General features: G+C 46.8%; 78 protein-coding genes, 1 tRNA gene and 2 rRNA genes. 51 read left to right on the top strand and 30 right to left on the bottom strand.

Annotation, left to right across the window (positions count from 1 at the left end; all coding sequences use genetic code 11):
- Nucleotides 1-23 precede the first annotated feature (23 nt).
- From rrf to L4D12_RS15445, 3 genes are all read left to right on the top strand, one after another.
- Nucleotides 24-139 (top strand): 5S ribosomal RNA (gene rrf / locus L4D12_RS15455).
- Between the two features lie 32 nt (nucleotides 140-171).
- Nucleotides 172-248, top strand: a tRNA-Asp gene (locus L4D12_RS15450).
- Nucleotides 249-971: 723 nt separating this feature from the next.
- Nucleotides 972-2180 (top strand): MFS transporter, encoded by a 1209-nt coding sequence (locus L4D12_RS15445; protein ID WP_428448742.1) that lies wholly within the window; start codon nucleotides 972-974, stop codon nucleotides 2178-2180.
- A 121-nt stretch (nucleotides 2181-2301) separates the two neighbouring features.
- Here the strand turns inward: L4D12_RS15445 and L4D12_RS15440 are convergent, their stop codons facing one another.
- The 3 genes from L4D12_RS15440 to L4D12_RS15430 form a co-directional block, all read right to left on the bottom strand.
- Nucleotides 2302-3726, bottom strand: a complete 1425-nt coding sequence (locus L4D12_RS15440; protein ID WP_428448741.1) for an amino acid permease — start codon at nucleotides 3724-3726, stop codon at nucleotides 2302-2304.
- 59 nt (nucleotides 3727-3785) lie between these two features.
- Nucleotides 3786-5228 carry a glutamine/gamma-aminobutyrate antiporter GadC gene (gadC, locus tag L4D12_RS15435; RefSeq protein WP_428448740.1) on the bottom strand — a complete coding sequence of 481 codons (1443 nt, stop codon included), beginning with the start codon at nucleotides 5226-5228 and terminating at the stop codon, nucleotides 3786-3788.
- A gap of 78 nt (nucleotides 5229-5306) precedes the next feature.
- A complete protein-coding gene (locus tag L4D12_RS15430; protein ID WP_428448739.1) occupies nucleotides 5307-7049 on the bottom strand; it encodes a pyridoxal phosphate-dependent decarboxylase family protein in 1743 nt (580 codons plus the stop codon).
- A 631-nt stretch (nucleotides 7050-7680) separates the two neighbouring features.
- Here L4D12_RS15430 and L4D12_RS15425 point away from each other — a divergent pair.
- From L4D12_RS15425 to L4D12_RS15415, 3 genes are all read left to right on the top strand, one after another.
- Nucleotides 7681-7980: a hypothetical protein gene (locus L4D12_RS15425; RefSeq protein WP_428448738.1), complete on the top strand. Its 300-nt coding sequence runs from the start codon at nucleotides 7681-7683 to the stop codon at nucleotides 7978-7980.
- Nucleotides 7981-8082: 102 nt separating this feature from the next.
- Entirely contained in the window at nucleotides 8083-9282 is a 1200-nt protein-coding gene (locus L4D12_RS15420; protein WP_428448737.1) for an MFS transporter, read from the top strand.
- A gap of 37 nt (nucleotides 9283-9319) precedes the next feature.
- Nucleotides 9320-9658 (top strand): DUF2799 domain-containing protein, encoded by a 339-nt coding sequence (locus L4D12_RS15415; RefSeq protein ID WP_428448736.1) that lies wholly within the window; start codon nucleotides 9320-9322, stop codon nucleotides 9656-9658.
- A gap of 68 nt (nucleotides 9659-9726) precedes the next feature.
- Here the strand turns inward: L4D12_RS15415 and dapD are convergent, their stop codons facing one another.
- Nucleotides 9727-10758 carry a 2,3,4,5-tetrahydropyridine-2,6-dicarboxylate N-succinyltransferase gene (gene dapD / locus L4D12_RS15410; RefSeq protein ID WP_428448735.1) on the bottom strand — a complete coding sequence of 344 codons (1032 nt, stop codon included), beginning with the start codon at nucleotides 10756-10758 and terminating at the stop codon, nucleotides 9727-9729.
- A gap of 281 nt (nucleotides 10759-11039) precedes the next feature.
- Nucleotides 11040-11333 (bottom strand): YebG family protein, encoded by a 294-nt coding sequence (locus L4D12_RS15405; protein WP_428448734.1) that lies wholly within the window; start codon nucleotides 11331-11333, stop codon nucleotides 11040-11042.
- 83 nt (nucleotides 11334-11416) lie between these two features.
- Between L4D12_RS15405 and L4D12_RS15400 the strand changes: the two genes are divergently transcribed.
- A complete protein-coding gene (locus L4D12_RS15400; protein ID WP_428448744.1) occupies nucleotides 11417-12103 on the top strand; it encodes a DNA-3-methyladenine glycosylase I in 687 nt (228 codons plus the stop codon).
- On the opposite strand, the gene L4D12_RS15395 is transcribed toward L4D12_RS15400, so the two are convergent.
- On the bottom strand, nucleotides 12100-13008 hold the full coding sequence (locus tag L4D12_RS15395; RefSeq protein WP_428448743.1) for a LysR substrate-binding domain-containing protein: 909 nt from the start codon (nucleotides 13006-13008) through the stop codon (nucleotides 12100-12102). The two genes, L4D12_RS15400 and L4D12_RS15395, sit on opposite strands and share 4 nt — an antisense overlap.
- Nucleotides 13009-13133: 125 nt before the next feature.
- Between L4D12_RS15395 and L4D12_RS15390 the strand changes: the two genes are divergently transcribed.
- From L4D12_RS15390 to recD, 4 genes are all read left to right on the top strand, one after another.
- Nucleotides 13134-14111 (top strand): TDT family transporter, encoded by a 978-nt coding sequence (locus L4D12_RS15390; RefSeq protein ID WP_428448733.1) that lies wholly within the window; start codon nucleotides 13134-13136, stop codon nucleotides 14109-14111.
- Between the two features lie 157 nt (nucleotides 14112-14268).
- Nucleotides 14269-17712 carry an exodeoxyribonuclease V subunit gamma gene (gene recC, locus L4D12_RS15385; RefSeq protein ID WP_428448732.1) on the top strand — a complete coding sequence of 1148 codons (3444 nt, stop codon included), beginning with the start codon at nucleotides 14269-14271 and terminating at the stop codon, nucleotides 17710-17712.
- 331 nt (nucleotides 17713-18043) lie between these two features.
- Nucleotides 18044-21646 carry an exodeoxyribonuclease V subunit beta gene (recB, locus tag L4D12_RS15380; RefSeq protein ID WP_428448731.1) on the top strand — a complete coding sequence of 1201 codons (3603 nt, stop codon included), beginning with the start codon at nucleotides 18044-18046 and terminating at the stop codon, nucleotides 21644-21646.
- Nucleotides 21639-23759: an exodeoxyribonuclease V subunit alpha gene (gene recD, locus L4D12_RS15375; protein ID WP_428448730.1), complete on the top strand. Its 2121-nt coding sequence runs from the start codon at nucleotides 21639-21641 to the stop codon at nucleotides 23757-23759. The genes recB and recD overlap by 8 nt, the downstream gene beginning before the upstream one ends.
- A 39-nt stretch (nucleotides 23760-23798) precedes the next feature.
- On the opposite strand, the gene argA is transcribed toward recD, so the two are convergent.
- Nucleotides 23799-25124, bottom strand: coding sequence for an amino-acid N-acetyltransferase (gene argA / locus L4D12_RS15370; RefSeq protein WP_428448729.1), 1326 nt, complete (start codon nucleotides 25122-25124; stop codon nucleotides 23799-23801).
- A gap of 258 nt (nucleotides 25125-25382) precedes the next feature.
- Here argA and L4D12_RS15365 point away from each other — a divergent pair, with 258 nt between their 5' ends.
- The 3 genes from L4D12_RS15365 to tcdA all read left to right on the top strand — a co-directional run bounded on the left by L4D12_RS15365 (nucleotide 25383) and on the right by tcdA (nucleotide 27987).
- The gene (locus tag L4D12_RS15365) at nucleotides 25383-25754 is read left to right on the top strand and encodes a DUF2850 domain-containing protein (RefSeq protein ID WP_428448728.1); all 372 of its coding nucleotides are present in this window, start codon (nucleotides 25383-25385) and stop codon (nucleotides 25752-25754) included.
- Between the two features lie 232 nt (nucleotides 25755-25986).
- Nucleotides 25987-27075 carry a murein transglycosylase A gene (mltA, locus tag L4D12_RS15360; RefSeq protein WP_428448727.1) on the top strand — a complete coding sequence of 363 codons (1089 nt, stop codon included), beginning with the start codon at nucleotides 25987-25989 and terminating at the stop codon, nucleotides 27073-27075.
- A gap of 102 nt (nucleotides 27076-27177) precedes the next feature.
- The gene (tcdA, locus tag L4D12_RS15355; protein WP_428448726.1) at nucleotides 27178-27987 is read left to right on the top strand and encodes a tRNA cyclic N6-threonylcarbamoyladenosine(37) synthase TcdA; all 810 of its coding nucleotides are present in this window, start codon (nucleotides 27178-27180) and stop codon (nucleotides 27985-27987) included.
- A 179-nt stretch (nucleotides 27988-28166) separates the two neighbouring features.
- On the opposite strand, the gene csdE is transcribed toward tcdA, so the two are convergent.
- Nucleotides 28167-28595 (bottom strand): cysteine desulfurase sulfur acceptor subunit CsdE, encoded by a 429-nt coding sequence (gene csdE / locus L4D12_RS15350; protein ID WP_428448725.1) that lies wholly within the window; start codon nucleotides 28593-28595, stop codon nucleotides 28167-28169.
- A gap of 9 nt (nucleotides 28596-28604) precedes the next feature.
- Nucleotides 28605-29825: a cysteine desulfurase CsdA gene (gene csdA, locus L4D12_RS15345; RefSeq protein ID WP_428448724.1), complete on the bottom strand. Its 1221-nt coding sequence runs from the start codon at nucleotides 29823-29825 to the stop codon at nucleotides 28605-28607.
- Between the two features lie 437 nt (nucleotides 29826-30262).
- Here csdA and L4D12_RS15340 point away from each other — a divergent pair, with 437 nt between their 5' ends.
- The 5 genes from L4D12_RS15340 to L4D12_RS15320 all read left to right on the top strand — a co-directional run bounded on the left by L4D12_RS15340 (nucleotide 30263) and on the right by L4D12_RS15320 (nucleotide 36220).
- The gene (locus L4D12_RS15340; protein ID WP_428448723.1) at nucleotides 30263-31177 is read left to right on the top strand and encodes a transcriptional regulator GcvA; all 915 of its coding nucleotides are present in this window, start codon (nucleotides 30263-30265) and stop codon (nucleotides 31175-31177) included.
- 28 nt (nucleotides 31178-31205) lie between these two features.
- Nucleotides 31206-31874 (top strand): alpha/beta family hydrolase, encoded by a 669-nt coding sequence (locus tag L4D12_RS15335; protein WP_428448722.1) that lies wholly within the window; start codon nucleotides 31206-31208, stop codon nucleotides 31872-31874.
- Nucleotides 31867-32262 carry a DUF423 domain-containing protein gene (locus tag L4D12_RS15330; protein ID WP_428448721.1) on the top strand — a complete coding sequence of 132 codons (396 nt, stop codon included), beginning with the start codon at nucleotides 31867-31869 and terminating at the stop codon, nucleotides 32260-32262. Before L4D12_RS15335 ends, L4D12_RS15330 begins: the two co-directional genes overlap by 8 nt.
- A gap of 9 nt (nucleotides 32263-32271) precedes the next feature.
- Nucleotides 32272-33354: a 23S rRNA (cytidine(2498)-2'-O)-methyltransferase RlmM gene (rlmM, locus tag L4D12_RS15325; protein WP_428448720.1), complete on the top strand. Its 1083-nt coding sequence runs from the start codon at nucleotides 32272-32274 to the stop codon at nucleotides 33352-33354.
- A gap of 451 nt (nucleotides 33355-33805) precedes the next feature.
- Nucleotides 33806-36220: a hypothetical protein gene (locus L4D12_RS15320; RefSeq protein WP_428448719.1), complete on the top strand. Its 2415-nt coding sequence runs from the start codon at nucleotides 33806-33808 to the stop codon at nucleotides 36218-36220.
- A gap of 74 nt (nucleotides 36221-36294) precedes the next feature.
- Here L4D12_RS15320 and xni read toward each other — a convergent pair whose 3' ends face one another.
- The 5 genes from xni to queF form a co-directional block, all read right to left on the bottom strand.
- Complete coding sequence (xni, locus tag L4D12_RS15315) at nucleotides 36295-37071, bottom strand: flap endonuclease Xni (RefSeq protein WP_428448718.1); 777 nt, start codon at nucleotides 37069-37071, stop codon at nucleotides 36295-36297.
- A 135-nt stretch (nucleotides 37072-37206) separates the two neighbouring features.
- The gene (ppnN, locus tag L4D12_RS15310) at nucleotides 37207-38583 is read right to left on the bottom strand and encodes a nucleotide 5'-monophosphate nucleosidase PpnN (protein WP_428448717.1); all 1377 of its coding nucleotides are present in this window, start codon (nucleotides 38581-38583) and stop codon (nucleotides 37207-37209) included.
- 234 nt (nucleotides 38584-38817) lie between these two features.
- Nucleotides 38818-40374 carry a GGDEF domain-containing protein gene (locus L4D12_RS15305; RefSeq protein ID WP_428448716.1) on the bottom strand — a complete coding sequence of 519 codons (1557 nt, stop codon included), beginning with the start codon at nucleotides 40372-40374 and terminating at the stop codon, nucleotides 38818-38820.
- 129 nt (nucleotides 40375-40503) lie between these two features.
- The gene (locus tag L4D12_RS15300; RefSeq protein WP_428448715.1) at nucleotides 40504-42783 is read right to left on the bottom strand and encodes a tetratricopeptide repeat-containing diguanylate cyclase; all 2280 of its coding nucleotides are present in this window, start codon (nucleotides 42781-42783) and stop codon (nucleotides 40504-40506) included.
- 103 nt (nucleotides 42784-42886) lie between these two features.
- A complete protein-coding gene (gene queF, locus L4D12_RS15295; protein WP_428448714.1) occupies nucleotides 42887-43732 on the bottom strand; it encodes an NADPH-dependent 7-cyano-7-deazaguanine reductase QueF in 846 nt (281 codons plus the stop codon).
- A gap of 63 nt (nucleotides 43733-43795) precedes the next feature.
- On the opposite strand from queF, the gene syd reads away from it, so the two are divergent.
- Both syd and L4D12_RS15285 read left to right on the top strand, forming a co-directional pair.
- Nucleotides 43796-44362, top strand: coding sequence for a SecY-interacting protein (syd, locus tag L4D12_RS15290; protein WP_428448713.1), 567 nt, complete (start codon nucleotides 43796-43798; stop codon nucleotides 44360-44362).
- Between the two features lie 3 nt (nucleotides 44363-44365).
- A complete protein-coding gene (locus tag L4D12_RS15285) occupies nucleotides 44366-45142 on the top strand; it encodes a Zn-ribbon-containing protein (protein WP_428448712.1) in 777 nt (258 codons plus the stop codon).
- Nucleotides 45143-45204: 62 nt separating this feature from the next.
- Here L4D12_RS15285 and L4D12_RS15280 read toward each other — a convergent pair whose 3' ends face one another.
- The 4 genes from L4D12_RS15280 to L4D12_RS15265 form a co-directional block, all read right to left on the bottom strand.
- Entirely contained in the window at nucleotides 45205-45492 is a 288-nt protein-coding gene (locus tag L4D12_RS15280; protein ID WP_428448711.1) for a hypothetical protein, read from the bottom strand.
- A 98-nt stretch (nucleotides 45493-45590) separates the two neighbouring features.
- A complete protein-coding gene (locus tag L4D12_RS15275) occupies nucleotides 45591-45821 on the bottom strand; it encodes a DUF2789 domain-containing protein (protein WP_428448710.1) in 231 nt (76 codons plus the stop codon).
- A 1570-nt stretch (nucleotides 45822-47391) separates the two neighbouring features.
- A complete protein-coding gene (locus L4D12_RS15270; RefSeq protein WP_428448709.1) occupies nucleotides 47392-47694 on the bottom strand; it encodes a DUF3301 domain-containing protein in 303 nt (100 codons plus the stop codon).
- A 76-nt stretch (nucleotides 47695-47770) separates the two neighbouring features.
- Entirely contained in the window at nucleotides 47771-48817 is a 1047-nt protein-coding gene (locus L4D12_RS15265; RefSeq protein WP_428448708.1) for a DUF3549 family protein, read from the bottom strand.
- A gap of 150 nt (nucleotides 48818-48967) precedes the next feature.
- Here L4D12_RS15265 and L4D12_RS15260 point away from each other — a divergent pair, with 150 nt between their 5' ends.
- Both L4D12_RS15260 and truC read left to right on the top strand, forming a co-directional pair.
- Nucleotides 48968-49285: a YqcC family protein gene (locus tag L4D12_RS15260; RefSeq protein ID WP_428448707.1), complete on the top strand. Its 318-nt coding sequence runs from the start codon at nucleotides 48968-48970 to the stop codon at nucleotides 49283-49285.
- Nucleotides 49286-49290: 5 nt separating this feature from the next.
- Nucleotides 49291-50064, top strand: a complete 774-nt coding sequence (gene truC / locus L4D12_RS15255) for a tRNA pseudouridine(65) synthase TruC (RefSeq protein WP_428448706.1) — start codon at nucleotides 49291-49293, stop codon at nucleotides 50062-50064.
- A 122-nt stretch (nucleotides 50065-50186) separates the two neighbouring features.
- On the opposite strand, the gene glnD is transcribed toward truC, so the two are convergent.
- Both glnD and map read right to left on the bottom strand, forming a co-directional pair.
- Entirely contained in the window at nucleotides 50187-52811 is a 2625-nt protein-coding gene (glnD, locus tag L4D12_RS15250; protein ID WP_428448705.1) for a bifunctional uridylyltransferase/uridylyl-removing protein GlnD, read from the bottom strand.
- A gap of 201 nt (nucleotides 52812-53012) precedes the next feature.
- The gene (gene map, locus L4D12_RS15245; protein ID WP_428448704.1) at nucleotides 53013-53888 is read right to left on the bottom strand and encodes a type I methionyl aminopeptidase; all 876 of its coding nucleotides are present in this window, start codon (nucleotides 53886-53888) and stop codon (nucleotides 53013-53015) included.
- A 324-nt stretch (nucleotides 53889-54212) separates the two neighbouring features.
- On the opposite strand from map, the gene rpsB reads away from it, so the two are divergent.
- The 20 genes from rpsB to L4D12_RS15145 all read left to right on the top strand — a co-directional run bounded on the left by rpsB (nucleotide 54213) and on the right by L4D12_RS15145 (nucleotide 77139).
- Entirely contained in the window at nucleotides 54213-54941 is a 729-nt protein-coding gene (gene rpsB / locus L4D12_RS15240) for a 30S ribosomal protein S2 (RefSeq protein ID WP_428448703.1), read from the top strand.
- Nucleotides 54942-55054: 113 nt separating this feature from the next.
- Nucleotides 55055-55900, top strand: coding sequence for a translation elongation factor Ts (gene tsf / locus L4D12_RS15235; protein ID WP_428448702.1), 846 nt, complete (start codon nucleotides 55055-55057; stop codon nucleotides 55898-55900).
- Nucleotides 55901-55990: 90 nt separating this feature from the next.
- Nucleotides 55991-56719, top strand: a complete 729-nt coding sequence (pyrH, locus tag L4D12_RS15230; RefSeq protein WP_428448701.1) for a UMP kinase — start codon at nucleotides 55991-55993, stop codon at nucleotides 56717-56719.
- 81 nt (nucleotides 56720-56800) lie between these two features.
- The gene (frr, locus tag L4D12_RS15225) at nucleotides 56801-57358 is read left to right on the top strand and encodes a ribosome recycling factor (RefSeq protein ID WP_428448700.1); all 558 of its coding nucleotides are present in this window, start codon (nucleotides 56801-56803) and stop codon (nucleotides 57356-57358) included.
- A 77-nt stretch (nucleotides 57359-57435) separates the two neighbouring features.
- Nucleotides 57436-58200: an undecaprenyl pyrophosphate synthase gene (gene uppS / locus L4D12_RS15220; RefSeq protein ID WP_428448699.1), complete on the top strand. Its 765-nt coding sequence runs from the start codon at nucleotides 57436-57438 to the stop codon at nucleotides 58198-58200.
- A gap of 152 nt (nucleotides 58201-58352) precedes the next feature.
- Entirely contained in the window at nucleotides 58353-59201 is an 849-nt protein-coding gene (locus L4D12_RS15215) for a phosphatidate cytidylyltransferase (protein WP_428448698.1), read from the top strand.
- 119 nt (nucleotides 59202-59320) lie between these two features.
- Nucleotides 59321-60517, top strand: a complete 1197-nt coding sequence (gene ispC, locus L4D12_RS15210) for a 1-deoxy-D-xylulose-5-phosphate reductoisomerase (RefSeq protein ID WP_428448697.1) — start codon at nucleotides 59321-59323, stop codon at nucleotides 60515-60517.
- A complete protein-coding gene (rseP, locus tag L4D12_RS15205) occupies nucleotides 60514-61869 on the top strand; it encodes a sigma E protease regulator RseP (protein ID WP_428448696.1) in 1356 nt (451 codons plus the stop codon). The genes ispC and rseP overlap by 4 nt, the downstream gene beginning before the upstream one ends.
- 35 nt (nucleotides 61870-61904) lie before the next feature.
- Nucleotides 61905-64310, top strand: a complete 2406-nt coding sequence (gene bamA, locus L4D12_RS15200; RefSeq protein ID WP_428448695.1) for an outer membrane protein assembly factor BamA — start codon at nucleotides 61905-61907, stop codon at nucleotides 64308-64310.
- 20 nt (nucleotides 64311-64330) lie between these two features.
- Nucleotides 64331-64840, top strand: a complete 510-nt coding sequence (locus L4D12_RS15195; protein ID WP_428448694.1) for an OmpH family outer membrane protein — start codon at nucleotides 64331-64333, stop codon at nucleotides 64838-64840.
- A gap of 207 nt (nucleotides 64841-65047) precedes the next feature.
- The gene (gene lpxD / locus L4D12_RS15190) at nucleotides 65048-66076 is read left to right on the top strand and encodes a UDP-3-O-(3-hydroxymyristoyl)glucosamine N-acyltransferase (RefSeq protein ID WP_428448693.1); all 1029 of its coding nucleotides are present in this window, start codon (nucleotides 65048-65050) and stop codon (nucleotides 66074-66076) included.
- 101 nt (nucleotides 66077-66177) lie between these two features.
- A complete protein-coding gene (gene fabZ / locus L4D12_RS15185; RefSeq protein ID WP_428448692.1) occupies nucleotides 66178-66630 on the top strand; it encodes a 3-hydroxyacyl-ACP dehydratase FabZ in 453 nt (150 codons plus the stop codon).
- Nucleotides 66630-67418 (top strand): acyl-ACP--UDP-N-acetylglucosamine O-acyltransferase, encoded by a 789-nt coding sequence (lpxA, locus tag L4D12_RS15180; RefSeq protein WP_428448691.1) that lies wholly within the window; start codon nucleotides 66630-66632, stop codon nucleotides 67416-67418. Before fabZ ends, lpxA begins: the two co-directional genes overlap by 1 nt.
- Nucleotide 67419: 1 nt before the next feature.
- Nucleotides 67420-68571, top strand: coding sequence for a lipid-A-disaccharide synthase (gene lpxB / locus L4D12_RS15175; protein ID WP_428448690.1), 1152 nt, complete (start codon nucleotides 67420-67422; stop codon nucleotides 68569-68571).
- Nucleotides 68572-68588: 17 nt separating this feature from the next.
- The gene (gene rnhB, locus L4D12_RS15170) at nucleotides 68589-69194 is read left to right on the top strand and encodes a ribonuclease HII (RefSeq protein WP_428448689.1); all 606 of its coding nucleotides are present in this window, start codon (nucleotides 68589-68591) and stop codon (nucleotides 69192-69194) included.
- 154 nt (nucleotides 69195-69348) lie between these two features.
- Nucleotides 69349-72828: a DNA polymerase III subunit alpha gene (dnaE, locus tag L4D12_RS15165; RefSeq protein WP_428448688.1), complete on the top strand. Its 3480-nt coding sequence runs from the start codon at nucleotides 69349-69351 to the stop codon at nucleotides 72826-72828.
- Between the two features lie 56 nt (nucleotides 72829-72884).
- The gene (gene accA / locus L4D12_RS15160) at nucleotides 72885-73844 is read left to right on the top strand and encodes an acetyl-CoA carboxylase carboxyl transferase subunit alpha (RefSeq protein ID WP_428448687.1); all 960 of its coding nucleotides are present in this window, start codon (nucleotides 72885-72887) and stop codon (nucleotides 73842-73844) included.
- A 118-nt stretch (nucleotides 73845-73962) separates the two neighbouring features.
- Nucleotides 73963-75267: a tRNA lysidine(34) synthetase TilS gene (gene tilS / locus L4D12_RS15155; protein ID WP_428448686.1), complete on the top strand. Its 1305-nt coding sequence runs from the start codon at nucleotides 73963-73965 to the stop codon at nucleotides 75265-75267.
- 115 nt (nucleotides 75268-75382) lie between these two features.
- Nucleotides 75383-75691 (top strand): c-type cytochrome, encoded by a 309-nt coding sequence (locus L4D12_RS15150; RefSeq protein ID WP_428448685.1) that lies wholly within the window; start codon nucleotides 75383-75385, stop codon nucleotides 75689-75691.
- A 236-nt stretch (nucleotides 75692-75927) separates the two neighbouring features.
- Nucleotides 75928-77139 (top strand): aromatic amino acid transporter, encoded by a 1212-nt coding sequence (locus tag L4D12_RS15145; protein ID WP_428448684.1) that lies wholly within the window; start codon nucleotides 75928-75930, stop codon nucleotides 77137-77139.
- 54 nt (nucleotides 77140-77193) lie between these two features.
- On the opposite strand, the gene L4D12_RS15140 is transcribed toward L4D12_RS15145, so the two are convergent.
- The 7 genes from L4D12_RS15140 to tsaA all read right to left on the bottom strand — a co-directional run bounded on the left by L4D12_RS15140 (nucleotide 77194) and on the right by tsaA (nucleotide 82482).
- Nucleotides 77194-77382 (bottom strand): DUF4250 domain-containing protein, encoded by a 189-nt coding sequence (locus L4D12_RS15140; protein ID WP_428448683.1) that lies wholly within the window; start codon nucleotides 77380-77382, stop codon nucleotides 77194-77196.
- Between the two features lie 2 nt (nucleotides 77383-77384).
- Nucleotides 77385-77591, bottom strand: a complete 207-nt coding sequence (locus tag L4D12_RS15135) for a YaeP family protein (protein WP_428448682.1) — start codon at nucleotides 77589-77591, stop codon at nucleotides 77385-77387.
- Between the two features lie 162 nt (nucleotides 77592-77753).
- On the bottom strand, nucleotides 77754-78611 hold the full coding sequence (locus tag L4D12_RS15130; protein ID WP_428448681.1) for a GGDEF domain-containing protein: 858 nt from the start codon (nucleotides 78609-78611) through the stop codon (nucleotides 77754-77756).
- Between the two features lie 76 nt (nucleotides 78612-78687).
- A complete protein-coding gene (locus L4D12_RS15125) occupies nucleotides 78688-79827 on the bottom strand; it encodes a patatin-like phospholipase family protein (RefSeq protein ID WP_428448680.1) in 1140 nt (379 codons plus the stop codon).
- Between the two features lie 112 nt (nucleotides 79828-79939).
- Nucleotides 79940-81655: a proline--tRNA ligase gene (locus L4D12_RS15120; protein ID WP_428448679.1), complete on the bottom strand. Its 1716-nt coding sequence runs from the start codon at nucleotides 81653-81655 to the stop codon at nucleotides 79940-79942.
- On the bottom strand, nucleotides 81642-81788 hold the full coding sequence (locus tag L4D12_RS15115) for a hypothetical protein (protein WP_428448678.1): 147 nt from the start codon (nucleotides 81786-81788) through the stop codon (nucleotides 81642-81644). Before L4D12_RS15115 ends, L4D12_RS15120 begins: the two co-directional genes overlap by 14 nt.
- The gene (gene tsaA, locus L4D12_RS15110) at nucleotides 81778-82482 is read right to left on the bottom strand and encodes a tRNA (N6-threonylcarbamoyladenosine(37)-N6)-methyltransferase TrmO (protein ID WP_428448677.1); all 705 of its coding nucleotides are present in this window, start codon (nucleotides 82480-82482) and stop codon (nucleotides 81778-81780) included. Before tsaA ends, L4D12_RS15115 begins: the two co-directional genes overlap by 11 nt.
- Nucleotides 82483-82620: 138 nt before the next feature.
- Here tsaA and ykgO point away from each other — a divergent pair, with 138 nt between their 5' ends.
- Nucleotides 82621-82746, top strand: a complete 126-nt coding sequence (gene ykgO, locus L4D12_RS15105) for a type B 50S ribosomal protein L36 (RefSeq protein WP_428448676.1) — start codon at nucleotides 82621-82623, stop codon at nucleotides 82744-82746.
- A gap of 94 nt (nucleotides 82747-82840) precedes the next feature.
- Here ykgO and L4D12_RS15100 read toward each other — a convergent pair whose 3' ends face one another.
- The 3 genes from L4D12_RS15100 to metN form a co-directional block, all read right to left on the bottom strand.
- Complete coding sequence (locus L4D12_RS15100) at nucleotides 82841-83656, bottom strand: MetQ/NlpA family lipoprotein (RefSeq protein WP_428448675.1); 816 nt, start codon at nucleotides 83654-83656, stop codon at nucleotides 82841-82843.
- Nucleotides 83657-83739: 83 nt separating this feature from the next.
- Nucleotides 83740-84426 carry a methionine ABC transporter permease gene (locus L4D12_RS15095; RefSeq protein WP_428448674.1) on the bottom strand — a complete coding sequence of 229 codons (687 nt, stop codon included), beginning with the start codon at nucleotides 84424-84426 and terminating at the stop codon, nucleotides 83740-83742.
- The gene (gene metN, locus L4D12_RS15090) at nucleotides 84416-85450 is read right to left on the bottom strand and encodes a methionine ABC transporter ATP-binding protein MetN (protein WP_428448673.1); all 1035 of its coding nucleotides are present in this window, start codon (nucleotides 85448-85450) and stop codon (nucleotides 84416-84418) included. The genes L4D12_RS15095 and metN overlap by 11 nt, the downstream gene beginning before the upstream one ends.
- Nucleotides 85451-85774: 324 nt before the next feature.
- On the opposite strand from metN, the gene gmhB reads away from it, so the two are divergent.
- The 7 genes from gmhB to L4D12_RS15055 form a co-directional block, all read left to right on the top strand.
- Complete coding sequence (gene gmhB, locus L4D12_RS15085; protein WP_428448672.1) at nucleotides 85775-86329, top strand: D-glycero-beta-D-manno-heptose 1,7-bisphosphate 7-phosphatase; 555 nt, start codon at nucleotides 85775-85777, stop codon at nucleotides 86327-86329.
- 434 nt (nucleotides 86330-86763) lie between these two features.
- The gene (locus tag L4D12_RS15080; RefSeq protein WP_428448671.1) at nucleotides 86764-87789 is read left to right on the top strand and encodes an ABC transporter permease subunit; all 1026 of its coding nucleotides are present in this window, start codon (nucleotides 86764-86766) and stop codon (nucleotides 87787-87789) included.
- A gap of 1 nt (nucleotide 87790) precedes the next feature.
- Nucleotides 87791-88834, top strand: a complete 1044-nt coding sequence (locus L4D12_RS15075; RefSeq protein ID WP_428448670.1) for an ABC transporter permease subunit — start codon at nucleotides 87791-87793, stop codon at nucleotides 88832-88834.
- Between the two features lie 28 nt (nucleotides 88835-88862).
- Nucleotides 88863-90701, top strand: a complete 1839-nt coding sequence (locus L4D12_RS15070) for an extracellular solute-binding protein (protein ID WP_428448669.1) — start codon at nucleotides 88863-88865, stop codon at nucleotides 90699-90701.
- A 17-nt stretch (nucleotides 90702-90718) separates the two neighbouring features.
- Entirely contained in the window at nucleotides 90719-91585 is an 867-nt protein-coding gene (locus tag L4D12_RS15065) for an ABC transporter ATP-binding protein (RefSeq protein WP_428448668.1), read from the top strand.
- Between the two features lie 35 nt (nucleotides 91586-91620).
- On the top strand, nucleotides 91621-92457 hold the full coding sequence (locus L4D12_RS15060) for an ABC transporter ATP-binding protein (protein WP_428448667.1): 837 nt from the start codon (nucleotides 91621-91623) through the stop codon (nucleotides 92455-92457).
- 417 nt (nucleotides 92458-92874) lie between these two features.
- Nucleotides 92875-93027 (top strand): 16S ribosomal RNA (locus L4D12_RS15055); the annotation flags it as partial.

Below are 93027 nucleotides of genomic sequence, written 5' to 3'. Positions count from 1 at the left end.
CACATAAACAGTAAAAGAATTTACTTAGCGACCATAGCGCAGCGGTACCACCTGATCCCATGCCGAACTCAGAAGTGAAACGTTGTAGCGCCGATGGTAGTGTGGGGCCTCCCCATGTGAGAGTAGGACATTGCTAAGTGCTAAATTGCTTAAATGCTGAATAGACGCTGCGGAGCGGTAGTTCAGTTGGTTAGAATACCGGCCTGTCACGCCGGGGGTCGCGGGTTCGAGTCCCGTCCGCTCCGCCACTATACTAAGCCCGAGTCTGATGACTTGGGCTTTTTACATCTGTTGAAAAATGAGTAGACGCGCGGCGCGATAGTTCAGTTGGTTAGCCTCTTTACCTTGAAGGCAGCGGCCTGTCACGCAGGGGGATGCGCTGTTCTCAAGGTTGATAGAAAGTCCCGTCAGCTCCGCCACTATACTAAGCCCGAGTCTGATGACTTGGGCTTTTTTCCATCTGTTGAAAAATGAATAGACGCTGCGGCGCGATAGTTCAGTTGGTTAGCTTATTTACCTTGAAGGCAGCGGCCTGTTACGTCGGGGGACGCGCTGTTCTCAAGGTTGATAGAAAGTCCCGTCCGCTCCGCCACTATACTAAGCCCGAGTCTGATGACTTGGGCTTTTTTACATCTGTTGAAAAATGAATAGATGCTGCGGCGCGATAGTTCAGTTGGTTAGCTTATTTACCTTGAAGGCAGCGGCCTGTCACGTAGGGGGATGCGCTGTTCTCAAGGTTGATAGAAAGTCCCGTCCGCTCCGCCACTATACTAAGCCCGAGTCTGATGACTTGGCTTTTTTACATCTGTTGAAAAATGAGTAGATGCGCGGCGCGCGTAGATGCTCGGTATAGTATTTTTGAACGATCGCAATTGCTAATCAAACAACTTGATTTTACATAACTGCTGCTATGGTTAACGAGCATAAAGACTAAGATTGAAGATCTTTTAGTAAATAAAGGGCTTATTATTATGGTTATGCCAGTTGATATGCCATTGAGTAAAAGAGTAAAAGATGTTATTCAACAAAAAAAACATATCTTTTTTCTTTCTTGTCTCATTTTAAGTCTAGGGCAATTATGTTTAAGTTTGATATTCCCCTTACTGCCATGGATCGCTGAAGAATTACACCTATCAAGTCAAACTATACAATGGATAATCATTAGTTACTTATTGGGTTATGGACCTTCTCAGCTTTTATATGGCCCTCTTTCTTATCGGTATGGTCGAAGACCTGTAGTCTTATTTGGGATACTGATTTCAATCATTGGTTTTACGATAGTTATTTTCAATACGGATAGTTTTTTCTATATCGTATTGGGACGGTTTATCCAGGGGCTCGGTGGCGGATGCGAATCTGTTCTAGCAAGAGCGATTATTCATGATAGCTATAAAAGTAAGTATTTTCTGACTGCGACAACAGGCTTAGCCATTTTTTCTGCTTGTGTACCTGTTTGTTCTCCAATTATAGGTGGAATTATTAATCATCATTATGGTTGGTATAGTGTCCTTTGCTGTCTTTTTATCTATGTCGTCATCGTTTATATTTTACTCATCATATTTTTACCAGAAACAGTGATAAAAAAGGATACAAATTTTTCGTTACCAGAGCCGATCAGAACGTATCGCCAGTTGATTAAAGATCGTTATTTTATTCATTATTCAATTATCTCATCATTAAATGGGGCATTAATCATATTTTTAATGGCATGGGTTCCTTTTGTTTTAGAAAGTGAATTTCAATTTAGTTCTGAGCAATATGCATTTTGGTCTGTTATTCCTGCTATAGCTTTATTTTTATCCTCTTGGTGGAGTTTTCATTTTCGACATTCATATAGCACCTCTTCAATATTAATGGTTTGTCCTATTATTCAATTTCTATCTGGTTTATGCCTTATGTTGTATCCACATGAAATTTTTTTTATAACGGTTTGTTTTTTTATAATTGGTTTTCTACAAGGGCTTATATTTCCATGTGCTCAAGCATTATTAATGGTTCCATATGGCAATTATTTAGGAACAGTGAGTGCATTATCGGGAGCATTACAGATGGTTTTTGCAGGGTTAGCATTAGTAGTAATTAATATAGAGAGTATTACTAATTTCGTCACTGTTATTATGTTTGTATCACTCTGTACAGCTTTAATGATATTTATTGATGGGGCAATAATGCATGAGTAAAAACAAAAATCATAAGTTATTAAATGTCAAATATTGTATAAATGATGGATATGGTTTGTTTTGATTAAATCGCAACAACCTAAACACAAAACGTATTCTGTGTTTAAGTTATTGAATGGTACTAATTTGATAGCCAAGATGGCTTACGGTTTTGATAAATAAGAATAGGAATAAGTAAGAATATTATTGTTAATGCGACAAGAATAGCAATATATGAAAATGAACTTCCGGTATTAATTTGAGATGGAGGGATAAAACTTAAGCTTAATGCAATAAAACTTGAAATAAAGCCAAGTGAACCGACAATCCAAATGCCTATATTTCCAAACGGTATTTTATAAGGCCGGTTTACATCAGGTGATTTATAACGTAAATATATGGCACTGGAGAATAATAATAGGTACATGATTAAATAGAGTATAGATGCAAGCTGCCCTAATATTTGGAAGGCGGACTGGACAGAAGGCAAAATTACAAGCATCATTGATAGTATGGTTACAATTACTCCTTGTACATAGAGTATTGGCATTTGTACACCATTACGATTACTACCTTGTAGGATTGTAGGTAGATACCCTTCTTGGCCTACTTGATATAAACCCGTTGATGGGCCGGCAACAATAACGGTTATTTGACCAAAAACACCAATAGCTATAGCAGCTGTAATGACTTGGCTCATCCACTCAATATGGAAATGTTTAAAAATAGTATCGTATGTGATAAATAAGCTTTCAACAAGGTTAATTTTATCATGTGGAACGACAGCACTGATAATCAATGTACCTATAACTAAAAATAATACCGTCATGCTTGATGCAATAGCAATTGCAATAGGGTAATTTTTTGATGGATTATCCATGTTTTGAACATGGACTGCGTTTATTTCCATACCTGAGTAAAAAAGAAAAACACTTGATGCTAATACTAGATTATGAAATTGATGAAAGTCTGGGAGTAATTCATTAGTTGATACTGGAAATTCAACACTTCCCTTTGAGTAAATATAACAAATTCCACTAATGAATAAAATTGTTAATGGTAAAATTGTTCCTATTATACCTGCTGCAGCACTTATTCTAGCTGCTGATTTTATTCCTTTTGATGTCGTATATGTTGAAAACCAATAAATACCCAAAACAACAGTAAGTATAAACTCTTTATTTGCGGCAATTTCTTTAGCATGGTTAGTATCAATAAATGCTATTGAAACAGCAATAAAAATAAGCATGGTAGGAAAACAAATAGTTGTTGCTAGCCATTGTAAGTAGATAGAGATGAATCCTACTCTTTTACCAAATGCTGCACTAATCCAATTAAATACTCCTCCTTTTTGTGGCCAGCCAGTCGCTAATTCAGCGGCGACTAAAGATACAGGGATAAGAAAGCAAACGGCAGCAAATAAATAATAAAAAATCGAAGTGAGACCATATTCTGCTTCAGGCGCTAATCCTCTTGTACTTAATACTGTTGTTATGTTCATAACGGCAAAAGTAAGTACACTAATTTTCATTATTTTTTGTGTGTTTTTTTTTACTTGTACATTCATACCTACTCACTTAAATATAGTAGGCGAATATATTATATTGCCTACTATATATTATCTAATTAATCATTAGTTGATGTTGTCCAGCTTGGTTTTCGGCAAGCATAGATGATGAAAGGTATAACAGTGAAAGCAATTGTACCTATAACAAGAATACCGATGTAGGTTGATGGTGAACCAATAGATATTTGTGACGGTGGAATAAAGCTTAGAACAAACGCTAATATTGAACCAAATAAACCGATCCCAGCAATAAGCCACAATCCGAACATTCCACCGGGTAATTTATATGGGCGAGGGGTATCTGGTTCTTTATATCGCAAATAAATAACAGAAAGGAATAGCATAATATACATGGCTAAATACAGGATAACAGCCAATTGACTGATCATCTGATATGCTGCTTGTACGGATGGCAATAATGTCATGATAATGACAAGCGCTGTCACAATAGCGCCTTGGCACATTAGTATGTTTTTTTGTACGCCATTTGTGTTTGTTTTTTGTAATATAAGCGGTAAATATCCTTTTCGTCCAACTTGTAATATCCCTGCAGATGGCCCTGAAATTATGGCAATTATTTGACCAAGTACACCTAATGAAATTGCAGCAGCAGTCACGTTACCGAGCCATCCTAATCCAAAGTGAGCAAATAGTTTATCGTAAGCGACTAATAAGCTCTGAACTAAGTTAATATCATTTTTAGGGATTATTGTGGCGATGGATAATGTTCCAAAAATAAATATAATAACTGTAAATACGGTGGCATAAATAATAGCTAGAGGATAACCTTTTGAAGGGTTTTCAACCTCTGTTACGTGAACTGCATTAATTTCCATACCTGCGAAGAATAGGAATATGCTTGCGGCAAGAACCAGATTATTGAAATTGCTAAAATCAGGTACAAATCCTTTCATTGAAAGATCAAAATGAATAGGATTACCATTTGCAATATAAATAATTGCTAAAGTAACTAAAATAATACCAGGGATAATGGTACCAATTAATCCAGCTAGAGAGCTGATTTTTGATGCTGTTTTTAAGCCCTTCAAACTGATAAATGTTGCAAACCAATAAACAACCAGTACGACAATGCCACTATAGAAACGGTTAGCAGCTAAAGCTTGGTCAAACGTTTGATCGGGACCTATAAATGCTAACGCAACACCGGCAAAAATAAGAACGGTTGGGAACCAAATTGTCGTTGCTAGCCATTGAAGATAAATGGCTAAAAATCCTAATCTATGACCAAAGGCTTTACTTACCCAGTTAAAGACCCCCCCTTTTTGTGGCCAACCGGTTGCCAATTCTGCTGCGCATAAGGCCACTGGAATGAGAAAAACAACTGCCGCAAAAATATAATAGAAAGCGGCAGTTGTACCGTATTCAGCTTCAGCTGATAAACCTCGTAAACTAACCACTGTCGTTATATTCATTATTGCTAATGTAGCGACAGTTAATTTTGTTTTTGATGCGCCTTTATTCGCCAATATAGTATCAGACATGTGTCAACCCCATAGATAACAAATCATGGTCATGAAAAACACCGGTGTTAGTCACCGGTGTTTTATAAGATGATGGAATTAGTTTTCAGATAAAACTTCATCTCTTGCTAGCAGAACACAATCAATTGCATAGCGCATGATTTCTGGCGTGATATGAACGTTCATTGGAAATATTTTCAATGCAAATATATACGCGTCAGGGTCTGTGTCGTTTCCATTATATTCAGCAACACGGAAACCTGTACTGAAGCTTATATAAGGAGTATAACGACCATTAATTTTCTTACCATCACGGAACCAGTGATATAATTTGTCACCGATGGCTTTTGTTAGCATGTTATTTTTGACTAGTTGCTCTTTATAAGCAGGGTCAGTCAGCTCTTTTCGGTATTGCTCTTCAGCCATTACACCATCAGGGTATGCACGGAATAATGTCACTAAGCCATGATCTTCTGAGTTCACGCATACTGTTTCTGTATGAGAAGCAATTACATTTCGTAGGAAATATTGGTCTTCTAAAATACCGCCTAGGATTGCTTGGAAGCCTTCGTAGCCAAAATATTTCATTGTTGCCCAACCAGCCAATGACCCTGTTGCAGCTCGAGAGACTTCAAGCGTGTAGTCGAGTGGGTTATATGGCGAACGAGGTTGTAAATATGCAGAACCAGGACGTTTTAGTAATGTTTCGAACTCTTCACTATTTTTATAAACAAAACAGCTACTTGCATATGGAGACCAACCTACTTTATGGAAGTCCACACCAACGGCATCAGCGTATTGCACGCCAGACAATGCTTTCGCATTTGCTTTTAGTGAAGGGATTATTTCTTTGGAGAATTGAAGTGGGTTAACATCAAAGTCATATTCTTTAAATGTAGCCCAAGCCCAACCAACAACTGAATCGCAATACAGTAATGCTTTACCATATTTTTCAGTGTTATTTGGATATTGGTCGAGCAGCTTACGAACACCTTCTACCGGGTCAAATGCGTTAGCATCTGTTGTACCCATAGTACAAACGACAGAAGCAACAGGGATATCTTTTTCATGGCAGTCTTTAAGAATTTCTTCTAAATGTGCCAAATCCATTGCATTAGTATGAACATCAGTACGAACTTTAATAATATTATCCATACCAAGGCCCATCCAGTCAGTGCTATTGAGCATGGTATAGTGAGCTTGGTGAGAACAAATTACTTTTGCATCCGTACGGACACCTTTTTGACGAGAGTCTCTCAATACGCGGCTTAGTGCATATTTTACATGGTAAGTCCAACAGCCAGAACCACCGTACGTATATAGACACCCTGTGTTTTCAGGATTCCATCCAAATAAATTACCTAACATACCTGCACTTTCTAATTCAGCACGGTGTACGTTCCATGAATATTCGCCTTCAAGGATGTTAGGTGAGAATATCTCTGATAAAACCGCTGCAACAATAGATGCAGTGTTTGCCTGCGGAATAACATTACACATTGTCAAAGGGTGGCCCCAGTTTGGTAATCCCTCAAACAATGCGACAGTATCATCAATCACTTTGTCAGTAGTGCTCATTTGGCTTGGCATACTGATATGTTTAATATGATCAAAATCTATAGTTAGTTTTGGGTTTTTACCTAAGTAGGCTGGACCTTCAGCATCTGGACGAAGTTGATCTATGGCTTTTACTGCTTTGTCGATGGCAGTAACGAGCGGGTCTGATTCTTCATTTTGGTAAGCAGGAAAAGCACTGAGCATATCTTTACGATATTTTGCCCAATTGCTTGCATCATTTGTAATGTTATTCTCTATATCCCAGTTTTGCTCATATGTTTTCATTTCTTAAGCCCTTAAGTGATCATTACACCTAGTCACCAAAGAAATAGTCTATGTTTGATTAAAATCGTAGGCTATTACAATGATAATTCGCAGCATGCTCTATAGCAGTAACTTGCTGTCGTTTATTAAAATAACAGTGTTTTATTATAAAGAAACGTACCAATGCAATATGTTACTTTGCAATATTGATTGTTTAAAAAGGGTTCGTATTGTGCATTTATTGAGTACATCATACGTAAAAATCATGATAAATCAGAAGTTTATGCTTGTGTGTATTTGTGGAGGTGATTTTAGGACTTTGGCTGGTAACCCTTGCTGCGCATAGCTTGGAGCGATAAGCGACGCCACTGATTAGTGGGGGATAATGCAAAATATTATGGATATAAAGAGCAAAAAATGAGAGGAATGATTGAAAATTTTTAGCCAATATCACAAGTCATTATCATAATTAAAGTCTAAATTTAAGCTTAAAAAAGGCCTTGCAACCCAGCATTTATCTTTTAATGGCAGCTACCCATGAATAAAATCTTACAATGTTGATGGGAGCGCGAATCGGTGATGGCTTGCGTTGCTCTGATTGGCTGTGAGAGGCTAGGCGTTACTGCGTGTTGAGATAAAGGTGAGTCCTTAGATGAAGTATTTTTTTGAACGTACCGAAACGTCGAGCACGATTACCATTGTGCTGAAGCCGCATTCTTTATATCTGATGTTTCTCATGCTGGGCTGTTGGTTGTTCAATGATTTTGTTCTACAGTCTGTGGCGATTGCCCAGATAATCATGCCTATTTTTATCGTGTTTATGGTGATTCGATTTTTCTCTTTGATCAAAGTACAGAAAGAAGTCATTGTCGCGATGAAGCAGGGGAAGGTTACAACATCAGGCAGTAAGTTTTCTGTTGCCAATCCATTTACCTATACCATTGTAAAATAGTCGTCTATTTCTTTCCCACGGGGACAGGCTCTCTTGATACCTCGCTGATTATATTCCACTCAATAGCGGCGCATAATAGCGTCAGTTTATTGAGGATCACAAATGGTAGCGTTTAACTGGAAGCCGTTGTTATTGGCCTGCTTAATTGTCAGTATCGGGCAATTAAGTTTGGGATTGATTTTCCCTACTTTGCCGTGGATCGCGGCAGATCTCCACCTTAGCTCCGGGCAGGTTCAATTACTCGTTTCAGGTTACCTGCTTGGCTTTGGCCCCTCTCAATTGGTGTACGGGCCTCTGTCTGATGTGTATGGTCGCCGCCCGGTATTGCTGGGCGGATTAATTGTCGCGCTGTCTGGTTTAATGCTTGCCGTGAGTCATGGTGATAATTTTGCCATGCTGTTGGCGGGGCGAGTCATCCAAGGCCTAGGAGCCGGAAGTGTTGCTGTGCTTGCCCGAGCCTCTATCCGAGATAGTTATCAGAACCATGATTTTGTTAAAGCGATGACGTGGCTGGCGATTGTAGCGGCATTTACGCCGATTGTTGCTCCGGTGGTGGGGGCCATGGTGAACCATTATTCGGGATGGCTAGCGGTTTTTATCTTGCTGCTGGGTTATATCGCAAGCGTATGGTTAATATTGCTGTTGTTATTTAAAGAAACGTTGGCGGTAAGCACTCGCCGACAAACCGTAAGATCCTTGGTCGGTTCCTATTTCTCATTATTGCGTGAAAGACATTTTTTGTCTTTTGCCGCCATCGGTTGGATCAACTTTTCGCTGGTAGTGATATCGATCTCTTTGATGCCATTCATCATGCAGGTACAGATCGGCTTGTCTTCAGAGCAATATGCCTTATGGGCGATGGTTCCTGCATTTGGTTTACTTTCTGGTGGTATGGTTTGCCAGCGATTGCGGCCAAAATTAGGAACGGCACGCATATTGTTGTTGGCTCCTTTACTGCATTTTGTTGCTGGTTCGGTATTGATCGCCGCTTCTTTGAAGCCGGAATGGATGAGTGTCGGACACTTTTTATTGGCGATGGCTAACGGCATGGCCTTTCCTTGTGCCCAATCATTGCTGCTGATCCCCTATGCTGATAAGGCGGGCACTGTTGCGGCATTATCCGGTGCATGTCAGATGGTATTTGCTTCCTTACTCAGTAATAGCCTACTGAAGTTAGGGATTAGTCAGGCTTGGCATTTAGGCGGGGTGATTGTGGTAGGTGCTGGCGTTGGTTTATTACTGGCTGTGTTGGGCAGCCAGAGTGAAAGCGGTCGTCGAGCAGTGGCGAGTTTGAGCGGATAATCCATACTTAACGCAGTGCTTTGGTTGAGGACAGGTTATGGTGAGGTGGGGCGTATCATTGCTTATTGTGGGCGCCGTGGTTGTGATGGCTGCGTGTATCAGTCCTTATGAAGATAACTTGGCAAAAGGTAAAGAGTGGGCAAAGCTGGGCACTTACCATGGTGAGCAAGGATACAGTGAGTGGAGTGAACAGGACTTGATCCGGCGTGGCGCGTTATCGGAAATCGATTATGAAAAATATCGCGCGGGTTATTTGCAGGGACGGTTTGACTATTGCCGGGGTAAACGTGAGATTAATACAGTGGTTAACCCTGCCTATCCTGATGATTGTAATGATAAAGAGACTCGCTCAGCGTTAGCTGACCGAGGGTACTAAGCGGAATGGGTCACTGAATAAATAAAAAAAGGCTGCTTGGCAGCCTTTTTTTATCGTAAAAAGTGCAATTAGTTATTGCTGTGCAGCTCGCTGTTTAGCTCGATAGCCGCTTTGTTAGTTAAGCACTCAATCACACCGGTCATAGAGTTACGACGGAATAGCAGATCAGGTTTGCCCGCTAAATCACGTGCTTTGGCAACACCTGCTTCTTGACCGTTGTTGTCTAGCAAACGCACTTTGGAACCAGCGGTTACATACAGGCCAGATTCAATGGTACAGCGATCACCCATTGGGAAGCCAAGGCCTGCGTTTGCGCCAAGCAGGCTGTTTTCACCAATCGATACCACTACTTTACCGCCGCCAGATAGAGTACCCATGATGGAAGCACCACCGCCGATGTCTGAACCGTTACCCACGACAACCCCCGCAGAAATTCGACCTTCAACCATGCTTACACCGGTTGTACCTGCGTTGAAGTTGATGAAACCTTCGTGCATCACCGTGGTGCCTTCCCCGACGTGAGCGCCAAGACGCACGCGTGAGGTATCGGCAATACGTACCCCTGTTGGTACCACGTAGTCGACCATTTTCGGGAATTTATCAACACAATCAACCGTTAGGGTTTCGCCGTTTAGGCGTGCTTCCATCTGGCGTTCTGCCAATTCAGGGAGGTCGATTGCGCCTTGGTTAGTCCATGCAATATTGTGCAGCAGACCAAAGATACCATCTAATACTAAGCCGTGAGGCTGAACTAGGCGGTGTGATATCAATTGCAGTTTCAGGAAGCCTTCAGCCACAGAAATAGGTGCTTCGTCGGTTGCTAGAATAACAATAACCAGAGGTTGAGATGAGTGTGCCGCTTTCGCTGCAAACTGCGCACTTTTCTCTTCGCCAGCAGCGCTAAATGCACTGGCTAGATCTGCACATTGTGCAGGTGTAACGTCCAGTGCTTGGTTGCCTTCTTTGTAATCAACAATAGCGGCAATGGCAGTAACAAGCTCATCAGCTGGGTTCAAGATTGGGGTTGGGAAGAAAGCCTCGATAATTTTATTGTCGCGGTTTTTAGTCGCAGTACCGAGGGCAAGTGAAAAGCTGGCCATTATTGTTCATTCTCCATATTGATATGATTAAGCACTGCACAATTGGCAGTCTCCCTTTTGGGGGCTTATCTTTATACTAAGTTGAAACCATCATAAAGATACTTGGCCGGATATTGAAGGGCTAACCGAGCGATCAGTAAAAATGACAGCATTCTTTCCAGTGTTTGATGGTCACGATGATGGTTGGCATTATGCTGAGAAGGAGGCCGATATTGTGAGTAATAGGTATAAAAAAACCTCCAGACAGGAGGTTTTTTTATAAAGATGCCAGCAATAAAAAATTATGCTGCTTCGTCAGTAGATTGCTCTGTAACGATTTCTGGTTTAGTCGCTTTTTTCTTTGGTGCTTTTTTTGCGCCAAGAGCAACCAGCACTTCTTCACGTTTCTGCGCAAGGAACATAGACAGTTCCTCTTGCTTTGATTCGTCATCGAACAGTTCACTTTCGCTTAGTAAAGCAAACATATCGTCAGCCATATCCAGCATTTTGTCGTATGCGTCAGCTTCGGATTTAGAGGTGAAAGTCATCTTTTCTTCTCCGTTGCGCTCAACCACATATTTGACGATAACAGCCATGGTCACCCTCTCCTGAAATTGATTTACTGGCTGTTTATACAGTAGCATAACAGGCCATGTCCAGTGATAAGCGTGTTAATGTGATGGCAAGAGAAAAATTTGAACAAATTTACGCCCGTGCAGCGGAGCGCAAGGGCGGAGTGGCTGAACTTGAAAAGCGATTGGTTACCCCCTTAACCGTGGAACAACTAAAGACGATTGGTGATGACCGCTGGTTGGCGGCATTCAGCCAGAAGGTGTTTCAGTCAGGAATGAGTTGGCAGGTAGTGCGGAAAAAGTGGCCAAATTTTGAATCGGTATTTTTTGGGTTTGATATCGAAAAAATGCTACTGATGCCGATCGAAATGTGGGAGCGTAAAGCAACTGATCCCGCCATTATTCGTCATTTAGGCAAGGTGATGACGATTCCGGCTAACGCACAAATGATTCATGATGTGGCATTACAACACGGATCTTTTGCAGATTTTGTTGCCAACTGGCCCGGCGATGATATTACCGGACTATGGTGCTACTTGAAAAAACACGGCGCACGCTTAGGTGGCAATACTGGCCCTTATACGTTACGTATTATGGGTAAAGATACTTTTATTCTCAGTCAAGATACCGAAGCGTATTTACGTCAGTGCGGGATCATCGATGGCGGGCGTGATACTCAGAAATCCCTTACTGCGACTCAAAAAACGTTTAATGAGTGGCAGCAGGAATCAGGGCGGCCGTTATGTCAGATTAGCCAGATCATCGCCTTCAGTTGTGGTGATAATCATATTTAATCATCCGTGTCGTCATTTGAGGTATCTTGCCATTGCTGGCAAAAAGCCAGAAACAGTTTGAGCAGCGGGCTTTGGTATTTTTCGCGATGATACAGTAGCCAGTATTGGCGCTGCATATCGAGCGGCAGATCAAGGGTCACCAACCGCTTATCTTTGACTGCATGACTGACCGCCCGGCGTGACAGGCAGGTGATCCCTAACCCGGCAGCGGTACAGTTGATGATAGCCTCGGTGTTATTGAGTTCAAATGCCTGCTGCCAGTGTTCCAGACGTGGTGCGAGCCGGCTGAGGAAAAATTCACGGGTACCGGATCCGGGTTCCCGTAAAATCCACTGGCAATGCTCTAAATCTGCGAGGCTGAGTTGTTTATTGTGAGTCAGGGGATGATCCGGATGGCAAGCCACCACCATCTTATCTTTAAGCCATGGTAATACCGCTAAGTGGTCTTCTTGGACTTTACCTTCTACCAGTCCGACATCGAGTTCGAACTCTGCCAGCATGTGGCAGATCTGAGCCGTATTGGAAATAAACAGCGATTGATCACTGTGTCCTGATTCTTGGCGAAAATCACGCAGCAGGAATGGGGTCACTTGATTACCGACTGTATCGCTGGAGCCTATTTTCAGCTTGCCAGTGATCGGCCCTTCCTGACTGAAAAGCTGCTCGATATCCTGGCTGCGGGCCAGTAGTTCATCGGCCAGAGGCAGTAGTCGTTTCCCCTGTTCATTGATTAGCAAGCGGTTGTTATTCCGGTCAAATAACTTGTGACCAAGTTGCTTTTCAAGTTCAGACAACGCCATGCTAACGGCGGGCTTTGACAGAAATAATTTGTCCGCAGCAGCGGTGATAGTGAGCTCTTGAGCGACACTAACAAAAATCTTCAGTTGGCGCAGGGCGATATTCATGCAAACAAAGTGTTCAGTAATATTTAACTTACCATTAAATATATTCAATTATCATAAATCATTCAAATTTTATACACTATTGGTGTGTTAAGAAGCGACGGCAAGAGAGCCGAGTAGAGTAGTTTATGATTCAGGCAACGAAGAAAAAAGTATTAGGCGCGCCAACGCCAATGGCAGGATTAGCATTGGGTATCGCTAGTTTGGGCTGGTGTTGGGAAAATGCCGCTGATCTGCATGGCGTTGGCCAAATGACGGGTGCCGCAATTGCCAGTGTCTTACTGCTCGTGCTACTGGTGAAGTTCCTGTGGCATCCGAAATCGTTATGGACTGATTTAAGTCATCCAGTCGTGGGCAGTGTAGTTCCGACGTTTGCCATGGCGACCATGGTGGTATCAAAGGCTCTGGGGATGTATTTTGCTGTTGCTGGTCAGGCATTATGGTTGTTTGCAGTGATCCTACATCTGATCTTTTTGGCCCTATTTACTTATCATCGCGCCTCAGAATTTGAGCTTCACCACATGGTGCCAAGTTGGTTTGTGCCACCGATTGGGATCATTGTGGCGGATGTGGCCTTTCCGGGAGGGGCGTTGCGCCCGCTGGCTGAGGGGCTACAACTTTTTGGGATGAGCATTTATGCGGTAATGCTACCAATGATGATTTACCGTTTGATTTTCAGCCATGAAATTCCTGATGCCGCCAAACCGACGATTGCCATTATGGCCGCGCCAGCAAGCCTATCGTTGGCTGGTTACTTAACCGTAACGCAGCATCCATCACCGGTGATCATTGGTTTGTTGGGCGGAATTGCGGTGCTGATGACATTCGTGATTTATATTGCTTTCTTCCGTCTGCTTCGTCTGACATTCAGCCCAGGCTACGCGGCGTTTACCTTCCCGATGGTGATCGGTGCGACGGCACTGTTCAAGATGGCAGCATGGATGGTAGCAAGTGGTTATGCGCCAGAATATGTTCAGCAGGTTTCAACCTTGGCACATATTGAGCTATATGTTGCGACGGCAGTGGTGGGATATGTCGCTTTACGTTACCTCGCATTCTATCGCCCAATGTCACGTCTGGTTAAACCAGCCATACGGCACGCATAATAGCAGGCTCGTATCCCGCTATCTTGAGATGAATGTGTAGTGATAAGCCCGGTGGTCGAAAGCGATCCCGGGCTTTTTTATTGCATAATTTTGGTTTGCAGCTAACAAGTCGATAGTAGACAATCACAGTAATTTCCCCTGCTGGTGAGGCACCTGCGTGTTTACTGTCTATCACTCCAATCAGCTGGACTTACTCAAGTCGCTGCTTGTTGAGCTTATTCGTTTTCGACCTTTAGAGAATCCGTTTGAGGAGGAGCAAATCCTGGTGCAAAGTCCGGGGATGTCGCAATGGCTGAAGATGGAGCTGGCAAAATCGTTTGGGGTTGCCGCCAATATTGAGTTTCCGTTACCGGCAACTTATATCTGGAAAATGTTTACCCAGGTATTGGCCGATGTGCCAGAGCGCAGTGCTTTCAATAAAGAATCGATGACCTGGAAATTGATGCAGGTGCTGCCACAGCAGCTTGAACTGCCTGAGTTTGAGCCATTGAAGCGCTATTTAGAAGATGATGAAAGTGATCTCAAACTCTATCAATTAGCCGAGAAAATTGCCGATATCTTTGACCAGTATCTGGTCTACCGGCCTGAATGGATCCAGCAATGGGAAGCGGGTGATGAGGTTATGGAACTCGACGGTGAGCACCCCTGGCAGCCGATGTTATGGCAAGCCCTGTATGATCATACTCTTGCGCTGGGCCAGTCGCCGTATCACCGTGCCAACCTCTACGAACACTTCATTGATACACTGGAAAACTACGCCAGCAGTGGCACCGTGCCAGACCATCTACCCAAGCGGCTGTTTGTGTTTGGTATTTCTTCTCTCCCGCCGCGCTATCTTGATGCCCTTGCGGCACTGGGCAATCACATTGATGTTCATCTGATGTTTACCAACCCGTGCCGTTACTACTGGGGGGACATTCGTGACCGTAAGCATTTGGCCCGTCTCGCGGCCAATAAGCGGATCATGTTACGGACGGTGAACGACGAGCAAGCACTGAACGATCATATTGAGCAACTCAAAGACAGTGATGAAAATCATTACGATGCCGACATGCATAATGATGTCGTGGGCAATAGCCTGCTGGCTTCAATGGGCAAGCTGGGGCGTGATAATCTGTACTTATTGTCAGAAATGCAGGTCAATGAAGTGGATGCCGGTTTTGTCGATATTGAGCCGGATTCGTTACTGCATGCGATTCAGGCAGATATTTTGAATCTGGAAGATCGCCAGAACGACACGATCCTTGATAACAGCCTGCATAAATTCCCGATCAGCCTCGATGATAGCTCGCTGGCGATCCATGCCTGCCATAGCCCAATGCGAGAAGTTGAAGTCTTGCATGATAAGTTACTGTCGATGTTTGACATGGATCCGAGTCTTAAGCCACGCGATGTGATCGTGATGGTGGCTGATATCAATGCCTACAGCCCAGCGATCCAAGCGGTCTTTGGTAATGCTCCGGGCCAGCGTTATATTCCCTTCTCGATATCAGACCGGACTGCCGAGCAAGAAAACCCGATCCTGTTGGCCTTTTTACGCCTATTGTCGCTGCCTGAAAGCCGCTGTCATGCCTCTGAGCTGCTGGAGCTGCTAGAAGTACCGGCGGTGATGAGCAAGTTTGGTTTTGATAGCGAGAGCTTCGAAAAAATTAAGCGCTGGATAGAAGAGGCAGGTGTTCGCTGGGGACTGGACGAACAAACCGCCAGCCAGTTTGACTTGCCTGCACAAACCCAGAATACCTGGCTATTTGGTATCCAGCGGATGTTGTTAGGTTATGCTATGCCTCACGATGCAGGCTTGTTTGATGGCATCTCAGCCTACGAGCAGGTGCAGGGTCTCGATGCGGAACTGGCGGGGCAGCTGGCGGGATTTATTGATTGTTTGGTTGGTTACCGTCACTTGTTGGCGCAACCGCATCCGGTTGCCGGTTGGACTGATATTCTCAATTCCCTGCTTGATGATTTCCTGAGCGTTGATCTTGATGGAGAATTGGTCCTGAAATCGATCCGCGATCACCTGCATCGCTTACATGAGCAGTTGGGCGATGCCGGCTTCGATGCCGAGATCACGCCTGAAGTGTTGAATCAGTATCTGCACGACAAACTCTCCGGTGAGCGGGTGAGCCAGCGTTTCTTAGCCGGTCAGGTTAACTTCTGTACTCTGATGCCGATGCGTTCGATCCCGTTTCGGGTGGTGTGTCTGCTCGGCATGAACGACGGTGCCTATCCGCGTAACATCGCCCCGGAAGGGTTTGATTTAATGAATGGCCGGACCCGGGCGGGTGATCGTTCCCGTCGTGATGATGACCGTTACCTGTTTTTAGAGGCCATTCAATCGGCTCAGGAAATTTTGTATATCAGTTATGTTGGCCGCTCGATCCAAGATAACGCCGAGAGGATGCCATCGGTATTGGTCAGCGAGCTGGTGGAATACTGCCAGCAAGGGTATTGCTTGGACGGTGATCATGATTTACCCGTTGATCAGTCGGCAGCCAAGATTAAAGCCGCGCTGATTCACCATCATTCTTTGGTACCTTTCAGTCCAACCGCCTTTAGCGGTGAGCAGGCTAGTTTCGCCGCAGAATGGTTGCCTGCCGCAGCCCGTACTGGTACCGCCAGTCAGGCATTCCAACTGGCAGCCTTGAGTGCTGATCCACTCCATGATGGCTCAATGATGGTGTTAGAGCTGGCAGAGTTACAACGTTTCTGGCGTTTACCGGTCCGTTATTTCTTCAACCGCCGCCTGAAAGTCTTTTTTGAACCGCCAATGGGGGTAATGGAAGATGATGAGCCGTTTGTCTTAAATGGGTTAGAAAGCTACCAGCTTCGTGATGAACTGCTCGACTTGCTACTTGATGCCAGAGTAGAAGGTCGCAATGAGGATGAGGTGTATCAGGTGTTTGCTGCAGAGCAGAAGGCGGCAGGTAATCTTCCGGTTGCGGCTTTTGGTGAATTGGATCTGGGTGCCACCCGACTTGATGTATTGGCGTTGGTTGCGGAAGTTGAGCCTTTTGTACAGCGCCCACTGGACGATCATGAAGTTGATCTGAGTTTCATCATTGAGGGAGAGACCGTTCAATTGCAGGGCTGGCTGAAACAGCGTTATTCGTCCGGTTTACTGCGTTATCGCAGTGGTAAGATCCGCGCGCAAGACCACCTTGCGGCCTGGTTTGATCACCTTTGCTTAGCCGCCAGTGGCAAAGGACAAGAGACCCACCTGATCGGCACCGATAAGCATTTGTTGCTGCACACCGTTGAGCCTGATCAGGCGAGGGCGTATCTGCAAGAAGTACTTGAACTGTATTTTGAGGGGTTGAATCAGCCGCTGGCCTATTTCCCGAAAACGGCACTAGCGGGTATTCAGGCCTGTATTGGTCGTGATGGAAGCTGGAAAGATGATGATGAAACACGTGAAAAAGCCATGAATAAGATGGCTGAATGTTTCAATGATGGTTATCTGTTTGCGGGTGAAGGCGCTGATACCTATATCGCTCGAGTATGGCCATTGTGGACCGATGAACTGGCGCAAGAGGCATCTCAATTAGCTGCACGAGTACTGCAAGCGGCAATATTGGGCAGTGAATCGGTAGAGATGTTGTGATGAGGCTGCATGGTGCGATAACGGGGATAAAGCGAGATGGGAGTAGTGTGGCCGTCAGCAAATCATTGTTAGTTGTAGGGTGTCTGCTGTACGACCACTGGTGCAGAGGTAGACCAAGTTTCTGCTGGCGATACTAACCAAACCCTATTGGCTAAACCGTGAGTGAGTTCTCACAACAAGGGGATAACTATCGTGGTTAAGATATTTAAACTCATTATAAGTACTTGATCACATTGGCAATGTGACCAGTGTCACGCCAAAAATAAACCTGCGAGGTTGCTGGGGTCGCCTGGTGGCTTAACTAAGATCATAGAATTTGGAACGACAATCCATGGATAACGCAAGCGTTGCCAACACATTACAACCAATGACCTTCCCCTTGCATGGGGCGCGTTTAATCGAAGCTTCAGCTGGTACGGGGAAAACCTTCACCATTGCCAGTCTTTATCTGCGATTGCTGCTTGGTCATGGTTCGGTAGAAACGCGTCATGGTAATGAACTCACGGTAACGGAAATTTTGGTTGTGACGTTTACGGAAGCGGCCACCGCCGAGCTGCGGGATCGTATTCGTGCCCGAATCCACGATGCCCGGTTAGCTTTTAGTCGCGGTGTTAGCCATGATCCGGTCATCGCGCCATTGCTTGCGGAAATCCATGATCATAAAGCGGCGGCGGAGATTTTGCTTAATGCCGAACGGCAGATGGATGAAGCTGCGATTTATACTATCCATGGTTTTTGTCAGCGGATGCTGACTCAGAATGCCTTCGAGTCAGGTAGCCGGTTTAACAATGAATTTGTCACTGATGAAAGCCAGCTAAAAAGTCTCGTGGTTGCTGATTACTGGCGGCGTAATTTTTATCACTTAGCCACACCATTGGCGAGTGAGGTGCGTAGCATCTGGTCATCCCCTGCCGCGTTGTTGAGAGATATTGGTAATAGCCTGACAGGGGCCCCCGTTAAGTTATCTGTTGCTGCCATGAGTGATTCCCTTGCGGATCTGCATCGGGAAAATATGCAGCGTATCGACAAGATTAAGGCTCAATGGCGTGAGCATGAAGCTGACTTTGAGGCGTTGATAGCCAATTCTGGGATCAATAAACGCAGTTATACCAAAAAAAGTTTACCGGCTTGGCTGGCACAAGTGAGCCAGTGGGCAGCGCTGCCGACGGACAGTTATGAACTGCCCGATAAACTTGAGCGTTTTCATCAGCAAACCTTGATTGAGAAAACGGCCAAAGGTGAGCCACCTGAGCACCCGGTTTTTGCTGCCGTCGCAGCCCTATTGGATACCCCAGCTAATTTGCGTGATCCACTGATGGCGCACGCGATTGAGCATTGTCGGGCGCTATTGGCACAGGCGAAGGCGCGTAAAGGCTGGTTATCGTTCGATGATTTGCTGACCCAGCTGTCTGCCGCAATTGAAAACGATCATGGTGATTGCCTGACGGGGCGTATTCGCACCCAATATCCGGTGGCGATGATCGACGAATTCCAAGATACTGATCCACTGCAATATAATATTTTCAGCACAATTTATCGTCACCAACCTCAGTGCGGACTGTTTATGATCGGGGATCCGAAGCAGGCGATTTATGCCTTCCGAGGCGCTGATATTTTTACCTATATTCAGGCCCGCCGTCAGGTTCAGGATCACTACACACTGGAGACAAACTGGCGTTCAACGGCTGATATGGTTGGTGCGGTGAATGCGGTGTTTCAGCAGCCGGATAGCCCCTTTATTTACGATCAAGATATTCAGTTCTTATCGGTGAAACACAGTCCGAAAGCCGCGGATCGTAGCTGGTGGCTGGACGGTGAGCGCCAACCTGCGCTGACGTTCTGGCTGCAAGAGAGTAACGCGGGCAAACCGGTGACCAAAGGCAGTTACCAAGAGATCATGGCGGCGGCGACTGCGGCACAGATCCAATATTTGCTGACTCAGTCTCAGCAGAAAGCCGCCTACTTTAGCGAGAAAGACCATCAGCATGCGATTGAAGCGGGCAATATTGCCGTGCTGGTTCGGACGGGTAATGAAGGGCGGATGATCAAGAAAGCATTGTCAGATCAGGGGATCGCCAGTGTCTATCTGTCGAACCGTGACAGTGTTTTTTCCAGTGCAGAAGCGGCAGACGTGCAACGGCTATTACAAGCGGTACTGACCCCTGAAGATGAGCGGGCATTACGGGCGGCGCTGGCATCCCGTTTGTTTGCCCTGACCGCCGTTGAGCTAGATGAGCTGAATAACAGTGAAACTGCGTGGGAAGTGGCGATTAACAGCTTCAAAGGATTCCGTAAGCAGTGGCTTAGTCGTGGCGTGATGCCGATGTTGCGCAGCGTGATGGCGCAACATCAAATTGCGGAACGTTTGTTAGCGGATGAGGGGGGGGAGCGCCGCCTGACTGATTTGCTCCATATCGGAGAGTTGCTGCAAGCAGCCAGCCAGACATTAGACAGTGATTATGGCTTGCTGCGCTGGCTGGCGGAGAATATCGCCGAGCCAAACGGCAATGCCGACGATCAGGTGGTGCGGTTAGAGTCGGAACGCAATTTGGTCCAGATTGTCACTATTCACAAATCAAAAGGCTTGGAATATGACGTGGTATTTATGCCGTTTGTGTGCAGCTACCGCGAAGTCGACAGCAAAGGTGAAGTGAAGTATCACGATGACGCTGACAACATCACCATATTGGATATCGCTAAACAAGCGGATTCGATTGAAAAGGCGGATAAAGAACGGTTGGCAGAGGATCTTCGTCTTATCTACGTTGCTCTGACACGGGCGGTGTATGGCTGTTACGTGGGTATGGCACCGATCCGTAATGGCCGTAGCACTAAAGAGCCGACCGGGTTACATCAGTCTGCGATGGGGTATCTGGTGCAAAATGGTCAAGCCGGTGGGATTGCCGAGTTGGAACTGGCGTTGGCCAAACTGGCCGAAAGCCAGTCGGCTATTCGCGTTGTTGCTCCCCCGCAACTGGCTGATCATCCTTGGCAGCCATTAGCCGAAGAGGCTCCCATATTGGCACCGAATGTTTTTACCGCATCGTTAGAGCGCAATTGGTGGATGACCAGCTACTCCAGCTTGGTTAAGCAGGGGCATCAGGCCTACCATGACAGTAGCCTCGATCTACCGGGGTTCGATATTGAATCGGCGGCGGAGTCGTTAACGGGAGGGGAGGATGGGGTCATTGATCTTGAACCGGTACGCTCAATTTATACCTTCCCGCGGGGGGCGCGTCCGGGCACCTTTTTGCACACTGTATTTGAAGAGATTGAATTTACAGCGCCTGTTGATAGCCCTGAAACCGTCGCCATTCTGACAGACTTGTTACAAAAGGAACATTATGAGCTGGAGTGGCTCCCAGTGTTGCAGCAGTTGATCCACGATGTGTTGCACTGTGTGCTGGATGAGCAGTCGATGCGATTGGTGGATAAAACTCCGGCGCAGCGCCTGACCGAGATGGAATTCCTATTGCCGATAGAGCTGTTGCAGTCTGCGGTACTAAATAAAGTGATTGCTCGGCATGATACGGTCTCAGCCAAAGCGGGTGAACTCGGTTTTGCCACCGTCAGCGGTATGCTGAAAGGTTTTATCGACTTGGTATTTGAACATCAGGGTAAATATTACGTGCTGGACTGGAAGTCGAATCACTTAGGTGATGATCCGAGCGTATACCGCGGTGAACAATTGATCGCGGCGATGCGTGATCACCGCTATGACTTGCAGTACCAGATTTATGCATTGGCATTGCAGCGGTTCTTACGCAGTCGGATTCCCGATTATGACTATGAGCGCCATTTTGGTGGGGTATATTACTTGTTTTTACGCGGGATGGCTGCGGGCAGTGATAGCGGTATTTTCCATGCGCGGCCGAGTGCAGCGTTATTGTCTGATTTAGAACGCTTGATTGATGGAGAGCAGATTGATGCTTAAGCGATTACACACCCTGACGCAGCAAGGGATTTTACGTCAGCTTGATTATCAGTTTGCCAAGTTTGTCGCACAACGTAGCACGGAAGCCGATGCACCACTTGTCGCCTTAGTGGCGGCATTAACCAGCCATGAACTCGGTAAGGGGCATGTGTGTTTAGCTTTGGGTCATGTTTCGGCACAGTCATTGTTTGGTTTGCCATCGGCGGTGTCGGTGCAGTTACTGGATGGAATCGTCGAGCCGGATGAATGGATCGCGTATTTACGTCGTTTGCCTGTCGTGACGGATATGTCAGGACAAGGAGCCCAAGAGAAGCCTCAAGCGACGCCATTAATCTTGCAAAATGGCCGTTTATATCTACACCGCTATTGGCATTTTGAGCGGCTGGTTGCCAATAAACTCCAGTCCGCCGCGCAACCCAATGTGTTAGCGTCATCCGACACGGCGATGATGGCTGAGGTACTGGATAGGCTGTTTCCTCGTAGCTATACCTATTTATTTATGGCCTTGCAGCAGTTAAAAAGAGATGAAGCCGCCAGTACAGAGCAGATTAATACACTGCAGCAGCGTCAACGCGAGGTGTGTGACAAGCTGGATGTAGTACAGCCTGATCGGCTTGATTGGGCCAAAATTGATGCGGTCGCAACTCGTGCTATACGTGCCGAGGAGCTCAGTGAATTAGATGCGCTAGTACCGTCAGTTGCATGCCTTAACTGGCAAAAGGTCGCGGCAGCGATGGCACTTACCCGTCAGTTTTCGGTGATTTCGGGAGGGCCGGGTACAGGTAAAACGACCACGGTAGCAAAATTGCTGGCGGCATTGGTGATGCAGGCGGATCACTTAAGTCGTGGCGATGACGATGCGATACCGACGATCAAACTGGTCGCTCCAACGGGTAAAGCGGCGGCTCGTCTGACCGAATCCATTGGTTCGGCGATACAGTCGTTGCCCGTCTCGCCCGAGGTCAGAGAGCGGATCCCTACCCAGTCCAGCACGTTGCACCGCTTATTGGGGTCGGTACCGAACCAGGTTGATTTTCGACATCATAAAGATAATCCGCTGCACGTGGATGTGTTGGTAGTGGACGAAGCCTCGATGGTCGATCTCTCGATGATGGCGCGCTTGTTAGATGCGTTGCCATCGCATGCCAAATTAATTTTACTCGGTGACCGCGATCAGCTTGCGTCGGTTGAGGCCGGAGCCGTGCTTGGCGACATTTGTGCGTTTTCTTATCAGGGTTACAGCTCGCAGCAAGCACAGGTGTTGAGTCAGCTTACAGGCTTCCAGTTAGTGGGTAATGCCAATAATGATGTGGCGATGAGTCCCGTGGCTGATAGCTTGTGTATGCTGAGGAAAAGCTACCGTTTTCATGCCGAGTCGGGCATTGGTCAGTTGGCTAAAGCGATCAATAACGGCAACCCTCATCAGGTCGATACGGTATGCCAGCACGGCTATCAAGATATTAAGCATTATGGGTTAAGTACGGACAGTTACCAGCAGATGATCACGATGACCGTTATGTTCTATCGTAATTATTTGGAGGCGATTGAGCAAAAGCAGTCCCCCAAAACCGTTCTGGATGCATTTGCATCGGTGCGATTACTGTGTGCGCTGCGAGAGGGGGATTTTGGTGTTGCAGGACTGAATCACCGCATCGAACGCGAGTTAGTGAAAGCGGGTAAAATTAGTCAGACGGATGATACCTGGTATGTCGGGCGGCCCGTGATGATCACCCGTAATGACCACGGTTTGGGGTTGTATAACGGGGATATCGGTATCGCGATGATGGATGAAACAGCCAATCCGGCACAGCCGCATTTACGGGTCTTTTTCGACATGCCAGATGGCACCATCCGAAGCGTACTGCCGAGCCGTTTACCGGATCATGAAACCGTGTATGCAATGACGATTCATAAATCACAAGGCTCTGAGTTTGCTGATACCGTGATGGTGCTCCCGACCGATTTTACTCCTATACTGACCCGTGAGCTGATCTACACTGGGGTCACCCGAGCTAAAACCCGCTTATACCTGTTTGCTCAGCCTGCAGTGATTAAACGGGCTGTGCAGTTACGCACCGAGCGGGCCAGTGGTTTGGCTCACTTATTGCGTTAACCTGCGCCGTGAATTGCTGAATCGTGTTAATGCTCGGCCTTAGAGGCCGAGCATTAAGATCTTGGAGCAGCGCTGAAAGTTATATAATGCCTTTTTAGCCATCGGCAGCTGATCGACGCAGCATTCAATAAACCCTTGTTCTCGGAACCAGTGCAGGCTGCGGGTGGTCAAGACGAAGATGGATCCGAGCCCTTGTTCTCTGGCTCGCTGACGTAGGTGACTCAGCAATACCACGCCACGATCACCATCACGAAAATCAGGGTGTACCGCCACGCACGCCATTTCGGCCATCGATTCATCAGGAAATGGGTAGAGCGCCGCGCAGCCGATGATCAATCCGTCACGGTCAATGACAGTAAATTGTTCGATTTCTTGTTCAAGCTGTTCGCGCGAACGACGCACCAAGATCCCTTCTAGTTCCAATGGGCGGATCAGTTCAAGTATCCCTCCAATATCATTAATGGTTGCCTGTCTGACTTGTTCCGCACTTTCCATCACGACCTGAGTACCAATACCTTCAAACGAGAACAGCTCTTGGATGAGGGCGCCGTCGTCTTTATAGCTGAGCAAATGACTGCGAGGAACGCCAGCTCGGCAGGCGTTGATTGCACCACGCAGGAAACGGCCGGTACCGCTGTCAGCGGCTTGTTGTTCTGTTAGCCGCAACAGGGCTTGTTCCGCTTCACGAGGGAGTATTTCAGTGAATACATTGCCATTTTCGTCCAACACCCCTTGTTCAGAGCAGAACCCAATGAGCTTATCAGCTTTTAGCTTGATCGCGAGCTGGGTGGCAATTTCTTCTGAGGTCAGGTTGAAACATTCACCAGTGACCGAGCTGGCGATCGGGCCAAGTAAGACTATGGCGCGTTGATCGAGCTGACGGTGGATCCCGGCAAAATCGATACGCCTGATCTTTCCGGTATGGGCGTAGTCAACGCCATCATCGACACCGAGTGGCTGGGCAATGATGAAATTACCGCTGACGACATTGATCTGCGCGCCAGCCATTGGGGTGTTGTTTAATCCCATCGAAAAACGTGCGGTGATATCGAGCTGCAATTGTCCTGCGGCCTGTTTGGCCAGCTCTAAAGCTTTTCCATCGGTAACCCGGATCCCTTTATGATAAGGCGTCGGATAGCCAGCCAGCTCGGTGAGGTTGGAGATTTGCGGGCGAGCACCGTAGACCAGAACAATACGTAACCCGAGGCTATTTAACAGAGCTATATCATTAACAATATGGGAGAAGTTACGGTGGGCGATTGCCTCCCCTCCGAGCATAATCACAATGGTTTTACCAATATGGGCATTGAGGTAGGGGGCTGATTGGCGGAACCCTTTTACCAGTGCAGTACTTCTGAATTTCACGGTTAACATCCTTGTCACTGAGCCATACGTGCCGCCAGTGCAATACTGGGCGTTAAAGGCACCATCCATATATAATGTTATTAATGATTATGCATTTTAAGTCAATAAAAATTCTGTTTTTGCTTGGGGAATGCCTTTATTTGAAACCTTTGTTTTGGACAGCAGATCTCGTTATGACAGTAAATCGGTGAATGCACCACGGTGCTGGCAGGGTTTTCAGGTATATTTATAGCAGTGCTTGATTATGTTGTATGAGCTATGTCTAAACAGAAGAAAAAAACAACGTTGCCAGTCCGGTTAACGTATGGATTTATTGTTGTCGTCGCAATCTATGCGGTTACATTAGGGCTATGGACAATGGGTAAGCTTGGTGGGGGGCCTGCTTCCGAGTTACTTCCTGATATCTCAGGTGTGTGGGTCGAGCAGGACGTCGCGCCATACATGGCTGATCGGTTTGAAATTCGTCCAACAGGGGTATTTGTTGATGGACGTCAGGTCAATAGTCAGTACCAATGGGATGGTCATAAACTAGAATACCGTTTGGGGGATCAACTCTACTCTTATTCGTTTGCGTCTAATCAGCTGATCCGCCAGCGACCTGCTCATTACATTTCATCATTTTCTCGCTGAAACACTTATCTCAGGTATTAGAGGGACAGAAATAGGCCCTGTATGACTCAATCATCAGCAATGCATCTGGCGGTAATTGTGAGATCACAGCCAATTAATACATGGCGCTGACATCACATATTAATCGATAAGTAAAAATGTCACTATGGTGTGATTACTCTTGGGCCTTATCCTCGAGTTAGTTACACTTTTATTCAATTTCCTTGGCTAGATAATTATTCATAGGTGTGCGGTGTTTCGTAAAGCAACGATAGCGTTTTTTATTTTGGGTTTGGCTGGGTGTGCCAGACCAACGGATCGTGGACAACAGTATCTGGATGGCAGCTTTGATCATGTTTTGAATCCGGTATCTGAATTGGTATCGGATAAAAGTCGTGATTATAGCCAGTTCAAGCAGCAGGCCGATAAGGTGATTGAACGTTCACCGTCGATGGCAGCGAAATACCAAGCTTTATACCGTCAAGTGGAAAATTGGGCGGCGCAGAGTGGCAAACCGAGTGATTTGGCTAATTATGGTATTCAGCTTGAGCAAATGGGTGGCGGTGATGGCTACGGAAACGTGATGTTTACTGGTTATTTTTCGCCTGTGATTGAGCTTCGACACCAACCCGATGACACTTATCGTTACCCCGTCTATGCGATGCCCAACTGTGGCGAGCAGTGTCCAAGTCGGGCTGAGATTTATGCCGGGGCGCTTGACGGCCAAGGATTAGAGCTCGGTTACAGTGACTCGATGCTGGATATTTTCATGATGGAAGTACAGGGCAGCGGCTTTGTTCACTATGAAGATAATAATCAACTACAGTATTTCGCTTACAATGGCAAAAACGGACAGCGTTATGTCAGTATTGGTAAGGTTTTGATTGAGCGCGGTGAAGTGCCGAAAGAAAAGATGTCATTGCAGGCTATTGATGAGTGGGTCCAGAAGCAGGATGAGGCGACGGTGCGTGAATTGCTGGAGCAAAATCCGTCTTTTGTCTTCTTCAAGCCGCAAGACAGTCTTGATGTGATGGGAACCGCAGGGATCCCGTTACAAGCCCATGCATCGGTAGCGGCGGATCGGAAATACCTACCGATGGGGAGTGTACTGTTGGCAGAAGTGCCCCAGTTGGATGCGGCCGGTAACTGGAACGGGCAGCATGTGCTGAAATTATTAATGGCGCTGGATACTGGTGGTGCGGTGAAGAAAAACCATCTCGACTTATATCATGGTATGGGTACACAGGCGGGGATTGATGCGGGTCATTACAAGCATTTTGGCCGAGTATGGAAGCTGGGGCTAGAAGGCTCGATGACTGAGCTGTCTGCGCCAGAGAAATAGTACAGGGAGAAACCCTGCTAGCGTGACTGGACAATTTTATTAAGAGTGCGTATAAATCGCACTCTTTCTTTATGAATGTTTGACACACAGCGCGGAAAAATCATGCGAGAATTAGATACCCCAGCATCAGACAATTACAACCAGCGTTTTGGCGGTACCCGTCGTCTTTATGGCAACAGCGAAGTCGAGATCTTGCGTGCGGCGCATGTTTGCGTGATTGGCATTGGTGGGGTCGGCTCGTGGGCGGCGGAAGCATTGGCGCGATCGGGCGTGGGAGAATTGACCCTGATTGATATGGATGATGTGTGCGTGACCAATATCAATCGTCAGATCCATGCCATGACAGGCACGGTGGGCCAGAGCAAAATTGAAGTGATGGCTGAGCGGATCAAGCTGATCAATCCGGACTGTCAGGTAAACCTGATTGATGATTTTATCACCCCTAACAATATCCCTGAATATATCGACAGTCGCTATGATTACATCTTGGATGCGATTGATAGCATGAAGCCAAAAGCGGCATTGCTGGCATATTGTAAGAGTAACAAGCTTAAAGTGATCACTACCGGTGGTGCTGGCGGCCAGATGGATCCAACTCAGATCCAAATTACCGATCTGACCAAGACCATCCAAGACCCACTGGCGAAGAAACTGCGTGATACTTTACGTCGCCACCATAACTTCCCGAAGAACCCCAAACGTAAGTTTGGTATTGACTGTGTGTTTTCGACTGAGCAGTTGAAATATCCACAGGCGGATGGTTCGGTATGTAATGTCAAAGCGACAGCTGAAGGACCTAAACGGATGGATTGTGCCAGCGGCTTTGGCGCGGCAACCATGGTGACCGCGACGTTTGGTTTTGTCGCAGTATCACGCATTATTCAAAAGCTGGTTGAAAAGTATAAGTCGTAGTGACGAGTGTCGAGGAAGAGCGGGTTCGAGAAACGCAAGTGCGGAATCTTACATGAAGAGCCACTAAGCCTGCTGAGTAGAATCGACATCGGACATAACAACCGATAATAAAAAGCGAGAGCCTAGGCTCTCGCTTTTTTTGTCTGTTCGGCTCGCGTTTGTATATTAACGGGGGACTGTTACGCGTTAGCCAACACCTTTATTTGTTCGACGATGGCTTTTAATCCGTTACCTCGTGATGGGCTCAGGTGGGCCATCAAGCCTAGGCTGTCAAAGTAGCCATCAATATCAAAGGCGCGAATTTGTTCGGCATCTTTTCCGTCGTAAGCGGCAAGTACTAGGGTGATCAGACCACGAACGATGCGGGCATCAGAGTCCGCGATAAAGTGAAAAATCCCCTTGTCCTGCTGGTGGGCCAGCCAGACTTGGCTTTCACAGCCGCTGATTTTGAGCTGATCTTGCTTGAGTGAATCGGGTAGTACTGGAAGTTGCTTGCCAAGCTGGATCACCGTACGGTAGCGGTCTTCCCAGCCGCTGGCAGCCGCCATTTGCGCGACAATCATGTCACTGGTAATTTCGTGGCCAAATGGATGAGTAGGCAAAGTCATGGTGTTCTCCTAAAGCAGGCTGCAGGCTTTGTGCAGCGCCGCGATAAAGCGTTCAATGTCGAGTTCAGTGTTATACAGGGCCAGTGAAACCCGTAAGGTGCCATTGATATGAAGGGCATCCATCATGGGGTGGGCACAGTGATGGCCCGCACGCAGGGCAATGCCCTGCTGATCAAGTAGGGTGGCAATATCTTGATGATGAACCCCATCAACGACAAAAGAAAACAGACTGGCATCTGGCTGCAGGCCGATGATACGCAGATCGTCAATATCCTTAATGCCGTCTAGTGCTTGCTGGCGTAAGGTGTGAATATGTTGTTCTGCAGCTTGTCGATCAATCGATTGTAACCAGAGAATAGCGGCTTCAAGTGCAAGGCTTCCTGCGACATTCGGGGTACCGGCTTCAAATTTACCTGGTAGCTGCGAAAACGTGGTGCCTTCAAACGTCACTTTCTCGACCATCTTGCCGCCGCCATGCCAAGGTGGCATCGCCTCAAGTAATGCTTGTTTGCCATAGAGCACCCCGATCCCTGCCGGAGCGTAGATCTTATGGCCGGAGAATACATAAAAATCAGCGTCTAAGCCCTGCACATCAACCACTTCGTGAGCCACCGCCTGAGCACCATCAATAACCGCTATCGCGCCAACGTCATGGGCCGCTGTGATCATCGCTTCAATTGGGTTGCGGGTACCCGTCACGTTGGTGATATGAGCAACGGCGACAATTTTGGTTTTGGCGCTGAGTAATTGGTGATAAGCGACGATATCAAGGGTGCAGTTATCATTCATCGGAATCTTAACCACTTTGGCACCAGTCTGTTCAGCGACGATTTGCCACGGCACGATATTGGCGTGGTGCTCCAGTTCACTGACGAGGATTTCATCGCCAGGCAGGAGTGTGCTGCGGGCGTAGGTCTGGGCAATCAGGTTGAGTGCCTCTGTAGCACCTCGGGTCCAAATGATTTCTTTACTGTCGTTGGCATTGATGAATGTGCGTACGGTGCTGCGGGCGTGCTCGAACCGAGCCGTTGCGGTCGCGGTGAGCTGGTGGCTACCGCGGTGAACGTTAGCATTATGACCACTGTAGTACTGTTGGATAGATTCGATAACAATGTTAGGTTTCTGGGTTGTCGCCGCACTGTCAAGGTAAACCAAGGGGTGGCCATTGCAGTCTTGCGCCAGAGCAGGGAACTGCTGGCGAATGCGATTGATATCAAATTGGGCAGTCATGGTGAGTCACATTGCTAATTAACAAAGGGGAGAGATCATGCGGTTAAATCCGGTTAAGGGCAAGTGTTTCTCCTGATGCTTTTATTGTATACCGAAGGATAGGTATGATGGGGAGTTATCTTGTTTATCTCGTGTTTGCTGGGAATGGGCTAAATTGAAGATAAAAAAAAGCACTGCGCGGCTGCGTAGTGCTAAGAATAAATTTTGACAGACAGGTCAAAAATACAGGAAGTAAAAGTGGTAGATTGACTACCTATCCGGCACAACCCGGATAATATGCAAACACAACATCGCAACAACGCGTAAGGCCAATGTGCCAGAGGGCAGAAAAACTTGGCCTTCCTCACCGTTGCGGTGCAAATAATAGGTTTTATGTGGTACTTGAACAAGGGACATTTTATAATGTTTCTCATAAAAAAAACTAATGCAGGATTGGTATGTCTAGACGTCTTCCACCGTTAAATTCACTTAAAGTGTTCGAGGCTGCCGCCCGCCACCTCAGTTTTACCCGTGCCGCTGAAGAATTATTTGTCACACAAGCAGCAGTAAGCCACCAAATAAAGGCACTTGAAGAGTTTTTGGGGCTGAAATTATTTCGTCGCCGGAATCGTTCGCTATTGCTAACGGAAGAAGGTCAAAGCTACTTTCTCGATATCAAAGACATCTTTAGTGCCATTTCTGATGCTACCGATAAGGTCTTAGAGCGGGGAGCAAAAGGGGCGTTAACCATTAGTTTACCTCCTAGTTTTGCTATCCAGTGGCTGGTGCCCCGATTGGCGGATTTCAATGAGCAACATCCAGATGTTGATGTGCGCATTAAAGCGGTTGATCTGGATGAAGGGTCTTTAACCGAAGATGTTGACGTCGCGATTTACTATGGTCGGGGTAATTGGCCGGGATTGCGTGCTGACAAACTTTATCAGGAATTCTTGCTCCCCGTTTGTTCGCCTATGTTGCTGACTGGCCCTAAGCCGTTGCGCACGCTGGCGGATCTCAAATTACACACTTTGTTGCATGATACCTCGCGTAAAGAATGGAAGAACTACGTTCGTCACCATGATATTGAAGGTACCAATGTGAATCAGGGGCCGATTTTTAGCCATTCAACCATGGTATTACAGGCTGCAGCACATGGTCAGGGGATCGCACTGGGGAACAATGTGCTGGCACAACCAGAACTTGAAGCCGGGCGTTTGGTGTGTCCGTTTGATGAAGTGCTGATGAGTAAAAATGCGTTTTATGTGGTGTGCCAAGAACGTCAGGCCGACACGGGGCGGATCAAAATATTCCGTGATTGGGTGCTGGCTAAGGCTGCCCGCGAGCAAGAAGATCTACCCGATCTTGAAGATTAACGGATATTGACAAAGTAAGGAGACCACCGTGGAATACCTCATTGATGTCCCCGAGAAGGGCGATTATCAGGCTACTTTTTTGTTTGCCCATGGTGCTGGTGCGGGGATGGGTCATTCCTTTATGACGACTGTTGCGCAGGGATTGACTGCGTATGGGATCCGGGTCGTTCGGTTTGATTTTCCGTATATGGTTAAGCGCCGCGAAGATGGCAAAAAGCGCCCTCCGGATCGCCAGCCTAAGTTGTTGCTCGATTTTCAACAGCATATTACGGCGTTTGCGTCTGAGGGAACGCTGGTGATTGGCGGCAAATCCATGGGCGGGCGGATGGCCAGCTTAATGGTCACTGATATTGCTGCTGAGTTACCCGAGGTTGAAAATTGTCAACATCTGGTGCAAGGGGTGGCTTGCCTGGGTTTTCCGTTCCATCCGCCGGGGAAGCCTGACAATTTTCGAGGTGATCATCTGCGGACTATTGGTGTCCCGACACTGATTTTGCAAGGTGAGCGCGATACCTTTGGGACCCGTGCTGAAGTGGAAAATTGGGATTATGCCGATTGCGTGAGCATCGCATTCCTGCCCGATGGTGATCATGGTTTTAAGCCACGTAAGGCGTCTGGTTATACCGAAGCTGGCAATATCGCGTTGGCAATTGAACAATTGGCTACCTTTATCAAAGAGGTATGTATCGATGGATAATTCGATTATTCGCTCACTCAGTCGTAGCCTGTTGGTTTTTGCGGCACTGAGCGGGGCTGTGACCGTCTCGCTCGGGGCCTTTGCCGCGCATGGCTTGAAGCTGCATTTGTCACCGTATTTGCTCGGGGTGTTTGAGACCGGAGTGCAGTATCAGGCATGGCACAGTCTGGCAATGATTGGCTGTGTAATATTGGCACGCATTCTTGCGTCAAAAGCGGTATTATACGCGGCCCTGTTTTTTGCAGCGGGTATTGTGTTCTTCAGCGGCAGCCTTTATGCCCTGGCGTTGACGGGCATAAAGTGGTTTGGCCCCATCACGCCGATGGGAGGTATCTGTTTTATTATTGGCTGGGTGATGCTTGCTGTTGCTGCCTGGCGATCAACTTGAGGGTTGAAAGTGAATCAAGTTCTGTTGTACTGCCGTCCCGGTTTCGAAAAAGAATGTGCCGGTGAAGTTCAAGACAAAGCAAATAAACTGGAGTTGTTTGGCTTTCCTCGGGTAAAGAATAATACCGGTTACGTGGTGTTTGAATTCTACACGCCGGGAGATGCCGATAAATTTATTCAGCTGCAGCCTTTTGCTGAGTTGATCTTTGCCCGCCAAATGATGACGGTAATGCCGTTGCTTGATAATCTGCCATCGGACGATCGCATTTCGCCGATCCTCGCCGCTGTGGCTGATTTTCCGCGTTGTGGTGATCTGCGCGTGGAAACGCCTGATACTAACGAAGCAAAAGAGCTATTGAAGTTCTGCCGTAAATTTACAGTGCCGTTGCGTCAAGCGATGCGTAAGCAAGATGTACTCTATACCAAAGACAACCCGAAGAAGCCTGTGCTGCACTTATGCTTTATCGCACCGGGTTGCTGCTATGTGGGCTATTCATACAGCCACAATAACTCTAACTTCTTCATGGGTATCCCTCGTCTGAAGTTCCCGTCTGACGCACCGAGTCGTTCGACGCTGAAGCTAGAAGAAGCATTCCATGTCTTTATTCCGCGTGAAGAGTGGGATGAGCGTTTAGCGCCGGGAATGTGGGGCGTTGACTTGGGGGCGTGCCCGGGTGGTTGGACTTATCAGCTGGTTAAGCGCTCGATGTTTGTCCATGCCATTGATAACGGTCAGATGGCAGAGAGTCTGATGAATACCGGCCAGGTTAAACATCATGAAGTGGATGGTTTTAAATTTGAGCCGCCACGTAAGAACGTGACGTGGATCGTGTGTGACATGATCGAGAAACCTGCACGTGTTGCTCACCTGATGGGTGACTGGTTGATCAAGGCATGGGCGAAAGAAGCCATTTTCAACCTGAAGCTGCCAATGAAAGGCCGTTACGATGAGGTGCTGCAGGATATTGAAAACCTGAAAGTCTACTTGATCCAAAATGGGGTGAAATTCAAGCTACAGGCTAAGCATTTGTACCATGATCGTGAAGAAATTACGGTACATATCCAACGCTTGGATAGTCGTTCTGCCTATTGAACAACAATGACAATGTGAATTCTAGATACATTTATATCTAGATAATATCTAAAAAAGGCCCATAGGGGCCTTTTTATTATCTCATCGATAATAAAGTCAAAAAATTGGCAATAGCGCCAAGATTCACTCATTAATAATGTGTTATTGCTTCCAATAAAATGTGACTAAAAAATTTACATTTTAATATCATGAATAAACATCACAATTCAAAAAAACTTAATTATCTCTTTGCTATTGGGATGCATTAATATGCTTTCAGCTAGTGACGTTTATAGATATTATTGTCAATTTAAATCTGGTTAAAAATGATGAGATATTATTTAATATTGCTGGCTTAGTAGCGATATATCGTTACTGATTATTATTATTCATGGTTATATCCCCGTTTATCTAGTTGATAGGATATGGATTATATATTTAATTCGACCCTATTCAAAAGGACACAGTATTAATGAATGTAAAAAATAAAGTAAGTAAACTTTCATTATTGGCCATTTCAATGATGGCATCAGGACTTACCTATGCCGGTGAAAGTCAGCCTGAATATATTGATATTATGAATGAGACCGCAAAAAAAATTGAGGCGCGTATTGCTGAAATTAATGGCTATGCGCAATCAAATGATTATTTATACTCTCTTGATGAGGTTGATTTTCCTCATTCTCATGTTCCCGCATTCAGCAATGGTAAGTATCTGTCGATAAACGGTATTGTCTATCCAGTTACCACGGATAATACCGTTTCAGTGCCAATGCGCCATTGGTCAGATGAAAGTGCTATGCGTAACCTTTTTAGTTTCTTAGGCGACGATTGGGAGCTAAGTTGGTACCAAGGTGGTATCACTTTCGTGAATAAGAAATTTGGTAACTACGATTACGGCAATGGGTGTTTGTTAGAATACTATCCATTGGCTGATCGTATTCCTAGCGAATATATCAATAAAGATTATAACCTTGTTCGTGAACTTGAAACCTGTTACGACAATTCAATGGGAGAGCGTCCGAAATATGAAGCTGAACGTGTGAACCCTCATCATTTTGCAGTACATGCACAGTACGCTAACTTTATTGCGATTGAAGAATATAAAAATCAGTTAATTGCAGCGCATTCACCTCGTGCTCAGTATGGTGAAATCGCTAATCCAGTGATTGGATTTTATAATGAACAAACGGGTGAAACAGATAAAATCACCGCAATTAGCAAAGGTCGTCAATACAAAGCAATAAATGATATTCGTCAGCATGGTTCACAGCTATATGTTTCAGCCATTTCTGCACATAACCGTGTTGATATTTTTGATTTGGAAACAAAAGAATATCAATATTCGCTGGGTATTAAGCTTGATGGAAGTGCCAAAATAGCGGTTACGGAACGATATATTTTTGTCACGGGTGAGAATGGTATCGCGGTATATCAAAATGTACCGGCAGAAAAGCACGAAATTAAACAAGTTGCTCCATTTGCTTATTTAGCTAACAACGGTGCTCATAGCTTGGAGTTAGTGGGAAATAAATTGCTAGCGGTTGCAGGTGCCGCTTATACCGTCTATGACTTAGCGGCTTTGTCAGAAGGTAACACTCTAGATGCTATGGTTGAAGTGCCAACTGGCTTTGCGTCGATAGATCTGAAGGGTAACCAGTTGGTTGTTAAGCAGAGTCAACGTGTTGCGATGTACGACGTCGAGAAGTTCATTGCTGATGGCTATACCTTCAAGGAAGCATCACTGGGTGTTTACGTGGTCGATGGCCAAGGAGTCAGTGCCAAAGACTTGTTGTTGACAGATAAGGGGTTTGTTTCTTTGACCGATTCTGTGACAACGCATGTACATACGGTGAATGCGGTGACGTTTACCCCGAATATTTCTGTGGCTGAAGCACAGCTGGCGTTTTCTGCTTTACCACAAGGCGCAGTGGTCAGCGACATTCTTCAAGATAATGCCACTAATGGGGCGATCTTGTCGTTGTCGGCAAATACTGCTTCTATGGTTAATGTGCGTTTGTTAGACGGGAATACTGTCGAAATCACGAACTTTACCGAGTTTGATCTGGCTGATGTGGATCTCGATATCAAAGCCAATAACCAGTACAGCTGGGCACGTTTGGCTAATCTCGATCTATTACCTGCATATACACGCATTGTATTGCCAGTCACAATGCTTAATGCAGATAAGCGTTTCAACACAGTTGAAGGTACTGGTGTGTATAACTACACCGACATGCTGAAAACCATGGCAGGTATCGCTGGCGCCTATGGTAATGAGGGGACGCAAGATGTGTTCGCCTCTCGTTTCTATACGACCACGCATAACCCAACGCTTGAGAAGCTGAAGGCGATCACCGCTAACTGGGATATCGAGTACACCGACCGAACTATTTTTGATTCGAAGGAACTGGATTGGACAGCTGAAAGTGCCAAGCGTCATATGAAATTGCTTACCAATATGAGCTACGTGATGTCGAGTGAAGAGTTCAAGCGTAAGCTGATGAACTATAAAGCGACTTATGGTCATGATATGCAACTTGGTAATACTGTTTTCAGAAGTGATAAACAGTATGCTGATTTCTTGAATGTAACCCTTGGCGAGAATAGCTTTACTAACTTCCGCAAGTTAGAAGGGGTCCAAAATCCATACGGAATAGTGAACCAAAGAGGCACTATGTTTGGCTTGTCAGATCACGAGCTGGACCGTATTGAGCGTGGTGATTTAAATGATTTTTCCCACTACATGGCTGATCAGCTAAAACGTAATTATCTTGCCGGTTGTATACCGACCCCTTGTAACTGGAAAGAGCAGCATCTTGCCAAGTTATTACTGGATGTATTTACGCAATTGGCTGATGCCGGTGAGCTGCCTTACAACCAGTAAGCCTTATTAGTCACACAGTATGATGAAGCCACTCTTTGGAGTGGCTTTTATTTTTGTTGGCGAGAATTGGCGCGCTATATGTTGGACTGGTAGCGAATATCTTGCAGGTTAAAACCCAATTCGAGATCGGTTTTTAATGATGACACTTGCTTGCTGGCTATAGCGCTTTCTCGATGCTCATCGATTTTTTTCTGCCACTTGGTTGGCAAATCATCGGCCGCCAAAATGGCTTCAAGATTAGGGTAAAGGGTTAATAGTTCTACTGCTGCTTTCGGACCGATTCCCGGGATGCCGGGGATTTTGCTAGAGCTGATCCCTGCCAGTCCCCAATAGTCAGTGAGTTGTTCGGGTTTAACGCCAAATTCTTTCTCAATGAACGGGCTATCAAGCCAGCGATCCTGGAAATAATCACGGATGCGCAGGGTAGGTTGTAGCAATTGGCAATAGCCTTTATCGGTCGACACAATCGTAACCTGCTGGCCTCGGGAGGCGACTTTGAGGGCTAATGTTGCCACCAGATCATCGGCCTCGTCACCATCAGACAGGAGTGAATCGACGCCTATTGCCATAAAAGCATCCTGGAGACTGTCCATGCCTGCATGCAGGGTTTCGGGCATGGGTTTGCGACCTTCTTTATAGTGAGGCAGTAACTTTGCGCGCCAGCCTCGGTCTTCACCGTGATGATCAAACACGGCTACAATGTGGGTGGGTTCACTGATATTGATGATTTTGCCCAGAGCCTGACAGCAAACTCTGGCTGTGCTGGCTATATCGGGTTCACCCGGTTGTGCAGCATGGACACGACGGATCAGGTTAAGGGCATCAATAATGACAAGATGGATAGACGACATTGCGTTAACCGTAAAATGGGTTTGAAAAAAGAGCCTTTATTCCCTGATATAGGGGATAAAGGCTCTTTATTGTACGCATACTTGTGACTAAGTGACACCGTCGGTTTATTTTTATTATGGCATTCAGGTGCGCGTTTACTTAACCGTTGGGGGATGAGCGATGACGATATCGTAGCAGGGTTCGTACTGGGTCCCTGGCAACTTCATTCGCTGCTGTTCGACAAACTGTTTCAGTAATTTATCCATTCGTTTCATTAAGGTGAGATCACCATTGATCTGAAAGCGTCCCCGTCGTTCGATTTCATGGATCCCTTCTTCTTTCACATTGCCCGCAACAATACCGGAGAACGCCCGGCGTAAGTTGGCGGCAAGGTGCTCAGGTCGCTGATTCATATGTAAGTCTAGGCTTGCCATGGATTCATGGGTTGGCTCAAACGGTAATTGAAATTCAGGGGGAATGGTCAGTGACCAGTTATAGCTGTAGGCATCGCCTGTTGCTAAGCGGTGCTCTTTGATCATTGGCATGGCTGACTTCAAGACTCGGGCAACACTTCCCGGATCATCGATGATGATCTGGTAGTACTTGGTTGCGGCGTCGCCGAGGGTATCTCGGATAAAACTGTCAAGGGTGAGGAAGTAAGGTTCACTTTCTTTGGGACCCGTTAATATAACGGGCATTGGCTGTGATGCATTATTGGGATCCATCAGAATTCCCAGTATATAGAGCAGCTCTTCGGCTGTTCCTGCTCCGCCAGGAAAGATCACTATTCCGTGACCAAGGCGAACAAACGCTTCAAGCCGTTTTTCGATATCAGGCATGATAACCAGTTCATTGACTATCGGATTGGGCGGCTCGGCGGCAATAATTGAGGGTTCAGTGAGGCCGATAAAGCGGCTATTTTGATAGCGTTGCTTGGCATGACCAATCGCTGCCCCTTTCATCGGCCCCTCCATCGCGCCTGGGCCACAGCCGGTACAGACATTGAGTTCACGCAGGCCCAGTTCATTACCCACTTCCCGGGTATATTGGTATTCAACCGGGTTGATGGCGTGTCCCCCCCAACAGACAACAATATTCGGGTCTTCGCCGGATCGGAGAATATGGGCATTGCGCAGCACGCTAAAGACAAAGTTGGTGATATGCGGCGAGCTGGTTAGGTTGATATCTCTACGCTGCTGAAGATGCATATTGACATAGACAATGTCACGCAGCACGGAAAACATGTGTTCTTGAATACCCCGGATGATCCGGCCATCGACAAAAGCATGTTCTGGTGGGTTAATCAGTTCAAGCTTGATCCCGCGTTCGCGGCGCATCACATTAACGTCAAAACTTTTGTTTTTTTCAAGTAATTCTTTGGAGTTATCGCTATGGCTGCCAGAATTGAGCACAGCCAACGAGCAATTGCGGTACAGGCGGTAGATATCACTGGAGGCTGTTGCCTTAAGCAAATCGACCTCGTGCTGAGAAAGTAGGTCCATTGCACCTACTGGGCTGATATGTGTGATCATAGTTACCTCCCTGGTCATGGCGAGCCGGCGGTAGTCACAAGGTGTATTCATTATAGGAAGCAGAGTGAATACAGCCGGAGGAAAGCAGAAGGTACGCCGAAGGGTACTTTCTGTCTCCTTGGATCAGTCGGAAAGGTGTATCGTTAAATTTAAGTGACTGATATATCTACACCATACACAGGGGTGAAGGATTTTTCCAGAAATTGATAGTGAGTTAGGGGGTAATGATCACGGTTAAGAGATCCATAGCAAGCGATTAACTCCGGTGCTACGAGCACTAAACAGGGCTTTCTCGGTACGTTCGATAATATCGGTTGGCGTATCGTTACCTTCGAAGATGGTCGCGCCGACGGAGACACTGATTGTGACATTTTTGTCGCGGAACCTAAATGGCAGTTGGGTCACCGCTTCACGGATGTTACTCAGGCGCTTATTCCGATGTTCTTCTGTGACATCGGGTAAGATCAGTACAAATTCATCATCGCCAAAACGGGCGATAAAGTCAGTATCTTCCAGATTCTTGTTTAACGTTCGAGCGATGATTTTAAGTACTTTATCGCCAGCAAAGTGGCCGAAATTTTCATTAATCCCTTTGAACCCATCAATATCAATCATAGCGACACACAATGGATGTTGATAACGCAGCCAGCGGCGGTATTCGAGCTCAAGACGTTCATTGAGGGCTGCTCGGTTATAGACACTGGTGAGGTTATCAAGAAACATCCGGCGTTCTTGATCATGGAGCCGTTGGCGGTAATCTTGTGTCTGCTCATACAACGAAAATATTTTGGATTCGTTGTGGTTGAGCTGTTCCAGTAGCTCTGCTTCTCTTTTTTCCAAAGCTTTATTGCGTTCAGCCAGAACCAACAGTTCTTTGGTGAGCTCCGTTAGTTCTGGGCGCCAGTTATCGAGGTTGCGTTGTTCTTGAAGGCCGGTTCGTATTGAACCTGCCAGACTGGCTAACTCATTGGTCATTTCAGTGCGATGGTCGTAAATGACATTGCTTTGATCGGCACTTTGTTGCGTGGTTCTTTGCAATTTAGCGAGATCGCTGTTGAGTTGCTCCAGAAATTGCTGCGATGACCGGCGTTCATGGTGGGTGCCATCAAGTACTAACCGGAGCACGCTGAGAGACAGTTCGATTAATGTTGACGGCTCAACCCCATGGAGAAGTTGATTGCGGATCGACAGCAATTTGTCACCAGCATCACCATCAAAATCAAGTTCAGAGATCAGGTTCTGCAGTTCACTGGTCAGCTTGAGTTGCAGATCATGGTTGATCGCTGCCGGATTGGATTCGACGTTTGATAAGGCAACAAGCTTTAGTGCCCGATCATAGAGTGTCATTAACCGGATAGCGTGTTTATGGCTGTCGGCAAGGGAATTGCCTTGCTGGGCTTGAAGATTGCGAAGATCACGTTTGAGTTGAGCGGGCAGACCATGGAAGCGGCGCAATACTTCACAGCTTTGATGGACTTGCTGATTAAGTTGCTGATGCTCTTTTTCAGCGAAGTTAGCCAATCGGGTGACCAGACGCTCTACCACGGCAAGACGTGGGATTAGCGCACTGATATCTTTGTGCTGTTCGAGATCATGGCGTAATGCCGTGAGCTTTTCATCAAGTTCATCATCGAGTCCTCGGCAGGCGATAGAAAGCCGGCTGATCAATCGTTTTAGAATAACGATTTCTCGGCGTGATTTGAGAGAAGCATCCCGGTAGGAAAGCTGAGCTTGGTCTAAACGTAGCTTTAAGTTACTCACCTCTAAAGCGACGGTATTGATGTTATTCACGTTGTGGCATTACGATCCTGAATATTAAACTTGTTGATTATCAGTGGTTTATTTTTTGAAAAAATCATGCTATCAAAAAGGTAAATACAATTCACTGATATCGACACCTGTGATGATAAATACAGGATATTAAATGACATTTTTATCAGAAACGTGATCATTGTTCCAGCGGATATCATATGTGGATGAACTCTGAACCTTAATAAGACCATTATCAATGCCCTGGCTACAGGCTCGGCGAATATTATCGCTGGCAAAGCTTGCTGCGGGAGCTGCATCAATGGCACTGAAATGAACCCATTGGCTGCCCGTTTCCAGCTTACTGGCTTCGCGTGCGGCGTTGGTTGCCATCAGCAGAATATCAAGTAGTTCATGATCATTGATTGCGGTATACGCGCGGGGCAAGAAAGGGTATTCCGCCATACCTATACGTACTCGATTATCGAGTTGTTTGTTTTCAACAAAGCGGTCGACGAGTTGTTGTAAAGAGTGGGCCAGTTGTTCTGGCGCTGAATCGAGCCGTGAGTTCGGTTCGATATAGAGGAACATCGCATCAGAAAAGTGGTACAAGCGTGCAGGCTCACACACTTGTTTATTGAGGTATTCGCCAAATTGACGTTCCATATCAAGCCCCTGCTGATAGCCGTGCTGGAGATAGATATGCTTAAGAAATGGCACTTCAAACAGCGCGAAACGGAGTCGGTCACTCAGTGGCTCATTAATGATTTCTCCCAGATGCCACTGTTCAAAGTTGGCACTGCTTTGCTGGAGTGAACTTGGTAGCTTGACGGTCAGCATTCTCAGGTTACGCAGACCACTGCGAGGGTGAGTATAAAAGTCGTTACGCAGTTTCATCAGGCGAGCCTGCAGCTGTTTGGCCGTATGATTTCGGCGTAGCAATATGGCTGAGATCAACAGCAACAAACAGAACAGAACAATGATGCTATTTTTTTGTTTATAAAGGCTCTTTTCATTTTCAAATTGTTGGCGCTCGAGCTCTTCTAGGTGAATTGAGCGTTCCAGCATACGTTGCTGTTGCTTAAAGACCTCGACATTACTTTTTACCTGAGCTTGTCGTTTTGTGCCAAATAGTTGCTCGTAGCGACGCTGGCTTAACAGCGCGTGGTAGAAGTCACCTTGTTGTTCAAAGGCAAGAGAGAGCAGTTCTTCGCCTTCTAGTTGCAGATCCTGATCGCCAAGGCGATTAGCTGCGATCAGGCCGGTCTGGAGTGTTGACACCGCAGCGTCCAGCTTGCTTTGTGCCAGCTCCAGCTTACCTTGCAGAATTTGTGCGGCAGCCAGTGTGTTTTCATTACCACTTTGAGTGGCAAGCAAGCGTGCATGCTGCAGATATTGCTCAGCTTTTGGATAGTTATACAGGTGAAGATAAACGCGAGCGATATTGAGTCGTAACTCGGCTGAGCGGCTATCACGTTTAAGCTGTAACTCTTGATCTAGCGCGTTGAAGTAGTGTACCAAAGCCAGATTATAGCGGCCTTGTTGTTCATAGATCGCCGCGATCAGACTCAGTGTTTTGGCTAAGGGAAGGGTTCGATTATAGTGCTCGAAGAACTCTCCGGCTTGAGTCGCATGTTCTAGTGACTTATCTAACACTTTCCGTTTTTCAAATAGGACTGCCAATTCATAGTTAGCCAGCGCCGTCTGAGCCTTGTCATCATTTTCGACTGCGAGCCAGTAGCCGCTGAGTAGGCGGTCCAGTGCCATGTCGAAGTGGCCATGGTCGAGAAAGTGTTTACCGACGACTAGATGATAGTGGATTTGCTCTTGGGTGTCGTCAAGGTTAACCAGATAGCGTTTGGCACGAGTAAAGCGTTTTGTTGCCTGCATAGCATGATTCGTACCTGACTCAATCATCGCTCGCTGCATCAGTGATTGGTATTGAAGCCGCTGAATCTGCGATTTCATCATTGAGTGAGCAGGGTTACTGATTGCGGTGTCGATTTGATCGAGCATCTTCATGGCCTTGCTACTATCGTGCTGGTTGCTCCAGTAGATCTCAGCCAAGATCAGCTTGCTTTCAAGACCACTAAAAGTCAGTGTTTCTTTATCGGCCAGATTTACAGCATCTTGGATAGCGGTAATGGCAGGTTTGGGTTGATTGAGCAGTGAGTAGGCTTTGGCTTTGATCTGCAATGCGTTAATGGTACTGAGTGGGGTACGTACGGTATGGTCAGCTTCGTCGTTATTGTGGACCCGAGAAGAATCCGTTGTAGGGCTGAGGCGGCGCTGGTCAAGATAGCGCTCAGTCATATCCAGCGATAATGCTGGGCTGGTGTACAGCAGATCATTGGCTTCCGCCAGAATAGGCGTGGTATATATTTTGGCCTGTGCTTCAAACGAGGCGACAAAGATGATCAATAAGCGGATCAGCCAACGGCAAGAAGACATACTAGTAATAACCCAATAAAACAGTATTACTAATAGTAATGAGTTGGCAAATCAAGTCCAGCAAAGTATTAGGATTTGCTGGACTTATCATCAGATAATCACGTTATTGACGTGCTAGTCGGAAGTTATTGCTCGGCGTTTTGCCCATATTGGTACGATATGGGTTGATATCAAGTCCCCCGCGACGCGTATAGCGAGCATAAACGGTAAGCAATTCAGGTTGGCAGTATTTCATCAGGTCAGTAAAAATACGCTCCACACACTGTTCGTGGAATTCGTTATGGTTACGGAACGACACGATATAACGCAGTAGTTTTTCACGGTTAATTTGCTTACCGGTATAGGAAATACGGACACTGCCCCAATCTGGCTGGCTGGTGATCAGGCAGTTAGATTTTAGTAGATGGCTGTTGAGCTCCTCGGTCACGATATCACCGTTTGCCGCTCCTTCAAGGTAATCGGGATTGAAGGAATAGTCGTTGATCTCGATATCTTGGTCATCAATGCAGTGGCCACTGAAGGTGACAATCTCTTCACCAGTAAAATCAGCCAGCGGTTGAATGGTCACATCAACGTCCTGTCCAGCACAATGGCTGAGATCTTTTTGTAGTCGATCTGCAATTTCTTGCCAGCTATCAAAACGGGTTTGGTTAAAGCTGTTGAGGTACAGTTTGAATGACTTGGATTCGATCAGGTTAGGGCTGGTAACCGGTAAGCGCACTTCACCGATGGCGACTTGAGGCAAGCCTTTGCTATTGAGCCATGACAGCTCATAGAGTGTCCAGATATCGTAGCCAGTAAATGGCAGGGTATCGCCAAGGGCGAGATCATCACGGTTCAGGCTGCGAGGGACAGGCTGGAGCAGAGATGGGTCATATTGATCTTTATATTCCGTTGTTTTACCAAGGGTCAAACCGGCTAATTCTTTCGCGTCTTGATATTTGCTCATACTGTCCTGGACACACTTCGATTAGAATGGGCAAAGTTTACTTAATCTTTTGTGAGGTTGCGAATGAATCATCCAGTCGCGATAGCGTTATCTGACTTTTCTTCCCGTTTTTTACAAGCGTGGTGTGACGCCGATCAAGGTTTTCCCCGCAGTGGTGATTTGGTTGGACTATCATCGCCATGTGTTCGTGCTGATGATGGCAATGAAGTGACTTGGCAACCGATGCCCCGAGACCCGATGGGAGATCTTGCTGGCGTAGAAAATGGGATTGAGTTGCGTTTACATAATGATATTACGGTGTTCTATGGCTACCAGTTCAGTGGCGACATGGCGGCTCGGTTTTCGACCGTAACGGGTGATATTGCGTTGGATTTGTTGCAGGCTTTTAGTGCTGATGATGTGCTGCGTTTACAGGAAAACATTCTGGGGCATCTGGTTACTCAGCGTCGATTTAAGCTAAAGCCAACCGTATTCATTGGTGTGATGGATTCAGAAAATCAGGTGATATCGGTCTGTAACCTTACCGGTCAAGTCGTATTGGAAACCTTGGGTAAAGATAATCGTGAGGTATTAGCCGATGATTTGGCGAGTTTCATTCAGGCGCTTGAACCTGTTGTGAAGGTAAGTTGATTTATGTACGTAGTGGAAATGCAGTTTGAGTGTTTTGACAACACCACGATCGCAGAGGTAGATAACGCGGTCAATGGTCTGATTGATGCCCTTCGTTACAATGGTCAGATATTGGGCCGAGAGTTTCCCATCATCATGGATGAGGGGGTTTTTAAGGTGAGGGCGGTATGTCCAGAGCAAGATAGTCTGCACTCGAACTTTCATAGCGAACAAGTGAAAGCGGGGCTTAACCGTCTGAGTCAGGCGAGCCTGTTGAGCCCGAAAATAAAACTCCTTGGCCGGGATCTGAATTCAGAAGCTGCCGCTGAAAACTTCTCGCCATCGTGGCAAGTGATATATACCACTTATGTTCATACCTGTTCGCCACTGCGATGCGGTGAAACGTTAATGCCTATCCCGCTGTATCGTCTGGGGGAGCCGACGCTCAATGGTGATCATAAATCCATGGTGAAGTGGCAGACGGAATGGCAGGCCTGTGATGAAATTCAGATGGCTGGTGGCTGTCAGGCCGAGCACGCGGCATTGCATGAGATCCGAGATGTGGATAGTGACTTGTTCCGACGCGGTTGGGACTTGCGAGGGCGAATTGAATTTATTACAAAGATCCCTACGTATTATTATCAGTATCAAGTTGGCGGTACGGATCTCGACAGTGAACTGAATCGAGCCTGTCCTAAGTGCGGAGGACAGTGGCGGCTTGAGGAGCCGCTACATGGAATATTTCACTATATGTGCGACCCTTGTCGTATTGTCTCCAATCTGTCGTGGGATTACCAATAAGCCGTTCAGTAAACTCATTTACCGAACTCTCATTGTACCGGCGCAGTATTATCTATCTGCGCCTATTTTCCACAGGCATTATGCTGTTCGAGTTTTTCGATCCGAGTCATTAATTCGGCAACTTGCTGCTCCAGCGCAATAATACGTTCTTCGGCGCCTGTTTGGGGTGTACACTTTTCAATTTTCGGTACACGAGCACTGGTTTTCCAGCTTTGTAGTGCCTTGATAATTAGCGGCATTGGCAGAGGTTCGGCCAATCTTGCTTTGATCAGCGCGACAGAGGGCTCTTTGCCTTCGGCGATCAGTGAGTCAATCACCTGAGTCAGCACTTGGGTAATATCGGATGACATGCCATTTCCTTTGTTAGGGCGGTGTCAGCTATTGTCGCTGATTTCTCGTAGCCTGCCCAGTGACTTATCTTTCGTTATTTTTAGATCTGGTTGACAGTCTATTTTCGTAATAGCGCATCAAGTTGGTCAATCACCTCACACCAGTCAGCATCTTGTTCTTGTGATTCTTTGATAAAGCGTTTTTGGGCGGGTTGCCAGAAGCTTGCCTCTGATAATTGTTCATGCTGAGCCAGTTGGTGCTGGACCAAAAAGGTTTCGATGAACTCATGTGAATTATTCAAGCCAAGTTGGCTGAATAAGGCGGTGAGGTTGTGATTGAATGTTTCCATTGTTCACTCCATGACAAAGCCATATTAACGGCTACCTGCAGCGTAGTGAGGTGGTTTGGCTTAATTATAGCTGATAGGTGGATTTCCAATCTTTCCCTGTCTTGTGTGCGAGATCTCTTACAAATGTGTGGGAAATAAAGGAGAATTCATGGGGCGTTACACTATCATGATGGGTTTATCTTGCTGATAATTAAGCATTATATCATCTTTATTTGTGATGGGTATAAATACTGGTGAAAAAAGAATGTTTGAGGTGGGATGTTTTCCAGGCTGAAAGGCGTAATCTTATCGGTGTCGGAAGGAACTGACGGAACGGAACAGGAAAAGGCCAAGGATTATGGCAGTCTCAGGATGAGACCGGTGTACTAGGATGGTGCGTCGAACATGGATTGTGAAGGAAATGCCGAGGAACGGCACAAGAGTAAGCAGGATGTTTACTCGTCAGGATGACACATGGACCTCTTCAGGATGAAGACAGGGACACCTCCAGGACGGATGATGAGAGTCAGTACAGGATAGACTGACGGGTCAGGAAGGCCAAAGGACAACTTCAGGAAGAAGTCAAAAGGACAATGCTGACGGATTACAGCAGTCAAAGGAATGATGCAGGGAGCACCACAGTAGCGGGATTGCTGCAAGTAAGACCTAAGGGCGCAACGCAAGTTGCGCCCGCTCTTTTATTGGGTCTACGATATGTCATCCTTGATGTTTTAACCTTTCTTGTCCTCCTCTGCTTTTCTACGATATTTCACCTCTTTATCCTTTCGTACTGATATGCCAATAACACATTCATTTTGTAAGATTTATTCCCCTCATGAAATCGATTACTTTTCTGTCCCTGTTTGGTGTGAGAGATCTCTTACAAACTTGTAGGAAGAAATGACTTTCTGATGCCGAAAATAGCCTTCAATTTGCTATAAATTTATTTATAAACAAGCTGTTATGGTTATTGCTTTTTATTGATGTATTACGCAATTGAAAGTGATTGTTTTCGCCCTATTGTTCTGCATAGAGAAGCCAGTAATATGGGGGGTGTCGACAGGGATAGCGGCAAGGATGAAATGGGATTCAGCAGGATGCTGTAACCTCAGGATGAGGCTGAGTTAACAGGTAGGTTGGCTCTTAGCGACTAGGATCACGAAAGGATGCCGTCGGTAGTCAGGATAGCTACTGGTCAGGATGAGAAGGACAGCTTCAGGATGAGGCCGGGACCGCCTTAAGGATTGAGGTGTAGGGAAGTGCTCTAGGATAGAGCAAGGATCTCTTACGGATAAGTTATCAGGAACCCTTTCAGGATGAAAGTAAGGGACGCCGCCAGGATGGATGATGCGAGTCAGCGCAAGATGCAATGACGGGTCAGGATGGCCAATGGACCTCTTCAGGATGAAGTAGATAAAGGATCAGCTGGACGGACTGCAGCAGACAATGGAATGATGCAGGGAGCGACATAGTAGCGGGATGCTGCATGTAAGACCTAAGGGCGCAACGAAAGTTGCGCCCATTCTTTTATGAGCATGATTATCTGTTCGAACCTCGAACCTCGAACCTCGAACCTCTCGTCCTTGCTCCTTTAGTCTGGCATTCTGTGGGGGGGGATATGAAATGTGATGGGCTGAAACCCTCTCATGATCATATGCCCTTGATAGATATCTTGCCCATCTGCTGAAAACTCAAACCAATACACCGTGTGCCAATACCAGCGGCCTTGCGGATCTTTGACTTTATGTCCGCCGCGGGCAGTATTCAGCAACTGCAGCCCCAGATGCTCGCAGCGCTGATTGATAAAGTGCTGGGCGAGTTCAGTTTGACGCCGCTGTTGCCAAAACAGATAGCCAGCCAGCGCCAGCAGTAAAATTCCAAGCAAGTTTTCCATTCTTTAACACCCGTCCTGTTTTGATATGCCAGCCGCGTATCGGTGGCTGGCATGTTGTCGCAGTGATCGCTGACAGTTAGCTGTGCTGGCCGCGAGTCTGTTGCTGCAATCGGGTGATCGCCGCAATGAGCTCTGGGTTAGCCTGACTGTGCAAAACTTGCAGCATGATCCCACGCAAGGCGGGCAGCATGACTAGATCGGCGAATAGCTGATTGAATAATGTCTGATCCTCGGTGTCTGCCAAGCGGACCAGAAACTGACTGGCGGTTGCTGTATCGGCTAATCCATTCCAACAGCGTCCCGCAATGGCGACCAATACCTCTGGATGGCATAATTCAGGTTTAGCAAATACCTGATCTAAACTCTGTTTTAACGTGTCAGCATTCGCACCAGATAAGGCTCGAAGTAGTGCCGCCGCCAAGAAGATATCCGGTGCTTGTACTGCGACCTCATCATGCAGCCGCTCATGAAGACGAAGGGTGAGAGCCTCTGGCAGCGAGCAGTGTTCAAGGCAGCCCAGTAAGGCATACAGCGGCGTTAATGGTAGGTTATTGATCGCCTTGCGAATGAGGGTTGCGTTATTCTCTTGGCTCATTCGAGCACAGATATCAGCCAGGCCTTGCAGACCAACACTTTGCCACTGCTCCCAGCCCGCTTTGCCCGACAAGTAATACTGGGCATGCTCATAATATTGACTTGCGGGCAAGGTAAGCTGCTGACGCAGGTGCGCATGGAAAATGGCCATCTTGTCATCGGTGGGCTTAAAGGTGAAAGGGTTTGCCGCCAGTTTCTTTTGCTCTTCTTCGGTAGGGGTGCTATTGAGAGTGGCTCCCATCGCTTCAATGACATACTGGATAAAACCACCGACAGCCGCTTGTTTCAGCAGCCCGCGTTCATCTAGGGGCAAGCGTAAGAACCAGAACCAAGGTGGGTTACCGGCTTGCCAGAAGGAAATAGCCAGGTGGGCGTGCTGTTGTAATGGCCATGGATAGGGTTGGCGATTATCTTCAACGGCCTTAAATTGCTCGGTGTCAATGTGGCTGACGCGGCGGCCGAGATCGAAAATGCTGTACTGGCAGCTGGCATTATCTAACAGCTGGGTAAGGGTATGAAATGTATCCATGGGCAGTCTCTGCGCTCCTTTATCTGAAAAGGAAGTATATAACGGAAGCCATGGCCGTGCGAAGCCCTGACTTGGGGGATCGCAGGCAAGATGGTATTCTTCGCCGCCATTATAGAATTGAATGATTGCCACTAAGCACAAAGGGGATAGATGGACCGATATTATGATTGCCAGCAGTTACTGGTAAAACTCGAAGCGGTCTTGCGTGAGAGCGAGCAATGGGAAACGACGGCACCGAGTCGCAGTGCGTTGTTGAGTGATCAGCCATTTGCCATTGATACCCTAACGTGTTCTCAGTGGCTGCAATGGATTTTTATCCCCAAGTTGGGCCAGCTGTTGGTATCCAACTTACCGTTACCCGTGGCCTTGGATATTTCGCCTTATGTGGAGGAAGCCATGGCTGGGCAGAATAACGGCCAGCGCATTCTGGCGGTTACCCGTGACATTGATCAGTTATTTAAGCAGTGAGTTGTATGGAACTTGAAATTCTTTATCGTGATGAGTACTTAGTGGCGGTGAATAAGCCTGCTGGAATGCTGGTTCATCGTTCGTGGCTTGATAGTCATGAAACGGTATTTGTGATGCAAACCTTGCGTGATCAAATTGATCAGCATGTATTTCCGCTTCATCGTCTTGATCGCCCAACATCTGGGGTGTTGTTGTTTGGACTATCAAAAGAGATCGCGGCGCTGATGATGCCAAAATTTGCGGGGCGCGATATCAAGAAGACTTACCATGCGGTGGTGCGAGGGTGGGTGAAAGAAGCGGCTGTACTGGATTATCCACTCAAGCAGGAGCTGGATAAAATTGCTGATAAGCATGCAGATCAAGATAAAGAAGCCCAACCAGCAGTGACAGCCTATGCGCCACTGGCTAAGGTGGAAACCGCTATTCCGGTCGGCCGCTATGCCACGAGCCGATATAGTTTGGTTGAAATGAAACCGGAAACGGGTCGTAAGCACCAACTTCGTCGTCATATGCACCACCTTAGTCATCATATTGTGGGTGATGTGAACCATGGTGATGGTCGTCATAATAGAATGTTCCGAGATAATTTTGAGTGCCACCGTCTGATGTTGCATGCGTCACGTTTGCAATTGTCGCATCCAGTTACAGAAGCACCGCTTGATATCCGTGCATCGGTGGATGAAACATGGCTACGGGTGATGAGTGCTTTGGATTGGGATATTGCTTTAATGGATCCTGTGTCGAGTCGGTTAGTCGATAGCGACACGTTTGACGGATAAACATTACCGATAAGCAAGTGAAAGAGGCAGCCATGAATGATGGCTGCCTTTTTTACATATCCTGTTTCCTCTGTCTATCGCCAAGCTACCGCATTTCCGGTCATCGACGCTACGGATTTATGTCAGTTTTTACTTTTTTCCAACGCTGTAATTAATGCATTTTTGAGCTGTAATTGCTGCGTTTTATCCAGTTGTTCACCGTTGACATTAGTGACGATGAAGAAGTCTTCTGCTCGTTCGCCTATGGTAGTGATTTTAGCTGCTTGAAGACTGACTTTCTGGCGAGCAAAAACTGAACCGACTCGAGACAGCAGGCCCGGCATATCGAGTGCAACCAGCTCCATCATGGTTTTCTTGCCAGACTTGGTTGGTAGAAAATTGACCTGAGTTTTGACATTGAAATGCTGTAATTTATGAGGGGCACGCTTTTTCTTTCGATCAGATTTCATGTGTGTCAGGGCGTTAACCAGTGCCCGGCGCACTGAGTGATGGCGGCTTTCACTGAGTTCTTTGCCTGAGGGGTCAAGGATCATGAAAGTATCGAGGGCATAGCCGTCTTTGCTGGTCATGACTTGTGCATCGTGGACACTGAGGTTTTTCTTATCAAGCTCTGAGACCACAATAGCAAACAGCTTGGTTTTATCTTTGCAGTAGACAAAGACTTCTGTTCCACCGCGAGTGGATTTTTTACTGAGTAGGATCAGTGGCTTGTCATGGTCTTCATGATTAAGAATGGCTTCAGCATGCCAGGCGATTTGATGATGGGTATGGCGCAGGAAGTAATCGGCTTTAAAGCGTTGCCATAGAACTTCTATTTCGCGAGGGGCAAAGCCGAGGCTGCGGAGCAATGCCGAGGCCATCTGTTGGTTGTGGCGGATCCGTTCGCGAATATCAGGCGGATTTTCCAGTCCGCGGCGCAGGGCTTTTTGAGTTGAATAGTAAAGCTCGGCGAGCAAGGTACGCTTCCAGCTGTTCCACAGTTCCTGATTGGTCGCACAGATATCGGCAACGGTCAGGCAGATCAGGTGATCAAGCCGTTCCTCATCGCGGACCTCTTTGGCAAAGGTGGTGATCACTTCAGGATCGTAGATATCGCGGCGCTGTGCCGTTACCGACATGAGTAAGTGCTGGTTGACAAGCCACTTGACTAGGTTGGCTTCAGGCTTGGACAGTCCGTGTAATAGGCAGAATTCGTAGGCATCAACGCCCCCTAGTTCTGAATGGTCACCGCCGCGGCCTTTGGCGATATCATGGAAAATCGCTGCCAGCAGCAGGATCTCTTTTTTCATGACTCGAGGGTAGACTTCACAGCAGATAGGGTGACGTTGGCGGTTTTCAGGATCATTGAATTTATTAAGGTTTTTCAGTAAACGAACAGTGTGCTCGTCCACGGTATAGACATGGAACAGGTCAAATTGCATCTGACCGACAATTTGACTCCATTGCGGCAAATAGGTGGATAGCACGCCATGACGATGCATTAAGCGAAAAGCCCGCTGCAAGCAATTGGGCTGGCGTACCAGCTCCATGAATTTTGCCCGCGCTTCGGGGATATCGATCAAAAAGCGATTGAGTCGGCGTCGTGCTGTGCGTAGCTGGCGTAAGGTAGGCGCCGCAATTCCTTCTATTTGAGAGTTACGAGCAATATGCAAGAACATATCAAGAATGGTTTCTGGTCGAGCTTGAAATAGCGCGGGTTTGGTCGCCTCAATCAGTGACCCCCTCAGTTGGAAATCATCATCAAGCATAATGGCTTCAGAAGAAACACCTTTGCAGATAATGGCTTGATCAAACAACTGTAACAGCATTTTGTTGAGCTCTGCGACCCGGCGTAATGTACGGTAGAAATCTTTCATCATCGTTTCTACGGGACGGTTACCTTCGCCACGGTACCCAAGTAGCTCTGCGACAGAGGCTTGGTGACCAAATGTGAGGCGGTTGTCATAACGGCGAAGTTCGCTATGCAGCGCAAAGCGGATCCGCCATAGAGAGTCCTGACACTCGACCAATTCACGGTATTCGGCATCTGTTAAAAAGCCAAATCGACTCATTTCCAATAGGCTGGTGGCCCCGAAATGACGCCGAGCGACCCAGCTTAGGGTATGGATGTCACGCAACCCTCCGGGGCTTGACTTGATATCGGGCTCTAGGTTGTAGGTGGTATCGTGATAGCGAGCATGGCGGGTTTTTTGTTCATGCAACTTGGCTTGGTAGAATGCTTCGCTGGGCCAGAAGTTACCATCATTGATCCGCTCTTCGAGTTGTTGGAAGGTATCTTCGTTGCCACATAACCAACGTGCTTCCTGAAGATTGGTGGCCACCGTGAGATCCGACAGGCCAATTTCAATACATTCTTCAACGCTACGAACACTGTGGCCAATGTCCAATTTTAAATCCCATAGCAGAGTAATAAACGCACTGATGGTATTACCGATGGCCTCATCAATTGGCGATTGACTTAAGATTAAAATATCCACATCTGACAGAGGGTGCAGTTCTCCCCGGCCGTATCCGCCAACGGCAACCAGAGCAAGGTGCGGCTGCTTCGAGAGTTCAAAATGGTGCCATAACTGCTTAAGCAAAGTATCAATAAAATGCGAGCGAGCCTCAACGAGAGTCGTGACGGAAACATGGTCAATAAATTGTTGTTTCTGGTGTGCACCAAATTGGTCTAAGACTTGGCGTAGGTAATCAGGCGAGAAAGCGGCTAAGTTGCCTGTGGTTGAAGTCGTTGAAGCGTCAGTCATAGCTGTCCGTGCATGTTATGGGATCTGTTTTAACATTATCACGGATATCACCAAGTTACCTCAATACTCATATCGAAGGGTGAGTTGCTATCAGTCTGCGGGGCATTTTGATAGAATCTGCGGGGCATTTTGATAGAAATAGGGGGGGATGAAAAAGCCGACGTCTGTCGGCTTTTTTGTTTGGTGTCGAGCACTCTAGGTTTAGTTGTGCATCAAGCGAGGAATCGTATCATCTTTACGCAGGGTCAGTACTTCACAACCCGTGTTAGTGACGACAATCGTGTGCTCGTATTGTGCCGATTTCTTACCATCAGCGGTGTAGACTGTCCAGTCGTCAGCCGCATCAACGGTACAGCCAAAGCGGCCTGCGTTGATCATTGGCTCAATGGTGAAACACATACCAGCTTGCAGCTTGGTGCGGTCGCTGTTGCGGTAGTGAACCACTTGTGGCTCTTCATGGAACTCAAAGCCAATACCGTGACCACAGAAGTCTTTCACGATGGAATATTTCTGTAGCGGATTTTTCTTGTTGTTGGCTTTGATGAATTTTTCAATTGCAGTACCGATGTCACCGACTGTCGCACCAGGTTTCACCTGACGCATACCTTCGTACAAAGCATCTTGTGTTACACGGCACAGGCGCTTGTCAGCGGGAGAAACCTCGCCCACGAAGAACATCTTAGAGGTGTCACCGTGGTAGCCTTCCGGGCGTACGTTTAGATCAGCGGTTGGATCATTCGGGATGATCACCGTGATGTCGACGTTGATGATGTCACCGTTCTTCAGTACAGCAGGCTTAATCAAGCCGTGACTGCCCATTTCATCTTGTTCAGCGGGAATGCCGTGACAAATGATGTGGTTGATTGAGGTACAGATAGATTTTGGGAAGCCGTGATAATCAAGTGGTGCGGAGTAAGCCCCTTTCTCAAGGGTAAAATCATGACAGATTTTATTTAGCTCTTCCGTCGTCACGCCTTCTTTGATGTGCGGCTCAATCATTTCCAGCACTTCTGCTGCCAAACGACCGGCAACACGCATTTTTTCAATTTCTTCAGCCGTTTTGATCTTAATGCTCATTCAATCTATCTCTGCATAGGACTATTTTCTCTTCTCTATATGGTAACAGTGAGGACGCAGGATGGAAACTAGGATTCGAGGGGGGAGTGATAATTTAGGCTGGATTTTAGTGGTAAAAATATGGTATAAAGCGCGCCGTATATTGGGTAATTGGATTTCGATTTAGTTATTCAGTCATACATAAACTTTTATTAATCATCCACACATATCGGCACATCTTCCGGGGTGCTCGGCAACTTTTCGCGAGGTTGTAACGCCAAAGGCGTTATTCGGGTCGGTTTAAGATGGGATATGTGGACGCCTAACCCCATAGAGGAATATTCAATGGCAACTGTATCAATGCGCGACATGCTTCAGGCTGGTGTACACTTTGGTCACCAAACTCGTTACTGGAACCCAAAGATGAAGCCATTCATCTTCGGTGCTCGTAACCGTGTACACATCATCAACCTTGAGCAAACTGTTCCAATGTTCAACGAAGCTCTAGCAGAAATCAACAAGATTGCTGCACGTAAGGGCAAGGTTCTTTTCGTTGGTACTAAGCGTGCAGCCAGCGAATCAATCAAAGAAGCAGCTGTTAGCTGTGATCAGTACTACGTAAACAACCGTTGGTTGGGTGGTATGCTGACTAACTGGAAAACTGTTCGTCAGTCAATCAAGCGTCTAAAAGACCTTGAAGTACAGTCTACAGACGGTACTTTCGACAAGCTAACCAAGAAAGAAGCGCTTATGCGTACTCGTGAAATGGAAAAGCTTGAGAAGTCTCTTGGCGGTATCAAGAACATGGCTGGCCTACCAGACGCAATGTTCGTAATCGATGCTGATCACGAACACATTGCAATCAAAGAAGCTAACAACCTGGGTATCCCAGTATTTGCAGTAGTAGATACTAACTCTAACCCAGACGGCGTTGACTTCGTTATCCCAGGTAACGATGACGCAATCCGTGCAATCAAGCTTTACACTGGTGCTGTTGCTCAGACTGTTACTGAAGCACGTAACCAAGACATCGTTGCTCAAGCTGAGCAAGACGGTTTCGTAGAAGCTGAATAATAGCCGGCTCCTTTGAGCATCTTAAGTTACCTTGTGTAAACTAAGAATGGTTACCAGGGGCCGATCATGGCCCCTGATTTTTATACCAAGTATTCAAAACTGAGGATATAACAATGGCAACAGTTACAGCTGCCCTAGTTAAAGAACTGCGCGATCGTACTGGCGCAGGTATGATGGATTGTAAGAAAGCCCTAGTAGAAGCTAACGCTGACATCGAGCTAGCAATCGAAAACATGCGTAAGAGCGGTGCGGCTAAAGCTGCTAAAAAAGCAGGTAACGTAGCAGCTGAAGGTACTATCATCATCAAAGATGCTGACGGTAAAGCAGCACTTGTTGAAGTAAACTGCCAGACTGACTTCGTTGCTAAAGACGGTAGCTTCCTTGCATTTGCTAACGAAGTTGCTGATGCAGCACTTGCTAGCCACGCTTCAGTTGAAGAGCTTCAAGCACAATTTGAAGAGCAGCGTGTTGCTCTTGTTGCTAAGATCGGTGAGAACATCTCTATCCGTCGCGTAGCATACATCGCTGGTGATAAAGTGTCTGCTTACACTCACGGCGCTCGTATCGCAGTAGTCGTTGCTGGTAACGGCGACGACGAAACGCTTAAGCACATTGCAATGCACGTTGCAGCGTCTAAGCCTGAATACGTGAACCCAACTGACGTTCCTGCTGATGTAGTAGCAAAAGAGCGTGAAGTTCAGGTTGAGATCGCGATGAACGAAGGCAAGCCTAAAGAAATCGCTGAGAAGATGGTTGAAGGCCGTATGAAGAAGTTCACTGGCGAAGTTTCTCTAACTGGCCAGGCATTCATCATGGAGCCTAAGAAAACAGTTGCTGATGTACTGAAAGAGACTGGCGCAACAGTTTCTAGCTTCATTCGTCTAGAAGTAGGCGAAGGCATCGAGAAGAAAGCTGAACTAAGCTTCGCAGAAGAAGTAGCGATGGTGCAGAAGGGTTAATCCTTCGCAACTTGCTCTCAGAAGACCGTGGCCTAGGCTGCGGTCTTTTTACAACTCCATATCTTAATGTAAGCCTGGAAGGTATCACTAATGACCACAAATCCTAAACCGACTTATCAACGTATATTGCTCAAGCTCAGTGGGGAAGCACTGCAGGGCGATGAAGGTTTTGGTATTGACGCACAAGTTCTTGACCGTATGGCTCAAGAAATCAAAGAACTGATTGAACTGGGTGTACAAGTTGGCCTTGTCATCGGTGGTGGTAACTTGTTCCGCGGTGCTGGCCTTGCTGAAGCAGGTATGAACCGAGTTGTGGGCGACCACATGGGCATGCTAGCCACCGTAATGAACGGGTTGGCAATGCGTGATGCGCTGCACCGTGCCTATGTGAACGCTCGAGTGATGTCAGCAATTCCGCTGAATGGTGTGTGTGATAATTATAACTGGGCAGATGCAATTAGTCAGTTGCGTCAAGGTCGAGTGGTGATTTTCTCTGCTGGAACGGGTAACCCATTCTTCACCACAGATTCTGCTGCGTGCCTACGTGGTATTGAAATTGAAGCGGACGTAGTACTAAAAGCTACAAAAGTTGATGGTGTATTCACAGAAGATCCAGTTAAAAACCCAGACGCCATTCTTTATGATAAGCTTGGTTATCAGGATGTTCTTGAACAAGAACTAAAAGTTATGGATCTTGCTGCGTTCACCCTTGCGCGTGATCATGGCATGCCAATTCGTGTATTCAACATGAACAAACCTGGTTCTCTTCGCCGCGTGGTGATGGGGGAGCAGGAAGGTACGTTGATCTCTAACGACTAAGTTTTTTGAGTCTGTGTGTTAGCACGGGCTCTGAACGGGAGCCTTGCTCCCGCATTTACCGAATCATTAAGGGTATTTATCGTGATTGATGCAATTAAACAAGATGCGCAAGAGCGCATGGGTAAAAGTGTAGAAGCACTTAAAAGTCAACTGGCAAAAGTGCGTACAGGTCGAGCTCACCCAAGCCTGCTTGATACTATCTATGTTGAATACTACGGTGCTAACACGCCACTTAAGCAACTTGCTAACGTTGTTGCTGAAGACTCGCGTACACTCGCGATCACCGTGTTTGACCGAGAGCTAACGCCTAAAATCGAAAAAGCGATCATGATGTCGGATTTGGGTCTGAACCCAATGTCAGCAGGTACGGTTATCCGTGTACCATTGCCAGCACTAACCGAAGAGCGTCGTCGTGATCTGGTTAAGATCGTACGAGCTGAAGCTGAGCAAGGCCGCGTGGCTATTCGTAATATTCGTCGTGATGCAAACGCAGATATTAAAGGTCTTCTAAAAGACAAAGAAATCTCTGAAGATGATGATCGTCGCAGCCAGGATGAAATTCAGAAACTGACAGATGCCGCAGTGAAGAACATTGATGCAGTCCTTGAAGTGAAAGAAAAAGAGCTAATGGAAGTATAAGGTTCGCCTTAACTTTACGCTTGAAATCGTTTAGAGCGCTGTGCGTGCAGCACAGCGTTTTTTTTTGAGGGAGAGGTATGGCAGAGCATACAATCGATTCTGCACTTGGCATTGAAAGCTTACCTAAGCATGTTGCTATCATTATGGATGGTAACGGCCGGTGGGCAAAAGCCAAGGGTAAGCCTCGAGTGTTTGGCCACAAGGCAGGCGTGGAAGCCGTACGTGAAACTGTCTCAACAGCAAATCGTCTTGGGGTACAGGTTGTTACTTTGTTTGCGTTCAGTAGTGAAAACTGGCGCCGTCCCGAGGATGAGGTTTCGTTGCTGATGGAACTGTTCATGACTGTATTGGGTCGTGAAGTAAAGCGTTTGCACAAGAACAATATCCGTTTATGTATTATTGGTGATACCAGCCGATTTAGTGCTCGTCTGCAGCGAAAAATTGCTGATGCCGAAGCCCTGACAGCAAGCAATACCGGCATGGTGCTGAATGTTGCGGCTAACTACGGTGGCCAATGGGATATCTTGCAGGCAGCCAAACGCCTGGCTCAACAAGTCGCAGAGCAAGGATTGACGGTCTCTGATATTACGGAAGAGATGTTGGCTGAAGGTTTGACGACAGCTAATTTACCGGATGTTGACTTGTTGATTCGCACCAGTGGCGAGTGTCGGATCAGTAACTTTATGTTGTGGCAGACGGCTTATGCTGAACTGTATTTTACCGAACAGCATTGGCCTGATTTCGATGAAACCAGCTTTGTACAAGCGATGGCATGGTATGTGAACCGTGAGCGGCGTTTTGGCTGTACCGGTGAGCAGATCCAAGCTTTGCTGGAAAATTAAGACCCAGTCAGTTTAGCTTTTGACGGGCAAGTTTATTTTGGGGCATCTGGCAATGGCTCGATGCCTTTTTTACTGGTTGTCCGGAGTGGCAACATATTGGTCAGCATCTCATGAGCTGGCCTACGATAGAATAAGAATTGAGAGGACGCAGTTTGCTTAAGCAACGAATTATTACCGCAGTCATCCTCGCTCCCCTAGTTATTGCAGGAATTTTTCTTTTACCTTTTCCTGCTTTTATTGCTGCCCTTGCTGCAATTACTCTGATTGGGTTTTGGGAGTGGACACAATTTGTTGAGACTAAATCGCGTCTTGTTGCGATGTTAGTCCCCTCGGCTGCACTGGGTGCATCACTGATACTGATACCAACGGATCCCGGTGCATTATCTGTGTTATCTACATCACATCACGCTATGCTGCTGATCGGTGGCATTTGGTGGCTAGTCGCCTCGGCATTGGCTGTGAGCTACCCCGGTAGTGCTAAGTTATGGTCAGCCATCACCCCTCTGAAGTACCTGTTTGGCCTGCTGACCTTGCTGCCTTTCTTCTGGAGCATCATTATGCTCCGCGCGGTTAATTACCTTGAATCTCCCTATCATGGTGCCAAATTAGTGCTATTGGTATGTTTCCTAGTGTGGGCGGCAGATACGGGCGCGTACTTCTCAGGTAAGCGTTTTGGTAAGCATAAAATGGCCCCGGCAGTCAGTCCCAATAAAACCATTGAAGGTCTTGTAGGCGGTGCTTTGTTGGCCGTAGTGGTGACTTGGGGCGGCGCAGCCGTGATGGATATACCGTTCTCAAGTCTTGGCAGTTTGCTGTTGATTGCGGTCGTGACGGTCGTGGCCTCGGTGTTGGGCGATTTGGTTGAAAGTATGTTCAAACGGGTAGCTGGTATTAAAGATAGTGGTAATATCCTACCGGGTCATGGTGGTATTCTTGACCGTATTGATAGCCTTACTGCCGCTCTTCCTGTCTTTGCTCTGCTCTATCTATGGCTGGTATGATCTAGCTTTCTCGACATCTGGCCGATATTAGATAGGTAAGTCATTACTTACTTGTCTGACATCGGCTAGGATGCCATGCTCAATTAGCCTGACGAAATTTTGTATTGTTAAGTGATAGTATGCGTAAGTTAACGATTCTTGGTGCAACCGGTTCTATTGGCAGCAGCACATTGGCGGTTGCTGGCCAGAACCCCGAATTATTTGATGTTGTTGCATTGGCTGCGGGCAGTAATTGCCAGAAAATGTTCGAGCTATGCCAGCAGTGGCGACCGAAATATGCGGCGATGGCATCGGTAACGGCTGCCGCTGAGCTGGCAGGGCTGTTGAAACAACATGATATCCAGACTGAAGTCTTAGCGGGTGACGAGGGATTGTGCCACGTTGCCGCATTAGATGAAGTCGATACTGTGATGGCGGCCATTGTGGGGGCGGCGGGTCTATTGCCGACCATGGCCGCAGTAAAAGCAGGCAAGCGCATCTTACTGGCCAATAAAGAAGCGTTAGTCATGTCGGGGCAGATGTTTATTGATGCGTGTCGTAAATACGGTGCCGAATTGCTGCCCGTTGACAGTGAACATAATGCGATCTTTCAAAGTTTGCCTGCCAATGTGCAGCGTGCCATGGGGTATTGCAACCTTGATGCTGCCGGCGTCAGTAAAATTTTGCTAACCGGCTCAGGTGGCCCGTTTCGTTATACTGATGTGGCTGAGCTGTCGAAGGTGACTCCACAAATGGCGATAGCGCATCCTAACTGGTCTATGGGGCCAAAGATTTCAGTGGATTCTGCGACCATGATGAACAAAGGGCTAGAATATATCGAAGCCCGTTGGCTGTTTAATGCCTCTCGTGAGCAGATGGATGTGATCATTCACCCTCAGTCAGTGATCCATTCAATGGTACAGTACAAAGATGGTTCGGTTATTGCCCAGATGGGGCTACCAGATATGCGTACCCCGATAGCTTGTGCAATGGCCTATCCTCAAAGAGTCGATGCTGGTGTCGCGCCGTTGGATTTTAGCCAGATTGGCGAATTTACCTTCTTAAAGCCAGATTTTTCCCGCTACCCATGCCTGAAGTTAGCCATGGATGCGTGTTATAGCGGTCAGGCGGCGACCACGACACTCAATGCAGCAAATGAAGTGGCGGTAGGCGCATTCCTTGATAATCGTCTGGGTTTTACAGATATTGCTCGCATTAACGCACAGGTACTGGAACGTACAACGCTGATTGAACCTCATGATTTGGACAGCGTCATTGAGCTAGATACAATGGCTCGAATATTGGCAACGGAAATGATTCGTAAGGTATCGTTATGATAGGATTTCTATGGAATCTAGGTGCATTTTTACTGGCACTTGGGATCCTGATTGCAGTGCATGAATTTGGTCACTTTTGGGTGGCACGACGTTGTGGCGTTTATGTCGAGAAGTTTTCGATAGGTTTTGGTAAGTCACTTTGGCGTAAAATTGGTAAAGACGGCACTGAGTATACGTTGGCGATGATCCCATTGGGAGGCTACGTCAAAATGCTGGATGAGCGGGTAGAAGAAGTGCCTGCTGAGCGTCGCCATATGGCTTTTAATAATCAGCCGTTGTGGCAACGTAGTGCGATTGTTGCGGCTGGCCCATTAGCCAATTTTGTGTTTGCTATTTTTGCTTACTGGGTGATTTATCTGATTGGTATTCCTGCCGTGAAGCCTGTTATTGGTGACGTTGCGCCTCAGTCAATTGCCGCGCAGGCAGGAATTGAACCAGGCATGGAACTTAAATCCATATCTGGAATCCAAACAGCTGATTGGGAATCGGTCAACATGGCCATGATATCCCATATTGGTGATGAAGAAATGGTGGTGACGGTTACCTCGCCAGACACCAACTACGATAGTCAGAAAAGGCTGGATTTGACTAACTGGTCATTTGATCCAGAACGTGAGCCAGTACTGACAACGCTAGGGATCATGCCATTTAGGCCACAAATTACGCTGGTGATTTCACAACTTGTGGAAGGCGGGGCAGCAATTGATGCTGGTTTGCGGTTAAATGATAAAATTGTCGCTATCGATGGTCTTCCTGTGACAACTTGGCAGCAAGTTGTTGATGCGGTGCGTTCACACCCACAGCAAGCAATGACGATGGACGTTATTCGTGATGGCGAGATGATGTCGCTATCGTTGACGCCAGGAGCCAAAGAGGCCAGCAATGGTGAGCAAATTGGTTACGCCGGTTTTGCACCAACGATGGAACCTTGGCCCGAGTCATACCGGATCAATTTGCAATATGGCCCATTAGAGGCGATAAGCAAAGCAACAGAGAAAACATGGCAGCTAGTCAGCCTTACCTTTGATATGGTCACGAAACTGGTGACGGGTGATGTTGCCATGAAGAATTTGAGTGGCCCGATTTCGATCGCGAAGGGTGCCGGAATGACCGCCGATTATGGTTTAGTGTCTTTCTTGGGCTTCTTAGCGTTGATCAGTGTCAATTTGGGTATCGTTAATCTATTACCGCTTCCGGTATTGGATGGAGGGCATTTAATGTTCTTCGCCATCGAAGCCGTAACACGTCGTCCTGTTTCTGAACGTGTTCAGGATATAGGTTACAGAGTGGGATCAGCCATTTTGGTTGCGTTAATGGCCGTAGCGCTATTCAATGATTTTACCCGCCTTTAATAAGAGCGATTTAGCAAGGAATAATCAGAACAGTAATGGCGATGAAAAAACTGTTGGTTGCATCACTATTGTTTGGCAGTAGTGTTGCGCATAGTGCGGATCAATTTGTAGTTGACGATATCCGCTTCGAAGGCCTTCAACGTGTCACTCGCGGTGCGGCATTGTTAAAAATGCCGGTCAGGGTTGGCGACAGTATTGATGATCGCGATGTCTCTGAAGTGATCCAGTCGCTTTTTGCTTCTGGCAACTTTGAGGACGTCAAGGTGTATCGTGACGGTAATGCACTGTTGGTTGCAGTGCAAGAGCGCCCAACGATTGCGAGTATTACCTTCTCTGGTAACAAGGCCATCAAGGAAGAGCAGCTCAAGGAAAATCTCGATGCCTCGCGGATCCGCGTAGGAGAATCTTTAGATCGCACCACCCTGAGTAAAATTGAAAAAGGGTTGGAAGACTTCTATTACAGTGTCGGCAAATATAACGCATCGGTACAGGCGGTTATCACCCCGTTACCGCGTAATCGTGCCGATCTGAAATTTGTCTTTACCGAAGGTGGCTCGGCGGAAATACAGCAGATCAACTTTATTGGTAATGAAGTGTTTACCGATGAAGAGCTGAGAAACAAATTTAATTTGCAGGCAGATGTTGCCTGGTGGAATTTCTTAGCTGACAAGAAATATCAGAAGCAGGTGCTGGCAGGAGATTTAGAAACGCTACGTTCTTTGTATCTGAATAACGGTTACCTGAAATACCGCCTCGACGCGACCCAAGTAGCCATCTCACCGGATAAGAAAGGGGTATATATTACCCTGAAGGTGAATGAAGGTAAGCAATATAAAGTCAGTAACGTTCAGTTGCGTGGCGATTTATTGGGTCAAGAGCCAGAGCTAGAATCATTAGTCACCATTGGTGCGGGTGATGTCTATAACGGTGCAGAAGTGACCGCACTGGAAGAAGCCATCAAGCGCAAGCTGGGAGAGCGTGGTTACGCCTATCCAGAGGTGAATACCATTCCTGACTTTGACGATGATAATCAGCAAGTCACCTTGATTGTGAATGTTCAGCCGGGTAAGCGAATTTATGTTCGCAACATTGCTTTCTCTGGCAATACCTCAACCAAAGATGAAGTACTGCGACGTGAAATGCGCCAAATGGAAGGCAGTTGGTTGAACTCACAAATGGTTGAGCGTGGCAAAACACGTCTGAACCAAACCGGATTTTTCGAAACCGTTGATGTACAAACGGTCCGTGTACCGGGCACCGATGATGAAGTGGATCTCAAATACACGGTGAAAGAAGCCAACGCAGGTAATATTAACTTTGGCGTCGGCTATGGTACGGAATCAGGGATCAGCTTCCAGGCCGGTATTCAGCAGGATAACTTTTTGGGAACCGGTAACCGCTTTGGTATCAATGCCATGGTTAATGATTACCAGAAAAATGTGAGCTTGGAATACCGTGACCCTTACTTTACCCTTGATGGGATCAGTTTGGGTGGCAAGGTATACTATAACGAGTTTGAAGCGTCTGACGCCAACATCTCGGACTATACTAACCAGAGTTACGGTGCCAGCCTGACGTGGGGCTTCCCGTTTAATGAAATGAACTTCCTTGAGTTTGGTCTGGGTTATGATCACAACAAGATCTCTAATACTCAAGAGTACTATCAGATCGAGAAGTTTAAGTCGATTCATGGCTTTAACCGTGGCGATAATGCGATAGAACTGGATGATGTGAATTGGTCGATTTCCTGGACGCGAAATAACCTTAACCGTGGTTATTTCCCGACGGCCGGTAATCACCAACGTGCCACCTTCCGGATGACAGTTCCTGGCTCTGATGCGCAATTCTTCAAGGCTCAGTATGATGTCCGTCAGTATTTCCCATTAACGGAAGATCATGATTTCAGCCTACTATTGCGTGGTCGATTAGGCTATGGCAACGGTTACGGTAAGACAGATAATGGCAGTGATCAGCTATTACCGTTCTATGAGAACTATTATGCCGGTGGTTTTTCGACACTGCGTGGTTTCCGTTCGAATACCGTAGGCCCTAAAGCAGTGTATTTGGACTATACCAATGGCGGTAACAACCCTGAGCTTATTGGCACCGATGATGCTGCCGGGGGTAATGCGACGGTCTTGGGTAGTGTTGAGCTGATTGTCCCTACGCCGTTTGTGTCGGAAGAAGTGAGTAACCAAATTCGAACCAGTGTGTTTGTTGATGCTGGTACGGTGTGGGATACGGAATATGATCTGAAGAACAGCGATGGCAAGTATCTTCATGACTATTCTGATCCTTCAATGATTCGTGCGTCTTATGGTGCTGCGTTACAGTGGATGTCACCAATGGGGCCGCTTGTATTCTCGATTGCTAAGCCAATCAAGAAATACGAAGGTGATGATGAAGAGTTCTTTACCTTCACCATTGGTCGAACATTCTAATTTTTTTAAGGAGATACTTTTTGAAACAGTGGATTAAAGCAGCTGGTCTGAGCCTGGTGATTCTTTCTTCGTCGATGTACGCCCAGGCCGCAGAGGCAACACAAAAAGTGGGTTATGTGGCGACAGGCCAAGCCATGGGGCAATTGGCGCAGCGTTACAATGTATCTGAGAAACTGCGTAGTGAGTTTAAAGATCGTATTGACGAACTGCGTAGCATTGAAAACAGCATGAAGACCAAAGTTGACAAGATGAAGCGTGATGGCGATCTGATGAGCGCCAGTGATCGCACCAAATTGCAACGTGAAATGGCAGCCTTGGAATCAGATTATAAATTGAAGGCGAAAGCCCTGCAGGAAGATCAGCGCCGTCGTGGTGCAGAAGAAGAGCAGAAGCTGGTGAAAAAAATTCGTACTGCCATCCAAGATGTCGCTAAGCGTGAAGGCTATGATCTTGTGGTTGATGCCAATGCGGTACTGTATGCTAATCCGAAAGATGATCTGTCTAAAAAAGTGATTGCTGCGGTTAAGTAACGCTCTGCTTTTTATCTCAGATAATGGCAAAACGTAAAACAGAAGTCGAAAGGATGGGGATTACTTTGGTAAACTTCATACTTTCGACTTGTTTTGTATTGGCATACTGGTCTTACCAAGTGGAATGAGATTCTGGTTATTATGGATAGAATTACCAGTTGGTAGGTGTAGGTAGCACCAACAGAAAACGATAAATAAAGGTTAATAATGGCTGCAATTACTCTTGCTGAACTAGCAGACAAACTAGGCGCAGAACTTCGCGGTGAAGGTTCTGTTGAAGTACATTCTCTTGCCGGCATGGGCAAAGCGGAAAATGGGCAGATCACATTCCTGTCTGACAGTAAATACCGCAAGCTGCTTGCAGAATGCAAGGCATCAGCAGTGATGTTACGTGAAGCAGATGCAGACTATTACCAAGGCAATGCATTGGTCGTTAAAGACCCATACTTAAGCTATGCATTAGTTGCCCAGCTGCTGGATACAACCCCGGTAGCGGCTACCAATATTGCAGGATCGGCTTACATTGACCCAACGGCAGAGATCGGCGCTAATGTAGCGATTGGTCATCATGCCGTGATTGAAGCGGGCGCTCGCATTGGAGACAATGTACAGATTGGCGCAGGCTGTTTCATCGGTAAAAATGCATTAATCGGTGCTGGCACCAAGTTATGGGCTAATGTGACGATCTACCACCGTGTTGTGTTAGGCGAGCAATGCTTAGTTCAGGCTAATACGGTAATTGGTGCCGATGGTTTCGGTTATGCTAACGATAAAGGCGAATGGGTCAAAATTCCTCAGCTGGGCACTGTTCGTATCGGCAATCGTGTTGAGATTGGTGCCTGTACCACCATTGACCGTGGTGCGCTGGATGACACTATCATTGAAGATAATGTCATCATCGATAACCAAATGCAGATCGCCCATAACGTGCAGATCGGATATGGTAGTGCGATGGCGGGTGGTACTATCGTTGCCGGCAGCACCAAAATTGGTAAATACTGTATTATTGGTGGCGCATCAGTACTGAATGGTCACATTGAGATCGCCGATGGTGTTACCATTACCGGAATGGGCATGGTGATGCGCAGTATTGAAGAAAAAGGGATGTACTCATCGGGTATCCCGCTGCAGCCGAATAAAGAATGGCGTAAAACGGCGGCACGTACTATGAAAATTGATGAGATGAATAAACGTCTCAAAGCCGTTGAAAAAAAAGTGGCGAACAAGGGCGAGTAGCGCCTAGCCAACAGGATAATTAAGTAGGCCTACAGTATGTAGGCCGCTTTGCGTTTCAACTGCACACTATTATTTATACATTGACTAACAGGAATTCAGTTTTGACTAGCGAAAATAAAACGCTGAATATCACAGAAATTCGAGAGCTTCTTCCACATCGTTTCCCGTTCTTATTGATTGATCGTGTGACGCATTACGAAGAAGGTAAAACCCTAACGGCGATTAAAAATGTCTCTGTGAATGAACCTCAGTTTACTGGTCATTTCCCTCAAATGCCGATTTTTCCGGGTGTATTGATCCTGGAAGCTATGGCTCAGGCGACTGGCCTGTTAGCATTTAAAACCTTTGGCGCGCCAGCTGAAAATGAACTGTATTACTTTGCTAGCATTGATAATGCCAAATTCCGTAAGCCTGTCGTACCGGGCGATCAGATGATCATTGAAGTTGAATTCCTCAAAGAACGTCGTGGTATTGCGATGTTTAACGGGGTGGCAAAAGTGGATGATCAAGTTGTTTGCTCCGCTGAACTAAAATGCGCAAGACGAGAATTCTAATGATTCACGAAACAGCACAAATTCATCCATCAGCGGTGATTGAGGATGGCGTAACCATTGGTGCTAACACCACGGTGGGACCGTTTACCTATATCGCTAAAGATGTTGAGATCGGTGACGGTAACGAGATCATGTCGCATGTTGTGATCAAAGGTCCGACCAAGATCGGTAACGAGAATCGTATTTTCTCATTTGCGATTGTTGGCGAAGAATGCCAAGACAAAAAATACGGTGGTGAGCCGACTCGATTAGAGATTGGTGATCGCAATGTGATCCGCGAAAGCGTTCAGATCCACCGTGGTACAACACAAGACAAAGGTGTGACCATTGTCGGTAACGATAACCTACTGTGTGTGAATGCCCATATTGCTCATGATGTTACCGTCGGTAACCATACCCACATCGGCAATAACTCGATTCTTGGTGGTCATGTTACGGTAGGTGATTATGCTGGCGTTATGGCACTATCCGCTATTCACCCCTTCTGTACCGTCGGTGCTTACAGTTACATCGGTGGTTGTTCTGCGGTTGTGCAGGATGTACCACCGTACGTGTTGGCTCAAGGTAACCATGCTTCGCCATTCGGCCTGAACTTGGTGGGATTGCAGCGTAATGGCTTTGAAAAGCCAGAGTTGCACGCCCTGCGTCGAGCCTATAAAGAACTGTATCGTTCTGGTAAAACTCTGGCTGAAGTGAAGCCAATCTTGGCTGAAATGGCAGAAGAATGGCCATCGGTCGGTTTATTACTGGATGCCATTAACAACTCAGAGCGCGGTATTATTCGCTAATATGACGAAGCCACTTCGAATAGGAATTGTCGCCGGGGAAATCTCCGGCGATATTTTAGGTGCCGGCTTTATGCAAGCCGTCAGAAAGCAGTACCCGGATGCTGAGTTTGTTGGCATAGCCGGTCCGCGTATGCAGGCTGAGGGGTGTGAAACGCTGTTTGATATGGAAGAGCTGGCGGTGATGGGGATTGTTGAGGTCCTTGGTCGTTTGCCTCGCCTGTTTAAAGTAAAGGCGGAGCTAGTCAAGTATTTCACTGACAACCCGCCGGATGTCTTTGTCGGTATTGATGCACCCGATTTTAATCTCCGCCTTGAGCGTAGCCTCAAGGATGCGGGGATCAAAACCGTGCATTACGTCAGCCCGTCAGTATGGGCTTGGCGTCAGAAGCGTATTTTTAAAATTGAAGCGGCGACTAACTTGGTGTTGGCGTTTCTACCGTTTGAAAAAGCGTTTTACGATAAATTCAATGTGCCGTGTGAGTTTATTGGCCACACGATGGCCGATGCCATTCCGCTTGAAACCGATCAACTGGCCGCGCAGCAGTTATTGGGGCTTGATCCCTCTCAGCGTTGGTTAGCGGTACTGCCGGGTAGTCGAGGCGGCGAGATGGAGCTACTGGCACCGCCGTTTATTGAAACCTGTAAGCTGCTCAAGCAGCAACACCCAGATTTAGGCTTTGTGGTGGCGCTGGTTAACCAGAAGCGTCGAGCGCAATTTGAGCTGGCGTGGCAAGTAACGGCACCGGAGCTTGATTTTGTTCTGGTGGATGATACCGCCCGTAATGTTATGACCGCTTCAGATGTGGTCTTACTGGCATCAGGCACGGTTGCGTTGGAGTGTATGCTGGTGAAGCGGCCTATGGTGGTGGGTTACAAGGTGAAGCCATTGACTGCTTGGCTGGCCAAGAAAATGCTCAAAACCAAATATGTTTCATTAGCCAATATTTTGGCTGATCGAGAGTTGGTCCCTGAGTTACTGCAAGATGATTGCACACCGGAGAAACTGGCCGCAGAGGTTAATCGTTTCCTCTGTGAGGATCACAAAGCCGAGAATCAGGCATTGATGACTGAGTTTACCCGTTTGCATCAGCTGATCAAATGTGACGCTGACCACAAGGCTGCCAATGCCGTGCTAGCCTTGATCGATAAGTAAGTTAATAGATAAGTAATATGGCTATTGAATTTGAACCGTTTGAGTACCCAGTTGCAGAACGCATTGCTGGGGTTGATGAAGTGGGTCGAGGCCCGTTGGTGGGCGCTGTGGTGACGGCGGCGGTGATTTTAGACCCGAATAACCCGATAGAAGGCCTGACCGACTCAAAAAAACTTAGCGAGAAAAAGCGTAACTTACTGTTTGATGAGATTAAAGAGAAGGCGCTGGCGTGGTCATTAGGCCGTTGTGAAGCTGAAGAAATTGACCAGCTGAATATCCTACAAGCAACCATGGTTGCGATGCAGCGTGCTGTTGCTGGTCTGGCTATTCAACCTGACTTTGTACTCATCGACGGTAACAAAGTGCCTGAACTGCCAATGGCCGCTCAAGCGGTGGTTAAAGGAGACTTGCGTGTAGCCGAGATCAGTGCCGCTTCTATTCTCGCTAAAGTGACACGGGATCAGGAAATGGAAGTCTTGGATGCGCAATTCCCTCAATACGGTTTTGCTAAGCACAAAGGCTACCCAACTAAAGCCCATTTTGATGCACTGGCTGAACATGGCGCCATCGAACAACACCGCAAGAGCTTCAAGCCAGTGAAACGTGTGCTTGGTTTAGAATAATAGAGCGCGACGTCTCCCCGTTCTTTTTGACTGGCGGTTTCTTGCACCAATCGTGTATTAGAGCCGCCGAATCTTGGCGATTAAGGTCAACAGCCGATGCGCTTTGGGCTATAATCATCCCCCTTGTTTTGCAACATCTCAATTCTGGTTAGTCATGGCAGAACCTCGTTTTATTCATCTTCATGTCCACAGTGACTTCTCTATGGTCGACGGCCTCTCTAAGGTCCCGCCACTGGTTAAAACCGTTGCCGGGATGGGGATGCCCGCCATGGCATTGACCGACTTTACCAACCTTTGCGGTCTGGTGAAATTTTACTTTGCCGCCCATGGCGCAGGCATGAAGCCCATTATTGGGGCTGATTTCAAAGTGCAGTCCGATGAGATGGGGGAAGAGCTGTATGATCTGACGGTGCTGGCAGCCGATAACGATGGCTACCATAACTTGACCATGCTGATCTCTAAAGCTTATCAGCGAGGTCATGTTCAGCACCAGCCGGTGATGGACAAAGAGTGGCTGATTGAACATTCAAAAGGGTTGATCCTGCTTTCCGGAGGGAAAAGCGGCGATGTCGGTAAGGCGCTGCTTAAGGGTAATCAGCAGCTGGTTGATAAATGTGTTGAGTTTTATCAGACTCATTTCCCTGATAGCTATTATCTCGAGTTGGTTCGTACTGGCCGTCCGGATGAAGACGCCTATTTGCATTTTGCGGTTGAATTGGCTGACCAGGCGGATCTGCCTGTTGTTGCCACCAATGATGTGCGCTTTTTGACTGCCGATCAGTTCGATGCTCATGAAATTCGGGTGGCTATCCATGATGGTTATACCATGGTCGATCCAAACCGGCCTAAGCTTTACAGCAGCCAGCAATACTTGCGTAGCGAAGAGGAAATGTGTGCATTATTTGCCGATATTCCTGAAGCGCTGGAAAACAGTGTTGAGATTGCGAAGCGGTGTAATGTCACTGTACGCCTTGGCGAATACTTTTTGCCGAATTTCCCGACTGGCGATATGTCGATTGAAGATTTCTTGGTTAACGCGTCTAAAGAGGGTCTTGAACGTCGATTAGCCTTCTTATTTCCAGATGAAGACGAGCGCCTAAAACGTCGGCCTGAATACGATGAACGTCTGGATATCGAGCTGAAAGTGATTAACCAGATGGGCTTTCCTGGTTACTTCTTGATTGTGATGGAATTTATCCAGTGGTCGAAAGACAATGGTGTACCCGTCGGGCCAGGTCGAGGCTCAGGTGCTGGTTCGCTGGTAGCCTATGCGCTTGATATAACTGATTTGGACCCACTGGAATTTGACTTGCTGTTTGAACGTTTCCTTAACCCGGAACGTGTATCCATGCCCGATTTTGATATCGACTTCTGTATGGATAAGCGTGATCTGGTTATCGATCACGTAGCTGAAATGTATGGTCGTGATGCGGTATCTCAGATCATTACCTTTGGTACCATGGCAGCCAAAGCGGTTATTCGTGATGTTGGTCGGGTATTGGGGCATCCATACGGTTTTGTGGATCGTCTGTCAAAGTTGATTCCCGCCGAGCCTGGGATGACGCTGGCGAAGGCGTTTGAAGCTGAACCTCAGTTACCGCAAGTCTATGAGGCTGATGAGGAGGTTAAAGATCTGATCGATATGTGTCGGATCTTGGAAGGCGTTACTCGTAACGCGGGTAAGCATGCGGGGGGCGTGGTGATATCACCCACCGCTATTACCGACTTTTCCCCGTTATACTGTGATGCCGAAGGGGGTAACCCGGTCACCCAGTTTGATAAGAATGATGTTGAAACCGCCGGTCTGGTGAAGTTTGACTTTTTGGGGCTGCGTACCCTGACCATCATTGACTGGGCATTAGGGATGATCAATCCCCGCTTAGAAGCTGAAGGGAAAGCTCCGGTTAATATTGCTGCCATTCCGATGGCGGATGCTAAATCGTTTGCGATGTTGCAGCGTTCTGAATCGACCGCTGTTTTCCAGCTCGAATCGCGCGGGATGAAAGATCTGATCAAGCGCCTTCAGCCCGACTGCTTTGAAGATATGATCGCCCTTGTGGCTCTGTTCCGTCCTGGGCCGCTACAGTCAGGCATGGTAGATAACTTTATCGACCGTAAGCATGGTCGAGAGGAGATATCTTATCCCGATGCGACCTGGCAACATGAATCATTAAAAGAAATTCTGGATCCGACCTACGGCATTATCCTGTATCAGGAACAGGTTATGCAGATAGCACAGGTGCTATCAGGCTACACCTTGGGTGGGGCGGATATGCTGCGCCGTGCAATGGGTAAGAAAAAGCCGGAAGAGATGGCCAAGCAACGTGCCACCTTCGAAAACGGTGCGATAAATAACGGTGTTGATGGCGAGTTGGCGATGAAAATCTTCGACTTGGTTGAGAAATTTGCCGGTTATGGTTTTAACAAATCGCACTCTGCCGCCTATGCTCTTGTGTCTTATCAAACGTTATGGTTAAAAGCCCATTACCCGGCAGAATTCATGGCCGCGGTAATGACCGCAGATATGGATAATACCGACAAGATCATCGGTTTGGTTGATGAGTGTCTGCGGATGCAAATCAAACTGCTGCCACCCGATGTTAACAAGGGTTTATACCGGTTTAATGTCGATGATAGCGGCGCTATCGTGTATGGCATAGGCGCGGTGAAAGGGGTGGGTGAAGGCCCGATTGAAAATATCATTTCAGCGCGAGAAAAGGGCGGCCATTTTAAGGACCTGTTTGATTTCTGTGCCCGTATTGATACCAAGAAAGTCAATAAGCGGGTACTGGAAAAGCTGATCAAGTCAGGGGCAATGGATCGTCTTGGCCCTAACCGCGCCGCAATGATGGCCTCTTTGGATGAAGCCATTCGTGCCGCTAGTCAACATCATCAAGCAGAAGCTTTTGGGCAAGCGGATATGTTTGGTGTATTAACTGCCGCACCGGAAGAAGTTGAGCATGCTTATGCCAATATTCCAGAATGGCCAGAGAAAGTGTGGTTGGAAGGGGAGCGTGAAACGCTCGGTTTGTATCTAACTGGCCACCCGATCAACGCCTATATTCCGGAGCTCAAGCACTATACGACCTGGCGCCTGAAGGATGCGCATCCGACGGGACGTGATAAGGTGGTGTCAGTGGCCGGATTGGTGATCGCCGCGAGAGTGATGACCACCAAGCGTGGAACACGAATTGGTCTGCTGACATTGGATGATCGCTCTGGACGGATGGAGGTGATGCTGTACACTGAGGCACTTGATCGTTATCTGGATCTGCTTGAAAAAGATAGAATCTTGGTTGTTTCAGGACAGGTCAGCTTTGATGATTTCAATGGTGGCCTTAAAATGTCTGCCAGAGAAGTCCTCGATATCTCAGATGCCCGAGAAAAGCACCTACGGGGGCTTGCTATCTCGGTCACTGAAAGGCAAATTGATCAACAGTTTTTTGAGCGTTTCAGCAAAGTGCTGGAACCACACCGGGCAGGTACCGTACCTGTCAATGTCTATTATCAGTGCTCGAATGCCCGCGCCAAACTGACCTTGGGGACAGAATGGCGTGTCACCCCAGCAGATCAGCTCATTACTGATCTCAAAATATTGCTGGGTGATAAGCAAGTCGAGCTTGAGTTTAATTAAATTAGCCCATAGTTATTTAATAAGTGAATAATGATGAGCAAAAGGATTGAAGTGGTATGAGCCTGAACTTCCTTGAGTTTGAACAGCCGATAGCGGAACTGGAAGCTAAAATTGAAGCATTGCGCGACGTTTCACGTCGCGATGGTTCAGCGTCGGTTGATTTAGAGAAAGAAATTGAGCAGCTTGAAAAGAAGAGCCTGGAGTTGACCAAGAAAATCTTTGGTGATCTGGGTGCCTGGCAAGTTGCCCAGTTGGCGCGTCATCCACAGCGTCCGTATACCTTTGATTATGTTGAGCACATGTTTACTGAGTTTGACGAACTGGCGGGTGATCGTGCGTTTGCTGATGACAAGGCATTAGTCGGGGGCATTGCTCGCCTTGACGGTCGTCCGGTAATGGTGATTGGTCACCAGAAAGGCCGTGAGACTAAAGAGAAAGTATTGCGTAACTTTGGTATGCCAAAGCCAGAGGGATACCGTAAAGCGCTACGCCTGATGAAAATGGCTGAGCGTTTTAAGATGCCAATCATTACTTTTATCGATACGGCGGGTGCTTATCCTGGTGTTGGTGCGGAAGAGCGCGGCCAGTCAGAAGCGATTGCGACTAACCTGAAAATGATGTCAGGCCTGACAGTGCCGGTTATTTGTAACGTGGTTGGTGAAGGCGGTTCAGGTGGTGCACTGGCGATTGGTGTTGGCGATTGTGTCAATATGCTCCAGTACTCGACCTATGCGGTGATTTCACCAGAAGGCTGCGCGTCAATCTTGTGGCGTGATGCTAACAAGGCGCCGCAAGCAGCGGAAGCCATGGGGATGACGGCTAATCGCCTGAAAGAGCTAGAGCTGATTGATAATATCATTGATGAACCGCTTGGTGGTGCACACCGTAATGTGCCTGCTATCGCTGAGTCATTGAAAAAACAAATTCTAGCGACGTTGGAAGAGTTGGATCAGCTTGATACTGAAACATTACTTGAGCGCCGTTATCAGCGTCTGATGAATTACGGTTACTGCTAAGTCAGTATCTCGTACTGACAACGCACACATTGAAATGGGTCAGCCTTCGGTTGGCCTTTTTTTTTGCGCGCTCACCTCTGATATACTTTCCTCTGTACTTTTTTCGGATTTGACCTCAATGCTTTACGCTAAGTTGAAAGCCAGCCTTCAGACCTCACCGGCAACATCAAACCGCATTGTGCTTGCGCTCAGTGGGGGAATGGACTCGCGGGTATTATTGCATCTAATGGGACGCTATATGCAGCTAAACCCTGCGCTATCCTGCCATGCTGTTCACGTCCATCATGGTTTGAGTCCGCATGCTGATAGTTGGGCGCAGCAGTGTGTACAGTGGGCCAAAGAGGAGGGGATTGACTGCAGTGTTGAGTCTGTTGATCTTACCCTAGGCAGCCGACTGAGTGTTGAACAGCAGGCGCGCGAGGCACGTTATCAGATGCTGGCAAAGCACCTGCAACCCAGTGATATTTTGCTTACGGCACAGCATGCCGATGATCAGTTTGAGACACTACTGCTAGCGCTTAAGCGAGGTAGCGGTCCAGCAGGGTTATCCGCGATGCCCAAGTGTACGGCATTCGCTGCTGGTTGGCATATACGGCCATTGTTGGATGTATCGCGTGCTGATATCGAAGCCTATGCGACAGCCCATCAGCTTGAATGGGTCGAAGATGAGAGCAACCGTGATGAACGCTATGATCGAAATTTTCTTCGCCATCAGATCACCCCGCTGATGACGGCTCGCTGGCCGGGGATCCGTAAAGCGGTTGCCCGTAGTGCCACATTATGTGCCGAGCAGGAAAGTCTGCTTCAGGAATTGCTGGCTGATAAGTTAGCTGCCGCCTTACACCCTGATCGCAGTTTATGTATTGACAGTCTGGGCAGTGAACGGCAAGGCAAAGCATTGATCCGACAGTGGCTATCACAGCAGGGGGCACTGATGCCGTCGTATGCTCAGATGGCGCAGATTTGGCAGACGGTCGTACAGGCAAAACCGGATGCGAATCCAAAAGTATGTTGGAGTCGTTTTGAATTGCGACGTTTTCAGCAGCGGCTGTACTTGATGGAGCAATGGCCTGATATATCGGATACCGTACTTGACTGTCAGCTTGGTAGCCCCTGCTTGTTACCACAAAAGCTTGGGTGGTTATCGCTTGTACCTGTAACAGAAGGCTGTTTACGTATGCCCCGGCATGATGAAGCGGTCTCTATACGATTTGAACCCGCCGGACTGGAAGTGTGCCCACTTGGTCGGGCCGGAAAACGAAAGTTGAAGAAACTGTTTCAGGAATATGGCGTGCCAAGCTGGAATCGCCGTCGTACGCCGCTTCTTTATTATGGTGAGCAGCTGGCAGCGGTCGCCGGGGTCTTTGTTGTGGCTGAATTTGCCGGGGATGAGTGTGGCTTACAGTGGTTGCCTTCATCATAAGGTATGTTGCGTCATATTGTTGACTGGATACATTAAAAAGTGGCCACTGATATTCATCATTGTTGAGAATGTGTTACGCTTTGTTAATGGATAATATAAAAAACAAGAGGATGCAATGAAAAATATTTTAGCCATTACACTGTTAGTTTCAGCGATATCTATGCCGGCTATTGCGGCTGATCCCGCTGCTGGCAAAGCAAAAGCGGTGGTGTGTGCTGCCTGTCACGGCGTTGATGGTATTGCTGTGATCCCAGGTTATCCGAATCTGAAAGGTCAGAATGAGCAATACCTGATTAACGCCATGAAAGCGTATAAGAACAAGGAGCGTACGGGAGGAATGGCGATGGTGATGCAGCCTCAGGCATCAATGTTGAATGATACTGATATAGCGAATGTGGCAGCCTATTTTGCTCAAATGAAGTAATACTACGCGACATCAAGGTTTGATCCGGCTCACTGATTAATGGCCGCGGCGAGATCCTTTATCGGATATTTCGCCGCGGCTTTTTATTCCTCTTAATCATTTTTGATGAATTATTGTTCTGCTTAGTGGTTTTTAACTCAGGTGGATTATCTTTTGTTGCTTAAATTATCAGAACACATTATTGTACTAGCACGCTGATACATTGGCGCTAACATCAATATCATCAAGGAGTCGTTATGAATAAACCATCCACACTTGGAGGAGCGTGCATTATCGCCAGTGTTTGTGTTGGAGCTGGCATGCTTGGATTACCAAGTGCTGGAGCGGGTGCATGGACGCTATGGAGTATGCTTGCCATTTCTATCACCATGATCATGATGACGCTATCGGGTTGGTTACTGCTAGAAGCATTGAAGCATTATAAATTTAAAGCCTCATTCAATACGGTGGCAAAAGACGTATTGAGTAAGCCTGTGAATGCCATTAATAATCTGTCGTTATATTTCGTCGGTGGAATTTTGCTTTATGCCTACATTTCGACATCAGGTGATATTTTCAGTGGCATATTAGGGGTAAGCAGTGAATTGGCTTCTGTCTTGTTTGTTGCATTTTGCTCGGCGTTTGTCTTGCACTCGACCCGTGCGGTAGACCGTATTTCGATTGTGTTGATCTTGTTTATGATCATCAGTTTTGTGCTAGGCATTTCAGGATTGGCCTCGCAGATCAGCGTGCCGACTTTATTTGCGGAAAGTCAAACAGATACGCCGTATTCGGCCTATGCATTTGCTCTGCTGCCGGTGGCGTTAACCTCTTTTGGTTATCACCATTCGGTGAGCACCATGCGTGATTACTATCAGGACGAGTATCGTGCGAAAAAAGCAATTTTAGCTGGTACTGTTATTGCTCTTACCTTCTATTTAGTCTGGGTGATCTGCATTTTTGGTAACTTACCGCGCGAAGCCTTTGGCCCAGTCGTGAGTGCCGGAGGCGGTGTAGATGCCTTGTTGTCTGCATTGACTAACGGGATTGACTCGACCAGCATTAAGCAAGCATTGAATATCTTCGCGATTGCCGCCGTCATATCTTCTTTCATTGGGGTTGGACTAGGGGTGTTTGATTACTTGGCAGATTTCTTTGGTTTTGAAGACACGCGTACAGGGCGACTCAAAACTTGGACGGTGACATTTTTACCACCGTTGGTCTTCTCATTGATTGCCCCGTTTGGCTTTGTGACCGCAATTGGTTTAGCGGGTGCCGCCGCAACGATTTGGGCATGTATTATCCCTGCCACATTGGCAAAAAAACTGCGTCAAAGAGAATCCGTACAACAAGGTTTTGTGGTACCCGGTGGCAATGTCACGATCAATATCGTGATTGCATTTGGGGTGCTAACCGCGGCCTTCCATTTATTGGCGATGGCGAATTTGCTGCCCGTATTTAAAGGCTAGTAAAAGCATAAAAAAACGGAAGCCACTTGGCTTCCGTTTTTGTTTTCATCTATATCAGCGAAATTGTTTCGCTTCTGGCAAATAATCAAATCCCGCGTCGGCGAGCTTGCTGATGAGTGCGGCCTTATCGATCTCATAAAATCTCACTAGATTATCGAGATCACCAAACTCATCACGGATCTTCATATTGACGATGCTCATTAGCATTACAGGATCCATCTTCTCAATATTATTTAAGTTCATTATTATGCGTCCTCGTGATCGCTCATTAGCAGGTTAGCGGCTGCAAAAGCGGCGCGCTCGCGGGTGTCTTTTGGCAACGTTTCATCTGCAGCAATGACATCGAGCGTTTTGACCGCACAGTGAATTGCTTGAGGGATATAGCCTTGGTCACCACCGCCAATTTGAGCATACATCATGCGGGTGAGCTCGCTGCAATCATAGACTTTCATGGATTATCCTTACTTAAACAGTGATTTCGTCAGCGGCCATAGGGAAAGAATGCAATGGTAGCTGGCGGGATCAGAGTCTATTCACTGAGGGATACTATATCAGAGGCTGGAATATCAGAGAAATGACATCGTGTTCGTATCGTCATGATCTCGTATTTATATTTACTTGTTTCGTTTGTGTTGATAGAGGTGGCGGTCAGCTCGCTCGACCAATGTGGCTGTTGTATCGCCTTTTTGGTGTTCAGAAAAACCGCATGAACAACCAATTTTAAGGGTGCGTAAGAGATGATCGCTGCTCATAAGTTGTTGCACGCGATTGATGACGTGCTGGGCGGATTGATCGGTTGCAGGTTGTAATATCACTGCAAACTCATCTCCTCCAATGCGGTAGCAACGATCTGAGTTTCTGACGGCTTTTTTGAGCAGTAGGGAAAAGTGGCGGATGACTTTATCCCCATCCGGATGCCCGAAACGGTCGTTGACCTGTTTGAAATTATCCAGATCGAACATCGCCAGTACCAAGCCGACATTTCGGCGCTCACTCATGGCTATCGCATGATTGATATCCTGTTCAAAGCAACTGCGATTACTCAGGCCAGAAAGGTAGTCGCGCAGTGCCATGTTTTTAACCCGGCGGTACTCAATGGCATTGGTCAGTGGGCCGGCAAATAAGCGATGGTAGGTGTGGAGCAGGTTGACTTCATCTTTATCAAGTGGATAAGGGGTGTGATATTTTAGCTGTCCCAACTCATTGTTATTAAACCGTAAGAGAAAGCTCTGCCGATAATCTGTCGCAGGTCCACGTCGAACGAGCATGGCGGTATCATCAAGCTCCCAGACTAACCGACTGACATCAATTTGTTTTTCGATTTCCCGGGAAAAAACTTCAAATAAAACATTGAGTTCCAGCTTACCTTGGAGTTTTTTCAGGATCAGCAGCCGCTGATCAGCCCCAAGAGGCTTGGCTCTTGGTTTGGTATTTTGTTCTGCAAGAAGGTTGCTCCAGAGGATAGGATCCATATCAACGTCAAAAAAATGCGAAGAGGCTTACTATAGGCAATTATTGATTCATTTCAATAGCCCGTGAATAGATATATTAATAATGCAATGATTTATTTAAAAATTTGCGAAGGATTACTTCTTTCTCTTGCGTGTCTTCATAGCCCATTTGGATCAGTGCCTGGATATAAGCAGGCTCAAAAAGAATATAACTGGTAATGGATGAGTCATCTTTAGGGCTGATCCCGGTCAGCCGCATCAGAGCTCGGGTCATTGGTGGCAGGTGGTTGTAATAACGCTGGGCCAGAGGTTCGAATGATTGGCTGGGAGACAAATGAATATGCTCAATATGTCGAAGTTCTCTTTTTTTTCTGATACTCGCGGGCAGGTCCATGAGCAGAGAATTGGTGCGTGACAGGTTCTCTAAATCTGCAGCTAGCGTGTCGCTGAAAATGGTGTCCATTAAATGCCCCCCCAAGGCGGCTAAGCCTGGGGCTCGGGTATAATCAGTCTCTTCCTGTTTTTGGTTGATCAGGTCGATGATCAGTATCTTATCGGCACCCATTTTCAGTGATGGTCGCAGGGGGGCTAGCTGGTGAATCGAGCCATCGCCGTAATAGGCTTGCCCTATACGAGTGGCAGGAAAGACCAGGGGAATGGCTGCTGAGGCGAGTAGATGATCGGTGGTGAGCAAGGTACGTCGGCCTTTTGATTTGGCAAGATCCCATTCAGCAACAGTGGGTTGTCCCTGAAAAAAACTGACGGATTGGCCACTTTTGTAACTGGACGCGGTAATGGCGATACCGTGCAAGTTTCCTGCGACAATTTGTTTTTCCAAGCGTTGGTAATTATTGACTTGATTGAGTAGCTGACGAAGCGGTCGGTTGTTGAGTAGGCCAAAAGGCGGGCGCTCGTGGTGCGATGACTGTAAACGGGCATACCATTGACCGGCCAAATAGCCGCTCATTCCGAGTGGGCTAGTAGCAAAGATTTTACGGCTATGAAGTCGAGACCAAATCCATTCGAGTTTTTTTACGCCAAGCCGGAAACACGAAGCGTAACTAGCGATAGAGATAGCATTGATAGCGCCAGCTGATGTCCCGCAATAGATACTGAATGGGCTGTGATGAACGCGAGGATACCACTCTGCAATGGCCTTGAGCACTCCCACTTGATAGGCTGCCCGCGCACCACCACCGGTAAGCAGTAAACTGATTTTTGGCGATTCCTTTGCCATGCTAATCCCTTTATTACGCCAGTATTGTCAGTCTCTCATTACTGGGAAAAAAGCGCCAGAGATAAAAAAGCCTCCACGCGGGAGGCTTTTGAATTAGGCATGTTGATTTAAATTAAGCGATTTTCTGCTTAAGAAATTCAACGATATTCGCTTCAGCTACTGCTTCTTTGGTGCCGGTACGACGGTTTTTATATTCCATCTCGCCATTTTCTAGGCTGCGATCACCAATTACGATGGTATGAGGAATACCGATCAGTTCCATGTCTGAGAACATCACGCCTGGACGCTCTTTACGGTCGTCAAACAATACTTCGATACCCATGGCAGTCAGTTCAGCGTATAGCTTCTCTGCTGCTTCTTGAACGCGCTCAGATTTGTGCATGTTCATTGGTACGATAGCCACTTGGAAAGGCGCTAGAGCGTCTGGCCAGATGATGCCGTATTTATCGTTGTTCTGTTCAATAGCCGATGCCACAACACGTGAAACACCGATACCGTAACAACCCATTTCCAGGATGACATTCTTACCGTTTGAATCGAGTACGCCACAGTTCATCTTTTCAGAGTAGGTATTACCTAACTGGAAGATATGACCGACTTCGATACCACGCTTAAGCATCAGGGTGCCTTGACCACATGGACTTGGATCGCCTTCTACTACGTTACGTAGATCTGCCACTTGACCCAGTTCAACATCACGACCCCAGTTAATACCGAAGTAGTGTTTGCCATCGATGTTTGCACCTGCGCCGAAGTCGCTCATTACGGCGACAGAACGGTCAACGATGAATGGAAGCTCAAGGCCGACAGGACCAAGAGAGCCAGCACCTGCACCGATTAGCTCACGCATCTCGTCTTCAGTTGCCATCTCTAGTGGAGTAGCTACTTCTGCTAGGTTTTCAGCTTTAATTTCGTTTAGCTCGTGATCACCACGAATGATTAGTGCAACGATAGGCGCATCGATTTCATCTGACGCTTTAACAAATAGCGTCTTGACGGTTTTCTCGATTGGCAGGCCGTGTTGCTCAACCAATTCTGCGATAGTTTTCGCATTTGGCGTGTCAACCAGAGTCATCTCTTGAGTTGGCTCTGCACGTTCACCAGCAGGCGCTACCGCTTCTGCTTTTTCGATGTTCGCGGCGTAATCTGATTCAGTAGAGAACGCGATCAGATCTTCACCGCTTTCAGCCAATACGTGGAACTCTTGAGAGCCGTTACCGCCGATAGCGCCTGAGTCCGCCAGTACTGGTCGATATTCTAGGCCCATGCGATCGAACGCTTTACAGTAAGCATCGTGCATCGCTTGGTAAGATTTCTCTAGGCCTGCTTTGTCGATGTCGAAGCTGTACGCGTCCATCATGCAGAATTCACGTGCACGCATTACACCGAAACGAGGTCGACGCTCGTCACGGAATTTTGTTTGAATTTGATACAGGTTCAGCGGAAGCTGTTTGTAAGAGCTGACCTCGTTACGTACAAGGCTGGTGATCACTTCTTCAGCGGTCGGGCTAAGTACAAACGGACGGAAATGGCGGTCAGTAAAGCGAAGTAGTTCAGGGCCCATCTTTTCAGATCGACCTGTCTCTTCCCATAGTTCAAACGGCTGCACAACGGGCATCAAGGTTTCGATTGCACCGGCATTGTCGATCTCTTGGCGAACGATGTTTTCGACTTTACGCAGAACACGCAGACCTGTAGGTAGCCAGGTGTATAGACCTGAAGCCAGCTTACGGATCATACCTGCACGTAGCATGAGCTGGTGGCTCACTACTTCTGCGTCGTTTGGAGTCTCCTTCAGGGTAGAAAGAAGATATTTACTGGTACGCATTGATGGTATCCGTTTGTTGATAGGTAAATAATAAGTGTAGGGGAAGCCCCATCGCCAGTAGGCGGTAACCGTATATTCTACCAGCCAATTGAACGTTCTCCAACGGGAACCGCTTCGCCTTGCTATTTTGCACTTGCTTTTTCCAGCGCATGCACAGTGACTTGAGTATCACTGATGGTAAATTTCACATTGTAGTCAAACAGAAGCACGCCATATTCTTTTTCATCGGTTTTTCCTTTTTTATACGCAGGGCGAGGGTCTTGGGCCAGTACTTCAGAGATCACCGCGCGCTGGCGTGCCAGTTGTTGACCGTGTAGTTGGCGTTCGGCGTGTTCGGTAAAGACCACGGGGAGGGTGTCAGGCTGCTCACTGGCAAAGCCACCAATAGCATGGGGCAGACTATCAGAGTAAGGAATATACGGTTTAATATCGATAATGGGGGTACCATCGACCAGATCCACCCCACCCAGTTCGATGATCACGTCGCTGCCTTGTTGGCGCACACCAATGAGCTCAACCGCGGACATGCCGATGCCATTGGGCCGGAAAGTGGCTCGGCTGGCAAAGACACCAATGCGATCATTGCCGCCCAATCGAGGTGGCCTGACCGTTGGGCGCCAACCGGCTTCTAAATTTTGGTCAAAGAGAAACAGCAGCCATAAATGGCTGAACTGCTCGATCCCGCGTACCGCTTCCAGCGCATTGGCTTCGCCTTGCAAGATAATTTTAGAACGGGCGCTGGGTACTAGCCCCGGTTGGCGAGGAACAGCAAACTTTTCTTTATAAGGGGAGCGGATAATACCGATAGGTTCAATCTGGTATGACATGGTTTTTGACTCAAAGCAGGGTTGCGCTGACCTTATCATAAAATCAATGCTTGATCTTTACTGATAATAAATATCAAATAGTATGTTATAACATAACAATTATTATGTGATTTAATATTCTATTTGAAGGAGAACAATATGAAAGTGGTCAGTTCTATAAAAAGTGCCAAGCAGCGCCATCGTGATTGTCAGATCGTGAAACGCCGTGGACGATTGTATGTGATCTGCAAATCGAACCCGCGGTTTAAAGCGGTGCAAAAGTAACGCGCAAATTGATTTATGTTGTCGAACTTTATGTTTTCACCATTAAAAAAGGCTGGCGGATGCCAGCCTTGTCGAAAAAGAAAGGGGATGTGTATTACCAGCCTTTGACGACACCGCCTTGGAATATTTCTTGTGCGGCGTTGTACACGGTATCTGACTGGTACGCTTTAATGAATGTCTGTACGTTTTGGGCATTCACGTTATCTTCACGCGCGACAATCAGGTTAACGTATGGTGATTCTTTATCTTCGACAAAGATACCATCGCGCTCTGGGGTCAGGTTTATACTGCTGGCAAACGTGTTGTTGATAATGGCAAATTGCACATCATCCAGCGAGCGTGGCAACTGTGCCGCTTCTAGCTCTACAATCTCCAGATTTTTTGGGTTCTCAACAATATCCAGTACAGTGGCAGTCAGGCCCGCGCCGTCTTTCAGTGTCAGGAGGCCGTGTTGTTGCAGCAGTAGTAGTGCACGGCCAAGGTTGGTTGGATCGTTCGGCACTGCAATTTGATCGCCGTCTTTTAGTTCATCAATGGATTTTATTTTGCTTGAGTAGGCGGCAATCGGATAAACAAAGGTATTGCCTGCAATAGCAAACTTATAACCACGATCGGCTATCTGCTGATCAAGATACGGTTTGTGTTGGAAAGCATTCGCGTCAATCGAGCCCTCTTCCAGTGCCGCATTCGGTGACACATAGTCAGTGAAGGTGATCAGTTTGACATCGAGACCATATTTATCTTTGGCTTCTTTAGCTGCAATTTCCGCGACTTGCTCTTCGGCCCCAGCCATTACACCAATGGTGACTTTACTGTTGTCGACCGTTGCTTCCTTCTCGCCACAGCCTGTCAGTAGCAATGCTGAAGCCAAGCCTGCGACGGTAAACAGATTCTTTAAATTAAACGCCATGTTACTTCTCCTTGAACTGGGGTTTTCCATAAAATTTGATTGTGTTGTGTTGTGTTGTGTTGTGTTGTGTTTTTTAGTTGCGGTTAACGATGATCAAAGCGTTTCACCAGATAATCGCCTGCCGATTGAATAAGCTGTACCAAAATGACCAGCATGATGACAGTGATCAGCATGACAGTACCGTCAAAACGTTGATAGCCATAACGGATCCCGACATCACCCAAACCGCCACCACCGACCGTTCCCGCCATGGCCGAGTAGCTCACCAGCGTCACTAAGGTGATGGTGATGGCATTGACTATGCCCGGCAGCGCTTCAGGGAGCAGTACTTTGCTGATGATCTGGCGCGGGGTTGCGCCCATTGCCTGAGCGGCTTCAACCAGTCCAGACGGTACTTCCAGTAGTGCCCCTTCAACGAGGCGGGCAATAAACGGGATTGCACCAACTGTCAGGGGAACAATGGCTGCTGCGGTACCAATAGAACTGCCGACTACAAAACGTGTAAACGGGATAATCGCTACCAGCAGAATAATAAACGGGATGGATCGACCCACGTTGGTAATGGTGCTGAGGATCTGGTTCGCAACAGGGTTGGCCAATAAACCATTATTTTTGGTTAGATGGAGCGCCACCCCGACAGGGATCCCGATGAGGAACCCGATCAGACCGGAAGCAAACACCATTACTAGCGTCTGGCCCAGCGCATCAATTAACAGTTGTACCAAACGGTCATTTTCATTCCACCAAAGGGTGAGTGATTCAAGCAACATAGCCAAGTACCTCTACATTAACGTTATGGTCGCGCATGAAGGAAATGGCCTGTTCTGTCGCTTGTTCGGTGCCAAATAATTCAGCGAGCATCAGGCCAAACTTGACGCCACCTGCATAGTCCATGTCCGCGCTGAGGATGTTGACATCAATATTGAATTCGCGGGCCACTTGGGAAATCAGTGGGGCATCGACCGAAGTCCCTGTGAATTCCAGTCTGACTAATGGGTAGTTGTTGTCAGTCCGTTGGGCAACCATCCTGTTGCGGTAGTCTTCGGGAATGGAGAGATCGAGTGTCGAGCGAATAAAGTTGCGGGCCAGTTCAGTTTTCGGATGGGCAAAAATATCACCAACCGGGCCTTTTTCAACCAATTCACCGTCGCCAATGATTGCGACTTCAGAACAAATTTTTTTCACCACGTCCATCTCGTGGGTGATGAGTAAAATGGTCAGGTTCAGTGTTTGGTTTATCTTCTTTAGCAGTGCCAAAATGGAATGGGTTGTGGCAGGATCTAGGGCGCTGGTGGCTTCGTCGCACAGTAGCACTTTAGGATCAGATGCCAGTGCTCGTGCAATTGCAACACGCTGTTTTTGGCCACCGCTTAAGTTGGATGGGTAAGTGTTGCTTTTATCTGTCAGGCCAACCAATGCCAGTAGCTCATTGACCTTGTTTTTTATCGCTCCGTTACTTGCCCCGGATAACTCAAGAGGCAAAGCAACATTGTCGAATACCGTACGGGATGACAGCAGGTTGAAATGCTGGAATATCATGCCTATTTTACGGCGGGCTTGGGTTAGTTCGTGGTGCGATAATTGAGTCAGATCGATACCATCAACAATAACGTTGCCGTTGGTGGGACGCTCTAGCAGGTTAACACAGCGGATTAGGGTACTTTTGCCTGCACCGGAGGCACCAATGACACCGAAAATCGTGCCCTGGTTAATGGTAAGATTTATGTCACGCAGAGCGTGGATTGCGGTCGTTCCTTGATAGAACACTTTATTGACACTACTTATTTCTATCATCGTTAAATCCTGCATCCTATACCGAGTTGATGACTAGCAGGCCCATCATTGGCTGCTACCGGTATATTGTTGTGTTGGCGTTATTTATATGATGTGTGTTCACGCCTCATTAACCACATCGATGGGTTTGATGCTATGGGCTAACATAATGTAAGTCAATAGATATTTTTACGTCTGGACGTCTAAATGTCTTTGTGGCTATTTGTGGCGTCCTGATACTGTTTTTTATTAACCGTTATCGAAGCGAATATAAAGAGGTGAATCCCATCCCGAGCCGTGCCATAATTTGAGCTCATACTGAATAGTTAGACAGAGGGCTGACACTTGGCCAAACCCGCAGTTTTTATCGATCGTGACGGTGTGATCAACATCGATCATGGTTATGTGCATACCGTTGATGATTTTGAATATGTCGAAGGCGTGTTTGAAGCGTGTAAAAAGCTCAAAGATATGGGATATCTGCTTGTCCTGGTGACTAACCAGGCGGGGATTGCCCGTGGTATGTATAGCGAAGATACGTTTCTTAATCTGACCGAATGGATGGATTGGAATTTTGCTGATAATGGTGTTGAGTTTGATGGTATCTATTATTGCCCTCACCATCCGTCAGAAGGTCAGGGTGATTATTTGCAAGATTGCGATTGTCGCAAGCCAAAGCCTGGCATGTTTATCTCTGCCCGCGATTTTTTGAAAATCGACATGGCAGCTTCCGTGATGATTGGTGATAAAACCGATGACATGAAAGCGGCAGAGGCTGCGGAAGTCGGCACTAAAATTTTAGTGCGTACTGGCAAGCCAATCACCGCAGAAGGCGAAGCCCTTGCAAGCGTTGTGCTTGATAGTGTTGCCGATGTACCAGCCTGGTTAGCGGCACAATAATGCTATTCTAGCAATCGCTGGTTGTTGTAAAGAGGTCGCGAAAGCGGCCTTTTTTATCTCTGATATTCTGGATTTACGGGGAGCGTAATAACGTATTGAGTATACAGGTGTATGCTGTGGCTGCTGCGTGTTTTAAAACGATGAGGGTGTGATCGGATTATTATTTCTTTTTGGTAATATATATAGTTATGGCTTATTAATTGAATTATATTTTGTAAATATTATGTCCATAATCGGAGTTTGTTATTTATTGTAATTAAGGTCGGTATAAGTTTTTATCACTGTATTTATGACATTATTAGAAATAAATACTGCCCTGTTGTGATATTAAAAGCGTGAAATTGTTCAGGATGAACACATAGTTGTGGTGGATGCTCGTTGAGAAAAAGAAGCTCTCTTCGTGAACAGCCGAATAAACATGGAGTGGATGTAGCATGTTGTCATATCTTTTACGTCGTATGGCGTTGGTTATTCCCACGTTTCTTGGCATTACTGTTTTAATTTTTGCAATAACTCGTTTTGTGCCAGGAGGCCCAGTTGAACGTATGCTTGCTAATATGCAGGCACAAGGGGACGGTGGGGCGGCAATGATCTCTGCCGGTGGGAATTCTGCGTTATCTGAAGATCAAATCGCCGAGCTTAATGTGTTCTATGGGCTAGATAAGCCAGTGTTTGAAGCCTATAGCGAATGGTTAGGCCGATTGATTAAGTTCGATTTAGGCGAATCAACCCGCTATTACGAGCCTGTATCAGAGATGATAGCGGAGCGCTTACCTGTCTCTTTGTTCTACGGTGGCATGACGTTCTTTATCAGTTATTTTATCTCTATCCCGCTTGGTTATTATAAAGCCTTAAAACACGGGTCAGTGTTTGATTCAGGCTCATCCATTTTAATTTTTATTGGTTATGCGTTGCCCGGCTATGTGGTCGGTGTCTTGCTGATCACACTATTCAGTTATCATCTTGAGTGGTTCCCGATGGGGGGCTTTGTAGGTGATGATTTCGACGATTATGAGACATTTTATGAGCGGGTCAAAGATGTTATGTGGCATGCGGTGCTACCCCTTGTCTGTTATCTGATTGGTGATTTCGCCACCCTGACCATGACCATGAAGAATAACCTGATGGAGAATCTGTCCTCAGATTATATTCGTACCGCCATCGCCAAAGGGCTGCCATTTAAGCAAGCGGTTCGTAAACATGCCTTACGTAATAGTCTTATTCCTATCGCCAGCCATTTTGGTAACTCGTTACTGTTCTTTATGACCGGCTCATTTTTAATTGAAGTTATTTTCAATATTGATGGCATTGGTTTACTCGGGTATGAATCTATTATGGAGCGGGATTATCCGGTTGTGATGGGGATTGTAGCCATTAATGCGGTAATGCTATTGATTGGTAATATCGTATCAGATGTGTGTGTGGCATTAGTCGACCCTCGCGTGAGGTTTGGAGAGTAATGTGTTGAATCTGAATCCATTAACATTAAAAAAAATCAAGCGATTCAAAGAAATCAAGCGTGGTTATTGGTCGTTTCTCATTCTTTCTTTTTTATTGATCCTGTCGCTGTTTGCGGAGTTACTGATTAACAGCAAGGCATTGGTGGTGAAATATAACGGCAGTTACAGTTTTCCTGTCATGTCAGATGTTCGCTTAGGATCCGAGTTTGGTCAAAACAAAGCCAGTGAGGCGGACTACCGTCAGTTACAAACAACGTTTGAGCAAGAGGGGAGCGATAATTTTGTCATCATGCCATTGATACCGTGGAATGCTTATGAACAGGACTTTTCTGGCCATTATCCTCCTAATCCTCCTAGTATTGAAGATAAGCATTATTTGGGTACAGATGTGATCGGCCGCGATATTTTAGCTCGCTTAGTGTATGGATTTCGTATTGCGATGGGGTTCGCCTTATTGACGATGGCGATTTCTTACGCCATTGGCACCGCGGTGGGATGCGCGATGGGCTTCTTTGGCGGTAAGTTTGATTTGTTGGTTCAGCGCTTGATAGAGGTGTGGTCAATGGTGCCATTTCTCTATGTGATCATGATCCTAGTGTCGATTACTCAACCGACCTTTGGCTTATTTGTCGCGATAAATGTGTTATTCGGTTGGATGGGGATGACGTGGTATATGCGAACCATGACCTATAAAGAGTCAGCTCGTGAATATGTTATGGCGGCGAAAGCCCTTGGCGCGTCAACGCTGCGGATCCTGTTCAACCATATTCTGCCCAACACTATGGTGATGATAGTGACATTGGCCCCGTTTACTATTGCCGCCAATATCACAGCACTGACCGCATTGGATTACCTCGGGCTTGGCTTGATGCCACCAACCCCTAGCTGGGGGGAATTGTTGCAGCAAGGTAAGTCGAATTTAGACTCTCCGTGGATTGTTACCTCGGTGGTGTCGTCTATTGTTTTAGTATTGGTCATGGTGACCTTCATCGGGGAGGCGATTCGTGCCGCTTTTGACCCTAAGAAATTCACGCGCTATGTATAACGGTATGGTGCCCACAAGGAAGTATAGAATGAATAATAAAATGCCTTTAACAGCTGTCGGAATATTCTTCGCTACATTCAGTGCAAATGTTTTTGCGGCAGAGCTCCTCAGTAACCTAACGTGGATATCTAATATGGATGAGCCCTTATTTGCCTCGCCAGAAGCAAAGCGGGGAGGAACATACCGAACATTCATGGCGAGCTTTCCGCAAACATTGCGCAGTGTGGGGCCCGATGCAAATTCGGGTTTGCGCCACTATTTTATGGATGGTGTGCCAAAGCTGGTAAGCCGACATCCGAACACTGGGAAATGGATCCCGCAGCTAGCCGAGTCGTGGGCGTTTGGTGATGATAATCAAACGGTATACTTTAAGTTGAATCCAAAAGCGAAGTGGTCAGATGGTGAAGATGTTACGGCTGATGATTACCTATTTATGCTCAAGTATTACCGTTCAAAAGACATCATTGATCCTTGGTATAACGATTTCTTTGGTCGAAAAATTGAAAGTGTGACCAAGTTTGATGATTACAGTATAGCGATCAAATCGGCAACAAAAATGAGTGATGAAGAGCTCATGTTGCAGATCAACCTACCGAGCAATGGTCTTCAGCCTCGCCCTGAACATTTCTTCAAACCATCAAAAGATGAAAATAGTGACGGTATCGATGATAACTTCGTTCGCCGTTATAACTTCAAAAGTGAGCCAACGACGGCACCTTATTACATGGATAAAGTTAAGAAGGGGAAAAGTGTGACCTTCAAGCATGTAGGGGATGACTGGTGGGGATATAGCAACCCTTATTATCAGAATCGCTATAACGTTGATAAAGTACGTATCCGAGTCATCCGCGATAGCGATATAGCACGCAAACATTTTGAAAAAGGCAACCTAGATGCTTTTGGTTTAATTTTGCCAAACCTATGGCACGAGAAAGCAGATACCAAACCTTATCAGAATGGTTATATCCACAAGTTCTGGGGATATAACCAAGTGGTACAGGGCGCGGGAGGAATATGGATGAATACCGCCCAGTCGTTGCTGGATGATCGTAATGTGCGTGCAGGCATTACTTATGCGACAGACTTTGATGGCATGATTGCTAATGTACTACGTGGTGATTATGTCCGTATGCCTCACGGTATGGGGTTCGGTCATGGAGGCTATGATAGAAGTGATAATAAAGCACCGGCTTTTAACCCTAAGCTGGCCATTGAGTTTTTCGAAAAAGCGGGTTTCGATAAGGTGGGTTCCGATGGGGTACGAACTAATGGGAAGGGGCTGCGTTTAAGTTTTGCGGTCACTTATGGTTATCAGTTTCATACCCCCCGAATTGCTTACCTTAAAGAGCAGGCGAAGCAAGCTGGACTGGAATTGACACTTAATCTGGTCGACGGCTCATCGGCGTTTAAATATATTCTTGAGAAAAAACATGATCTGGCTTTCCTAACTATGGGGGGCGGTGAAATTCCAGCTTACTGGCAATATTTGCATTCGGTCAATGCTAAGTCGCAAACCAATAATCATACCAATTACCGTTCTCCAGCCATGGATGCCAAAATACAAGCATATGATGCTGAATTTGATACTACGAAGAAGCAAGCTATATCACATCAGATCCAGCAGACTGTGTCTGACGAGTACCTGATTGTTCCGGGCTACATGGTGCCATATACCCGAGAGGCGCATTGGCGATGGATGAAATACCCAACACCGGCAATGACCATGAATACGAACGCGTTATTCTCTGTGGTCGATTTGGCAACGTTCTGGATTGATGAAGATGTGAAGAAAGAGACGTTGGCTGCAATGAAGAATGGCCAGAAATTTGCCCCGGTTACTGTCATTGATGATACCTACAAGCAGTAGAATAGTAGGGAGTTGATATGCAAGATGATGTCATTTTAAGTGTTCGAGACTTGGAAACAGAATTTATTACCGATGACGGCGTGGTGAAGATCCTCCATGGCGTCAATTTTGATGTGCGAAAAGGCCGAACGTTGGGGGTAGTTGGCGAGTCGGGATGCGGCAAAAGTGTAACGGCGATGTCTATTATGGGACTACTGCCTAAACCTTATGGTCAAGTTACCAAAGGCCAGATCCTCTATCGTGGGACTGACTTGGTTCATTTACCCGCCGCTGAGATGTATGCGATGCGAGGGGAACGTATTTCGGTGATATTTCAAGACCCAATGACGGCCCTTAACCCCGTCCATACCGTTGGTCGCCAGATTAATGAAGTGCTTGAATTACATCGGCCAGATCTTAATAAGGCACAACGTAATGCTTATTCGTTAGAGATGCTCAAGAAAGTCAAAATTCCGATGTCAGAAAAGCGCTTGAATGAGTATCCGCATAATTTATCGGGAGGAATGCGGCAGAGAGTCATGATTGCCATGGCACTGGCTTGTAAACCGGACATCCTTATTTGTGATGAGCCAACAACGGCATTAGATGTCACCGTGCAAGCGTCTATTCTTGAATTGATGAATGAACTTCAGGAAGAAACTGGGATGGCAATGATTTTTATTACTCATGATTTAGGTGTGGTCGCTGAAATTTGTGATGATGTTGCCGTCATGTATGGCGGTAAAGTAGTCGAATATGCAGATATTTTCGATCTCTTTGACAACCCGCAGCACCCTTATACTGAACGGTTAATGGGGTTGATGCCAAGCCTTGATAATGAACCTAAGCAGCCGATTGAAATTAAGCCTATTGATGTCGCCTTATTTCCAGAGTTTAAAGGTTAGCTCACAGGCTGAATTAGGTCATAAAAGAGGACGCTATGACAGAAGTATTAAGGATAGAAAACCTCAAGCAGCATTTTGTGTCTGGTAAGGGGCTTTTCAAAAAAGGTTATACCGTAAAAGCGGTTGATGGGGTGTCATTTTCTGTATCGCGTGGTGAAACGCTGGGGCTGGTGGGGGAGTCGGGCTGTGGTAAAAGCACTCTTGGCCGGACCATTCTTAAGCTGTATGAGCCGACAGCAGGAAAAATATTCTTCGAAGGGCAGGATATTACGGACTTATCGACCAAAGCGATGCGGCCTCTACGTAAAGACATGCAAATTGTCTTTCAGGATCCGATGGAATCATTAAACCAGCGCCATACCATTGGAATGATTTTAGAAGAGCCTTTTGTTATTCATAAAATCGGTACGCCACAAGAGCGTAAAAAATGGGTTAAAGAGTTGCTGGTGAAAGTCGGTCTGCCTGAAACCGCGGTGAATCGTTACCCGCACGAGTTTTCCGGCGGACAGCGTCAGCGTATCGGTATTGCCCGCGCGATTGCGTTGAAACCAAAATTATTGATCTGTGATGAGTCGGTTTCTGCGCTTGATGTATCGGTACAGGCTCAGATCCTCAATTTGCTGCTTCAATTACAAAAAGAGATGAACCTTGCCATTATTTTCATTTCCCATGACTTGTCGGTAGTGAAGCATATCTCTGACACTGTTGTCGTGATGTATTTTGGAAAGGTGGTCGAGATGGGGGTTGCGCAGGAGATATACGCAAATCCACAAGCTGACTACACTAAAAAGTTATTGTCCGCGATTCCTATTACGCATCCGAAAGATCGCAAGCGAAAGCGTCACGCTGAAAAAACGGCTAATGTTGCTTAACAGCACTATCGATTACACCTTAATAATGAAGCACCCCAATTGGGTGCTTTTTGTTTTTTGCGCTGAAATACACACTATTGATTAAATAGTAATCGAATGGTGCGAGTGTCCCCATTTTTTTGATTTTATATCTTGTCAGCAGCGAGTAACGCTCTATAATGCGACCTCACTGACACGGACAGCGGCGCTAGCCAGTAACGTAAGTCAGTATTGTTCTTTAACAATTTGACCATGCAATCTGTGTGGGCACTCGTGAAATGATAGTCAACAAAAGAATTATCAATGAAACTGAGTGACCAATACAAAATGGCGTATCTATTTATAGAGAAGTTATTTTGGCACAGTCAATTCGTTCATTACTTCGGTAATGAATAAACAGTATTTCATTGAGCCGCTATTTATAGCAGCAAACACTTTTAATTGAAGAGTTTGATCATGGCTCAGATTGAACGCTGGCGGCAGGCCTAACACATGCAAGTCGAGCGGTAACAGAGAGAAAGCTTGCTTTCTTTGCTGACGAGCGGCGGACGGGTGAGTAATGCCTGGGAACATGCCTTGGCATGCCTTGGT

It is taken from the genome of Photobacterium nomapromontoriensis (genome assembly GCF_050336815.1).
In the GTDB taxonomy this organism is placed as follows: Bacteria; Pseudomonadota; Gammaproteobacteria; order Enterobacterales; family Vibrionaceae; genus Photobacterium; species Photobacterium nomapromontoriensis.
This window is presented reverse-complemented; position numbering and strand designations above follow the sequence as displayed.

Excerpts from the sequence above, each read along its gene's own strand:
- L4D12_RS15445 (WP_428448742.1), top strand. The coding sequence starts at position 972 with ATGGTTATGCCAGTTGATATGCCATTGAGTAAAAGAGTAAAAGATGTT.
- L4D12_RS15440 (WP_428448741.1), bottom strand. The coding sequence starts at position 3,726 with ATGAATGTACAAGTAAAAAAAAACACACAAAAAATAATGAAAATTAGT.
- gadC (WP_428448740.1), bottom strand. The coding sequence starts at position 5,228 with ATGTCTGATACTATATTGGCGAATAAAGGCGCATCAAAAACAAAATTA.
- L4D12_RS15430 (WP_428448739.1), bottom strand. The coding sequence starts at position 7,049 with ATGAAAACATATGAGCAAAACTGGGATATAGAGAATAACATTACAAAT.
- L4D12_RS15425 (WP_428448738.1), top strand. The coding sequence starts at position 7,681 with ATGAAGTATTTTTTTGAACGTACCGAAACGTCGAGCACGATTACCATT.
- L4D12_RS15420 (WP_428448737.1), top strand. The coding sequence starts at position 8,083 with ATGGTAGCGTTTAACTGGAAGCCGTTGTTATTGGCCTGCTTAATTGTC.
- L4D12_RS15415 (WP_428448736.1), top strand. The coding sequence starts at position 9,320 with ATGGTGAGGTGGGGCGTATCATTGCTTATTGTGGGCGCCGTGGTTGTG.
- dapD (WP_428448735.1), bottom strand. The coding sequence starts at position 10,758 with ATGGCCAGCTTTTCACTTGCCCTCGGTACTGCGACTAAAAACCGCGAC.
- L4D12_RS15405 (WP_428448734.1), bottom strand. The coding sequence starts at position 11,333 with ATGGCTGTTATCGTCAAATATGTGGTTGAGCGCAACGGAGAAGAAAAG.
- L4D12_RS15400 (WP_428448744.1), top strand. The coding sequence starts at position 11,417 with ATGGCAAGAGAAAAATTTGAACAAATTTACGCCCGTGCAGCGGAGCGC.
- L4D12_RS15395 (WP_428448743.1), bottom strand. The coding sequence starts at position 13,008 with ATGAATATCGCCCTGCGCCAACTGAAGATTTTTGTTAGTGTCGCTCAA.
- L4D12_RS15390 (WP_428448733.1), top strand. The coding sequence starts at position 13,134 with ATGATTCAGGCAACGAAGAAAAAAGTATTAGGCGCGCCAACGCCAATG.
- recB (WP_428448731.1), top strand. The coding sequence starts at position 18,044 with ATGGATAACGCAAGCGTTGCCAACACATTACAACCAATGACCTTCCCC.
- recD (WP_428448730.1), top strand. The coding sequence starts at position 21,639 with ATGCTTAAGCGATTACACACCCTGACGCAGCAAGGGATTTTACGTCAG.
- L4D12_RS15365 (WP_428448728.1), top strand. The coding sequence starts at position 25,383 with ATGTCTAAACAGAAGAAAAAAACAACGTTGCCAGTCCGGTTAACGTAT.
- tcdA (WP_428448726.1), top strand. The coding sequence starts at position 27,178 with ATGCGAGAATTAGATACCCCAGCATCAGACAATTACAACCAGCGTTTT.
- csdE (WP_428448725.1), bottom strand. The coding sequence starts at position 28,595 with ATGACTTTGCCTACTCATCCATTTGGCCACGAAATTACCAGTGACATG.
- csdA (WP_428448724.1), bottom strand. The coding sequence starts at position 29,825 with ATGACTGCCCAATTTGATATCAATCGCATTCGCCAGCAGTTCCCTGCT.
- L4D12_RS15340 (WP_428448723.1), top strand. The coding sequence starts at position 30,263 with ATGTCTAGACGTCTTCCACCGTTAAATTCACTTAAAGTGTTCGAGGCT.
- L4D12_RS15330 (WP_428448721.1), top strand. The coding sequence starts at position 31,867 with ATGGATAATTCGATTATTCGCTCACTCAGTCGTAGCCTGTTGGTTTTT.
- L4D12_RS15320 (WP_428448719.1), top strand. The coding sequence starts at position 33,806 with ATGAATGTAAAAAATAAAGTAAGTAAACTTTCATTATTGGCCATTTCA.
- xni (WP_428448718.1), bottom strand. The coding sequence starts at position 37,071 with ATGTCGTCTATCCATCTTGTCATTATTGATGCCCTTAACCTGATCCGT.
- ppnN (WP_428448717.1), bottom strand. The coding sequence starts at position 38,583 with ATGATCACACATATCAGCCCAGTAGGTGCAATGGACCTACTTTCTCAG.
- L4D12_RS15300 (WP_428448715.1), bottom strand. The coding sequence starts at position 42,783 with ATGTCTTCTTGCCGTTGGCTGATCCGCTTATTGATCATCTTTGTCGCC.
- queF (WP_428448714.1), bottom strand. The coding sequence starts at position 43,732 with ATGAGCAAATATCAAGACGCGAAAGAATTAGCCGGTTTGACCCTTGGT.
- syd (WP_428448713.1), top strand. The coding sequence starts at position 43,796 with ATGAATCATCCAGTCGCGATAGCGTTATCTGACTTTTCTTCCCGTTTT.
- L4D12_RS15285 (WP_428448712.1), top strand. The coding sequence starts at position 44,366 with ATGTACGTAGTGGAAATGCAGTTTGAGTGTTTTGACAACACCACGATC.
- L4D12_RS15280 (WP_428448711.1), bottom strand. The coding sequence starts at position 45,492 with ATGTCATCCGATATTACCCAAGTGCTGACTCAGGTGATTGACTCACTG.
- L4D12_RS15275 (WP_428448710.1), bottom strand. The coding sequence starts at position 45,821 with ATGGAAACATTCAATCACAACCTCACCGCCTTATTCAGCCAACTTGGC.
- L4D12_RS15270 (WP_428448709.1), bottom strand. The coding sequence starts at position 47,694 with ATGGAAAACTTGCTTGGAATTTTACTGCTGGCGCTGGCTGGCTATCTG.
- L4D12_RS15265 (WP_428448708.1), bottom strand. The coding sequence starts at position 48,817 with ATGGATACATTTCATACCCTTACCCAGCTGTTAGATAATGCCAGCTGC.
- L4D12_RS15260 (WP_428448707.1), top strand. The coding sequence starts at position 48,968 with ATGGACCGATATTATGATTGCCAGCAGTTACTGGTAAAACTCGAAGCG.
- truC (WP_428448706.1), top strand. The coding sequence starts at position 49,291 with ATGGAACTTGAAATTCTTTATCGTGATGAGTACTTAGTGGCGGTGAAT.
- glnD (WP_428448705.1), bottom strand. The coding sequence starts at position 52,811 with ATGACTGACGCTTCAACGACTTCAACCACAGGCAACTTAGCCGCTTTC.
- map (WP_428448704.1), bottom strand. The coding sequence starts at position 53,888 with ATGAGCATTAAGATCAAAACGGCTGAAGAAATTGAAAAAATGCGTGTT.
- rpsB (WP_428448703.1), top strand. The coding sequence starts at position 54,213 with ATGGCAACTGTATCAATGCGCGACATGCTTCAGGCTGGTGTACACTTT.
- tsf (WP_428448702.1), top strand. The coding sequence starts at position 55,055 with ATGGCAACAGTTACAGCTGCCCTAGTTAAAGAACTGCGCGATCGTACT.
- pyrH (WP_428448701.1), top strand. The coding sequence starts at position 55,991 with ATGACCACAAATCCTAAACCGACTTATCAACGTATATTGCTCAAGCTC.
- uppS (WP_428448699.1), top strand. The coding sequence starts at position 57,436 with ATGGCAGAGCATACAATCGATTCTGCACTTGGCATTGAAAGCTTACCT.
- ispC (WP_428448697.1), top strand. The coding sequence starts at position 59,321 with ATGCGTAAGTTAACGATTCTTGGTGCAACCGGTTCTATTGGCAGCAGC.
- rseP (WP_428448696.1), top strand. The coding sequence starts at position 60,514 with ATGATAGGATTTCTATGGAATCTAGGTGCATTTTTACTGGCACTTGGG.
- bamA (WP_428448695.1), top strand. The coding sequence starts at position 61,905 with ATGGCGATGAAAAAACTGTTGGTTGCATCACTATTGTTTGGCAGTAGT.
- lpxD (WP_428448693.1), top strand. The coding sequence starts at position 65,048 with ATGGCTGCAATTACTCTTGCTGAACTAGCAGACAAACTAGGCGCAGAA.
- lpxA (WP_428448691.1), top strand. The coding sequence starts at position 66,630 with ATGATTCACGAAACAGCACAAATTCATCCATCAGCGGTGATTGAGGAT.
- lpxB (WP_428448690.1), top strand. The coding sequence starts at position 67,420 with ATGACGAAGCCACTTCGAATAGGAATTGTCGCCGGGGAAATCTCCGGC.
- rnhB (WP_428448689.1), top strand. The coding sequence starts at position 68,589 with ATGGCTATTGAATTTGAACCGTTTGAGTACCCAGTTGCAGAACGCATT.
- dnaE (WP_428448688.1), top strand. The coding sequence starts at position 69,349 with ATGGCAGAACCTCGTTTTATTCATCTTCATGTCCACAGTGACTTCTCT.
- accA (WP_428448687.1), top strand. The coding sequence starts at position 72,885 with ATGAGCCTGAACTTCCTTGAGTTTGAACAGCCGATAGCGGAACTGGAA.
- tilS (WP_428448686.1), top strand. The coding sequence starts at position 73,963 with ATGCTTTACGCTAAGTTGAAAGCCAGCCTTCAGACCTCACCGGCAACA.
- L4D12_RS15150 (WP_428448685.1), top strand. The coding sequence starts at position 75,383 with ATGAAAAATATTTTAGCCATTACACTGTTAGTTTCAGCGATATCTATG.
- L4D12_RS15145 (WP_428448684.1), top strand. The coding sequence starts at position 75,928 with ATGAATAAACCATCCACACTTGGAGGAGCGTGCATTATCGCCAGTGTT.
- L4D12_RS15140 (WP_428448683.1), bottom strand. The coding sequence starts at position 77,382 with ATGAACTTAAATAATATTGAGAAGATGGATCCTGTAATGCTAATGAGC.
- L4D12_RS15135 (WP_428448682.1), bottom strand. The coding sequence starts at position 77,591 with ATGAAAGTCTATGATTGCAGCGAGCTCACCCGCATGATGTATGCTCAA.
- L4D12_RS15130 (WP_428448681.1), bottom strand. The coding sequence starts at position 78,611 with ATGGATCCTATCCTCTGGAGCAACCTTCTTGCAGAACAAAATACCAAA.
- L4D12_RS15125 (WP_428448680.1), bottom strand. The coding sequence starts at position 79,827 with ATGGCAAAGGAATCGCCAAAAATCAGTTTACTGCTTACCGGTGGTGGT.
- L4D12_RS15120 (WP_428448679.1), bottom strand. The coding sequence starts at position 81,655 with ATGCGTACCAGTAAATATCTTCTTTCTACCCTGAAGGAGACTCCAAAC.
- tsaA (WP_428448677.1), bottom strand. The coding sequence starts at position 82,482 with ATGTCATACCAGATTGAACCTATCGGTATTATCCGCTCCCCTTATAAA.
- ykgO (WP_428448676.1), top strand. The coding sequence starts at position 82,621 with ATGAAAGTGGTCAGTTCTATAAAAAGTGCCAAGCAGCGCCATCGTGAT.
- L4D12_RS15100 (WP_428448675.1), bottom strand. The coding sequence starts at position 83,656 with ATGGCGTTTAATTTAAAGAATCTGTTTACCGTCGCAGGCTTGGCTTCA.
- L4D12_RS15095 (WP_428448674.1), bottom strand. The coding sequence starts at position 84,426 with ATGTTGCTTGAATCACTCACCCTTTGGTGGAATGAAAATGACCGTTTG.
- metN (WP_428448673.1), bottom strand. The coding sequence starts at position 85,450 with ATGATAGAAATAAGTAGTGTCAATAAAGTGTTCTATCAAGGAACGACC.
- L4D12_RS15080 (WP_428448671.1), top strand. The coding sequence starts at position 86,764 with ATGTTGTCATATCTTTTACGTCGTATGGCGTTGGTTATTCCCACGTTT.
- L4D12_RS15070 (WP_428448669.1), top strand. The coding sequence starts at position 88,863 with ATGAATAATAAAATGCCTTTAACAGCTGTCGGAATATTCTTCGCTACA.
- L4D12_RS15065 (WP_428448668.1), top strand. The coding sequence starts at position 90,719 with ATGCAAGATGATGTCATTTTAAGTGTTCGAGACTTGGAAACAGAATTT.
- L4D12_RS15060 (WP_428448667.1), top strand. The coding sequence starts at position 91,621 with ATGACAGAAGTATTAAGGATAGAAAACCTCAAGCAGCATTTTGTGTCT.